This window comes from Streptomyces hoynatensis (assembly GCF_003626535.1).
Classification (GTDB): domain Bacteria; phylum Actinomycetota; class Actinomycetes; order Streptomycetales; family Streptomycetaceae; genus Streptomyces; species Streptomyces hoynatensis.
In genome coordinates this window covers 1-111611 of the sequence record NZ_RBAL01000012.1, presented here as the reverse complement: position 1 = coordinate 111611, position 111611 = coordinate 1, and the positions used below count along the sequence as shown (strand labels likewise).

Annotated in this window: 113 protein-coding genes, 1 tRNA gene and 4 pseudogenes; 70 read left to right on the top strand and 48 right to left on the bottom strand. The window is 74.5% G+C overall.

Annotation, left to right across the window (positions count from 1 at the left end):
* The first annotated feature begins 7 nt into the window (after positions 1-7).
* Positions 8-844 carry a S16 family serine protease gene (locus tag D7294_RS20425; RefSeq protein WP_120681857.1) on the top strand — a complete coding sequence of 279 codons (837 nt, stop codon included), beginning with the start codon at positions 8-10 and terminating at the stop codon, positions 842-844.
* Between the two features lie 149 nt (positions 845-993).
* Here the strand turns inward: D7294_RS20425 and hppD are convergent, their stop codons facing one another.
* Positions 994-2151 (bottom strand): 4-hydroxyphenylpyruvate dioxygenase, encoded by a 1158-nt coding sequence (gene hppD / locus D7294_RS20420; RefSeq protein WP_120681995.1) that lies wholly within the window; start codon positions 2149-2151, stop codon positions 994-996.
* A gap of 129 nt (positions 2152-2280) precedes the next feature.
* Between hppD and D7294_RS20415 the strand changes: the two genes are divergently transcribed.
* Positions 2281-2763, top strand: a complete 483-nt coding sequence (locus tag D7294_RS20415) for an Lrp/AsnC family transcriptional regulator (protein ID WP_120681855.1) — start codon at positions 2281-2283, stop codon at positions 2761-2763.
* A 65-nt stretch (positions 2764-2828) separates the two neighbouring features.
* Here D7294_RS20415 and D7294_RS20410 read toward each other — a convergent pair whose 3' ends face one another.
* Entirely contained in the window at positions 2829-3278 is a 450-nt protein-coding gene (locus D7294_RS20410; RefSeq protein ID WP_120681853.1) for an SsgA family sporulation/cell division regulator, read from the bottom strand.
* Between the two features lie 282 nt (positions 3279-3560).
* Between D7294_RS20410 and D7294_RS20405 the strand changes: the two genes are divergently transcribed.
* The 4 genes from D7294_RS20405 (at position 3561) to D7294_RS20390 (ending at position 8072) form a co-directional block, all read left to right on the top strand.
* The gene (locus tag D7294_RS20405; RefSeq protein WP_241562510.1) at positions 3561-4115 is read left to right on the top strand and encodes a GNAT family N-acetyltransferase; all 555 of its coding nucleotides are present in this window, start codon (positions 3561-3563) and stop codon (positions 4113-4115) included.
* A 164-nt stretch (positions 4116-4279) separates the two neighbouring features.
* The gene (locus D7294_RS20400) at positions 4280-5383 is read left to right on the top strand and encodes a DUF4037 domain-containing protein (protein WP_120681991.1); all 1104 of its coding nucleotides are present in this window, start codon (positions 4280-4282) and stop codon (positions 5381-5383) included.
* A gap of 200 nt (positions 5384-5583) precedes the next feature.
* Positions 5584-7317 (top strand): RDD family protein, encoded by a 1734-nt coding sequence (locus D7294_RS33755; protein ID WP_120681851.1) that lies wholly within the window; start codon positions 5584-5586, stop codon positions 7315-7317.
* A 77-nt stretch (positions 7318-7394) separates the two neighbouring features.
* On the top strand, positions 7395-8072 hold the full coding sequence (locus tag D7294_RS20390) for an RDD family protein (protein ID WP_120681989.1): 678 nt from the start codon (positions 7395-7397) through the stop codon (positions 8070-8072).
* Between the two features lie 39 nt (positions 8073-8111).
* On the opposite strand, the gene D7294_RS20385 is transcribed toward D7294_RS20390, so the two are convergent.
* Positions 8112-8366 carry a hypothetical protein gene (locus tag D7294_RS20385; RefSeq protein WP_120681849.1) on the bottom strand — a complete coding sequence of 85 codons (255 nt, stop codon included), beginning with the start codon at positions 8364-8366 and terminating at the stop codon, positions 8112-8114.
* A 285-nt stretch (positions 8367-8651) separates the two neighbouring features.
* On the opposite strand from D7294_RS20385, the gene D7294_RS20380 reads away from it, so the two are divergent.
* Complete coding sequence (locus tag D7294_RS20380) at positions 8652-11033, top strand: immune inhibitor A domain-containing protein (RefSeq protein ID WP_241562509.1); 2382 nt, start codon at positions 8652-8654, stop codon at positions 11031-11033.
* A gap of 205 nt (positions 11034-11238) precedes the next feature.
* Here the strand turns inward: D7294_RS20380 and D7294_RS20375 are convergent, their stop codons facing one another.
* Positions 11239-11856 carry a hypothetical protein gene (locus tag D7294_RS20375; RefSeq protein ID WP_120681845.1) on the bottom strand — a complete coding sequence of 206 codons (618 nt, stop codon included), beginning with the start codon at positions 11854-11856 and terminating at the stop codon, positions 11239-11241.
* Positions 11857-12374: 518 nt separating this feature from the next.
* On the opposite strand from D7294_RS20375, the gene D7294_RS20365 reads away from it, so the two are divergent.
* From D7294_RS20365 to D7294_RS20350, 4 genes are all read left to right on the top strand, one after another.
* Positions 12375-13622, top strand: a complete 1248-nt coding sequence (locus D7294_RS20365) for a helix-turn-helix domain-containing protein (RefSeq protein ID WP_120681841.1) — start codon at positions 12375-12377, stop codon at positions 13620-13622.
* Between the two features lie 17 nt (positions 13623-13639).
* On the top strand, positions 13640-14116 hold the full coding sequence (locus tag D7294_RS20360; protein WP_120681839.1) for a hypothetical protein: 477 nt from the start codon (positions 13640-13642) through the stop codon (positions 14114-14116).
* A 62-nt stretch (positions 14117-14178) separates the two neighbouring features.
* Complete coding sequence (locus D7294_RS20355; RefSeq protein ID WP_120681987.1) at positions 14179-14526, top strand: 4a-hydroxytetrahydrobiopterin dehydratase; 348 nt, start codon at positions 14179-14181, stop codon at positions 14524-14526.
* Positions 14527-14575: 49 nt separating this feature from the next.
* Complete coding sequence (locus D7294_RS20350; protein ID WP_120681837.1) at positions 14576-14956, top strand: PCC domain-containing protein; 381 nt, start codon at positions 14576-14578, stop codon at positions 14954-14956.
* A 16-nt stretch (positions 14957-14972) separates the two neighbouring features.
* On the opposite strand, the gene cutA is transcribed toward D7294_RS20350, so the two are convergent.
* Positions 14973-15290, bottom strand: a complete 318-nt coding sequence (gene cutA, locus D7294_RS20345) for a divalent-cation tolerance protein CutA (RefSeq protein ID WP_120681835.1) — start codon at positions 15288-15290, stop codon at positions 14973-14975.
* A gap of 149 nt (positions 15291-15439) precedes the next feature.
* On the opposite strand from cutA, the pseudogene D7294_RS20340 reads away from it, so the two are divergent.
* Positions 15440-15739, top strand: a pseudogene (locus D7294_RS20340) (YdcF family protein); the annotation flags it as partial.
* Positions 15740-15924: 185 nt separating this feature from the next.
* On the opposite strand, the gene D7294_RS20335 reads toward D7294_RS20340, so the two are convergent.
* Together D7294_RS20335 and D7294_RS20330 are read right to left on the bottom strand one after the other, a co-directional pair.
* On the bottom strand, positions 15925-16212 hold the full coding sequence (locus tag D7294_RS20335; protein WP_120681833.1) for a hypothetical protein: 288 nt from the start codon (positions 16210-16212) through the stop codon (positions 15925-15927).
* 63 nt (positions 16213-16275) lie between these two features.
* Positions 16276-16746, bottom strand: coding sequence for a MarR family winged helix-turn-helix transcriptional regulator (locus D7294_RS20330; RefSeq protein WP_120681831.1), 471 nt, complete (start codon positions 16744-16746; stop codon positions 16276-16278).
* Between the two features lie 380 nt (positions 16747-17126).
* Between D7294_RS20330 and D7294_RS20325 the strand changes: the two genes are divergently transcribed.
* Positions 17127-17480 (top strand): hypothetical protein, encoded by a 354-nt coding sequence (locus tag D7294_RS20325; RefSeq protein ID WP_120681829.1) that lies wholly within the window; start codon positions 17127-17129, stop codon positions 17478-17480.
* Between the two features lie 73 nt (positions 17481-17553).
* Here D7294_RS20325 and D7294_RS20320 read toward each other — a convergent pair whose 3' ends face one another.
* Both D7294_RS20320 and D7294_RS20315 read right to left on the bottom strand, forming a co-directional pair.
* The gene (locus D7294_RS20320; protein ID WP_120681827.1) at positions 17554-18150 is read right to left on the bottom strand and encodes an isochorismatase family protein; all 597 of its coding nucleotides are present in this window, start codon (positions 18148-18150) and stop codon (positions 17554-17556) included.
* 201 nt (positions 18151-18351) lie between these two features.
* The gene (locus tag D7294_RS20315) at positions 18352-19704 is read right to left on the bottom strand and encodes a nicotinate phosphoribosyltransferase (protein WP_120681825.1); all 1353 of its coding nucleotides are present in this window, start codon (positions 19702-19704) and stop codon (positions 18352-18354) included.
* Positions 19705-19882: 178 nt separating this feature from the next.
* Between D7294_RS20315 and clpS the strand changes: the two genes are divergently transcribed.
* The 16 genes from clpS (at position 19883) to rdgB (ending at position 35295) form a co-directional block, all read left to right on the top strand.
* Positions 19883-20194: an ATP-dependent Clp protease adapter ClpS gene (gene clpS, locus D7294_RS20310; RefSeq protein WP_120681823.1), complete on the top strand. Its 312-nt coding sequence runs from the start codon at positions 19883-19885 to the stop codon at positions 20192-20194.
* Positions 20194-20796 (top strand): DUF2017 domain-containing protein, encoded by a 603-nt coding sequence (locus tag D7294_RS20305; protein ID WP_120681821.1) that lies wholly within the window; start codon positions 20194-20196, stop codon positions 20794-20796. Before clpS ends, D7294_RS20305 begins: the two co-directional genes overlap by 1 nt.
* A 79-nt stretch (positions 20797-20875) precedes the next feature.
* Entirely contained in the window at positions 20876-22441 is a 1566-nt protein-coding gene (locus D7294_RS20300; protein ID WP_120681819.1) for an alanine/glycine:cation symporter family protein, read from the top strand.
* An 80-nt stretch (positions 22442-22521) separates the two neighbouring features.
* Positions 22522-22938 (top strand): M67 family metallopeptidase, encoded by a 417-nt coding sequence (locus tag D7294_RS20295; protein WP_120681817.1) that lies wholly within the window; start codon positions 22522-22524, stop codon positions 22936-22938.
* A 218-nt stretch (positions 22939-23156) separates the two neighbouring features.
* Positions 23157-23435: a MoaD/ThiS family protein gene (locus D7294_RS20290; RefSeq protein WP_120681815.1), complete on the top strand. Its 279-nt coding sequence runs from the start codon at positions 23157-23159 to the stop codon at positions 23433-23435.
* Entirely contained in the window at positions 23435-24385 is a 951-nt protein-coding gene (locus D7294_RS20285) for a PLP-dependent cysteine synthase family protein (protein WP_120681813.1), read from the top strand. Before D7294_RS20290 ends, D7294_RS20285 begins: the two co-directional genes overlap by 1 nt.
* Positions 24386-24444: 59 nt before the next feature.
* Positions 24445-25641, top strand: coding sequence for a rod shape-determining protein RodA (rodA, locus tag D7294_RS20280; RefSeq protein WP_422070720.1), 1197 nt, complete (start codon positions 24445-24447; stop codon positions 25639-25641).
* Positions 25642-25915: 274 nt separating this feature from the next.
* Complete coding sequence (locus tag D7294_RS20275; RefSeq protein WP_120681811.1) at positions 25916-26671, top strand: MBL fold metallo-hydrolase; 756 nt, start codon at positions 25916-25918, stop codon at positions 26669-26671.
* A gap of 20 nt (positions 26672-26691) precedes the next feature.
* On the top strand, positions 26692-27420 hold the full coding sequence (rph, locus tag D7294_RS20270) for a ribonuclease PH (protein ID WP_120681809.1): 729 nt from the start codon (positions 26692-26694) through the stop codon (positions 27418-27420).
* A 9-nt stretch (positions 27421-27429) separates the two neighbouring features.
* Positions 27430-27810, top strand: a complete 381-nt coding sequence (locus D7294_RS20265) for a hypothetical protein (protein ID WP_147450878.1) — start codon at positions 27430-27432, stop codon at positions 27808-27810.
* A 151-nt stretch (positions 27811-27961) separates the two neighbouring features.
* The gene (locus tag D7294_RS20260) at positions 27962-29128 is read left to right on the top strand and encodes a LacI family DNA-binding transcriptional regulator (RefSeq protein WP_206619532.1); all 1167 of its coding nucleotides are present in this window, start codon (positions 27962-27964) and stop codon (positions 29126-29128) included.
* Complete coding sequence (locus D7294_RS20255) at positions 29125-30480, top strand: ABC transporter substrate-binding protein (RefSeq protein WP_174248395.1); 1356 nt, start codon at positions 29125-29127, stop codon at positions 30478-30480. Before D7294_RS20260 ends, D7294_RS20255 begins: the two co-directional genes overlap by 4 nt.
* A 9-nt stretch (positions 30481-30489) precedes the next feature.
* On the top strand, positions 30490-31410 hold the full coding sequence (locus D7294_RS20250; protein WP_120681803.1) for a carbohydrate ABC transporter permease: 921 nt from the start codon (positions 30490-30492) through the stop codon (positions 31408-31410).
* Positions 31410-32318 (top strand): carbohydrate ABC transporter permease, encoded by a 909-nt coding sequence (locus D7294_RS20245; RefSeq protein ID WP_120681801.1) that lies wholly within the window; start codon positions 31410-31412, stop codon positions 32316-32318. Before D7294_RS20250 ends, D7294_RS20245 begins: the two co-directional genes overlap by 1 nt.
* A 213-nt stretch (positions 32319-32531) precedes the next feature.
* The gene (locus D7294_RS20240; protein WP_120681799.1) at positions 32532-34637 is read left to right on the top strand and encodes a beta-galactosidase; all 2106 of its coding nucleotides are present in this window, start codon (positions 32532-32534) and stop codon (positions 34635-34637) included.
* A gap of 49 nt (positions 34638-34686) precedes the next feature.
* Positions 34687-35295: an RdgB/HAM1 family non-canonical purine NTP pyrophosphatase gene (gene rdgB / locus D7294_RS20235; RefSeq protein ID WP_120681797.1), complete on the top strand. Its 609-nt coding sequence runs from the start codon at positions 34687-34689 to the stop codon at positions 35293-35295.
* 57 nt (positions 35296-35352) lie between these two features.
* On the opposite strand, the gene D7294_RS20230 is transcribed toward rdgB, so the two are convergent.
* From D7294_RS20230 to bcp, 4 genes are all read right to left on the bottom strand, one after another.
* Positions 35353-36009 carry a class F sortase gene (locus D7294_RS20230; protein WP_120681795.1) on the bottom strand — a complete coding sequence of 219 codons (657 nt, stop codon included), beginning with the start codon at positions 36007-36009 and terminating at the stop codon, positions 35353-35355.
* 3 nt (positions 36010-36012) lie between these two features.
* A complete protein-coding gene (locus tag D7294_RS20225; RefSeq protein WP_120681793.1) occupies positions 36013-36975 on the bottom strand; it encodes a hypothetical protein in 963 nt (320 codons plus the stop codon).
* A 199-nt stretch (positions 36976-37174) separates the two neighbouring features.
* A complete protein-coding gene (locus tag D7294_RS20220) occupies positions 37175-37954 on the bottom strand; it encodes an HAD-IIA family hydrolase (protein ID WP_120681791.1) in 780 nt (259 codons plus the stop codon).
* A gap of 116 nt (positions 37955-38070) precedes the next feature.
* The gene (bcp, locus tag D7294_RS20215; RefSeq protein ID WP_120681789.1) at positions 38071-38538 is read right to left on the bottom strand and encodes a thioredoxin-dependent thiol peroxidase; all 468 of its coding nucleotides are present in this window, start codon (positions 38536-38538) and stop codon (positions 38071-38073) included.
* Between the two features lie 185 nt (positions 38539-38723).
* Between bcp and D7294_RS20210 the strand changes: the two genes are divergently transcribed.
* Together D7294_RS20210 and D7294_RS20205 are read left to right on the top strand one after the other, a co-directional pair.
* Entirely contained in the window at positions 38724-39047 is a 324-nt protein-coding gene (locus D7294_RS20210; RefSeq protein WP_120681787.1) for a DUF3618 domain-containing protein, read from the top strand.
* A gap of 76 nt (positions 39048-39123) precedes the next feature.
* The gene (locus D7294_RS20205) at positions 39124-39426 is read left to right on the top strand and encodes a GroES family chaperonin (protein ID WP_120681981.1); all 303 of its coding nucleotides are present in this window, start codon (positions 39124-39126) and stop codon (positions 39424-39426) included.
* 12 nt (positions 39427-39438) lie between these two features.
* Here the strand turns inward: D7294_RS20205 and D7294_RS20200 are convergent, their stop codons facing one another.
* Positions 39439-41796 carry a transglycosylase domain-containing protein gene (locus tag D7294_RS20200; RefSeq protein WP_120681785.1) on the bottom strand — a complete coding sequence of 786 codons (2358 nt, stop codon included), beginning with the start codon at positions 41794-41796 and terminating at the stop codon, positions 39439-39441.
* 191 nt (positions 41797-41987) lie between these two features.
* Positions 41988-43301, bottom strand: coding sequence for an SGNH/GDSL hydrolase family protein (locus D7294_RS20195; protein ID WP_422070719.1), 1314 nt, complete (start codon positions 43299-43301; stop codon positions 41988-41990).
* A 129-nt stretch (positions 43302-43430) separates the two neighbouring features.
* On the opposite strand from D7294_RS20195, the gene D7294_RS20190 reads away from it, so the two are divergent.
* The 3 genes from D7294_RS20190 (at position 43431) to D7294_RS20180 (ending at position 45557) form a co-directional block, all read left to right on the top strand.
* A complete protein-coding gene (locus tag D7294_RS20190) occupies positions 43431-44732 on the top strand; it encodes a DUF445 domain-containing protein (RefSeq protein WP_120681783.1) in 1302 nt (433 codons plus the stop codon).
* 21 nt (positions 44733-44753) lie between these two features.
* Positions 44754-44837, top strand: a tRNA-Leu gene (locus D7294_RS20185).
* A gap of 291 nt (positions 44838-45128) precedes the next feature.
* The gene (locus tag D7294_RS20180) at positions 45129-45557 is read left to right on the top strand and encodes an OsmC family protein (protein WP_120681781.1); all 429 of its coding nucleotides are present in this window, start codon (positions 45129-45131) and stop codon (positions 45555-45557) included.
* 96 nt (positions 45558-45653) lie between these two features.
* Here the strand turns inward: D7294_RS20180 and D7294_RS20175 are convergent, their stop codons facing one another.
* Positions 45654-45920, bottom strand: coding sequence for a DUF2087 domain-containing protein (locus D7294_RS20175; RefSeq protein WP_120681779.1), 267 nt, complete (start codon positions 45918-45920; stop codon positions 45654-45656).
* 103 nt (positions 45921-46023) lie between these two features.
* Positions 46024-46353, bottom strand: a pseudogene (locus D7294_RS20170) (chlorophyllase); the annotation flags it as partial.
* Between D7294_RS20170 and D7294_RS20165 the strand changes: the two are divergent.
* Positions 46298-46651: pseudogene (locus D7294_RS20165) on the top strand (DNA-binding protein). The pseudogenes D7294_RS20170 and D7294_RS20165 overlap by 56 nt on opposite strands.
* Positions 46652-46700: 49 nt before the next feature.
* Here the strand turns inward: D7294_RS20165 and D7294_RS20160 are convergent.
* Positions 46701-47540, bottom strand: coding sequence for a helix-turn-helix transcriptional regulator (locus tag D7294_RS20160; RefSeq protein ID WP_120681777.1), 840 nt, complete (start codon positions 47538-47540; stop codon positions 46701-46703).
* Positions 47541-47683: 143 nt separating this feature from the next.
* Here D7294_RS20160 and D7294_RS20155 point away from each other — a divergent pair, with 143 nt between their 5' ends.
* Positions 47684-48565, top strand: a complete 882-nt coding sequence (locus D7294_RS20155) for an SDR family oxidoreductase (RefSeq protein ID WP_120681775.1) — start codon at positions 47684-47686, stop codon at positions 48563-48565.
* Between the two features lie 172 nt (positions 48566-48737).
* Here the strand turns inward: D7294_RS20155 and D7294_RS20150 are convergent, their stop codons facing one another.
* The 5 genes from D7294_RS20150 to ehuB form a co-directional block, all read right to left on the bottom strand.
* Positions 48738-49496 (bottom strand): IclR family transcriptional regulator, encoded by a 759-nt coding sequence (locus D7294_RS20150; protein ID WP_120681773.1) that lies wholly within the window; start codon positions 49494-49496, stop codon positions 48738-48740.
* Positions 49497-49712: 216 nt separating this feature from the next.
* On the bottom strand, positions 49713-50522 hold the full coding sequence (gene ehuA, locus D7294_RS20145; RefSeq protein ID WP_120681771.1) for an ectoine/hydroxyectoine ABC transporter ATP-binding protein EhuA: 810 nt from the start codon (positions 50520-50522) through the stop codon (positions 49713-49715).
* Positions 50506-51159, bottom strand: coding sequence for an ectoine/hydroxyectoine ABC transporter permease subunit EhuD (gene ehuD, locus D7294_RS20140; RefSeq protein WP_120681769.1), 654 nt, complete (start codon positions 51157-51159; stop codon positions 50506-50508). Before ehuD ends, ehuA begins: the two co-directional genes overlap by 17 nt.
* Complete coding sequence (gene ehuC / locus D7294_RS20135; protein ID WP_120681767.1) at positions 51156-51887, bottom strand: ectoine/hydroxyectoine ABC transporter permease subunit EhuC; 732 nt, start codon at positions 51885-51887, stop codon at positions 51156-51158. The genes ehuD and ehuC overlap by 4 nt, the downstream gene beginning before the upstream one ends.
* Positions 51884-52825: an ectoine/hydroxyectoine ABC transporter substrate-binding protein EhuB gene (gene ehuB, locus D7294_RS20130; RefSeq protein ID WP_120681765.1), complete on the bottom strand. Its 942-nt coding sequence runs from the start codon at positions 52823-52825 to the stop codon at positions 51884-51886. Before ehuB ends, ehuC begins: the two co-directional genes overlap by 4 nt.
* 113 nt (positions 52826-52938) lie before the next feature.
* Between ehuB and D7294_RS20125 the strand changes: the two genes are divergently transcribed.
* Positions 52939-53493, top strand: a complete 555-nt coding sequence (locus D7294_RS20125; protein WP_120681763.1) for a DUF3830 family protein — start codon at positions 52939-52941, stop codon at positions 53491-53493.
* Here the strand turns inward: D7294_RS20125 and D7294_RS20120 are convergent.
* Positions 53474-54913: an amidase gene (locus tag D7294_RS20120; protein WP_120681761.1), complete on the bottom strand. Its 1440-nt coding sequence runs from the start codon at positions 54911-54913 to the stop codon at positions 53474-53476. The genes D7294_RS20125 and D7294_RS20120 overlap by 20 nt on opposite strands.
* A 136-nt stretch (positions 54914-55049) precedes the next feature.
* Positions 55050-56009, bottom strand: coding sequence for a D-2-hydroxyacid dehydrogenase (locus D7294_RS20115; protein ID WP_120681759.1), 960 nt, complete (start codon positions 56007-56009; stop codon positions 55050-55052).
* A gap of 452 nt (positions 56010-56461) precedes the next feature.
* Here D7294_RS20115 and D7294_RS20110 point away from each other — a divergent pair, with 452 nt between their 5' ends.
* Positions 56462-57439 (top strand): maleate cis-trans isomerase family protein, encoded by a 978-nt coding sequence (locus D7294_RS20110; protein ID WP_158674663.1) that lies wholly within the window; start codon positions 56462-56464, stop codon positions 57437-57439.
* A complete protein-coding gene (locus D7294_RS20105; protein WP_120681757.1) occupies positions 57436-58242 on the top strand; it encodes a maleate cis-trans isomerase family protein in 807 nt (268 codons plus the stop codon). The genes D7294_RS20110 and D7294_RS20105 overlap by 4 nt, the downstream gene beginning before the upstream one ends.
* A gap of 224 nt (positions 58243-58466) precedes the next feature.
* Here D7294_RS20105 and D7294_RS20100 read toward each other — a convergent pair whose 3' ends face one another.
* Together D7294_RS20100 and D7294_RS20095 are read right to left on the bottom strand one after the other, a co-directional pair.
* Positions 58467-58886 carry a site-specific integrase gene (locus tag D7294_RS20100; RefSeq protein WP_120681755.1) on the bottom strand — a complete coding sequence of 140 codons (420 nt, stop codon included), beginning with the start codon at positions 58884-58886 and terminating at the stop codon, positions 58467-58469.
* A gap of 101 nt (positions 58887-58987) precedes the next feature.
* The gene (locus D7294_RS20095) at positions 58988-60760 is read right to left on the bottom strand and encodes a putative bifunctional diguanylate cyclase/phosphodiesterase (RefSeq protein WP_120681753.1); all 1773 of its coding nucleotides are present in this window, start codon (positions 60758-60760) and stop codon (positions 58988-58990) included.
* Positions 60761-61364: 604 nt separating this feature from the next.
* On the opposite strand from D7294_RS20095, the gene D7294_RS20090 reads away from it, so the two are divergent.
* Positions 61365-62528, top strand: a complete 1164-nt coding sequence (locus D7294_RS20090; RefSeq protein ID WP_120681975.1) for a M6 family metalloprotease domain-containing protein — start codon at positions 61365-61367, stop codon at positions 62526-62528.
* Between the two features lie 40 nt (positions 62529-62568).
* Here D7294_RS20090 and D7294_RS20085 read toward each other — a convergent pair whose 3' ends face one another.
* Genes D7294_RS20085 through D7294_RS20070 form a run of 4 tightly spaced genes read right to left on the bottom strand, consistent with a single transcriptional unit; the run spans position 62569 to position 67008 of the window.
* On the bottom strand, positions 62569-63558 hold the full coding sequence (locus tag D7294_RS20085) for a sugar-binding transcriptional regulator (RefSeq protein WP_120681973.1): 990 nt from the start codon (positions 63556-63558) through the stop codon (positions 62569-62571).
* A 44-nt stretch (positions 63559-63602) separates the two neighbouring features.
* Positions 63603-65129 carry an FGGY family carbohydrate kinase gene (locus D7294_RS20080; RefSeq protein ID WP_120681751.1) on the bottom strand — a complete coding sequence of 509 codons (1527 nt, stop codon included), beginning with the start codon at positions 65127-65129 and terminating at the stop codon, positions 63603-63605.
* A 2-nt stretch (positions 65130-65131) separates the two neighbouring features.
* Positions 65132-66100 (bottom strand): transketolase family protein, encoded by a 969-nt coding sequence (locus D7294_RS20075; protein ID WP_174248394.1) that lies wholly within the window; start codon positions 66098-66100, stop codon positions 65132-65134.
* Positions 66097-67008: a transketolase gene (locus tag D7294_RS20070; protein WP_241562508.1), complete on the bottom strand. Its 912-nt coding sequence runs from the start codon at positions 67006-67008 to the stop codon at positions 66097-66099. The genes D7294_RS20075 and D7294_RS20070 overlap by 4 nt, the downstream gene beginning before the upstream one ends.
* Before the next feature lie 252 nt (positions 67009-67260).
* Here D7294_RS20070 and D7294_RS20065 point away from each other — a divergent pair, with 252 nt between their 5' ends.
* The 18 genes from D7294_RS20065 to D7294_RS19985 all read left to right on the top strand — a co-directional run bounded on the left by D7294_RS20065 (position 67261) and on the right by D7294_RS19985 (position 81667).
* Positions 67261-68280: a sugar phosphate isomerase/epimerase family protein gene (locus D7294_RS20065; RefSeq protein WP_120681745.1), complete on the top strand. Its 1020-nt coding sequence runs from the start codon at positions 67261-67263 to the stop codon at positions 68278-68280.
* A 178-nt stretch (positions 68281-68458) separates the two neighbouring features.
* Positions 68459-69988, top strand: a complete 1530-nt coding sequence (locus D7294_RS20060; protein ID WP_120681743.1) for an apiosidase-like domain-containing protein — start codon at positions 68459-68461, stop codon at positions 69986-69988.
* A gap of 132 nt (positions 69989-70120) precedes the next feature.
* Positions 70121-70564: a helix-turn-helix transcriptional regulator gene (locus D7294_RS20055; protein WP_120681971.1), complete on the top strand. Its 444-nt coding sequence runs from the start codon at positions 70121-70123 to the stop codon at positions 70562-70564.
* Between the two features lie 10 nt (positions 70565-70574).
* A complete protein-coding gene (locus tag D7294_RS20050; protein ID WP_174248393.1) occupies positions 70575-70985 on the top strand; it encodes a VOC family protein in 411 nt (136 codons plus the stop codon).
* Between the two features lie 378 nt (positions 70986-71363).
* Positions 71364-72212 (top strand): helix-turn-helix domain-containing protein, encoded by an 849-nt coding sequence (locus tag D7294_RS20045; protein WP_120681739.1) that lies wholly within the window; start codon positions 71364-71366, stop codon positions 72210-72212.
* A 93-nt stretch (positions 72213-72305) separates the two neighbouring features.
* Positions 72306-72539, top strand: a complete 234-nt coding sequence (locus D7294_RS20040; protein WP_120681737.1) for a hypothetical protein — start codon at positions 72306-72308, stop codon at positions 72537-72539.
* Entirely contained in the window at positions 72536-72850 is a 315-nt protein-coding gene (locus D7294_RS32515) for a hypothetical protein (protein ID WP_194117759.1), read from the top strand. The genes D7294_RS20040 and D7294_RS32515 overlap by 4 nt, the downstream gene beginning before the upstream one ends.
* A gap of 160 nt (positions 72851-73010) precedes the next feature.
* The gene (locus D7294_RS20030) at positions 73011-73277 is read left to right on the top strand and encodes a hypothetical protein (RefSeq protein WP_120681735.1); all 267 of its coding nucleotides are present in this window, start codon (positions 73011-73013) and stop codon (positions 73275-73277) included.
* Entirely contained in the window at positions 73225-73743 is a 519-nt protein-coding gene (locus D7294_RS20025; RefSeq protein WP_120681733.1) for a DUF6879 family protein, read from the top strand. Before D7294_RS20030 ends, D7294_RS20025 begins: the two co-directional genes overlap by 53 nt.
* 14 nt (positions 73744-73757) lie before the next feature.
* On the top strand, positions 73758-74609 hold the full coding sequence (locus tag D7294_RS20020; RefSeq protein WP_120681731.1) for a helix-turn-helix domain-containing protein: 852 nt from the start codon (positions 73758-73760) through the stop codon (positions 74607-74609).
* Positions 74610-74700: 91 nt separating this feature from the next.
* Complete coding sequence (locus D7294_RS20015) at positions 74701-74937, top strand: hypothetical protein (RefSeq protein ID WP_120681730.1); 237 nt, start codon at positions 74701-74703, stop codon at positions 74935-74937.
* Entirely contained in the window at positions 74934-75338 is a 405-nt protein-coding gene (locus D7294_RS20010) for a hypothetical protein (protein ID WP_147450877.1), read from the top strand. The genes D7294_RS20015 and D7294_RS20010 overlap by 4 nt, the downstream gene beginning before the upstream one ends.
* A gap of 160 nt (positions 75339-75498) precedes the next feature.
* A complete protein-coding gene (locus D7294_RS32025; protein WP_158674662.1) occupies positions 75499-76140 on the top strand; it encodes a hypothetical protein in 642 nt (213 codons plus the stop codon).
* Positions 76141-76374: 234 nt separating this feature from the next.
* Positions 76375-77613: an MFS transporter gene (locus D7294_RS20005; RefSeq protein WP_120681726.1), complete on the top strand. Its 1239-nt coding sequence runs from the start codon at positions 76375-76377 to the stop codon at positions 77611-77613.
* Positions 77614-77810: 197 nt separating this feature from the next.
* A complete protein-coding gene (locus D7294_RS20000) occupies positions 77811-78731 on the top strand; it encodes an SAM-dependent methyltransferase (RefSeq protein WP_120681724.1) in 921 nt (306 codons plus the stop codon).
* A gap of 271 nt (positions 78732-79002) precedes the next feature.
* The gene (locus tag D7294_RS19995; protein ID WP_120681722.1) at positions 79003-79617 is read left to right on the top strand and encodes a carbohydrate binding domain-containing protein; all 615 of its coding nucleotides are present in this window, start codon (positions 79003-79005) and stop codon (positions 79615-79617) included.
* Between the two features lie 424 nt (positions 79618-80041).
* A complete protein-coding gene (locus D7294_RS19990) occupies positions 80042-80638 on the top strand; it encodes an NADPH-dependent FMN reductase (protein ID WP_120681720.1) in 597 nt (198 codons plus the stop codon).
* A 75-nt stretch (positions 80639-80713) separates the two neighbouring features.
* A complete protein-coding gene (locus D7294_RS19985) occupies positions 80714-81667 on the top strand; it encodes a phosphotransferase family protein (protein WP_120681718.1) in 954 nt (317 codons plus the stop codon).
* Between the two features lie 212 nt (positions 81668-81879).
* Here D7294_RS19985 and D7294_RS19980 read toward each other — a convergent pair whose 3' ends face one another.
* The 4 genes from D7294_RS19980 to D7294_RS19965 all read right to left on the bottom strand — a co-directional run bounded on the left by D7294_RS19980 (position 81880) and on the right by D7294_RS19965 (position 85463).
* A complete protein-coding gene (locus D7294_RS19980; protein ID WP_120681716.1) occupies positions 81880-82245 on the bottom strand; it encodes a fluoride efflux transporter FluC in 366 nt (121 codons plus the stop codon).
* On the bottom strand, positions 82242-82721 hold the full coding sequence (locus D7294_RS19975; RefSeq protein ID WP_120681714.1) for a fluoride efflux transporter FluC: 480 nt from the start codon (positions 82719-82721) through the stop codon (positions 82242-82244). Before D7294_RS19975 ends, D7294_RS19980 begins: the two co-directional genes overlap by 4 nt.
* Before the next feature lie 419 nt (positions 82722-83140).
* A complete protein-coding gene (locus tag D7294_RS19970; protein ID WP_120681712.1) occupies positions 83141-83866 on the bottom strand; it encodes a class I SAM-dependent methyltransferase in 726 nt (241 codons plus the stop codon).
* A gap of 115 nt (positions 83867-83981) precedes the next feature.
* A complete protein-coding gene (locus D7294_RS19965) occupies positions 83982-85463 on the bottom strand; it encodes a glycoside hydrolase family 10 protein (protein WP_241562507.1) in 1482 nt (493 codons plus the stop codon).
* A gap of 176 nt (positions 85464-85639) precedes the next feature.
* On the opposite strand from D7294_RS19965, the gene D7294_RS19960 reads away from it, so the two are divergent.
* Positions 85640-86689 carry a LacI family DNA-binding transcriptional regulator gene (locus D7294_RS19960; protein ID WP_120681710.1) on the top strand — a complete coding sequence of 350 codons (1050 nt, stop codon included), beginning with the start codon at positions 85640-85642 and terminating at the stop codon, positions 86687-86689.
* A gap of 36 nt (positions 86690-86725) precedes the next feature.
* Here D7294_RS19960 and D7294_RS19955 read toward each other — a convergent pair whose 3' ends face one another.
* Positions 86726-87079, bottom strand: a complete 354-nt coding sequence (locus D7294_RS19955; protein ID WP_147450876.1) for a hypothetical protein — start codon at positions 87077-87079, stop codon at positions 86726-86728.
* Between the two features lie 199 nt (positions 87080-87278).
* Entirely contained in the window at positions 87279-88262 is a 984-nt protein-coding gene (locus D7294_RS19950) for a GNAT family N-acetyltransferase (protein ID WP_147450875.1), read from the bottom strand.
* A gap of 153 nt (positions 88263-88415) precedes the next feature.
* On the opposite strand from D7294_RS19950, the gene D7294_RS19945 reads away from it, so the two are divergent.
* From D7294_RS19945 to D7294_RS32020, 5 genes are all read left to right on the top strand, one after another.
* Entirely contained in the window at positions 88416-88718 is a 303-nt protein-coding gene (locus D7294_RS19945) for a hypothetical protein (RefSeq protein WP_120681704.1), read from the top strand.
* Entirely contained in the window at positions 88715-89362 is a 648-nt protein-coding gene (locus tag D7294_RS19940; RefSeq protein WP_120681702.1) for a hypothetical protein, read from the top strand. Before D7294_RS19945 ends, D7294_RS19940 begins: the two co-directional genes overlap by 4 nt.
* 70 nt (positions 89363-89432) lie before the next feature.
* Positions 89433-90548, top strand: coding sequence for a glycoside hydrolase family 15 protein (locus D7294_RS19935; RefSeq protein ID WP_120681700.1), 1116 nt, complete (start codon positions 89433-89435; stop codon positions 90546-90548).
* A 306-nt stretch (positions 90549-90854) separates the two neighbouring features.
* On the top strand, positions 90855-91382 hold the full coding sequence (locus D7294_RS19930; RefSeq protein ID WP_120681698.1) for a GNAT family N-acetyltransferase: 528 nt from the start codon (positions 90855-90857) through the stop codon (positions 91380-91382).
* A 760-nt stretch (positions 91383-92142) separates the two neighbouring features.
* Positions 92143-92256 (top strand): BBE domain-containing protein, encoded by a 114-nt coding sequence (locus D7294_RS32020; RefSeq protein WP_158674661.1) that lies wholly within the window; start codon positions 92143-92145, stop codon positions 92254-92256.
* 132 nt (positions 92257-92388) lie between these two features.
* Here the strand turns inward: D7294_RS32020 and D7294_RS19920 are convergent, their stop codons facing one another.
* The 6 genes from D7294_RS19920 to D7294_RS19895 all read right to left on the bottom strand — a co-directional run bounded on the left by D7294_RS19920 (position 92389) and on the right by D7294_RS19895 (position 100671).
* Positions 92389-93990, bottom strand: coding sequence for a carbohydrate-binding protein (locus D7294_RS19920; protein ID WP_120681694.1), 1602 nt, complete (start codon positions 93988-93990; stop codon positions 92389-92391).
* A 284-nt stretch (positions 93991-94274) separates the two neighbouring features.
* Positions 94275-94448 carry a hypothetical protein gene (locus D7294_RS32015; RefSeq protein WP_158674660.1) on the bottom strand — a complete coding sequence of 58 codons (174 nt, stop codon included), beginning with the start codon at positions 94446-94448 and terminating at the stop codon, positions 94275-94277.
* Between the two features lie 177 nt (positions 94449-94625).
* Positions 94626-96170 carry an alpha-N-arabinofuranosidase gene (locus D7294_RS19910; RefSeq protein WP_120681689.1) on the bottom strand — a complete coding sequence of 515 codons (1545 nt, stop codon included), beginning with the start codon at positions 96168-96170 and terminating at the stop codon, positions 94626-94628.
* Positions 96171-96324: 154 nt separating this feature from the next.
* On the bottom strand, positions 96325-97368 hold the full coding sequence (locus tag D7294_RS19905) for a LacI family DNA-binding transcriptional regulator (protein WP_120681687.1): 1044 nt from the start codon (positions 97366-97368) through the stop codon (positions 96325-96327).
* A 259-nt stretch (positions 97369-97627) separates the two neighbouring features.
* A complete protein-coding gene (locus D7294_RS19900) occupies positions 97628-99715 on the bottom strand; it encodes an NAD(+) synthase (RefSeq protein ID WP_120681685.1) in 2088 nt (695 codons plus the stop codon).
* Entirely contained in the window at positions 99712-100671 is a 960-nt protein-coding gene (locus D7294_RS19895; protein ID WP_120681683.1) for an SMP-30/gluconolactonase/LRE family protein, read from the bottom strand. Before D7294_RS19895 ends, D7294_RS19900 begins: the two co-directional genes overlap by 4 nt.
* Before the next feature lie 411 nt (positions 100672-101082).
* Between D7294_RS19895 and D7294_RS19890 the strand changes: the two genes are divergently transcribed.
* Together D7294_RS19890 and D7294_RS19885 are read left to right on the top strand one after the other, a co-directional pair.
* Complete coding sequence (locus D7294_RS19890) at positions 101083-101349, top strand: heavy-metal-associated domain-containing protein (RefSeq protein ID WP_120681681.1); 267 nt, start codon at positions 101083-101085, stop codon at positions 101347-101349.
* Between the two features lie 130 nt (positions 101350-101479).
* Complete coding sequence (locus D7294_RS19885; RefSeq protein ID WP_120681679.1) at positions 101480-103762, top strand: heavy metal translocating P-type ATPase; 2283 nt, start codon at positions 101480-101482, stop codon at positions 103760-103762.
* Between the two features lie 366 nt (positions 103763-104128).
* On the opposite strand, the gene mgrA is transcribed toward D7294_RS19885, so the two are convergent.
* A complete protein-coding gene (gene mgrA / locus D7294_RS19875; RefSeq protein WP_277751107.1) occupies positions 104129-105124 on the bottom strand; it encodes an L-glyceraldehyde 3-phosphate reductase in 996 nt (331 codons plus the stop codon).
* A gap of 235 nt (positions 105125-105359) precedes the next feature.
* Between mgrA and D7294_RS19870 the strand changes: the two genes are divergently transcribed.
* Positions 105360-106397, top strand: coding sequence for a LacI family DNA-binding transcriptional regulator (locus D7294_RS19870; RefSeq protein ID WP_120681675.1), 1038 nt, complete (start codon positions 105360-105362; stop codon positions 106395-106397).
* Positions 106398-106472: 75 nt separating this feature from the next.
* Positions 106473-106670: a hypothetical protein gene (locus D7294_RS19865; protein ID WP_120681673.1), complete on the top strand. Its 198-nt coding sequence runs from the start codon at positions 106473-106475 to the stop codon at positions 106668-106670.
* 217 nt (positions 106671-106887) lie between these two features.
* Here the strand turns inward: D7294_RS19865 and D7294_RS19860 are convergent, their stop codons facing one another.
* The 4 genes from D7294_RS19860 to D7294_RS19845 form a co-directional block, all read right to left on the bottom strand.
* Positions 106888-108183, bottom strand: a complete 1296-nt coding sequence (locus D7294_RS19860) for a nucleotidyl transferase AbiEii/AbiGii toxin family protein (protein ID WP_120681671.1) — start codon at positions 108181-108183, stop codon at positions 106888-106890.
* A complete protein-coding gene (locus D7294_RS19855; RefSeq protein WP_241562506.1) occupies positions 108180-108830 on the bottom strand; it encodes a hypothetical protein in 651 nt (216 codons plus the stop codon). Before D7294_RS19855 ends, D7294_RS19860 begins: the two co-directional genes overlap by 4 nt.
* A gap of 596 nt (positions 108831-109426) precedes the next feature.
* Positions 109427-109726, bottom strand: a complete 300-nt coding sequence (locus tag D7294_RS19850) for a pentapeptide repeat-containing protein (RefSeq protein WP_120681667.1) — start codon at positions 109724-109726, stop codon at positions 109427-109429.
* Between the two features lie 281 nt (positions 109727-110007).
* The gene (locus D7294_RS19845) at positions 110008-110739 is read right to left on the bottom strand and encodes a hypothetical protein (RefSeq protein WP_147450873.1); all 732 of its coding nucleotides are present in this window, start codon (positions 110737-110739) and stop codon (positions 110008-110010) included.
* A 76-nt stretch (positions 110740-110815) separates the two neighbouring features.
* On the opposite strand from D7294_RS19845, the gene D7294_RS19840 reads away from it, so the two are divergent.
* Positions 110816-111346 carry a GNAT family N-acetyltransferase gene (locus D7294_RS19840; RefSeq protein WP_120681663.1) on the top strand — a complete coding sequence of 177 codons (531 nt, stop codon included), beginning with the start codon at positions 110816-110818 and terminating at the stop codon, positions 111344-111346.
* 4 nt (positions 111347-111350) lie between these two features.
* Positions 111351-111585 (top strand): annotated as a pseudogene (locus D7294_RS33310) (SAM-dependent methyltransferase); the annotation flags it as partial.
* Positions 111586-111611 lie beyond the last annotated feature (26 nt).

The window sequence follows — 111611 nt, the reverse complement described above, 5'->3', positions numbered from 1 at the left end:
CGCTCCCATGTCCGCAGCCCCGAGCGCCCCGACGGCTCCCGCCTCCCCGCCCCCGCCGCTGTGGCGCCGCCGGCACCCGCTGGTGCTCGTGCTGTGCGGCGCGGTGCTCGTGGCCCTGCTCGCGGTGGCCCTGCTCGCCCCGCTGCCCTTCTCGGTGACCCATCCGGGGCTCACCGCGAACGTGCTCGGGGAGCGGGACGGGGAGCCGGTGATCTCCATCAGCGGGGCGGAGGTCAGGCAGACCGAGGGCGAGCTGCGGCTGACGACCATCACCGCCACCTCGCCCGACGCCACGGTCCGGCTCACGGACGTCATCAGCGGCTACTTCGCCGACGACGAGGCCGTCATGCCGCGCGACGCGGTCTACCCGGCGGGCGACAGCACCCGGGAGATCCGCCGGCACAACGCGGAGGAGATGGAGCGCTCGCAGGACGCCGCGGTGGCCGCGGCCCTGAACCACCTCGGGCTCCAGGACAGCGGGATCTCCGTCGAGCTGAACCTCGCCGACGTCGGGGGCCCGAGCGCCGGGCTGCTGTTCTCCCTGGGCATCGTCGACATGCTGGAGGGCGACGGGGCCGGGGGCGACCTGACCGGGGGGCGGACCATCGCGGGCACCGGCACCATCGAGCCGGACGGGACGGTGGGCGCGGTGGGCGGCGTGCCGCTGAAGACCCAGGCGGCGGCCCGGGACGGGGCGAGCGTGTTCCTGCTGCCGCGCGAGGAGTGCGGCGAGGCCTCGGCCGACCTGCCCGAGGGGCTGCGCCTGATCCCGGTGTCCTCCCTCGACGAGGCGGTCACCGCCCTGCGGGACCTCGCCGGCGGCGGGTCCGTGCCCTCCTGCTGACGCCCCCGGCGCCCTTCTGCCCGCCCGCCGCGCCCGGCGTGCCCCGCGTGCCGCCCGCGCGCGAGGCCGCCGGGGCGGGCCGTCGCGTACGGAAACGGAAGCCGCCCCCGCAGTGCAGGTGGCGGGGGCGGCTTGTGGGGGGTGGTGTCTTACAGATTCCCCCGCCGCGCCTGTTCACGCTCGATTGCTTCGAAGAGTGCTTTGAAATTCCCTTTTCCGAACCCCAGGGAACCGTGCCGCTCGATCAACTCGAAGAAGACGGTCGGCCGGTCCTGCACGGGTTTGGTGAAGATCTGCAACAGGTAGCCGTCCTCGTCGCGGTCGGCCAGGATCTTCAGCTCGCGCAGCGTGTCCACCGGGACGCGGGTGTCGCCCACCCAGGAGCCGAGCGTGTCGTAGTAGGAGCCGGGGACGTCGAGGAACTCCACCCCCGACGCGCGCATGACGCGCACCGTGCGGACGATGTCGTCGGTGGTGAGCGCGACGTGCTGCACGCCGGGGCCGCCGTAGAACTCCAGGTACTCGTCGATCTGCGACTTCTTCTTGCCCGGGGCCGGCTCGTTGATCGGGAACTTGACCTTGCGGCTGCCGTCGGCCACCACCTTCGACATCAGCGCCGAGTACTCGGTGGCGATGTCGTCGCCGACGAACTCCTTCATGTTGGTGAAGCCGAGGACGGTGCGGTAGAAGTCCACCCACTCGTTCATCCGGCCGAGCTCGACGTTGCCCACGCAGTGGTCGACCGCCTCGAACACCGGCCGTTCCGGCGGGGTGACCAGCGGCGCGGCCGCGGTGAAGCCGGGCAGGTACGGGCCGCGGAAGCCGGTCCGCTGCACCAGCGTGTGGCGGGTCTCGCCGTAGGTGGCGATCGCGGCGAGCACCACCGTGCCGCCCTCGCCGGCGAGTTCGTGCGGCTCCTCGATGCCGCGGGCGCCGTGCGCCACCGCGTGCGCGTAGGCGGCCCGGGCGTCGGGCACCTCGATGGCCAGGTCGACCACGCCGTCGCCGTGCTCGGCGACGTGCCGGGCCAGCGCGTGGCCGCGGGGGGTGGTGGGCCTGATCACCGAGGTGAAGACGAAGCGGGCGCTGCCGGACTCCAGCACGTAACTCGCGGTCTCCCGGCAGCCGTTCTCCGGTCCCTGGTAGGCGACGAGGGTCATCCCGAACGCCGTGGAGTAGTAGTGCGCGGCCTGTTTGGCGTTGCCCACGGCGAAGACGACCGCGTCCATTCCCAGCACCGGGAAGGGGTCGGCGGGCGCCTCGGCCGAGGCGGTGTCGGATGTGGTCTCCAGCGTGTTCTCCGCCATGTACGACATGTAACGAAGGGTGAGGCCGCCTGGCAGAGTGCGCAATAGTTTGCGTGGATAGTGGGCACTCTGTACAGCGGGCTCCGCGGGAGCCGGGGAAATCTGTACAGGTTGCCCAGGAGGAACGGCATGGCGATCGACGAACTGGACGCGCGGCTGATCGAGCTGCTGGCCCGCGAGCCGCGGATCGGCGTGCTGGAGGCGTCCCGGCGGCTCGGGGTGGCCCGCGGCACGGCCCAGGCCCGGCTGGACAAGCTGCGCGCCGGCGGGGTGATCAGGGGCTTCGGGCCCGAGGTGGACCCGGCCGCGCTCGGCTTTCCCGTCACCGCCTTCGCCACGCTGGAGATCAGGCAGGGCCGGGGCGCCGAGGTGCGCCGCCACCTGCGCGGGGTGCCCGAGGTGCTCGAACTGCACACCATCACGGGGCAGGGCGACATGCTCTGCCGGCTGGTGGCCCGCTCGACCGCGGACCTCCAGCGGGTCATCGACCGGGTGCTCGGCTTCCCCGGCATCGTCCGCTCCGACACCGCGATCGTGATGGAGAACCCGGTGCCGCTGCGCGTCATCCCGCTGGTGCGGCACGCCGCGGGGCTGCCGGGGCCGTCCGCCTGAAGGCCCCGGCAGCCGGGGCGGGTCCGGCCCCCTCCGCCGGGGCCGGTTCCGCCGCGTGAGCGCCCCTACGGCGCCGGCGCCGTGCCTCCGGCCTCCTCGCCCGGCCCCGCGGACAGCAGGGCGCACAGGCCGCCGGACAGGTCCATCCGCTCCGCCTCGGTGCCGGGCGGCACCAGCCGCAGTATCCGCTCGACCCAGGCGGTCAGGGGCGTGGCGGGGGCACGCAGCAGCGCCTCGCCGTCCGGGGAGCGCAGCGAGAGGCAGATGACCCGGCGGCCCTCCGCCGTCGCCGGCCACACCCGCACGTCGCCGTCCCCGGTCGGCCGAAAGGCCCCGTCCACCAGCAGATCGCGGGCGAATACCCAGTTCACGGGGACGTCGGAGCCGATGTGGAAGGTGATGTGCACGGCGTAGGGATCGCCCGAGTGGTAGGCGAGCCGCGCGGGCACGGGGATGGCGCGCGCGGGGGTGAGCACCAGCTGGAGTTCCAGTTCCCTCTCGATCGTGGTGTGCATGTGTGCGGCCCTCTTCCCTCCTGTGCTGGGGGCGTGCCCGGCCCGGTCCGGGCACGCCGGAACGGACTCGCGCGAAGTCCGTTCCCCAGTGAGAGCGCCTGCCGGGCGGTTCATTACGCGGATCGCACGGATTGTTTCCGCGCGTTGCACCCGAGCGGGCAATCCCGCCCTCGCCGAGCGCCCGCAGCGCCCGCACCGCCGCCCGGTGCGGCGGTGCGGGCGCTGCGGGCCGGGGGGCGCTCGGCGGGGCCGCTGTCAGTGGCGGCGGGTAGCGTCGTCGGGGTGGACGAAGCGGTGTACGAGACGAGAAGCGGGCGCGGCGGCCCCGGCGGCGGGTCGCGGGTGCGCCTTGCGCCCTGGGCCGAAGGGGACCTTGACCTGCTGCGGCAGGCCAACGCCCCGGAGCTGATGACGCACCTGGGCGGCCCCGAGACCGAGGAGCGCCTGCGGGAGCGGCACGCCAGGTACGTCGCCCTGAGCGACACGGGCCCTGGCCGCATGCTCAGCGTGTCCCTGCCGACGGGGGAGCCGGCCGGGGTCGTCGGGTACTGGGAGCGGGAGTGGCGGGGAGAGGTGGTGTGGGAGACGGGCTGGACCGTGCTGCCCGCCTTCCAGGGCCGCGGCATAGCCACCGCGGCGGCCCTGGCCGTCGCCGCCCTCGCCGCCGCCGAGGGCACCCACCGGTACCTGCACGCCTACCCCTCGACGGCCAACCTGGCGTCCAACGCGACCTGCCGCAAGGCCGGCTTCACCCTGCTCGGCCCCTGCGACCTGGAGTACCCGCCCGGCCACCCCGTCCGCTGCAACGACTGGCGCCGCACGCTGGCCGCGGGCTGAGCCCGCCCGGCCCGCCGGGGCCCGTGGTCGGGCGGTGCGCGAGGCCGGGCGGTGCGTGAGGCCGGGCGGGCGCCGCGGGCGCTGGTCCGGCCGGGGCTTTCCGCCCCGCGACGGCGGTTATTCGCTGGACTGCGCGCGGGACGGCTCGCACAGTGGGCTCCGTGCTGAGCCATGAACCGGAAGCCGCGTTCCTGCCGGGCCTGCGCCTGTCCCGGGTGCTCTACGAGGAGGCCGTGCGCCCCCTGCTCGCCGCCGAGTTCCCCCGGCTCCGCTACGCCGCGGCCCGGGTCGGCACCGGCTCCGAGGTGCTGGGCTTCGACACCGCGCGCTCCGCCGACCACGAGTGGGGCCCGCGGCTGAACCTCTTCCTGTCCGCCGCCGACGCGGCCGCGCTCGGCCCGCGCATCCGCGCCCTGCTGGCGGAGCGGCTGCCCAAGGAGGTCCGCGGCTGGCCCACGCACTTCACGGACACCCGCGATCCGCTCGACCCGGTCGGCCGGATGGAGCCGACCGAGGGCCCGGTCAGCCACCGGGTCTCCGTCGCGGACGTCGGCTCCTGGCTGCGCGAGAACCTCGGCCTCACCGGCGAGCCCGCCACCGCGGACTGGCTCGCGATGCCCCAGCAGCGCCTCGCGGAGGCGACCGCAGGCGAGGTCTTCCACGACGGCCTCGGCGAGCTGACCGCGGCCAGGCGGCGCCTGGCCTGGTACCCCGACCAGGTGTGGCGCTACCTGCTCGCCTGCCAGTGGCAGCGGCTCTCCCAGGAGGAGGCGTTCCCCGGCCGCTGCGCCGAGGTGGGCGACGACCTGGGCGCGGCGGTGCTCGCCGGCCGGCTCGTGCGCGACCTGATGCGCCTGTGCCTGCTGCTCTCGCGCACCTACGCGCCCTACGGCAAGTGGCTGGGCAGCGCCTTCGCCCGGCTCCCGGTGGCCGCCACGCTCACCCCGGTGCTGCGCGGCGCCCTGGCCGCGACGGGCCAGGCGATGCGCGAACGCCGGCTGTGCGAGGCGTACGAGGCGGTGGCCGCCCTGCAGAACGAGTCGGGCCTGACCGCCCCGGTGGACCCGGCCCGCCGCCCGTACTACGGCAGGCCGTTCCTCGTGCTGCACGCCGAGCGCTTCGCCAAGGCGCTCGCGGACACCCTCACCGATCCCCGGCTGCGCGCACTGCCGTTGACGGGCGGGGTGGACCAATGGGCGGACAACACGGACTTTCTGGGGAACCACGGGCTGATCCGGGCGGCCGTCGCCGCCCTCCCCGGCGCCTGAACCCCCGCGGCCCCCGCGGGTTTTCCCGGCTCGGCTCCCGGCTACGCTCCGGTGTTCGTTAAGGTCCTTCCCGGAAGGACCCGAAAGACCAAAAGACCGCACGGACACCGAGTAACGCTGGTCGCCAGGCGACGTACGATGCTTAGGCCGTAGACCCCCTAAGCGACCAGTCAGTACGGACGAGGAGATTCGGACCGCCTATGAGCTCCCCACCCGCAGGAAACGCCAGCGGCCCGGGGCCCAACTGGTATCCGGACCCGTCCATTCCCGGCTACATCCGGTACTGGAACGGCACCGCCTGGGTGCCCGGCAGCAGCCGGCCCGAGCCGCGGGAGGGCGAGCCGGCTCCCACGCCCCCGTCGGGGGCGGTGGCCTCGCCCCCCGGGCCCGCACCAGCCCAGGCCCCGCCGCAGAACGAGACGCAGCCCTTCTTCTTCGACGAGGACATGCCCCGTCAGGGGACCGGCGAGCAGGAGGCCGGGCAGGCGCAGGACCGGCCCTCCGGGCAGTCCGCGCTGCCCGAGGTGCGCGGCCGCGGCGAGGTCGCCCCCGCGCGCCAGGAGGGCGCCGCCTGGCGCGCCGACGCCGGCGCCCAGTCCGGCCCCGAGCAGCGGGTCACCTGGGGCTCGGACGAGGACGTCAGCACCTCGCCGGTCCGCGTCGACCCGCGCGGCCAGTTCCGCAGGACCTCGACGGAGGGTTCGCAGCCGCCGGGCGCGCGGCGCGAGCCGGAGCCGGAGGCGGAGCCCAACGAGCACACCGCGACCCTGCGCCGGATCGAGGCGCCGGACGGCGGCTCCTGGGAGCGGCAGGTCCACGACCTCGCGCAGCAGGCGCCGGGGGCGCAGGGCCAGGCCCCCGCGCCTTCGCCCGCTCCCGGTCAGCCGCAGCCGCAGGCCCAGGGCGGGCAGGCCGCGCCGGCCCAGTCCCCGCCGCTCGGCCTCCCGGTGCCGCCGCAGGCCGGCGGCCCGGCTCAGGGCTCCGCGCCCACCGCGCCCCAGCCCTCCCCGCAGGCGCAGGTCCCGCCGCAGTCCGGGCCGCCCGCCGGGGCGCCCGGCGTCGGCGTTCCGCCCCAGGCGGGCTCCGCGCCCGCCGCGCCCCAGCCCAGCCCGGCCCAGGGCGTTCCGGCCCAGGGCGGCCCGGCGGCCGACCGGCCCCCGCAGCCGGGCCCGGGCGCCGCGGCCCCCGGCGGCTACGGCTTCCCGCAGCAGCCCGCCGCGGCCCAGGCCACGCCGGCCGGGGGCGGTTACGGCTTCCCGCCGCAGCAGCCGGCCCAGCCCGGCTACGGCTACCCGCCGGCGGCCGGCGGGCAGGGCGCCCAGCCGGGCGGCTACGGCTACCCGCCGCAGAACGCGGCGCGCGCCCCGCAGTCGCCCTTCCTGCAGTCCCACGAGGGCGACCCGCTCACCATGGTCCGCCAGTTCGTCGACCCGGGGCAGAAGTACCCGGCCGGGCTCGGGCGGCGGCTGATGGCGCGGATCGTCGACGCGATACTGCCGCTGGCCGCGGCGGGCGGCGTCGCCGCGGTCGTGGCCGGGGACATCGGCGACCACATCCAGGACCGGGTCGACGCCGCCGAGCGGGCCGGCGTCACCAAGACCGTCTGGCTGATCGACGGCACCACCGCCCCCTACCTGGCGATGGTGCTCGGCGCCTTCCTGGTGGCCGGCCTGCTCTTCGAGGCGCTGCCCGTGGCGCTGTGGGGCACGACCCTGGGCAAGGGCATGTTCCGCACCCAGGTGCTGGACGTGGAGCGGCAGCAGAAGCCCTCCTTCGGGGCGGCCCTGCTGCGCTGGCTGCTGTTCAACGTGCTCGGCCTGCTCGTCGTCGGCATCGTCAGCATGGTGATGGCCGTCCGCGACCGGCCGTGGCGGCAGGGCTGGCACGACAAGGCGGCCCACACCTTCGTGGCCGGGAACAAACAGCCCGGCTGACCCGCCCGGCGGAGCGCTCCGCCCGAACGTCCGGCGCCGGGGTGCGCGGCACCCCGCGCCGGGTTCCACTGGGCCGCATGACGAGCGATCAGCCGCCGGAGGGCGAGGGCGGGCCCGAGGGCCGGGCCGGCGGGCCCGGCGCCCCGCGCGGGGAGGGTGGGCCCGGCTCCCCGCGGGGGGAGGGCGGGCCCGGCGCTCCCGAACCCGGGGCGGGGCTGCCCAAGGCCCCGCCGCCCGGCGAGTCGGGCGAGCCCGGCGGCCGGGGCCCCGAGGGCGAGGCCCGCGGGGAGGGCGGACCGCTCCCCGGGATGCCGCCGCTCGCCTCGCGCGGCCGGCGGCTGCTGGCGAGGATCATCGACTCCTTCGTGGTGGGCATCCCGGTCTCGCTCGCCCTGTGGCCCACCTGGGGGGACTGGGACACCGACAACACGGATGCCGCGGGCGTGGGCCCGTTCGTCCAGGAGACCGTGATCCTGGTCGTCTACTTCCTCTACGAGGCCCTCATGCTGAGCGCCCGCGGCCAGACCCTGGGCAAGATGGCGCTGCGCATCCGGGTGGCGATGCTGCACGACGGGGCCGTGCCGCGCGGCGGCCCGGGCTGGACCCGGGCCGCCGTCTACTCGCTGCCGCAGGTGCTGCCCTGCATCGGCTTCGTCTTCTGGCTGGTCAACGTGCTCAACTGCACGTGGGACAAGCCCTATCGGCAGTGCCTCCACGACAAGGCGGCCCGCACCGTGGTGGTCTCCACGGCCTGAGCCCGCGGGCCTGAGCTCCCGCCGGGCCCCCGCGCCGCCTCAGACCCGCGCGTGCGGGCGCCGTCCCGCCTGGGGGGCGGGGGCCTTGGCCACCTGCCCGCCGGGGGTGGGCCCGGGTTCGGCCCGCCTGTTCGCGGCGGCCAGCGTGACGGTCAGGCCGAGCGCGAGCGCGCCCAGCGCGATCAGCGTCAGCGCCACCGGGGAATCGGTGGGGAGGAGCAGCAGCAGGAGAAGGGTCGTGACGACGACGGTGGCCGAACCGTAGGCGATGTGGAGGGGGGTCGGGTGCCGCATGGCGATGTCCGTCCTCGGAGGGGTGCCGGCGTTGTCCGCGAGGAGGATGGGTGGGGAACGTCCATCTCTCGAACGGTTCTACGGCCCGAGATGCCCGCGTGGCCGGGGCGATAAGCGCCCCGCCTGCCCGTCGGGTGATGCATGGGGGGCGCACGGATTCACGGGTCAACGGCGTGCGCCGGGGCGGGCGGCGCCACGCGCGCCCCGGGGGTCTGTCTTTTTCTGACTTACTCATGTCAAATGCGGGGCGACGCCGCTTCCGTGGCAGAGGAGGTCAGACGACAGGTGAGAAAGCTCAAGCGAAACAGGCGGGGCCGGCCGGCCGCCCTGGTGGCGGCCTGGGCCGTCGCCGCGCTCGGGGCGGGCCTGCTGCACCCCGCCGGAGCCCAGGCCGCGGGCGGGGCCCAGCCGCCGGAGGACCACCTCGCCGGCCCCGGGGCCGACCGGCTGTTCTCCGCCTCGCCGCGCCTGGTGAACCCGCTCGGCGACAAGCAGGAATCGCTGCGTCAGGCCGCCTACCGGGAACTGCTCGGCGGCGAGGCCACCGTGCGCACGCGCGGCGGCTCCCAGGTGGTGGAGCTCGCCGACGGCGAGTTCGTGGAGACGGCCACCACGGGCACGGACCGGATCTTCACGGTCCTCGTGGAGTTCGGCGAGCAGACCGACCCGCAGGTGGGCGGCACCCCGGGCCCGCTGGTCAACGAGATCCCCGAGCCCGACCGTTCGGTGGACAACACCACCATCTGGCGCGAGGACTTCGACCGGCAGTACTACGAGGACGTCTACTACTCCGAGGACCCCGCCACCCCCTCGGTCAAGCAGTACTACGAGAGCCAGTCCTCCGGCAGGTACACGGTGGAGGGCCTGGTCACCGACTGGGTGAAGCTGGAGTACAACGAGGCCAGGTACGGCAACAACGCCTGCGGCTCCAGCGTCTGCCAGGACGTGTGGGACCTGGTGCGCGACGGGGTCAACGCCTGGTACGAGGACCGGCTGGCCGCCGGGGCCACCCCGGAGGAACTGCGGGCCACGCTGGCCGAGTACGACCGGCAGGACCGCTACGACTACGACGGCGACGGCGACTTCGACGAGCCCGACGGCTACCTCGACCACTTCCAGCTGGTGCACGCGGGCGAGGACGAGTCGGCGGGCGGCGGCGCCCAGGGCGAGGACGCGATCTGGGCGCACCGCTGGTACGCCTACCCGGACGCCATCGGCCGGGACGGGCCCGAGGGCAACCTCAGCGGCGGCACCGAGATCGGCGACACCGGCCTGTTCGTCGGCGACTACACCATCCAGCCGGAGAACGGCGGGGTCGGCGTGTTCGCCCACGAGTTCGGGCACGACCTCGGGCTGCCCGACCTCTACGACACCCAGGGCGGCGAGAACGGCACCGCCTTCTGGACCGCGATGTCCTCCGGCTCCTGGCTCGGCCTCGGCGACGGCACCATCGGCGCCCTGCCCAACGCGCTCGGCGCCTGGGAGAAGCTCCAACTCGGCTGGCTGGACTACGACCTGGCCCGCGCGGCCACCGACTCCCGGCACCGGCTCGGGCCCTCGGCCGCCACATACCCCGAGGGCGAGCGGCGCGACGCGAGCCAGGCGCTGATCGTCGAACTGCCCGACAAGACCGTCACCACCGACATCCACCAGCCCCCGCAGGGCGAGGCGCAGTGGTGGAGCGGCACGGGCGACGGCCTCGACAACACCCTGACCAGGACGGTGGACCTGAGCGCCGCGGACTCCGAGGCCACGCTCGGCCTCACCGGCTGGTGGAGCATCGAGGAGGGCTACGACTACCTGTACGTCGAGGCCTCGGCGGACGGCGGGCAGACCTGGACCGCCCTCGACGGCACCGCGGACGGCCGGGCCCTGCCCAGGGACGGCGCCGACCGGCCCGCCCTGACCGGCGAGTCGGGCGGCGACGCCGGCCTGGTGTACCCGCTGACCGGCTACCTCGGGCAGCAGATCCAGCTGCGTTTCCACTACCGGACGGACGGCTCCTTCTCGCTGCCGGGCTTCACCGCCGACGCGATCACCGTCACCGCCGACGGCGCGCCGGTGTACGCCGACGACGCCGAGTCGGGGCCGGGCGACTGGGCCGCCGAGGGCTTCTCGGTGGTGGGCGCCTCGATCACCGACGACTACCCGCAGTTCTACCTGGTGGAGAACCGGCAGTACACCGGCTTCGACGCGACGCTGGAACGCGGCCCGTACCACTTCGGCTGGCTGAACGAACGCCCCGACTGGGTCGAGCACTTCCCCTACCAGAACGGCCTGCTCGTCTGGCTCTGGGACACCTCCCAGCTCGACAACGACGTCAGCCAACACCCGGGCGAGGGCCTCGTCCTGCCGGTCGACGCCCACCCGCAGGCCGAACGCTGGCCGGACGGCTCGGTGCTGCGCAACCGGCTCCAGGCCAGGGACGCCACCTTCAGCACCCGCCCCACCGGCCAGCTGACCCTGCACCTCAACGGCCACGCCACGACGCTGCCCTCCCAGCGCGGCGCCGCGGCGTTCGACGACCACCGGGGCACCTACTGGGACGAGGACAACCCGCAGGGCAGCGTCCGCGTCCCCGACACCCACACCCGCATCACCCTCACCGACCAGCCCCGCGACCCCAACCGCCCGATCACGATCCGGATCTCCGCCAGCGGCCACTGACCGCCGCACCTCGCCGGTGGCCCCGGCGGCGACGGTGGTCCCGGGGCCCTGGCGGCCCCGGGCCCGGCGGCCCCGGCGGCCCCGGCCTCGGCGGTCCAGCCGGGGTGGCTGCCTCCCCGGGGGCCGCGTGGCCCGCCGGGGTGGCTGCCCGCCCCGTGCCCCCCGGCGGCTGCCGCCCCCTTCCCCTGCCGCGGCGGCCTGGTGGCTATGGCGCCGGGGTGAGGGTGCAGCGGGTGAGTTCGGTGACGAGCTGGTTGGCGAGGAAGGCGGGTGTGGCGGGGTGGCCGTAGGGGAGGTAGTCGTCCGGCCCGGGGGTCAGCCCTGGTCCGAAGGCCCCGCCGAACACCCCCCACACGCGCGGCTTGCGCACCCGGACGAACACGGGCTCGCCCAGGTGCGGGCAGTGCTCGGTCGCCAGCCGTGCGCAGGGCGCGCACACCGGCGGCTTGGTGGACAGCAGTCCCTCGGGCCAGCCGGGGAGCGCGTCGGCAACGTCGGGCCGGCGCAGCGCGAACAGCCAGCCCTTGCCGTTGCGGTCCGCGGGCCCGGCGCATACCTGGCACAGGCGTTCCTGCATGGCGCGGCGCTGCCGCGCCGGGTGCATGACGCGGAAGTCGGGGCGTCCGGTGCCGGGGGCGTGGCCGACCCGGGCCCACAGCACCCCGTGCCGGTCCCGGTCCCCGGCCGCCTCGTCCCGGTAGACCAGCCCCCACCCGCCCGGCCGCAGGCCCAACGCCCCACCGGCGAGGACCTCTTCCCCGCTCCACTTGGCGACATACGGCACGGGCAGCCGGTTGGGCCCCCAGGTCAGGATCTCGGGCATCGGGTCGGGTCCTCCGTGGCGGCGGGGGAGTGGGGCGTGAGCGGCGTGTTGGCGGTGGATGCGGCGGTCGAGGGCCGGGCCCATGCGGTATGGCACCCGTGCGTGCAGGGGTCGAAGGCGATGCCGAGGTGCCGTTCTGGCGGGCGGGGTTCGTGCTGCGTGCAGTCCTCGCAACGGCGCTCCGCGCAGGCGAGGGAGATGTAGGCCCGCGGCGGGCTGCCCAGGAGGCGGTCCTCAGACACGGCACACACCCCCTCGCGCGCGCCGCCGAAGGAGCGGGGCGAGGACCCGGCGCGGGGCCTCGGCGCATGGTGCGGTGGTCGTCATTGTCGGCTCCAGTGCACACTCTCGTTGCAGATGGTGTGCGCATCTCGACAGTGGGTAATGCGACGAAGAAACCGTGAACCTTCCCCGACGGGCCAGAAATGACCCGGTGGCCGCATAACCTCATGCGCCTCTCGCATACATGCATACGGTTTCCAGACAGCGCGCGGTACCACTCGTGATAGGGCACGTACATGACCTGGTCGTCTCAAACCGTTCGTGAGGCATCGAGGACTGGCAACTTCGGGCGAGTCATCCGCCTCGCACGTCTCAGCGCAGGCATCTCGCAGCAGCAACTCGGCGACGCCTGCGGGATCAGCCAGTCGGCTGTATCACGATTGGAGAACCAGCGAACCGGCGCCTACGACATGACGGTCCTTGCGCGAGCCGCCACTCATCTGCGCATTCCCATGCGACTGGTCGGGCTCGCCGACCAACTCGCAACGCACCCGGATGACAACGTGGAACGACGCAGCTTCCTGGCGGGGGCCGCGGCGATCGCCGCAACCCCCGCCCTCACTCAGCCTGCACCCCCCGAGGCGGGCCCAACCGCACAGCTGGCGACCCTCCGTATGGCGACCACTGCCTTCCGGCGGTTGGACGGCATGACCCCCTCACGTCACCTCATCGAACCCGTACTTGCTCATCTCCGGATGACGCAGACCCTCACCTCGGAGGCGCAAGGCGACCGGGACAGAGCCCGCTATGCCGCAGCGGCGAGCGAGACCGCCAGCCTTGCGGGCTGGCTCTCTTGGGACATGGGCGACCTGGGGTCTGCCCGCACCTGGTACGGCGCATCCATCACCGCCGCACGCCGCTCGGGCGATTCGTTGCTCTCTGCCTACCAGTTGGGCAGCCTTGCGCAACTCGAAGGCCACGTGGGGAACAACACGCAAGCACTGGCGCTCATCGCATCGGCCCGCCGACAACTCGGGCAGGCCGTCCCCGCGATCGCCACCGCGTGGCTAAGCACCGTCGAGGCGCTTGCACACGCAGAGGTCGGCGCAGCAACCGCTGCTGAGAAGGCGTTGCGCGCCGCCGAGGAAGCAACGGACCGCATCGGTGTTGAAGAGCCACCCCCCTGGCCGTGGGTATTCCCCTTCAGCCACGCCAAGGTTGCGGCGTGCCGCCTGTCCTGCGGCGCGCGTTTGGGACGCCCACAGTGGGTCACCACGGCTCAGGATGCCGCCGGGGCCATGCTTTCGTCCGGGCACGAAAAGCAGCGCGCTCAACTCGTACTCGACCTCGCATTCGGACAGCTTGCCAGCGGGCGGATCGATGGCGCATTTGCGCTCGCCACCCGCGCGCTGGAGATCGGGCTTCGCTACCGTTCGGGCCGCACTGTGGAGCGAGCCCGCGCGCTTCGGCGGGCATACACGTCGCCGACGCCTCCGCGGGTCGTCCGGGACTTTGACGAGCAGTTGCACGGCGTCTACTTGTGACCAATGGAGGACACCTCATGCGCGTGGGGATCACCGGACATCGGGGCCTGGCCGGGCACGTCGAGGAGCAGGTTCGTGCGCTGTTGCGGGCCGAGTTGGGTGGCTACGGGCCGGGTGGCCTGGTCGGGGTGTCCTGTCTTGCCGACGGGCCCGACAGCTGGTTCGCGGAGGCGGTTTTGGGCCTCGGCGGCGTCATCGAGGCGGTCGTCCCGGCGCGGCAGTACCGGGACGGGCTGCCGGAGTGGCACCACTCCCTCTACGACGCCCTGCTGGGCAGGGCGGCCACGGTGCACGAGACGGGGATGGACGCGTCCACGTCCGAGGCGCACATGGCGGGCAGTGAGCTGCTGGTGGGGCTCGTCGACCGGCTGATCGCCGTGTGGGACGGGAAGCCGGCGCGCGGGTACGGGGGTACGGCGGACGTGGTGGCCCACGCGGAACGCACCGGCGTCCCCGTGCGCATCCTCTGGCCGGAGGGAGCGACCCGGGACTGAAGGTGTTCCGCTCCGCCTGCCAGGGGGCGGCGCGTGGTGGTATCCCAGGGATGGGTCAGCGGATGAGCGAGGCGCTGTCCTCGGTGACGGGGAGGGTTGAGGTGTCCACGGTGCCAACGCCGTTGAGCGAAGAGGAGATCGCGAGCCGGCTGGCCGAGCGTCCCGGGTGGAGGCGGGCGGGTGACGAGATCACCCGGACGTTCGCGATCCGGTACCACGGTGGGGTGGCCCTGATCGTTCATGTCGCCGATGTCGAGCGGCTGATCGGGCACCATGCCGACATCGATCTTCGGTGGGGTTCCGTGCGGTTCGCCATCACGACGCACGACGCGGGCAACAAGCTGACCGCGGCCGACTTCGACCTGGCCGAACGCATCGACGCCATCGCCGCAGCACACGGCGCACGCTGAACCGAGACGAGGACCGATGACGACGATTGCGGCCCGGATGGAGCCCTAAATGATCACCTTCGAAGTCCGCGACGACGAGCTGGTTGCCTCTCTCAACCGCCAGATCGCCGAGGCCGGGATCAGCGAAGCAGCCATCGTTTCCCTGATCGGCGCCACGGAGGGCTTCACCATTTCCACCATGCCCGCCGGCGACGCGTTGAAGGACGACATCACCACCTATGACCTTCCGGCGGAGATGACCGGCACCGGCGAAATCAAGAACGGCTTCGTTCACCTTCACGTCGTCATGGGTGTCGAAGGCGACAAGGCCGTGGCCGGACACCTGCATGCCGCCACCATCAAGACCCATTTCGCCCGCGTCTACGTCCTGCCCAGCCCGTCCTGCCCAGCCCGTCCTGAGGTGCCGACCGGGACGGGCCGGGCCAGGTGAAGTGACCGGCGCTTCGTCAGCGGGTTTCCTCGTCGAGCCAGGCGAGGTATTCGGCGCTGCCGAGGGGGATGTCGGTGACGATGATCTCGGGGGTGTCGTAGGTGTGGTGAGCCTTGATGTGGGCTTCGAGATCGGGGTACTTGGCGGCCGTCGTCTTGTAGAGGATGCGCCATTCCTCGTCGGCCTGTACCTCCCCTTCCCACCAGTAGACGCTTCTGATCGGCCCGTCGATCTGGGCGCAGGCGGCGACGCGTGCCTGGACGGCCGTTTTCGCCAGGGCCTCGGCGGCTTCCTTGCCGTCGGTCGTGGTCAGCACCGTGATGTGGTCGGCCATGAACCCCTCCTCGGTATGTGTGCCGAGGGTATCGAGGAGGCGACGCCACGCCACGCCGAACCGTCAACCTGAGTCCTGGCCGGAGGGACCACCCTGGACTGAAGGTTTTCCGGTCGGCCTGCCGGGGGGCGGCGCGTGGTGGTATCCCAGGGATGGGTGTGCTGCTGGTCTCCAAGCCCTATATGGAAAGGCGATCGTTTGCGACCGCTCGCAAGGTGTGGCCTGACGTGGAGATCCTTTGTGCGTCGGAGCCGCTGGAGTTCGACGACTATCTGACGTTCATCGGCGACGAGAAGCTCGTCCTGGACATGCTCGTCGGCGACCTCCAGCGGGTCGTCGAGTATCCGAAGCGCGGATTCGCCGTCGAGCAGGAGGTGCCGGAGGGCGTGCATGCCGCGTACGAGTCCCTCGTCCGCGACGGCTTCACCAGCCGCCTCATCAACCCCTGACCTGTCTGCCCCGGCATGCTCGATCCACCGGACCGCACTCGCCGATCGGCGGCGTACGGCTTCACGAACTCCCGCTCGGAACCCACCGGTTGCACTCGCCGCACGCAGGAAGATCTTCCCTTCCAGGCCGTGCCGCGAGAGCGAAGTCCTGAACGGTTGCCGTCCGCCTTCGAGTCGAGCCAAGCTCAGCCGAGACCGCGATGAGCGGCCCACAACGCCCCGGCACGGCCGGCGGCGTCGGCGACCAGGGCCGCCAGTTCGGGGTTGTCGGGGACGGGGAACGAGACGTATGCGCCCCGGCCACCACCAACGGGCCGGCCGTATGCCTTGGCAGCGAGGCGGCCGTCCGGGAGCAGCCGGACGTTGAGTGTGGTCAGCGTGAACGCTTTGCCGCGCCGCGTGTCAGTCCAGCGAAGCGCCTGCGGGATCGTGACGTTGATCGCCAGGGCACTCACTTCCGGGTCGCTGCTCATGAACGGATGGTCTCACGCGAGTCGCCGCAGGCGGCCCCTCTGTCAGGCGGCCGTCCCCCTCTGTCAGGCGGCCGTCCCGCCCGCATTGCGGATCAGTTGCCGGAGCACCTTCAGCGTGGTGACGTAGTCCGCGTCGTCGATCCCCTCGTGGAGGGCGGCGCGGATCGCGGGGGCGTTGCGCGCGAGGTCGATGCGGGCCTGTTCCCCCTCCTCGGTGAGCCACAGCCGGCCCTCGGCGTCCCGGGTCAGCCAGCCGCGCTCCACGAGCACCTCGGCCTCCGCCGACAGGTCGTCCTCGGGCCGAAGGTAGGAGGTCATCGCCGCCCGCAGCTCGGACAGGGTCATCCCCTTGCCGTCGGGCGAGATGTCGTTCACCGACAGGTTGCGCAGAAGCCAGTACTGGGGCTGGGTGTAGCCCTTCTCGGCCTGCCGGGCCCGGGTGTACGCGATGAGCGCCTCGTAGGCGACCCCCGTCCAGTAGGCGGCGGGCTGTCCGGCGAGTTCGGCGTCGGAGATCTGCTGGGTCGTCGCCATGGGAGTCCCCTCCTGGTACGTCGCGTGCGGAGCCTGCACGCCGGTGCAGGCCATGCGGAGAACGTAGGACCTCAAGGGTGGTTGAGGTCAAGCGCGTGATCTCCGGACGTCCTCGGCGCAACCTGAGATCGGCACGACCTGGGACCTGCCCCGCCACGGACACGGCCGAGGTGTCGATTGCCCCGGCCGTGGCCGTCGCCGCCGGCTGCGGCGGGCCCCGGTGATCGTTATGCGGACGGTGGGGGTGTCAGCGAGGCGTCACCGTACGGAATGTTGCGGTGAGTGATCGACTGGTGAGCATGGTGGGACGGAAAGTAATCGGCCCACGTCTCGGCCTTCGCCCCTCGACGGGGGCGGCCGAACGGGGTAAGGATGTGTCCATGCTCATCGAGGATTCCGCCAGGGGTTCGGAAGCGGCCTGCCACGGAGGCTTCGTCCGCTTGCCGGACGGCAGCGTCGTGGTCGCCCTTCCGGTTCCGCACCCGGCCATGCCGGGCCGGAAGGTGCGGGTGCTCGTGCACGCGGCGAGCAGGCCGCGGGCGCTGACGCGGTTGCGGAACCTGGGCCTGCGGGTGTTCTCGCCCCGCGGCAACGCCGGGGCGCCCACCCCGGACGAGATCTCCGCGGTCCTCCACCACCCCGAGGGCGTGGTGTGGCGTTCCACCTGGGGGGATGTCACCGAGGGCTGGCACCCGATGGCCCGCCTCCTGGCCCACGACCGCCCGGCCGCCTGAAGCGCGGCACGAGGCTGAGCGCGGCACGAGGCTGAGCACCGGGCGGGCCTGACCGCGGGCGGGCGGCGGGGGCTCAGGAGACGGGGGCGACCACGGGCTCGCCGGTGAGTTCCACGCCCGCCTCCCGCAGCTCCCGCAGCGCCGCGTCCACCGAGTCCCTGGCCACCCCCGCGGTCAGGGCGAGCAGGACGCGGGTGCGCAGCCCGGCCCTGGCGGCGTCGAGGGCGGTGGCGCGGACGCAGTGGTCGGTGGCGATGCCGACCACGTCCACCTCGGTGACCTCCCGGGCGCGCAGCCAGTCGGCGAGCGGGGTGCCGTTCTCGTCCCGGCCCTCGAAGCCGCTGTATGCCGCCGCGTAGGCGCCCTTGTCGAAGCAGGTGTCCACCGCTCCCGAGGCGATGGCGGGGGCGAAGTTCGGGTGGAAGCCGACGCCCTCGGTGCCCGCGACGCAGTGCGGCGGCCAGGAGTGCGCGAAGTCCGGGTGGTCGGAGAAGTGGTCGCCAGGCGCGATGTGGAGGTCGCGGGTGGCCACCACGTGCCGGTAGGCGGGGACCGCCGCGCCGATCAGGTCGGTGATGCCCGCGGCGACGTCCGCGCCTCCGGCCACCGGGAGGCTGCCTCCCTCGCAGAAGTCGTTCTGCACGTCGACGACGATCAGGGCGCGATGCATGGGAACACCCCTTCGGGCTGAGGGGCGCCGGGTGGCGCCTGGCTGGCAGGTGGCGGGCGAGGCGGGGGCGGGCGAACGGGGTGGGCAACGGGGGCTACGCGTGCGAGGCGCCGGGCGCCGCACATGGGACGCCGAAGTCTACGCGTGTCCCCTCGCGGCCTCCACGAGCCGCCGCGGGAGAGGCCTGCCCGGGCGGCACACCTACGCGGTCCCGGTCAGGTAGCGGGTCGGCAGCACCGGTTCGCCGCGGGAGAGCTGGGTGGCCGAGAGCGGCAGCCCGGCGCGGGCCCTGACGTGCCGCTCCCGCGCGGCGTCGAGGCGTTCCCTGGCGACGGCCCTGCCCTCGCGCATCAGCGGCACGCTCAGCAGGTGGCCGGCGAGTTCCGGCGGCACGGGCCCGGTGCCCACGAGCTCGGCCTCGGCGATGCCCTCGGCGTCGCGCTGCCGCGCGGCCCACTTCACGCCGGCCACCGAGAGCTTCCCGCCCAGCGACTTCTTGGCGACCGGGACCAGGGGCGCCTCCGGGTCCTCGCCCGCGGCCCTGGCCACCAGCTTGTAGACCATCGAGCAGGTCGGGTGCCCGCTGCCGGTGACCAGCTGGGTGCCCACGCCGTAGGCGTCCACGGGGGCGGCGGCCAGCGAGGCGATGGCGTACTCGTCCAGGTCGCTGGTGACGACGATCCGCGTGTCGCGGGCGCCGAGCTCGTCGAGCTGCTGGCGCACCCGGTGGGCCACCACCAGGAGGTCGCCCGAGTCGATGCGGACGGCGCCGAGCCCGGGCCCGGCCACCTCGACCGCGGTGCGCACGGCCTCGGCCACGTCGTAGGTGTCCACCAGCAGGGTCGTGCCCGCGCCCATCGACTCCACCTGGGCGGTGAACGCGTCCCGCTCGCTGTCGTGCAGCAGGGTGAAGGCGTGTGCGCTGGTGCCCGCGGTGGGGATGCCGTAGCGGAAGCCGGCGGCCAGGTCGGAGGTGGTGGAGAAGCCGCCGACGTAGGCGGCCCGCGAGGCAGCGACCGCGGCCAGCTCGTGGGTGCGGCGCGCGCCCATCTCGATCAGCGGCCGGCCGGCCGCGGCGACCGCCATCCGGGAGGCGGCCGCGGCCACCGCGGAGTCGTGGTTGAGGATCGAGAGGATCACCGTCTCCAGCACCACGCACTCGGCGAAGGTGCCGGTGACCTGGAGGATCGGCGAGCCGGGGAAGTAGATCTCGCCCTCCGGGTAGCCGTCCACGTCCCCGGTGAAGCGGTAGCCGGCCAGCCAGTCGAGGGTCGGCTCGTCCACCACCCGCTGCTCGCGCAGGAAGTCGAGGATGGCGGGCTCGAACCGGAAGTTCTCCACCGCGTCGAGCACCCGTCCCGTGCCGGCCACCACTCCGTACCTGCGGCCCTCGGGCAGCCGCCGGGTGAAGACCTCGAAGACCGAGCGCCGCCCGGCGGTCCCGGCGCGGAGCGCGGCCTGGAGCATGGTGAGCTCGTACTGGTCGGTGAAGAGCGCGGTGGAGGGCACCGTCACCGGCAGCCCGGCGGCCCGCGCCTCGTTCGTGACGTCCATGGGAACAAGGGTACACCCCATCTCGTCAGTTTGACGATATATGGGGGGGTGGGGGCGGGCGTCCGGCGCGCACGGCCGCCCGCGGCGGGCGCCCGGGCGCTCCCGCCGGGGCGGCGGGGGCCGGGGCCGCCACTCGGCCGACGGGCCGTTTGGGCGCAGAGGCAGGGGTGGTGGCAGCATGGGAGGGGTGAGTGCCATCCCCATGGAAGTCGAGCACACCGAAACCGAGCAGGCGCCGTCCGAGGTCCCCGCGCCGGACGTCCCATGGGTCACAGTCGTCCACAACGACCCGGTGAATCTCATGAGTTACGTGACCTACGTCTTCCAGGCGTACTTCGGCTACCCGAAGGACAAGGCGAAGAAGCTGATGCTGGACGTGCATCACAAGGGCCGGGCGGTCGTGTCCCAGGGCACCCGCGAGGAGATGGAGCGGGACGTGCAGGCCATGCACGGGTACGGCCTCTGGGCGACCCTCCAGCAGGACCGCTGATGGCGGGCTACTTCGAGCCGCGCCCCGAGGGCGGCGCCGCCATCGCGCTGGACGAGGTCGAGATCTCCATCCTGCGCAGCCTGTCCACGCAACTGCTGGAGCTGATCGGCCCGGACCGCACCCGGGGGCAGGAGGACCCGCTGGACGCCCTCTTCGTCGAGGGCCCGAGCGAGCCGCCCGAGGACCCCGCGCTGGCCAGGCTGTTCCCGGACGCCTACGGCGACCCGGAGCGCGGGCCGGACGAGGAGAGCCGGCGGCTGTCGGCCGAGTTCCGCCGCTTCACCGAGGGCGACCTGCGGGCCCGCAAGCGCGAGGACCTGCTCGCCGTCGTGCACGGCCTGGACGCGGCGGCCTCCGCCGCGGCGGGCGAGGGCGGCGGCGCGCCCGCCGTGCTGACCCTGCGCTCCGCCCAGTCGCAGCAGTGGCTCGGGGCGCTGAACGACCTGCGGCTCGCCATCGCCACCCGGCTCGGCATCACCGACGAGGACAGCACCGAGAAGCTCTTCGACCTGCCGGACGGCGACCCGGACAAGCCGATGGTCATGGCCTACTTCTGGCTCGGCGGGCTCCAGGAGTCGCTGATCGAGACGCTGCTGCCCTGAGGGCCGCCGCCCGGCCGCCGTTACCTCCCCTGGCCACGCCCCGCATGCGGGGGGCCGCCCGCGGCGGTACCAACGGAGCATGGCGAGCGATGGGCAGTGGGCGGAGGAGGTCGACCGCGCGGTCACCCGCGTCTTCGAGCCGCTCCGGGACGTGCTGGACCGCATCGTCTTCTGCGAGGTGCCGTTCTTCGGCGGGCGCATCCCCCTGATCGTGGGCTGGCTGGTGGCGGCGGGGCTGGTGTTCACCGTGGGGTTCGGCCTGGTGCAGCTGCGGCACCTGCCGGTGGCGGTCAGGCTGATGCGCGGGCGCTACGAACAGCAGGACGCGCCGGGCGAGGTCACCCACTTCCAGGCCCTGACCTCGGCCGTCTCCGGAACCCTCGGGCTCGGCAACATCGCCGGGGTGGCCCTCGCGGTCTCCGTCGGCGGCCCGGGCGCCACGCTGTGGATGATGCTCTGCGGCTTCCTCGGCATGGCCACCAAGTTCGTCGAGTGCACCCTGGGCGTGAAGTACCGCGAGATCGACGCCGCGGGCCGGGTCTCCGGCGGCCCGATGCACTACCTGCGCAAGGGCCTTGCCGAACGCGGCCTCCCGCGGCTCGGCCGGGCGCTGGCCCCGCTGTCCGCGGCGATGATCCTCTTCTTCGCCTTCTTCGGCGGCAATCTCTTCCAGGTCAACCAATCCCTCGAACAGCTGGTCGCCGCCACCGAGGGGCACACCGGCTTCTTCGCCGGCTCGGCCGGGGCGCTGCTGTTCGGCGCGGCCGTCGCCCTGCTGGCCGCCGCCGTCCTGCTCGGCGGCATCCGCACCATCGGCCGGGTCACCAGCCGCCTGGTGCCGGCGATGTCCCTGCTGTACGCGGCGGCCTGCCTGGTGGTGCTGCTGTGCAACGCCGGGGAGGTGCCGGGCGCGGTGGGCACCATCCTGCGCGAGGCCACGGACCCGGCGGGGGTGGCCGGCGGGGCGGCGGGGGCGATGGCGGCCGGCTTCCAGCGGGCCGCGTTCTCCAACGAGGCCGGGGTCGGCTCCGCCCCCATCGCCCACTCGGCCGTCAAGACCAGGCGCCCGGCCACCGAGGGGCTGGTCGCGCTGATCGAGCCCTTCCTGGACACGGTGGTCATCTGCACCATGACCGCGCTGACCATCGTGGTGGCCGGCGGGCCCGCCTACCGGGCCGCGCGGGCGGCCGGCGGCGGGGGCGACGAGACGGGGCGGGGCATCTCCCTCACCTCGGACGCCTTCGCCACGGTGCTGCCCTGGTTCCCCGCCGTGCTCACCCTGGCCGTCTTCCTGTTCGCCTTCTCCACGCTCATCACCTGGGGCTACTACGGCCTCCAGGCGTGGACCCACCTCTTCGGCGGCGCGCCCCTGACCGTGGGGCTGTACAAGTCGCTCTTCTGCCTGATGGTCCTCGCCGGGGCCCTGCTGTCCCTGGGCACCCTCGTCGACCTCGCGGACGCCTTCCTCTTCCTGGCCGCGGTGTTCAACATCCTCGGCCTGTACCTGCTCGCCCCCGTCGTCAGGAGGGAGCTGGACCGCGTGCTCGACTACGTCAGGCTGCGCGACGCCGGCCTGAGCGACGCGGCGATCGAGGCGGGGGAGGCGGCGGCGGGCGAGGCCGGCGCGGTGCGGCTGCCCCAGTGAGGGCGTGGCGGCGCCGGGGGTGCGCCGGGGCGGCACCCCGCCCGGCGGGCGCGGCACCGGACATACGTACGCTGGGCCGCATGCTCACCATCTCGCAGGAACTGCACGACCGGATCGTGGCCCACGCCCGCGCCGACCACCCGGACGAGGCGTGCGGGGTGATCGCGGGACCCGCCGGGAGCGACCGGCCCGAGCGGTTCATCCCGATGCTCAACGCGGCCCGCTCGCCCACGTTCTACGAGTTCGACTCGGGCGACCTGCTGCGGCTGTACCGGGAGCTGGACGAGCGGGACGAGGAGCCGGTGGTGATCTACCACTCGCACACCGCCACCGAGGCGTACCCCTCGCGCACCGACATCTCCTACGCCAACGAGCCCGGCGCCCACTACGTCCTGGTCTCCACCGCGGAGTGCGGCAACGAGGAGGGCCCCGTGTCCTTCCGCTCGTTCCGCATCGTGGACGGCGTGGTCACCGAGGAAGAGGTCCGGATCGCCTGAGCGGCCCCGGCAGGCGGACAACCCGCGGCGAACGCGAGACGAATCGTCCGCATGATGAACGAAGTCGGGCGCCCACCGGGGAATCGATACGATGAAGGCATGGTTTCCCACGGCGTGAGCGACGAACGACCTGGCGGCCGGCTCGCCCATGCCGTGTGTCCCGTGCCTCGTTGATCAGCCGCCCACTTCCGCAACCGCCCGTCTTCTCTGGAGCACTCATGGCCATCGAGGTCCGCATCCCGACCATTCTCCGCAGCTACACCGACGGCAAGAAGGCCGTGGAGGGCGCGGGCGAGACCCTCTCCGAGCTGTTCGCGGATCTGGACGCCCGCCACCCGGGGATCAGGGAGCGCCTGGTCGAGGACGGCGAGCTGCGCCGCTTCGTCAACGTCTACCTGAACGACGAGGACGTCCGCTTCCTGGACGGGATCGGCACCAAGCTGAGCGACGGCGACAGCGTCACCATCCTGCCCGCCGTCGCCGGGGGCATGCGCTGATGCGCTTCGACTCCCCGCTCGCGGCCGTGGGGCACACCCCGCTGGTGCGGCTGCCGCGGCTCTCGCCGAGCGAGTCGGTGAGGATCTGGGCGAAGCTGGAGGACCGGAATCCGACGGGCTCGGTCAAGGACCGGCCCGCGCTGTTCATGATCGAGCAGGCCGAGAAGGAGGGGCGGCTCGCCCCCGGGGCCACCATCCTGGAGCCCACCTCGGGCAACACCGGCATCTCGCTGGCCATGGCCGCCCGGCTCAAGGGCTACCGGATCGTCTGCGTCATGCCGGAGAACACCTCGGAGGAACGGCGGCAGCTGCTCGCGATGTGGGGGGCGGAGATCATCTCCTCGCCCGCCGCCGGCGGCTCCAACACGGCCGTCAGGGTGGCCAAGGAGCTGGCCGCCGAGCACCCCGACTGGGTGATGCTCTACCAGTACGGCAACCCGCACAACGCCGGCGCCCACTACGCCACCACCGGCCCGGAGATCCTCGCCGACCTGCCCTCCGTCACCCACTTCGTGGCCGGGCTCGGCACCACGGGCACCCTGATGGGCGTCGGCCGCTACCTCAGGGAACACCGGCCGGACGTGCGGATCATCGCCGCCGAGCCCCGCTACGACGACCTGGTCTACGGCCTGCGGAACCTGGACGAGGGCTTCGTCCCCGAGCTGTACGACGCGTCCGTGCTCACCTCCAGGTACTCGGTCGGCTCCGCGGACGCCGTCGCCCGCACCCGTGAACTCCTCGCCGAGGAAGGCATCTTCGCCGGCGTCTCCACCGGGGCCGCGCTGCACGCCGCGCTCGGCACCGCGCGGAAGGCGGACCGCGCGGGCGAGGAGGCCGACATCGTGTTCATCGTGGCCGACGGCGGCTGGAAGTACCTCTCCACCGGCGTCTACACGGCGGCCTCGACGGAGGAGGCCGTCGCCCGCCTGCACGGGCAGCTCTGGGCGTAGGCCACACGAGACGACCCGGCTCACTCCGCGTCGCCGCGCGGACACGTATCGTCAGATGCGTGACCGTGCACAGCTACCCCAGTCCGCCGCAGGCCGCGGAGCAGACCGTCTGGACCAGGATCACCGCCAAGAACTCCCTGGCCAGACGGCTGGACTGGTGGCTGCTGTGCGCGGCGGTCACGCTCTCGGTGCTCGGCGCCCTGCTGGTCTACTCCGCCACCAGGGGCCGCACCGACCTCAACAACGGAGACCCGCAGTTCTTCCTGCTGCGGCACGTGCTCAACATCGCCATCGGCGCCGGCCTCGCCGCCCTGATGGTCTGGCTCGGCCACACCAGGCTGCGCAACGCGGCGCCGGGACTCTACGTGCTGGCCTTCGCGCTCAGCGTGCTGGTGCTCACGCCGCTCGGCTCCTCGATCAACGGCTCGCGCAGCTGGCTCCAACTGCCGGGCGGCTTCGCCTTCCAGCCCTCCGAGCTGGTGAAGGTCGGCGTCATCCTCGCCATGGCCACGCTGCTGGCCGCCCCGCTGGAGAGCGATCTGCGCCCGCGCCCCGACAACAGGACCGTCGCCCAGGCCCTCGCCCTGGTCGCCGCGCCCGCCGCGCTGATCATGCTGGAACCCGACGTGGGCCAGACCATGGTGCTCGCCGCGATTACGCTGGGGGTGCTGCTGGCCTCGGGCACCGGCCGCGGCTGGATCGTGGGGATCGCGGCCCTCGGCGTCGGGGGCGCGCTGACGGTGTGGCAGCTCGGACTGCTCGACGAGTACCAGATCAACAGGTTCGCGGCCTTCGCCAATCCCGCGCTCGACCCGGCGGGCGTGGGCTACAACACCAACCAGGCCAGGATCGCCATCGGTTCCGGCGGCCTCACCGGGCAGGGCCTGTTCGACGGCAGCCAGACCACCGGGCAGTTCGTGCCCGAGCAGCACACCGACTTCATCTTCACCGTGGCGGGCGAGGAACTCGGCTTCGTCGGCGGCGGCCTGATCCTGTTTCTGCTCGGCGTCGTGCTGTGGCGCGGCTGCCGCATCGCCGTGGGCGCCCCCGACATGTACGGCACGATCGTCGCGGCCGGCATCGTCGCCTGGGTGGCGTTCCAGACCTTCCAGAACATGGGGATGACGCTCGGCATCATGCCGGTCACCGGGCTGCCGCTGCCGCTGCTCTCCTACGGCGGCTCCTCGATGTTCGCGGTGTGGATCGCGATCGGGCTGCTGCTGGCGATCCGGGTGCGCTCCCGCACCAGGATGTGACCGGCCCGCGGCACCCCGTGGCGGGGGCGCGGCGGTGGTCACTTGCGTCTTCTGCGGTGCCTGCCGAGCCGCCCGAGGCCGTCGACGAGGGCGGCGAGCAGGCCGAGCACGGCCACGCCGGCCATCGCGAGCCACACCAGCGATGACACTCCGTCCACACGTACGACCGTACCCCGCGCTGGTGATTCCGCCCACACCGTGGCACGCACGAGGCACGCGGTGGGCCGAAGCGACTTAGAGTCGTTCGAACCCCACTACGGAGGTTCCCCCTTTCATGAAGCTCACCGTCGTCGGCTGTTCGGGGTCATTCCCGTCCGCGGACTCGGCCTGCTCCAGTTACCTCATCGAGGCCGAGGGCTACCGGCTGCTCCTTGACCTGGGCAACGGCGCCCTCGGGGAGCTCCAGCGCTACTGCGGCCTGTACGACGTCGACGCGATCGCGCTCAGCCACCTGCACCCCGACCACTGCATCGACATGTGCGGCTACTTCGTGGCCCGCTACTACCGGTACGAGGGCGGTCGCTGCGCGCAGATCCCGGTGTACGGCCCGGAGGGGACCGAGCGGCGGCTGACCACCGCGTACGCCGACACCCCGAGCGAGAAGTCGATGAGCGAGGTCTTCGAGTTCCACACGATCGGGGAGGGCTCCGTCTTCGAGGTGGGCCCGCTCAGGGTCACCGCGGGCCGCGTCGTGCACCCGGTGGAGACCTACGGCTTCCGCGTCGAGCACGAGGGGCGCACGTTCTGTTACTCCGGGGACAGCGGCCGGTGCGACTCGCTGTCCCGGCTGGCCGCGGGCGCGGACCTGTTCCTGTGCGAGGCCTCCTTCACCCACGGCAAGGAGGACCTGCCCGACGTGCACCTCAACGGGCGGCAGGCCGGGGAGTGCGCCGCCCGCGCCGGGGCCGAGCGCCTGGTGCTCACCCACATCCCGCCGTGGACCGACGGGCAGGTCAACCTCTGTGACGCCAAGGCGGTCTTCGACGGGCCGGTGGAGCTGGCGCGCCCCGGGGCGGTCTACGAGATCTGAGGGCCACTAGGCTCCCTGGCATGTCTCGCATCGACGGCCGTGCGGCCGACCAGCTCCGTCCCGTCCGCATCGAACGCGGCTGGAGCAAGCACCCGGAGGGCTCGGTCCTCGTCTCCTTCGGGGACACCAGGGTGCTGTGCACCGCAAGCGTCACCGAGGGCGTGCCCCGCTGGCGGCGGGGCAGCGGCGAGGGCTGGGTCACCGCCGAGTACGCGATGCTGCCGCGGGCCACCAACACCCGCGGCGACCGCGAGTCGGTGCGCGGCAGGATCGGCGGCAGGACGCACGAGATCTCCCGGCTCATCGGCCGCTCGCTGCGGGCCGTCACCGACTTCAGGGCGCTCGGCGAGAACACCGTCGTCCTCGACTGCGACGTGCTCCAGGCCGACGGCGGCACCAGGACCGCGGCCATCACCGGCGCCTGGGTGGCGCTCGCCGACGCGGTGGCCTGGGCGCGGCGCAACAAGCTGGTGAAGAGCAAGGCCGAGCCGCTGACCGGGGCGGTGTCCGCGGTGAGCGTCGGCATCGTCGGCGGCGTGCCGCTGCTCGACCTCGCCTACGAGGAGGACGTGCGCGCCGAGACGGACATGAACGTGGTGCGCACCGGCGACGGCCGCTTCGTCGAGGTGCAGGGCACCGCGGAGCAGGCCCCCTTCGCCCGCGAGGAACTGGACGCGCTGCTCGACCTGGCGGCGGCGGGCTGCGCGGAGCTGGACGGCGCGCAGCGTGCGGCCCTCGCCGCCGGGTAGAGGGAAGGCATGAGGCCAGACACGAGGCGGGGTGGATTACTTCCGGCCGCGGCGCTGCTGACGGCGCTCGCCGGGGCGGCCGGAGCCTGTGACCTGCAGCAGGCGGTGGACTGTGCGGAGCTCGCGGTGAGCGTCACCGGCCACGTCGACGACCTCGGCGAGGCGGCGAGCGCGGGGGACCCGGACGCGTTCGGGGCCGCCGCCGACCGGCTCGACGCCGACCTGGAACAGGCGCGGGGCGACATCGACGACGCGGAGGTGAACGCCGCGCTCGACTCCCTGGAGGAGGCGGTGGACGGCATCCGCGTGGACGCCCGGGAGGGGGTCAGCCTCGACCTCGAACCGCTCGGCGACGCCAGCGCCCACCTGACGGGCGCGTGCGGCTCCTGACACCGAGCGTGTTCGGCCTGTCGAACGATCACCGGAATTTCGAATCAAACTATTGACGCTGCCGATTCGCTGTCCCTAGCGTGTGCGCAACCGGCTGACTGCGCAGTCAACGCGGTCCCCGCCGGGCGTACTTCTGGCAAAGGGGCTGGTGATGACGGGTCGGGTCTCCATGGCGGACGTCGCGCGCCGCGCGGGGGTCTCGCAGAAGACCGTCTCCCGCGTCGTCAACGGCGAGGCCCACGTCAGCCGTGCGGTGCGCGAGCGGGTGCTCCGCGAGATCGAGCGCCTCGGCTTCCTGCCGAACGAGAACGCCCGCGCCCTGGTCACCCGCAAATCGCGGCGCATCGGCGTCCTCACCACCAGCCCCTCGTACCACGGCCCGGCGGCCCTGCTGGACGGCCTGGAGCGGGCCGCCAGGGAGGCCGGCTACTTCGTCAGCATCGTCCACGTCCACGACGGCGCCGCGCGGCGCCCCGGGGAAGGGCAGCCGGGGGGACGGCAGCCGGGCGCGGGGGAGCGGGAACCAGGTGCGGGCGGCGGGGGCGGCGGGAGGCCGGAGGACGATGTCAGGCGGGCCGTGGTCCACCTGGTCAGCCAGGGCGTCGACGGCATCGTGATCTCCGCCCCGGTGACCGGCTCGGCCGACCTGGCCGCGGCCGTGCCCGCCGGCATCCCCGTGCTCGCCATGGACTTCCCCGAGGGCGGGCCGCGCCGCGGCGCCCTCGTGGTCGCCAACGACGACGCCGGCGGCGCCCGCGCGATCACCGCCTACCTGCTCGGCCTCGGCCACCGCACCGTGCACCACCTCGCCGGGCCGCCCCACTGGGCGGCCACCTCCCGCAGGCTGCGCGGCTGGCGCGCGGCCCTCCAGGCCGCGGGCGCCCCGGTGCCCGAGCCGCGCCACGGCGACTGGAGCCCCGCCTCCGGCTACCGCGCGGCGCGCGAACTGCTCGCCGAGACCGGCCCGTCCGGCATGACCGCGCTGTTCGCCGCCAACGACCAGATGGCCATCGGCGCCCTCCACGCCCTGGAACGCTCCGGCAGGTCGGTGCCGCGCGACGTCAGCGTGGCCGGCTTCGACGACATCCCCGAGGCCGCCTACCTCACGGTGCCGCTGACCACCGTCCGCCAGGACTTCCGGGCGGCGGCCGGGCAGGGCATGCGGCGCCTGGTGTCCGCGATGGCCGGCACCGGGGAGCAGGAGGGCGAGGAGCTGATCACCCCGGCCCTCGTCGTCCGGGAGAGCACGGCCGGGCCTTTGCCCCCCGGCGGCCGGCGGGACGGGCCACAGCTGCGAGACGGAGAGGGACGGCCATGACCCCACGATCGGCACCCCGCGGCCTCGGCCGCCGCGAACTGCTGCGCCTGGGCGGCGGCCTCGGCATGGCCGGCCTGCTCGGCGGCGCCCTGACGGGCTGCGGCACGGGACGGGCCGCCGAGCCGGTGACCTCGGGCACCGTGGACCTGTCCTTCTGGACCCACGACCAGGTGTACTACGACTTCTTCGCCGCGGCGGCGGAGCATGCGGAGGCCGCCGGGAGCCGCTTCCACTGGCGGCTTCACCTCACCCAGGCCTCGGCGCAGGACGTGGTGACCAAGAGCATCGCCCAGGCCATCGCCGGGCGCGGCACCCCGGACGTGGCAGGACTCGAAATCGGCAGCTTCACCCGGCTGCTGCGCGGGGACCTGGCCGCCGAGCTGCTGGAGGACCTCACCGAGGACGTGGCCGAGGTCCGCGACGACCTGCTGCCGATGCGCACCGCCCCGTACACCAAGGACGGCCGCCTGTACGCCCTGGACTCCGACGCGCCGCTGTGCGTCTTCTACTACCGCAAGCCGGAGTACGCACGCCTGGGCATCTCCCCCGACTTCGCGTCCTGGGAGGAGGTGCTCGACGTCGGCGAGCGGCTCTACGAGCGGGAGGGCGTCTCCCTCGGCGCGGTGGCCGTCGGCAGCGAGCTGGGCCAGGTGGTCCAGGTCTACGAGATGCTCACCATGCAGCGCGGCGGCCGCTTCTTCGACGAGGACGGCGAGCTCTCCATCGAGACGCCGGAGGCCGAGCAGGCGCTCGACGTCCTGGTCCGCGGGGTGCAGAGCGGCTGCTTCGGCACCGTCTCCGACTTCTACGGCCCCGCGATGCAGACGGCGCTGAAGACCGGCAAGGTGATCAGCGTGCCCATGGCCACCTGGTACAAGGTGTACGGCCTGCGCAACAACGTGCCGGAGCAGGAGGGGGAGTGGCGCATCAGGTCGCTGCCGGTCTTCCCCGACGGCGGCGCGCGCACCTCGTTCACCGGCGGCACCGGCTTCGCCGCGCTGCGCGGCAAGGAGAACACCCTGGCCGGGGTCGAGCTGATCAAGGCGGGCTTCCTCACGCCCCAGGAGCAGGTCCGCCGCTACGTGGAGATGGGCTACCTGCCCACCAGGCGCTCGGTGTTCGACGATCCCTCGCTGAGCGACATCGAGGACGACTACTGCGGCGGGCAGCGGATGTTCCAGGTCTACCGCGAGGTCATCGACGAGGCGCCGGTGTACTACCTCAGCGCCGACCGGCCGGTCCTCGACACCGTGCTCAGCGGCTACGTGCTCCGGGCCTACCACGGGGACCTCTCCCCGCGCGAGGCGCTCGGCCGGGCCGCCGACGACTTCCGCGGCCAGACCCGTTCCTGAGGAGGAGCGATGACGATCCCCCCGCCCACCGCCGCGCCCACGGGCGGCACGGCGAAGCCGGCCGGCAAGCGGCGCCAGCTCGCCCCCTACGCCTTCATCGCCCCCTTCTACGTGCTGTACACGCTGTTCATGGTGGTCCCCATCGGCACCGCGGTCTACCTGAGCACCACGGAGTGGGTGGGCCTCGGCACCCCCGACTTCGTCGGCCTGCGCAACTTCGCCAACCTGGCCCGGGACACCAGCTTCCACAAGGCGCTCGGCAACTCGCTGATCTACGTGCTGGTCAGCGTCTTCGTGGTGGTGCCCGCGGCGCTGCTGATCGCCCAGGCGCTCCACACCAAGGGGCTGCGCGCCAGGGACCTGTTCCGGATCACCTTCTTCCTGCCGATGGTGCTCTCGCCCATCGTCATCGCCCTGGTCTACAGCCTGCTCCTCGACCGCGACTACGGCCTGCTGAACTCGGTGCTGCGGGCGCTGTTCGGCGGCGGGAACACCGACTGGCTCGGCGATCCGACCCTCGCGAAGGTCTCGGTCGGCTTCGTCATCCTCTGGCGCTGGGTCGGCTACCTCACCATCTTCTTCCTGGCCGCGCTCCAGGCCGTGCCCAAGGAGCGCTACGAGGCGGCCGAACTCGACGGGGCCGGCCGGCTGCGGACGTTCACCGCCGTGACCCTGCCGGCGATCCGCCCGGTCACCGCCTTCGTCGTGGTCACCTCGTTCATCGGGGCCGCCCAGCTCTTCGACGAGCCCTACCTGATCACCGGCGGCGGCCCGGGCGAGGAGACGCTGTCGGTCGCCATGTTCGTCTACCGGGCGGCCTTCGAACGCCAGCAGTTCGGCTACGCGGCCGCCGCCGGGCTGGTCCTCTTCGTGATCGTCTTCGGGATCAGCCAGATCCTGAACCGCCTGCTGTCCATCGGGAGGGTCTGATGAGCGCCCCGGCCACCGAGCGCACCGAACGGCCCGCCGCGGGCGCGGCCCGGCCCACGGACCGCCGCACCGGCCCGCGCCGCCGGTCCGGCATACCCGGGCGGCTCGCCCTCTACGGCACCCTGACCGTGCTCGCGCTGGTCTTCGTCGCCCCGATGGTGTGGGCGGTCAGCGGCTCCTTCAAGCCGCGCGGCGACATCTTCGAGTACCCGCCGAAGCTGCTGCCCGACCCCGCCACCCTGGACAACTTCCGGTCGCTGCTGTCCGATCAGCCCTTCTGGCACTGGTTCGCGGTCAGCGTCGTCACCGCCGGGCTCGGCACGGCCGTCGCCGTCTTCGTCTGCGCGATGGCGGGATTCGCCTTCGCCAAGTACCGGTTCGCGGGGAAGCGGCTGCTGTTCAACGTGATGTTCAGCTCGCTGTCCGTGCCCTTCGCGGTGATCGTCGTCCCGCTGTTCATCCTGGTGGTCAAGTCGGGCCTGTCGAACCCCTGGTTCGCCCTGACCGTGCCGTGGGTGGCGCCGGCCTTCGGCATCTTCATGATGCAGCAGTACATCATCCAGTCCATCCCGGACGAGATCATCGAGGCCGCGCGGATCGACGGCGCCGGCGAGTTCGGCATCTTCCTGCGGGTCGTGCTGCCCCTGCTGCGGCCCTCGCTCGGCGCCCTGGCCGTGTGGCAGTTCCTGCAGAGCTACAACAGCTTCATGTGGCCGCTCGTCCTCATTTCCGACGTCGACCACTACACGCTGCCCCTGGGCCTGAACATCCTCTTCCGCGCCGAGCAGCGGCAGTTCGACCTGGTGCTGCCGGGGGCGGTCCTCGCCTCGGTGCCGACGATCCTGGTGTTCCTGCTGCTGCGCAAGCAGCTCCTCGAAGGGCTCTCCACCGGCGCCGTCAAGGGCTGAGGCCCGCCGCCCCGGCCCCGGCGCCCGGGGGCCGCCCGCGCGCCCCCGGGCCGCAACCCGTCCGTGCTGACAGCGCTGTCAGCCCCGCCCGCCCCTGCGCAACCCAAGCCGCCCCCGCAACCCAAGCCGCCCCCGCAACGCAAGCCCCCACGCCGCCCGGCGCCTTGTGCCGCAGGCGGGGGGGAACACCGAGAAAGACCAGAAGGCAGGATCATGTCCCAGCTGCCCGCCCGGGTGCTCTTCGGCGCCGCCTACTACCACGAGTACCAGCCCACCCCACGCCTCGAAGCCGACCTCGACCTCATGCGCCGGGCCCACTTCTCCGTGATCAGGGTCGGCGAGTCCGTCTGGTCCACCTGGGAGCCGGAGAACGGGGTCTTCGACCTGGACTGGCTGCAGCCGGTGCTCGACGGGGCCCACACCCGCGGCATCGGCGTCATCCTCGGCACCCCCACCTACGCCATCCCGCCGTGGCTGCAGCGCACCTACCCGGAGCTCAACGCCGAGCGCCGCACCGGGCAGCCCGCCGGATGGGGCGCGCGCCAGGAGATCGACTACAGCCACCCCGCGTTCCTCTTCCACGCGGAACGCCTCATCCGCCGGATCGTCGCCCGCTACGCCGGCCACCCCGCCGTCATCGGCTACCAGGTGGACAACGAGCCGGGCAACGAGATCTTCCACAACCGCGGCGTCTTCCAGCGCTTCGTCGACCACCTGCGGCACACCTACGGCTCGGTGGCGGAGATCAACGAGCAGTGGGGCCTGACCTACTGGTCGCACCGGCTGTCCACCTGGGCCGACCTGTGGACGCCGGACGCCAACGCCCAGCCGCAGTACGCGCTGGCCTGGCGCCGCTTCCAGGGCACGCTCACCAGCGACTTCATCGGCTGGCAGGCGGAGATCGTGCGCGAGTACGCCCGCGAGGACCAGTTCGTCACCACCTGCATCTCCTACCCCAGGCGCACCGTCAGGGACGACGAGCTCGCCGCCCGGCTGGACGTCACCGCGGGCAACCCCTACTACCGGATGCAGGACGCCCTCGCCCTGCCCGACGCCAGGAGCGCAGGGCAGGACTGGTCCACCGACGGCACCTGGGCCCTGTACCGCTCGGCCGACCGGATGTACTCGAGCCGTCAGGAGCCCTTCCTCGTCACCGAGACCAACGCCCAGGCCATCAGCCACCCCTGGGTCAACGAGCCCGCCTACGACGGCCAGTGGCGGCAGGCGGCCTGGGCGCTGGTCTCCCGCGGCGCCCGCATGATCGAGTACTGGCACTGGCACACCCTGCACTTCGGCACCGAGACCTACTGGGGCGGCATCCTCCCGCACAGCGCGGAACCCGGCCGCGTCTACCGGGAACTGGCCGGACTCGGCGGCGAGTTCGAGAAGGCCGGGGCGCTGGTCGCCGGGCTGGTCCCGGACGCCGACGTGGCCCTGGTGTACTCCACCGACACCAAGTGGTCGCTTGAGGGCCACCCCGCGCTGCCCCTGCCGGGCGGCGTGGAGCCCGACCGCGCCTCGTACCAGACCCTCTTCGACGCCTTCTACCGCGGCGCGTTCGACGCCGGGCTGCAGAGCCGCATCCTGCACCCGGGACAGCTGTTCGCCCAGGACCCGGCCGACTTCGCCGCCAGGCAGCCGCTGCTGGTCGCCGCCGGGCTGCTCATCGCGGACGACGCGCAGCTGCGCTGGCTGGAACGGTACGCCGCGGCCGGCGGCCACCTGCTGCTCGGCATCAGGACCGGCTACGAGGACGAGGAGGCGCGGGCCAGGCAGGAGCGCAAGCCGGCCTTCCTCACCGAGGCGGCCGGGGTCTGGTACGACGAGTTCTCCACGCTGCGCTCCCCGCTGCCGGTCGAGGCGGCGGAGGGCTCCCCGCTCACGCTGCCGGAGGAGGCCGCGGCCACCCGCTGGGCCGACGGCCTCTGCCTGCCGGAGGAGGGCGCCGCCGAGGTGCTCGCCCGCTACGTGCACCCGCACTTCGGCCGCTGGCCGGCCGTCACCACCCGCGCCCACCACGCCGGGCGGGTCACCTACCTGGGCACGGTGCCCGACCCGGCCCTGGCCGCCGCGGTGCTCGGCTGGTGCGCCGCCGGGTCCGCGCCCCGGACCTGGCGCCCCGGCTCGCCGAGCCAGACCGTCACCGGCGCCACGGCCGCGGACGGCACCCGGCTGCGTTTCGTGCACAACTGGTCCTGGGAGCCGGGGACCTGCCCGCTGCCGGGCGCGGTGCGCGACGTCCTCAGCGGGGAGGAGCTGCCCGCGGGCGCGGAGTTGCGCCTGGGCCCCTGGGACGTGCGGGTGCTCGCGGAACGCTGAGCGGGCGGCGGTGGCGGGTGCCCCGGCGCGCCCGGGAATAATCGCGGGCATGCAACGTCTCGTACTCGCCACCCGCAACGCCCACAAGGTCACCGAACTGCGCGCCATCCTCGCCGAGTCGGGGCTCGCGGCCGAACTGGTCGGCGCCGAGGCCGTGCCCGGCGCCCCCGAGGTCAGGGAGACCGGCGTCACCTTCGCGGAGAACGCCCTGCTGAAGGCGCACGCCCTGGCCCGGTTCAGCGGGCTGCCCGCCATCGCCGACGACTCGGGCCTGTGCGTGGACGTGCTCGGCGGGGCGCCCGGGATCTTCTCCGCCCGCTGGGCCGGGCGGCACGGGGACGACGCGGCCAACCTCCACCTGCTCCTCGGGCAGCTCGCCGACGTGCCGGCGGAGCACCGCGGCGCCCACTTCGCCTGCGCCGCGGCGCTCGCCCTCCCGGACGGCACCGAGCGGGTCGCCGAGGGGCGGCTTGAGGGGACGCTCAGGTACGCGCCGGCCGGGGCGGGCGGCTTCGGCTACGACCCGATCCTCCAGCCCGAGGGGGAGACGCGGACCTGCGCGGAGCTGAGCCCGGCGGAGAAGAACGCGATCAGCCACCGCGGCCGGGCGTTCCGCGCCCTCGCCGCCGACCTGCGCGAGCTGTTCGGCGCGAGCTGAACGCGCCGGTGCCGCGCGCCGGTTCCCCGCGCCCGTGCCGCGCGCCGGCCGCGGGGTTCACCTGGCGGAGCCGGTGAGGTAGGCGGAGACCACCACGTTCGCCGCGTAGCCGCCCTCCCCGGCGTCGTACCTCCCGCCGCAGGTGATCAGCCGCAGCTCGGCGGCCCCCGCGCGGCGCGGGCCGTAGACCCGCTCGGCGTCGAAGTGGTCCCGTGGCACCTCCTCGACCCCCGCCACCGTGAAGACGGCCACGCTGCCGTCCCGCCGGCCCACCCGCACCTCGCTGCCCGGCTCCACCTCGCGGAGCCGGTGGAACACGGCGGGCTCCCGCTCGGTGTCCACGTGCCCCACCAGGATCGCCGCGCCCTCCTGGCCCGGGGTGGGCCCGTCGGCGTACCAGCCGACGCGCTCCGGGGTGGCGAAGGAGGGCGGGGACACCCCGCCCTCCGCGTCCAGGCCCCGCTCGACCACCTCGGCCCGCAGGCCGAGGGAGGGGATGGCCACCTCGCGCGGCGGCGGCCTCCCCGGCAGCGGGGCGAGCGGCTCCCGGGCCGCGGCGCCGCCCTCGGCGGCGGGCCGCGAGCCGCCGAGCGTCTCATCCGCCCACTCGCCGCCGGTCAGCTCCCGCGCCCAGGACCACAGGCCGAGCACGAGCAACACCCAGGTCAGCGCGGCGAGAAGGCGGCCGGGACCCGCGTCGCGCGGCGCGCGCACGGCTCAGCCTTCCGGGCCGCGGCGGCGGCGCGCGGCGAGCAGCGCGCCGCCCAGCGCGGCCCCGGTGAGCAGCGCCAGGCCGGCCGGCGCCGCGCCGCCGGGGCCACCCGCCGCGCCCTCCCGCCCGGCGGCGTCGCCCGCCGTGCCCCCGCCGCCCGCGTGCACCGGGCCGGTCGGCCGCGGCGCGGGCTCCTCGGGGCGCAGCCCCGCGCCCGGCTCCCTGGGTTCCCGGGTCTCCCCGGCCTCTCCTGCGCCCGGCGGATACGGCCGGCCGGGCCGCGTGTCCTCGCCCGGCTCCCGGCCGGTCCCCCCGGTCCTGCCCGCGCCGCCCTCCCGCTCGCCCAGGCCGCCCTCCTCCCCGCCGCCCGGCCGCCGTTGCCCCTCCCAGGCCCCTTCCGTCTCCGTGCCCCCGCCGAACTCGGCGGTGCCCTCGGCCGGTTCTTCCCCCTCCCGCCCCGCGGTGCCGCCGCCCTCCGCCTCGCCGGTATCGCCGAACGCGCCCGGCGCGCGCGCCCCCTCGGGCACGCCGGTGACCACGAGGCGGCCCGAGACCTTGGCCTCCTCCCCGTCGCAGGACACCGCGATCGGGTAGGCGCCGGGCTCCGCGGTGGAGGCCACCCTGGCCTCGCCGAACAGCCCGCCCGCCGCGGCCGGGGCCAGCCGCGCCCCCGTCACGAAGCCGGCGGAACGCGCCGTCGCCGCCTCGTCCTCGCAGCCGCGCACCAGCAACTCGACGTCCTGGCCCGGGCGCGGGCTGACCGGGGTGACGCGCACGGCCGCCCGCCCGGGCCCCGAGTCGGCGGCGGCGCCCGGTGCGCCGGCGGCCCCGGCGGCCAGGGCCGCCGCCGTGCCCAGGACGAGCCCCAGGGCGCGGGGGCCGCGAGCGAGGGACGCTGCTCGCGCCTGGCGGCGGCCGGGGGCGCCGCCCTGGCGGGTGCTCGGGGGAATGCTGGCGCGGGTGCCCATGGTGCGAACCTCCGGGTCGATACCACGAAGGTCCCCCGGCCCGCCGCGCGCCGCATCCGCTGCGCCGCGGAGTTGGGCCGTGCGGGGGCCGGGCCAGGGCCGTCCGGGCGCCCGGCGCGGGCCCGTTGCGGGGACGGTGCGCCCCGTGCGCGGGACCGGCAGCCGGCACCCTCGCGCGGCCGGTGGGCGCCGGGCCGGCTCAGATCCGCTCGACGAGGTCCGCGATCGAGTCCACCACCACCGAGGGCCGGAACGGGTAGCGGTCGATCTCGTCCCGCCGGGTCAGCCCGGTCAGCACCAGGAAGGTCTCCATCCCCGCCTCCAGGCCCGCCAGCACGTCGGTGTCCATCCGGTCCCCGATCATCGCGCTGCTCTCGGAGTGGGCGCCGATCAGGTTCAGGCCCGTGCGCATCATCAGCGGGTTCGGCTTGCCCACGAAGTACGGGTCGCGGCCGGTCGCCTTGGTGATCAGGGCCGCCACCGAGCCGGTGGCGGGCAGCGCCCCCTCGGCCGAGGGCCCGGTGTGGTCCGGGTTGGTGGCGATGAACCGCGCCCCGTCGTTGATCAGCCGGATCGCCTTGGTCAGGGACTCGAAGCTGTACGTCCGCGTCTCCCCGAGCACCACGTAGTCGGGCGAGACGTCGCTGAGCACGTACCCCACGTCGTGCAGCGCCGTGGTCAGCCCGGCCTCGCCGATCACGTAGGCGCTGCCGCCGGGCCGCTGGATGTCGAGGAACTGCGCCGTCGCGAGCGCCGAGGTCCAGATGCTCTCCACCGGCACGTCGAGCCCCATCCGCAGCAGCCGCGCCTGGAGGTCGCGCCGGGTGTAGATGGAGTTGTTGGTCAGCACGAGGAACGGCTTGCCCGACTCGCGCAGCCGCTTCAGGAAGCGGTCCGCGCCGGGCACCGGCACGCCCTCGTGGATGAGGACGCCGTCCATGTCCGTCAGCCAGGACTCGATCGGCTTGCGCGTCGACACGTCCGCGGCCTCCTTCAGAGGTTTCCCAGGTCTTCGGGGGTCTTCGGGGGTCTTCGGGGTCTTCGGGGGTCTTCCGGGGTCTTCCGGTCTTCGGGGGCACAGCGGTCTGCGGGCCCTCAGAGACCGAGGTCCTTGATCAGCTTCGCGACGTGGCCGGTGGCCCTCACGTTGTACAGCGCCCGCTCGACGTGGCCGGTCTCGTCCACGACGAAGGTGGAGCGGATCACGCCGGTGACGGTCCTGCCGTACGAGTTCTTCTCGCCGAAGGCGCCGTAGGACTTCATGACCTCGCGGCTCTCGTCGCTCACGAGGGTGACCCGCAGCGACTCCCGCTCGCGGAACCTCGCCAGCTTCTCCGGCTTGTCGGGCGAGACGCCGACGACCTCGTAGCCGGCGTCCGCGAGCAGCTGGAGGTTGTCGGTGAAGTCGCAGGCCTGCTTGGTGCAGCCGGGGGTCAGCGCGGCCGGGTAGAAGTACACGATGACCTTGCGCCCCGCGTACTCGGCCAGCGACACCGGCTTGCCGTCGGCGTCGGGCAGGGTGAAGGCGGGTGCCGGGTCGCCCGGCTCAAGACGCGCGCTCATCTGCGGGCTCCTTCGGATTGTGCTCGGCTGCTCGCCCGCCGCCCGGATGGCGGCGGCCGCGCCCCCGGCGCACCGGGGACGGGATCGCGCCGCCCAGCCTAATCGGGGACTCGGACGGGCACTGTGCCGAGGGAGCTGACACACTGTGCGCTGACCCAGTACCGGCGGAGCACGGAGGCAGAGGCGTGCCGGAATCAGCCAGCAGCCCGGCGGAGATCGAGGCGCGGATCGCCGAGCGGCGTCGTCACCTCGCCGCGACCCTCGACGAGATCGCCGTCCGCGTCCACCCCAGCACCATCGCGGGGGACATCAGGGCCCGCGCCGCGGCGACCGTGGACCGCACCGCGGGCCGCGCGCTCGCCACGGTGAACCGCACGGTCAGCGGCGTGCGGGGCCAGTTCGTCGACGAGGCGGGCGCCCCGCGGCTCGACCGGGTGGTGCCGGCGGCCCTGATCGCCGTCGCCGCCCTCGGCCTGCTGGTGCTCTCCTCCCGGCGCCGACGCCGGTAGTCCGCCGCCCCGTGGCCTGATATACGGTCGTCCCGTGAGTTCCTCCGCACCCTCCCACGACAAGCTGCCCATCCGGATGCTGCACGACCGGGTGCTGGTCAGGGCCGACACCGCCGAGGGCGAGCGCCGCTCCTCCGGCGGCATCGTCATTCCGGCGACCGCCCAGGTCGGCCGCCGTCTCGACTGGGCCGAGGTGGTCGCCGTCGGGCAGAACGTCCGCACCGTCGAGCCGGGCGACCGGGTGCTGTACGACCCGGAGGACCGGGCCGAGGTCGAGGTGCGCGGGGTCTCGTACATCCTGATGCGCGAGCGGGACCTGCACGCCGTCGCGGCGGAACGGCTCCAGGACACCGACGGGTCCACGGGCCTCTACCTCTGACGCCCCCGGCGGCTACCCGGGCGCGGCGGACGGCTCGGGCCGCGTGGCCGGCGGCGGCGTGACCTCCCCGGCCGGCGGCGGGGCCGCGGCGGCCTCGGCCCCCGGGGCGCCCGGCACCTCGGGACTCGCGCCCGGCTCGGGCGGCGGCGCCCCGGTGGGCGTGCCGGGCGGCTCGCCGCCCGGCGTGGCAGGGGCGCCCGTGGGCGAGTCGGCGCCCGGCCCGGGACCCGTCGGCGTCCCCGCCCCCGGCTCGGCCGGGCGGCCGGTCTCGCGCGGCGTCGCGGGCTCCTCCGAGGGCGAGGCGCGCCCGGTGGGGGAGGAGGCGGGGGAGGGTTCCCCGCTCGGCTCGCGGCCGTCGAGCCGGAAGGGGGTCTCCGGCTGGCCGTGCAGCGCGTCCGCCGTGTACGCGGCCCAGATCCGCGCCGGGAAATCGCCGCCGCCCACCCGGGACAGGCCGCCCACCCCGTACAGCTCCCGCTGCGCCCCCGTCTCCGGGTCCTGCCCGAACACCGCGACGACGGTGGCGAGTTCCGGCGTGTACCCGGCGAACCAGGCCGCCAGGTCCCCCTCCGCGGTGCCCGTCTTCCCGGCCGCGGGGCGGCCCGCGGCGCGCGCGGCCGTCCCGGTGCCGCCCTCCACGACCCGGCGCAGCACCCGGGTGGTGCCGTCCGCGGCCTCCCGCGGGACGGCGCGGGCGCCCGCCGCCTCGGGCAGCGGGATCTCGTGGCCCTCCCTGGTGACCTTCTCGACCAGCACCGCCGGCCGGTGCCAGCCGTGCGCGGCCAGCGTGGCGTACGCCTCGGCCACGTCCAGCGGGCTCGGCGTCGCGGTGCCCAGGGTGACCGAGCCCTGGGCCGAGTCGAGTCCCGGGGTGTCGGCCGGGATGCCGAGGGCCACCGCGGTGTCCTTGACGCGGTCGAGGCCGACGTCCGAGCCCATCTGCGCGAAGACGGAGTTGACCGACCAGTCCATGGCCGCGCTCACCGACAGGTCGCCGAAGTCCTCCTGGTCCTCGTTCTCCGGCGCGAAGCCGGTGCCCTCGCCGTCGCGCCCGATCACCTCCCGGCCGCTGCGGCCGTCGTAGCGGGTGTCGGGCCCGATCCGCTCGCCGCCCGCGGTGCGCGCCTCGTAGCGCAGCGCGGCGGCGTAGACCAGGGGCTTGAAGGTCGAGGCCGCCTGGTAGTCGCGGCGGGTGGCGCCGTTCACGTACTGCCGGGTGTAGTCCTCGCCGCCGTATATCGCCACCACGTGCCCCGTCCTGGTGTCCACCGAGGCGGCTCCGGCCCTGGCGTAGGAGTCCGGCGGCCCCGAGTCGCCGAGCCGGTCGAGGAGTTGCTCCCGCACGGCCCGGGTCAGCGCCCGCTGCCGCTCCGGCTGGAAGGTGGTGGTGATCCGGTAGCCGCCCGCGGCCAGTTGCCGTTCGTCGGCGATGCCGTTCTCCTTCAGGTACTCGGTGACGGCCTGCACCAGGTAGCCGCGCTGCCCGGACAGGCCGGTGACGGGGGTGATCTCCACCGGTTCCGGGAACCGCAGCCGCTCCCGCCGCGAGCGGCTCAGCCAGCCCTCGGAGACCATGCCGTCGAGCACGTATTCCCAGCGGGCCTCGGCCTGTTCGCGGCCCGCCGGGTTGGCGCGCACGTCGTAGGCGCTCGGCGCGTTGAGCAGGGCGGCCAGGTAGGCGCCCTCGGCCACGTCGAGCTCCCGGGCGTCCTTGCCGTAGTAGGCGCGGGCGGCGGCCTGGATGCCGTAGGCGTTGCGGCCGAAGTAGCTGGTGTTGAGGTAGCCCTCCAGGATCTCGTCCTTGCTCACCTCGCGGCCCAGCTTGATCGCGATGAAGAACTCCTTGACCTTCCTGCTGACCGTCTGCCGCTGGTCGAGGTAGTAGTTCTTCACGTACTGCTGGGTGATGGTGGAGCCGGACTGCCGGCCGCCGCCGCGGACCATGTTCCAGGCCGCCCTGGCCATCGCCGTGACGTCGACCGCGGGGTCGTGGTAGAAGCCGCGGTCCTCGGCGGCCAGCACCGCGTGCCGCACCGGGCGCGGGACCTCGGACAGGGCGACGTTCTCGCGGTTGACCTCGCCGACCGCCGCGAGCCGCGAGCCGTCCGCGTACAGGTAGACGTTGCTCTGCGCGGCCGCGGCGAACTTGGGGGCGGGGATCTCCACCAGCAGATAGCCGGCGAGCAGGGCGCCGAACAGCACGGTCGTGCCCAGCAGCGCGCCGCTGAGCACCATCCGCCAGGTCGGCAGGAGGCGGCGCAGCCCGGTGCGCTTGGGCCGGGCCCGGCGGCGCCGCGGAAGCCAGGACGGCAGGCGGCGCCACCGGGCGCCGCGCGCGCTGTCCCCGCCCGCGGGGCGTTCGTCACTCATGGGGCTCTCGGCAGGGCTCCGACACGGTGCCTTCCCTCATCCCGGCATCCCGGCTGTCCGTGCCCACCACTGTGGCATCACGCGTCACGCCCGTCGGCCCCGCGATCCCCCGAACGGCCGCCCGGCTCACCCGTTCGAGTAGCGCGAACGCCCGGGCGAACCCGCCGCGCCGACGATCCCTGCCGCCCGCCTCAGAGGGAGCGGCCCACGCCCTCGGGGCCGAGCACCGACAGGTCCAGGGCCCCGGCCATCGCCTCGTAGCCGGCGTCGCTGGGATGCAGGCCGTCCCCGGAATCGTAGGCGGGCCGCAGCCGCAGCGGCTGCGCCGGGTCGCGCAGGGCCGCGTCGAAGTCGGCCACGGCGTCGAACACGCCGCCCGCCCTGATCTCCCGGTTCACCCGCTGCCGAATCCGCTCCAGCTCGCGGCTGTGGCTCGGGTGCCCGGCGAAGGGGGTCAGCGTCGCGCCCACCACCCGCAGCCCGGAGGCGTGCGCCCGCTCGGTCAGCAGCCGCAGCCCGGTCACGATCGTCCCCGGATCGCCCTGCCGCGGCGGCACGATGATGTCGTTGATGCCCAGCTGCACCACCAGCACGCGGGCCCCCGGCTGCCGCAGCACGTCCGAGGGCAGCCGGCGCAGGCCGCTGTCGCCGCTGTAGGTGCGGTCCGGGTTGCCGTCGCGCAGCAGCCGGTTGCCGCTGATGCCCTGGTTGAGCACGGCCAGCCGCGGCGCGTCGGGCTCCTCGCGCAGCCGGGCCGCCAGGTAGTCGGTCCAGCGGTGGTCGGCGCCCGGGGTGGAGGTGATGCCGTCGGTCAGCGAGTCGCCCAGCACCACCACCGCGCCCTCGACGCCCCGGCTGAGCACCTGCACGGCGGTCACATAGCGCCAGTGCTCGCTCGTCTCGCCGTAGGCCGCGCCCGACTCGGCGGCGGCCTGGTCGCCGGGCGCCAGGTAGCTGGTCTGCTGGGCCATGCGGTGGTAGGTGACGGGGCCCGAGGGCTCGGGGGCGAAGAGGCTGACGAGCAGCTCCGCGCCGGCCGGCACCTCCAGGGTGGTGGCGTCGCTGAGCGCGGTGCCGCCGGCCGGGACGGTCACCGAGGTGCCCTCGCCGAAGGTGAGGCGGCGCATCGTGCCCGGCGTGGCGGCCGGGCCGCCCGCGGCGGCGAGCGCCACCGTGACGTCGGTGAAGGTCACCGGGCGCGTGCCGTACTCGTTGGAGACCTCGACCCGCACGCCCGTGCCGCCCGCGGAGACACGCAACACGTTGCGCACCGAACGGCCGGGCAGCCCCGTGCCGGTGCCTGGCTCCGAGCCGGTGGCGGCGCCGGTCCAGGTGGCGACCCACTGGCTGCCGGTCGCGGGCAGCACGGTCTGCGGAGAGACGGGTGCGGGAGTGGCGCCCGGCCGCGCCTCGCTGCCCGTGCCCAGGGCCACCGCCACGCCGAGCAGCACCGCGCACAGGCCCGCGAGCAGGCTCGCCGCCAGCCGTCTGCGCACCTCTCCCACGCGCACATGATCCCATGACACGACCGGCCCGGCTCACCCGCCCGGGCTACCAGGGGGGCGGGCGGGGGCACGGGGCAGGCGCACCCCACGGGCCGCCGCTTCGCGAGGGGTACGGCGACAATCGACGGTATGGACGACAAGAAAACGGGGGGGCCGGGGGGGCCGGCCGGGGCGGCCCCGGCCGCGGGCGACGCCGCGCGGCTGCGCGGGCTGCGCCGGATGAAGTTCGTGGCCACCGGCCTGCTGATCCTCGTCACCCTCGGCTACGCGCTGAGCACCTGGGCCGAGCACAGCGGCGCGGGGGGCTGGGCCGGGTACCTGGCGGCGGCGTTCGAGGCGGGGATGGTGGGCGCGCTCGCCGACTGGTTCGCCGTCACCGCGCTCTTTCGGCACCCGCTGGGCCTGCCCGTGCCGCACACCGCGATCATCCCCACGAAGAAGGACCAACTCGGGCAGTCCCTCGGCGACTTCGTAGGGGAGAACTTCCTCGCCGAGGACGTGGTCAGGGCCCGGCTGCGCTCCGTCGCCCTCGCCCACCGGCTCGGCCAGTGGCTGTCGCGGCCGGCCAACGTCGACCGGGTGACCGCCGAGTTGGCCACCGCCCTGCGCGGCGGGCTGACCGTGCTGCGCGACGCCGACGTGCAGGCGGTGATCGGCGAGGCCGTCACCCGCAGGGCGGGGCAGGCCGAGATCTCCCCCGGGCTCGGCCGCCTGCTGGAGCGCACCGTCGCCGCGGGCGGGCACCACCGGGTCGTCGACCTGCTGTGCGCCCAGGCCCACGAGTGGCTGGAGAAGCACCGCGACTCGGTGCTCTCCGCGGTGGAGGGCGGCGCGCCCGGCTGGACCCCGCGCTTCGTCGACCGCCGCGTCGGCGAGCGCGTCTACCGCGAACTGCTGCGTTTCGCCGCCGAGATGCGCGACTCGCCCGACCACCCGGCGCGCGCCGCGCTCGACCGCTTCCTCACGGACTTCGCCGGGCAGTTGCAGCACGACCCGGAGACCAGGGCGAAGGTGGAGCGCCTCAAGGGGGAGTTCCTGCACCGCCCCGAGGTGCAGGAACTCATCGCCGCCGCCTGGGCGAACGTGCGCGTGATGATCCTCACCGCGGCGGCCGACGAGCGCAGCGCCCTGCGCCGCCGCGCCCACGGCGCGATCCTCGGCGTCGGCGCCCGGCTGTCCGCGGACGCCGGGCTGCGGGAGAAGCTCGACGGCTGGGTCATCGACGCCGCCCTCCACGTCGTCTCCGGCTACCGGAACGAGATCACCGCCCTCATCACCGACACCGTGGCCTCCTGGGACGCCCGCACGACCTCCCGGCGGATCGAACTGCACATCGGCCGCGACCTCCAGTTCATCCGGATCAACGGCACCGTCATCGGCTCTCTCGCCGGTCTCCTCATCCACACGGCGACCCAGGCGGCAGGCGGCTGACCGGGTACGATGGGGCGGCGAGCGGCCGTGATGGAATGGGCAGTCATGCTGGGTTTAGGTCCCAGTGCGCTTACGCGCGTGAGGGTTCGAATCCCTCCGGCCGCACCTGATGGCCCGTCGGCCCCACGGCCCGGGCGACCGCGCCCGGTGCGCGTCGCCCCACCTCCTCGCCCCGCCGCGCCACAACCCCCGCCCCGCGCCCGGCCGCTGCCTTCCCGCCCGCTCCCTGCGCCTTTCTGAAGTCCCGCTGAAGCGGCGGTTGCGCGGGGCCCGCGGGCGGGGTGTCCCCAGCCACATCCCGTCCCGCGGCGCGCGGCGCAGCGATAGCGTGTCCTGGCACGTATCCGTACGTGCTTGTACGTGACCTGCTGCTCCGTTCCTCCAGGAGGATCGACCATGGCAACCACACGCATCGCGACGACGCACTGGGAAGGCCCCCTCATGGGCGGTTCCGGCAACGTCTCCCTGGACACGTCCGGAGTCGCCAAGTTCGACGTCACCTGGGCCTCCAGGTCCGAGGAGGCGAACGGGCGCACCAGCCCGGAGGAGCTCATCGCCGCGGCGCACTCGTCCTGCTTCTCCATGGCGCTCTCCCACGGCCTCGCCGGGGCCGGCACGCCGCCGGAGTCGGTGCAGACGCAGGCGAGCGTGACCTTCCAGCCGGGCGAGGGCATCACCGGGATCGCCCTGAGCGTGAAGGCGAAGGTGCCCGGCCTGACCGCCGAGGACTTCCAGCAGGCCGCGGAGAACGCCAAGGCCAACTGCCCGGTGAGCAAGGCCCTGGCCGGCGCGCCGATCACGCTGGAGGCCGAGCTCCTCGACTGAGGCGCCCCCGCCCGGCCCCTGGCCGGTAACGCGACACCCGACGGGCCCCGCCGCCATCGTCCCGGGCGGCGGGGCCCGTTGCGCCCGCCGGGTCGCTCACCTGGCGCGGCGGTAGTGGGTGCCGTCGGCGTGCCGGGTCAGCCAGCCCTCGTCCACGAGGTAGCGGCGCAGCGCCGCGCAGTCCTCGTGGACCGTCAGCAGCGCCTCGTTCACCTCGCGTTCCGGGTAGTCGCGGCCGGGCCGGAACAGCGTCTCGGTGAGGTGCGCGAGCAACTGGGTGCGCCTGGCCGCCCGCCGCGGGATGGCGACCAGCCGCCCCCGCACGAACAACGCCTCGACGCCGTGCGCGCCCTCACCCGCCATGTTCCCGGCTCCCTCCGCTCGCCTCCGCCCCAGGCTGCCACCGGCCTCCCCCTCCCGCACCCGGATTTCCGGCCCCGCCGCCCGGCCGCGGGCGCGGCGGTGGTCACCTGGAGTCGAGCCGTCCCAGGGGGTGGGAGCCGCCGGCGAGGGCGGCCCGCGCCCGCTCCCAGTCGGCCTGGCCGACGCCGGTGACGTGGCGCAGGTAGGCGAGGGTGACCTGCTGGATCAGGGCGACGCGGGCGGGATTCTCGTCGGTGGTCTCCGCCGCCTCGTAGCCGGAGATGCCGCCGAGGGAATGCCGGCCGCCGTAGACCGTCAGCAGGCTCCTGGCGCCGCCTGCCAGGGTGTACGGGTCGGTCGTCCAGGCGGGTCCCCGGGTGGAGAGCGGGAGGTCGTCCGCGTCGCCTGCGACGACGAGTCCCGGCGCGGTGACGGGGGGAGAAGTCGTCGTCAGCGCCCTGACGATCATCGAGGCCATGCATCCGCGCGTCCCCAAGCCCAGGCTGAACTGGCTGCTCTCCGGCCTGCGTGTCGTTTCCGTCGGGGAGGAGGAGGCCAAGGCGGCCTCGGCGCTCCTGGGCGACGCCGGCTTGCCCGGGCACACGTAGGCAATCGACGCCGTGGTGGCCGAGTTGGCGATGCGTCGGCAGCGGCCGGTGGCCCTGCTGACCTCGGATCTCGACGACATGGGGAAGCTCTGCGGCCGGGGCGTCCGGCTCGTGGCCGTGTAGTGCCCGCCCCCGGTGCCGGGTCAGGCCGCCGCCACGGCAGGGCCGGGGCTCAGACGGCGAGCGGGGAGGCCGCGCTCAGGGCGGCGAGGCGGGCGGCGGTGGGCGAGCCGGGCTCGGCCGTGTAGAGCACGAGCAGCTGGTCCCGGTCGCCTGGCAGGGACAGCGTCTCGTAGCCCACGTCCAGCTCCCCGGCCCGCGGATGCCGCATCCGCTTGCGCCCGTGCGCCTTCTCCCGCACCTGCTGCCGCGCCCACAGCGGCCCGAACTCCGGGCTCCCCGCGGTGAGTTCGTCCAGCAGGCGGCGCAGCCGCGGGTCGCCGGGGTGCCGCCCCGCGTCCAGCCGCAGGTGGGCGGCCGTCTCGGCGGCCACCTCGGGCCAGTCGGGGTAGAGCGCGCGGGCCGCCGGGTCGAGGAAGGCGTGCCTGGCCATGTTGCGCTCGCGCGGCGGCAGCCCGGAGAAGCCGAGCAGCGCGTCGGCCGGCGCGTTCCAGGCCAGCACGTCCATCCGGCGCCCGAGGACGAAGGCGGGCATGCCGGTGGTGAGGTCGAGCAGCAGCCGCACCCCCTCGCGCACCCGCTGCGGGGCGCTGCCCGAGGCGGGCGTCCCGCCCTCACGCGGCGGCCTGACCAGCGCCCGCAGGTGCGCCCGCTCCGTCGCGTCCAGGCGCAGCACCCGGGCCACCGCGTCCAGCACCGCGTCCGAGGCGGTCTGGCCGCGGCCCTGCTCCAGGCGCACGTAGTAGTCGACGCTGACCCCGGCCAGGTGCGCGACCTCCTCGCGCCGCAGCCCGGGCACCCGGCGCCTGCCGAACGCGGGAAGCCCCACGTCCTCGGGCCGCACCCGGGCCCGCCTGGCGCGCAGGAACTCCCCGACCTCTCCGCCGCTCATGCCCTCGACCCTAACCGGGTGCGTCCCAGGGTGGTAAACGCAGACCCAGGAAAAGCCGTGCGCTGGGTCCCGTCCTCCGCCGCGCCCAGACTCGTGTCCGCCACCACAGGCACCGACACCGGATCTCACGAGGAGCACGGGCGATGACCCAGCACCAGCACCCCACCCCGGCCGCCACCCCGGCCCCCACCACCCCCTCGGCCCCCCACGCCGGCGCCCCCTCCGGCGCTCCTTCCGGCACGCCCGCGGAGGCCGCCTCCCGCGCCGCCTACCCGGGCCTCGCCGGGCGCGTCGCCGTCGTCACCGGCGCGGCCAGCGGCATGGGCGAGGCCACCGCCCGCCTGCTGGCCGCGAACGGCGCCCGGGTCGCCCTGCTCGCCCGCCGGGCCGGGCGGCTGACCGCCCTGGCCGAGCGGATCGCCGCCGAGGGCGGACGGGCCCTGCCGGTGCCGGTGGACGTCACCGAGGGGGCCGCGGTCGAGGCGGCGGCCGGCCGGGTGCGCGCCGAACTCGGCCGCCCCGACCTGGTGGTCAACGCCGCCGGGGTGATGCTGCCCAACCCGCTCGCCGAGGCCAGGATCGACGAGTGGACGCGCATGATCGACACCAACCTCACGGGCGTGCTGCGGATCGTCCGCGCCTTCACGCCGGACCTGCTCGCCGCGGCCGGGGCCGGCGGCGCCGCCGACCTGGTCACCGTCTCCTCGATCGGCGCCCACGTGGTCTTCCCCACCTACGCGGTGTACGGGGCGACCAAGGCGGCGCTGACCCAGCTCGCGGCCGGCCTGCGGGCGGAACTCGGGCCGCGGGACGTGCGGGTGACCAACATCGAACCGGGCCTGACCGACACCGAGTTGGGCGAGCACATCGACAACGCCGAGCTCTCCGGGGCCCTCGCGGGGATGTTCGACGAACTCGGCGGGCTGACCGCCGGGGACGTGGCCGACCTGATCGGCTACGCGGTCAGCCGCCCGCGCCGGGTCAACCTGCGGCAGATCGTCGCCCTGCCCACCCGCCAGGTCTGAGTGCCCCGGGCGCGGAAGGCCGCGGCCACGGCGCCCCGGCGGGGGCGCCCGCGGCGGCGGGAGGCGCGGGGCGGCGGGAGGCGCGCGCGGCCGGAGCGCGCGCCGCGAGGCGGGAGCGCACGCGCCGGGAGGCGGGAGCGCCGCCGGGGCGCGGGCGCCCGGCGGCGGGGGATCAGAGCGTCAGCGAGAGCAGGGTGGGGGCCGCCTGCTGGTTCAGCGCCTCGGCCGCGCGGCGCAGCCGGTGGGCCTGGCCGACCGGCAGCGAGAGCGCCAGGCAGCCGACGGTGGCGCCCGCGGTCAGCGGCACCGCCGCGCACAGGGTGCCCACCGCGTACTCCTGCAGGTCGAGCACCGGCATGGTGGCGGGCTGCCGGTCGAGGGTGCTCAGCAGCGTCCGCTTGTCGGTGATGGTCCTTGAGGTGAGCCGGGCGGCCTTGTGCCGGGCCAGGTGGTCCTGGCGGCCGTCGTGGTCGAGCTGGCTGAGCAGGCACTTGCCGATCGCGGTGGCGTGCGCGGCGGACCTGAAGTCCACCCACTCGTTGACCACGGGGCGCTGCGGGGACTCCGAGACGTGCGGCACGTCCAGCTCGCCGTCGGCGTAGCGGCCCAGGTAGACCGCGGCGCCGACGGAGTCGCGCAGCGCGTTGAGGGCCTGCTGCAGCTTCTCCTCCCGCACCCGCGCGTGCTCCGTCCCCGAGCTGAGGCCGATCAGCGCCGCGCCCGGCGCGTAGGCCCCGTCGGGCAGCTGGGAGACGTAGCCCTCGCGGCGCAGCATCCGCAGCAGGTGCCCCTGCCAGCCGGGCGGGACCATGGCGCGCCTGACCAGCTCCTCCTCGGGCAGCCCCTCGGGGGCCGCGGCGATGGTCTCCAGCAACCGCAGCGCATACCGCACGGAGTGGAACGGGGCGGTCCGCCCGGATGTGATCGGCACTGGCTCCTCCTGCCTGCGTCCTCCCGGCCCGCGCTTGGGTCAAGCCTAGCGACGATGGGCCCCGGCGGTCCCGCGGTTGGCCCCGTTCGTCGCAACGCGCCAGGCGCTCTCGGCGCGCGCCCCTTCCACGTCACCTCGCGCCCCGTCCCCGCCGGGTCACCTCACGCCCCGTCCCTCCGGTTCAGGCCGCGGCCGCGCTCCCCGTGCGCCGGCCCCTCACAGGACCGTGCTCAGGAAGTCGCGGGTGCGCTGGTGCTCGGGCTCGCTGAAGATCTTGTCCGGCGGCCCGGACTCGACGATCTTCCCCTTGTCGAACATCAGCACCGCGTCCGAGATGTCGCGGGCGAAGCTCATCTCGTGGGTGACGACGAGCATCGTGATGTCCGTGCTGTGCGCGATGTCCCGCAGCACGTCGAGGACGCCCTGCACCAGCTCGGGGTCGAGGGCGGAGGTGACCTCGTCCAGCAGCAGCACCTGCGGCCGCATGGCCAGCGCCCTGGCTATGGCGACGCGCTGCTGCTGGCCGCCGGACAGCTGGGTGGGGTACTTGTCGAGGTGCTCGGTGAGCCCGACCAGCTCGATCAGCTCCCTGGCCCGCTGCTCCGCCTCGTCCTTGGGCAGGCCGAGCACGTGGACCGGCGCCTCCATGACGTTGCGCAGCACCCGCATGTTGGGGAAGAGGTTGAACTGCTGGAAGACCATGCCGATCTTCTTGCGGACCTCGCGGACGTGCTTCTCGCCCGCCTTGATCAGCCTGCCGCCGCGCTCCTCGTGGGTGAGGTAGTCGCCGTCGACGCGGATGGTGCCCTCGTCGGGGCGCACCAGCGTCATCAGCAGCCGGAGGATGGTGGTCTTTCCCGAGCCCGAGGGGCCGATGAGGGTGACGTGCTTCCCGGTGGACACCGAGAAGTCGAGCTCGTCGAGCACGGTCACGTCGCCGTACCGCTTCGTGACCTTCTCGAAGCGGACCAGCTCGGACCCGTTGGCGCGGGAGGTGGACTTGGCGAATTCAGCGGGTGAGGGCAAGGCGGCGCTCCAGGTATCTGATCAGCAGAGAGGCGGGGTAGGCGATGACGAGGAAGGCGATGCCGACCACCGTGTACGCCTCGGCGGTGAAGGTCTCGTTGCTGTAGCCCTCGGCCTGGCCGAACATGTCGAGCGCGCCGATGACCGCGATCATCGGGGAGTCCTTCAGCATCGAGATCACGTAGTTCCCCAGGGCGGGGACCACGCGGCGGATGGCCTGCGGCAGGATCACGGCGATCCAGGTGCGCGAGCGCGGCAGGCTCAGCGCGGTCGCCGCCTCCCACTGCCCGGCCGGGACACCGCCGATCCCGGCCCGGTACACCTCGGCGGTGTAGGTGGAGTAGTGCAGCCCGAGGCCGACGATGCCGGTGGTCAGCGCCGACATCGAGGGGCCCCACTCGGGGAGCACGTAGTACAGGAAGAACAGCTGCACCAGCAGCGGGGTGTCGCGGATGAACTCCGTGACCGCGTTCACCGGCCAGCGCACCCAGCGGTGGCCGGAGCGCTGGGCCATCGCCCACACCAGGCCGAGGGCGAAGGCGATCAGGCTGCCGAACAGCAGGGCGCGCAGCGTGACGCCCACGCCGTCCCAGAACCTCGGCATGAACTCGTCGACGACGCTCCAGTCCCAGTTCATCGGGCACCTCCCGCGGTCAGCGCCCCGTGGCCCTCACCGGCCTCCTCGCGCGGCGCGAGGCTCGCCCGCAGGCGCCCCTGGCCGACGTTCGCCTTGGCGCGCCGCTCCAGCAGCCGCATGCCGCGGGTGAGCAGGAAGGCCATGACGAAGTAGAGGACGAGGAGCAGCGTGTAGATGGGCGCGCTCTCGTTGCTGCCGAGCCGGACCAGGTTGCCGGCGAACGTCATGTCCGCGACGGTCACGGTCGACACCAGGGCGCTGCCCTTGAGCAGCTCTATCAGCAGGTTGTTGAAGGGCGGCAGCATCTCGGGCCAGGCCTGGGGCAGCTCGATGCGCCGCAGCCGCTGGAACCGGGTGAAGCCGAGCGCGATCCCCGCCTCGCGCTGGGCGGCCGGCACGGCGGCCAGGGCGCCGCGCACCACCTCGGAGCCGTAGGCGCCGTAGGTGAGGCCGAGGGCGAGCACCGCGGCCCACAGGGGAACCAGCTGCCAGCGGAACATCACCGGCAGCGCGAAAACCAGCCAGAACATCAGGATCAGGGCGGAAAGCCCGCGGAAGATCTCGAAATAGCAGCCCGCGAGGAAGCGCACGATCCACAGCCGGGAGGCGCGCAGCCGGCCGATGGCGAAGGCCACGACAAGGCCGAGGGCCGCGCTGTAAAGGGTGACCTGAATCGTGATCCAGATGCCGGGCAGGAAGTAGTTGGTGAACATCCCCTCGGTCATCATCGGCACAGCTCCTCGGCGGTGAAGTCCGTCATCTCCGCCTCGGTGAAGCCGAAGGGCGCCATGATGTCGAGCAGTTCCCCGCTCTCCTTCAGTTTGTGCAGCTCCACGTTGAAAGCGTCCCGCAGGTTCTTCTCCGATCTGCGGAAGGCGAAGCCGCCCGCGCCGTAGGCGGGCTCTCCGTCGACCATCGGCTGGAACGGCTCGATCGCCTCCACCCGGGAATTCCCCTCGACCACGCCCGTCACGGTGACATTGGTGCCGGCGAACGCGTCCGCGCGGCCCTGCGACACGGCGTCGAGTCCGGCCACCTGGTCGGGCAGGATCAGGATGTTCTGCACGCCCGCGGCCTCGGCGTAGGCGATCTCGGCGTAGGCCTCGCCGGTGGCCAGGGTCAGGCCCTGCTCGGCGATGTCCTCGTAGCCGGTGAGGTGGTGCGGGTTGCCTGCGGGCACGATGAACGAGTCGAGCATGATGTATTCGGGATCGGCGAAGAGCACCTGCTCACACCGGGTCGCATTGATGTACATGCCGGCCGATACCACGTCGAACTGCTGCGCCTGGAGCCCCGGAATCAGCGCGCTGAAATCCACCGGGACGGGCGTCACATGATCGACGCCGAGTTTGCGGAAAATCACCTTGGCGAGCTCGGGTGCCTCGCCCGTCGGCTCGCCGTCGTCGTCGATGTAACCGAAGGGCGGCTCGCTGGCGATGCCGATTTTCGCGCTGCCCTTGTCGCGCAGCCGATCCAGCAGGCTGCCGCCCTCGACGGTGCCCGCCGAGGCGATTCTGCTGCACCCCGCGGCGCCCAGGACGCCGAGTGCCGCGAAGCCGCCGAGGAGCGCACGCCGATTGAGCCCGCCGGATCTTCCGCGGTGCGTCTTCGTATGTGTTCCGGTTGATCCCGGATGTCCATGAGTGAATCCCTCTGGTGGAGCCATGGCGGCGCGGCTACCCAGACTTTCCCGATGTATGCGGCTGATGTTTCCGGCCCGGGCGGTGCGACCATGCCCCACGGTGATCCGCACCACACGTGAGCAGTGAGGAGACCGGCATGTCAGCAGACCAGCCCGCCGAGACGGGGACCGGCCGCCGGGCCCAGGCGGCGGCCACGGAGAGGTTCATCACCGTGTCGCTCGACAAGCGGGAGGTGAGTTGCACCGCCAGGCTCCTGTTCGACCGGGCGCCCGTCACCTGCGAGGCGGTGTGGAACGCGCTGCCCCTGGGTGGTGACGTCTATCACGCCAAGTACGCGCGCAACGAGATCTACGCGCTCGTGGCGCCGTTCGCCCCCCAGGAGCCGCCGCTGGAAAACCCCACCATCACCCCCATTCCGGGCGACCTGTGCTATTTCACCTTCAGCGACACGCAGCTGGCCACCGCCTCCTACGGCTACGAGCAGGACGCCTCCCACCGCGGCCGGAACACCGTCGTCGACCTCGCGCTGTTCTACGAGCGCAACAACCTGCTGATCAACGGCGACGCCGGCTGGGTGCCCGGCATCGTCTGGGGCACGGTGGTGGAAGGGCTGGAGCGGATGGCCGACGCCTGCCAGGACCTGTGGCGGGCGGGGGCGCTCGGCGAGACGCTCAGCTTCCGCCGCGCCTGAGCCGGGGCGCGGGCGTCACCGGCGCCCCCACGGCGCCCGCCGCGTAGAGCGCGTGGGCCGCCGCGAGCACCGTGGCGTCCGCGTGCCGCGCCCCCACCAGCTGCAGCCCGATCGGCAGCCCGGCCGCGTCCACCCCGCAGGGCAGGGACGCGGCGGGCTGCTGCGTCATGTTGAACGGGTAGGTGAACGGCGTCCACTCCGTCCACCTGCCGAGGCCCGAGCCCTCCGGCACCTCGACGCCCCGGCCGAAGGCGGTCAGCGGCATCGTCGGCGTCACCAGCAGGTCGTAGCGCTCGTGGAAGGCGCCCATCGCCCGCCCGGCCGCCATCCGCACGTCGACGGCCGCCAGGTAGTCGAGCGCCCCGTACCGGGCGCCGGCCGCGCAGATCTCCCGCAGCCCCGGGTCGAGGGCGGCGCGCTGCGCCGCGTCGAAGTGCTGGGTGACCCGGGCCGCCCCGCTGAACCACAGGACGTGGAACGCCTCCCGCAGCGTCTCCGGCGGGCCCAGCGGCGGCTCCGCCTCCTCCACCAGGGCCCCGAGCTCCGCCATGCGCGCGACCGCGGTCCGCACCGCCGCGGCCACCGCCCCCTGCACCTTCGCCCCGCCGGGCGCGGGCGCGTACGCCACCCGCAGGCCGCGCAGCCCCGCCGCGCCCCCGGCAAGCGCGTCGCGGAAGCTCCCCGGCCGCGGCGCCAGCTGGGACCAGTCGCGGGAGTCGGGGCGGGCGATCACGTCGAGCAGCAGCGCCGCGTCCGCCGCGTCCCTGGTCATGGGGCCGACGTGAGCCAGGGTGCCGAAGGCGCTCGCCGGGTAGAGCGGCACCCGGCCGTAGGTCGGCTTGAGGGCGAAGATCCCGCAGAAGGCGGCCGGGATGCGCACCGAGCCGCCGCCGTCGGTGCCCAGGCTCAGCGGCCCGGCCCCCAGCGCCACCGCCGCCGCGCTGCCGCCGCTCGAACCGCCCGCGGTGCGGGTCGGGTCGTAGGGGTTGCCGGTGGAGCCGAACGCGGGGGAGTCGGTGACGCCCTTCCAGCCGTACTCGGGGGTCGTGGTCTTGCCGAGGAACACCGCGCCCGCCTCCCGCAGCCTGGCGACCGCGGGCGCGTCCTCCGCGTCCGGCCCCGGCGCGGGCACGGCCGCCGAGCCGCGCCTGGTGGGGTGCCCGCGCAGCAGCAGGATGTCCTTGACGGTCACCGGCACGCCGTCCACCGGGCCGGCCGGCGCCCCGCGCCGCCAGCGTTCCCCGGCCTCGCGCGCCCGGCGCAGCGCCTCCTCGCGGTCGAGGAACACGAAGGCGTTGACCGCCTGTTGGGCCTCCTCGGCCCGCTCCAGGGCGGCGGTGGCGGCCTCCACCGGGGAGAACTCCCCCGCGGCGTAGCCCGCGGTCAGCTCGGCGGCGGTCAGTGCGGTGAGCTCCGTCATGCTTCCTCCGGTGTCCCGATTCCTGTGTCCTGCCTGGGCCCCGCCGTCCTCCCACCGGGTGCCGCCCTGCCGCGGGGCCGCCGGCCGTGCCGCCCGGTCGGCCGGGCGGCCGGCTCCCCCGGGCGCGGCGCGCGGGTCAGGGGACGTAGCCGAGCCGCTTGTCGACCACGTTGAACAGCGGCTCGCCCGCCTGCCAGCGGTCGAAGTTGTCCTGGAACTGCCGGTCGAGGTCCGCGCGCCAGCCGTGGGTGTCGCCGCTCATGTGCGGGGAGATCAGCAGCCCCGGCGCGTCCCACAGGGGGGAGTCGGGCGGCAGCGGCTCCCGCGCGAAGACGTCGAGCGCCGCGCCGGCCGGCCGCCCCGCGCGCAGCGCGGCGAGCAGGTCCTCCTCCACGACGTGCGGCCCGCGCCCCACGTTGAGGAAACGCGCCGTGGGGCGCATCCGGGCGAAGGCCGCGGCGTCGAACATCCCGGTGGTCTGCGGGGTGAGCGGCGCCGCGCACACCACCCAGTCCGCGTCGCCGAGCAGTTCGTGCAGCGCGGCGCTCGGGTGCACCCGCCCGAACTCCGGGTCGTCGCGCCGCTCGCGCCGCCCCACGAGCGCCACCTCGATGCCGAGCGCGCCGAGCGTGACGCCGATCCGGCGGCCGATCGGCCCCGAGCCCACGACGACGGCCCTGCTGCCCGAGACCCGCACCGTCTCGCGGTGCCGCCAGGTCCGGCGCCGCTGCCACTCCCAACTGCCGGGCAGATCCTTGGCCATGGCGAGGATCAGGCCGGCCACGTACTCCGCGATCGGCCCGTCGAAGACGCCCCTGGCATTGGTGATCACGGTCGGCGAGTCGAGCAGTTCGGGGAAGAGCAGCCGGTCGACCCCGGCGCTTGCCGTGTGCACCCAGCGGGGGCGGGGCCCGGGACCCGGCCAGGCGTGCCGCACCGCGTCCGAGGTGAAGTCCCAGACCAGCAGCACGTCCGCCCACGGCAGGTGGCGGGCCAGGGAGTCCTCGTCGCAGTGCAGGACGCGGGCGCGCCCGGCCAGCCGGGCGAGGCGCGGCGGGGGATCGGCGTCGAGGACGAGGACGCGAGGTTCTGACATGGCGGGAACCGTTTCGAAACGCGAGGCCGTTTTCCTGGCCTGGGTCAAGGATTGACCACGGTAGGAACGGCCCCTACCTTCGTCAACGAAGGCATCTGCTCTTCCCGTGGTTTTCCCGGGTCTTCCTGCGGCTCCGGGGGCTTTTCCCGCAACGTTGGGGACAAGTCCCGGGGCCTTCGGAGGTCTTGGGGAGTCGCGGGCTCCCGGGCACGCCCCGGGGACCTGCACGGCGTGTTCGGTTGTTTTCAGCGTGCCCAACGTGTTCGGCGTGTCCAGCGTGTTCGGTGTTTCGAGCGTTTCCGGTGTTTCGAGCGTTTCCGGTGTGTCCGGTGCGCCGGATGTTTCCGGCGTCTCTCGGCCGTGCCGGCAGTGACCCACGAGTTCCCGCATCGCAGGCCGGGGCCCCGACGGCGCCCCACCGGCCCCCCTCCGTCTTGTGAATGGGGTCCACCATGGATGTCTCCTTCCTCGGCGGCCCGGCTCCGCAGCGCGGTGTCGGCGTCGTCGCCCCCTTCGACTTCGCCCTCGACCGCGAGCTGTGGCGCTGGGTGCCCGACGACGTGTCGCTGCACCTGACGAGAACCCCGTTCGTGCCCGTCGAGGTGAGCCTGGACCTGGCGCGGATGGTCAGCGAGCACGAGACGCTGCGCGAGGCGGTCGGCGCGCTGTGCGCGGTCAGTCCCGAGGTGGTGGCCTACGCCTGCACCTCGGGCAGCTTCGTCAGCGGGGTGGCCGGCGAGCGCGCGATGAGCGCGGCGATGAGCCGGGCGGGCGGCACGGTCGCGCTGACCACCTCCGGGGCGCTGCTGGACGCCCTGCGCGAACTGGGGGCGCGCCGCATCGCCGTGGTGACGCCCTACACGAGGTCCGTGACCGATGCGCTGGAGGAGTACCTGCGGGAGGCGGGCGTGCAGGTCTGCGGCCGCAGCTACCTCGGCCTCACCCGGGAGATCTGGCGGGTCCCCTACCGGGACGTGGTGGACATGGCCAGGGCGGCCGTCGCGGACGGCCCCGAGGCGCTGTTCATCAGCTGCACCAACCTGCCGACCTACGACGTGATCCCGCAGCTTGAGGCCGAGTTGCGGATGCCGGTGATCTCCGCGAACCAGGTCACCATGTGGGCGGCGCTGCGCTCGATCGGCAAGGAGGCCGTCGGGCCCTACCAGGCGCTGCTCGACCCGGCGGCCAGACGCGGCCCCGCGGCGCTGCCGCCGGCCGCCCTGCCCGCTCCCGCGCTGCCGCCGGACACCCCCGTGGTCTCGCTGACGGCCGAGGTGCCGGTCGTGCCCGTGGCCCCGATGCCGGAGACGGTCCCCGGGACAGTCCCCGAGACACTGCCCGAGGCGGTCCAGGAGGCGGTGCCCGAGTTGCAGCCGGGGCCGGTCCTGGCCGAGGCGGCCGAGACGGCCCTTCCCGAGGAGGAACGATGACCGGCACCACGGCGAACCCGTCGCCCGCCGTCGCCCGGGGCGCAGGCCCGGCGGCGCCCGCCGCCGCCCGGGTCGGCTTCCTCTACCCGGGCCACTCGGCCGAGGACGACTTCCCGCGCATGGAGAAGCTGCTGAACGAGGCGGGGGCCGGGGTCGGGCTGCCGCTGGTGCACACCGACATCGGCACCGACGCGCACCGGGTGGACGCGCTCCGGGAGATGGGCTCGGTGGACCGGCTGGTGGCCGTGCTCGGCGAACTGCTCGCGCGGGAGGTGGCCGCGGTGGTCTGGGCCTGCACCAGCGCGAGCTTCGTCTACGGCCACGAGGGGGCGGCCGAGCAGGTGCGGCGGCTGTCCGAGGCGGCCGGGCTGCCCGCGTCGAGCACCTCCTTCGCCTTCGCCCACGCGGTGCGGGAGATCGGGGTCCGCAGGGTGGCGGTGGCCGCCACCTACCCGGAGGACGTCGCGGGCCTGTTCGCCGGCTTCCTGCGGGCGGCGGGCAGCGAGGTGGTGGCGATGCGCGGCAGCGGCATCATCACCGCGGCCGAGGTCGGCACCTGGGGGCGCGCGGAGGTGCGCGCCCTCGCCCTCGCGGGGGACGACCCGGCGGCGGAGGCGGTGCTGCTGCCCGACACCGCGCTGCACACCGCGGCCTGGGTGCCGGAGCTGGAGGAGGCGCTGGGCAAGCCGGTGCTGACGGCGAACCAGGTCACCGCCTGGGAGGGGCTGCGGCTGCTGGGGCAGCCGGTGCCGCCCTGCCCGGCCCTCGGCTCGCTGTTCTCCCGCGCCCCCGCACGGGCCTGATTTTCCCCGCGCGCCGGGCGCCCCGGGCCGGCCGCGCGCCCCCGCCCGCCCGTGCCCGCCGCGTCCGCCCCCGCCGCGTCCCGCCCTCGCCCGCCGCGGCGGGGCGCGCCCGGGTCCGGCCGTGCGCCCTGCCGCCTGGTTCCCCCGCCGCCGCGCGGCCCCCGCACCCTGCCCGTTGCCGCCGGGGCGTGTGCCGTCCCTCGGCCCCGGGCGACGGCCGCCGCTCAGGCCGGGGCGGGGGCGGCGTCCCCGCCCTCGGCGCGCCGGTGGCTGCGGCCGCTGGCGCGGAAGGCGTGCGCCGCGATCCCGTGCTCCTCGGCCACGCGCACGGTCTGTTCCCAGGGCAGCGCCCGCAGGGCGGGGCTGCCGACGGCGAACAGCGGTCCCGAGGTGCGGGCGCCGACCAGCTCGGCCAGCAGCGCGGTGGCCCGTTCGCCGAGGTCCGCCGCCCCCTCGGCGGTGCCGGGTCTTATCCGCCGGGCGGTCAGGTCCACGTCCGGCACCTCAAGCGCCAGCAGGTCGAGGACGCGGACGTCGGTCTCCCACAGCATCAGCCACAGCGCCCGGTGCACGACGGGGATGGAGGCGTCGGCCAGCAGGGCCTCGAAGCGGTCGGCGGAGATGCTTTCAGCCGTGATCGTCATGCCCCGGCAGTATGCTCCGCGGTTCTTGACGCGTACAGACCTTGGCGAGGGTCTGCCAGGGGCCGGCGGGCGGGCCGGGCGCGGGGCGCCGCGCGGCGGGTTCAGCCGCGGGAGGCGGACAGCAGCTCGGCGAGGTGATCGGCCGGCATGGGGCGCGCGTAGTGCCAGCCCTGGCCGGTGTCGCAGCCGATCCGGCGCAGCCGCTCGGCCTGGGCCGGGCCCTCCACGCACTCGGCGGTGACGGTGAGGCCGAGCTTGTGGGCGAGCTGGACGAGCGAGGTGACGATGGTCTCGTCGGCCGGGTTGAGGTGGCGCGCCGTCCTGAAGCCCCGCACGAACGTTCCGTCCAGCTTCAGCGCGCGCACCGGCAGCCTGCTGAGGTAGGCGAGGTTGGAGTAGCCGGTGCCGAAGTCGTCGATCGCGATCCGCACGCCCATGTCGGACAGCGCCTGCAGGGCCTGCAACGGCCGCCCGGCCGAGCCCATCACGGCCGACTCCGTCAGTTCGAGCTGGAGCAGCCCCGAGGGCAGCCCCGAGGCGTCGAGCGCGGTGGCCACGTCGCTGACCAGGTCCGAGTCCCACACCTGCCGCACCGCCACATTGACGCTGACGAACAGCGGCGGGCCCGGCTGGTTCAGCTGCCAGCGCCGCGCCTGGCGGCAGGCCTCGTTCAGCACCCAGCGGCCCAGCGGCACGATCGCGCCGTTCTCCTCGGCGAGGCCGATGAACTTGTCCGGGCCGAGCCGGCCGAACTCCGGGTGCTGCCAGCGCACCAGGGCCTCCGCGCCGCGCACGATGTCGTCGGCGAGCCCGACGATCGGCTGGTACTCCAGGCGGAACTCGCCGCGGTCCACGGCGCGCCGCAGCGTGGAGGTCAGGGACTGGCGGGTCACGCGGCTGGCGTTGCGCTCGGGGTCGAACAGGGTCCAGCGGGCCTTGCCGTCCTCCTTGGCCCAGTAGAGCGTGGTGTCGGCGGCCTGCATCAGCCCGGTCGCCGTGGTGCCTGCCGACTCGCGCTCGACGACGCCGATGCTCGCGGAGACGGCCAGGCGCTGGCCCGCCAGGTCGAAGGGGCGCTGGAGCGCGGTGAGCATCTTCTCGGCCAGGCAGGTGAGTTGCTCGGTGCCGGTGGCGCCCTCGACGAGCACGGCGAACTCGTCCCCGCCCAGCCGCGCCACCAGGTGGCCGCCCGCGCCGCTCGCGCAGTGGGTGAGCCGCTGGGCGGCGGCCCCGAGCAGCTGGTCGCCGACCCGGTGGCCGAGGGTGTCGTTGATCGCCTTGAATCCGTCGAGGTCGAGGTAGCACAGGCCGATCCGGCCGGTCGCCGAGTCCGTGAGCGCGCTGGTGAGCCGCTCGAAGAAGAGAGCCCTGTTGGGCAGCCGCGTCACCGGGTCGTGCATCTGGATGTGGCGCAACTGCTCCTGGAGGTCCCGCTGTTCGCTGATGTCGTGGACGGTCAGCAGCGCCGCGGACTCGCCGGGCCCGGCGCCCTCCTGGCCGGTGGGCAGGACGGTGACCTCGGCCCAGAGCGTGTGGCCGTCGGCGTGCTTGAGGCGGCGGGTGCAGCGCATGCGGTCGCTGCGGCCGCGCAGCACCGCGTGGTAGGAGCCGCGGGTGCGGCCGTCGAGGCCGAGGCCGGTGAGGGCGTCGGCGCGGCGCCCGGCGAGGTCCGCGGGGGCCACGCCCAGCAGGAGGCCGAGGGCGGGGTTGGCGGCGAGGATCTGGCCCGACCTGCCCACGAGTGCCATCGGGAGCTGGGCGATGCGGAACGCGGCCCGGTAGTCGGCGAGAAGGTTACCGTCCGTGAGGGTGGGGGGAGTCGTGCCGAGTCCGCCTCCCGGGTCTTGGCCCGGTCCTTGTGGGGGTCCGTTCACCGCTCGCTCCCGGAGGGCATGGGTCGCCTGTGGATGCCCCCTGTCGGGTTCTTCCCGGCCGCCGCGGGCGCATCCGCGCTGGAAATGTGGCGATCATAGAGGCTGGAGCCGAACCGTAGCCAGTGCCTTGCGGGCCTGTCTCCATCTCTGAAATCTGTGCTTGCGACAGACTTTCGAGCGGCGCGCGGCTGATCCAGGCCCAGCCGATCATTTCTGTTCGGCCTCGTTCTCCTCTCGATCTGCTCTCGATCGAACCCGACCGATGCTTACGTAGGGTCATCGTCGCGCCGGTGACTCGCCCGGCCTACCGCAACAGGGCATGCGGCGGCAAATCAGAACAAAGTGGGCAACGCAAGCGAAAGTGGTGACGGTGATCTCCGGGGCGCCCGGCGCCTCTCGGGCCCTTCCGGGGCCCTTCCGGGGTCTTCCGGGGCCCTTCCGGGGTCTTCCGGGGCCCTTCCGGGGTCCTTCCGGCGGGCGGCCGGTCCCCCCGGCCGTCGCGTGAGTTCCCTCCCGGCGAGTTCCCTCCCGGAGGAGAGGGGAGGTCGATGTGCGCCGCTCCTGCCGACGCCCGGCGGCGGTGCTCACCGTGCTGGCCGCCCTGATGGGCACCGCGTTCGCGGCCGGGCCCGGCACCGGAGCCGTCGCGGAGCAGCTGTGCAGCCTCCCGCGTTCCGGCAGCCACCACTCGGAGGGCGTGGACGGCTGGAACGGCAGCTACCCGCGCCCGATCGGCTCGCTGCGGGCCGTCATGCTCTTCCTCTCCTTCCCCGACGCGGCGCCCCGCGCGGACCCGGAGGACATCGCGGGCGACTACTTCCCCGCCACCGCCGACTTCTTCCGCCGGGCCTCCTACGGCCGCTTCGAGCTGCGGACCAAGGTGGTGCCGCGGTGGGTCACGATGCCCGCCGACTCCACCTCCTACGCGATACGGCGCGACTGGGACCCCGACCGGCGCTCGGCCTACCTGCACGATGCCCTCGACGCCGTCTCCGCCCGGGTCGACCTCGCGGACTTCGACATCGTCTACCTGGTGGCCGACCCCGACGCCCCGGGCGTGGACTCGGACGCGACCAAAGTGGTCAACTTCGAGCGGCCCTTGACCGTCGGGACGGCGAAGATCCGGCGGGTGGTGACCGTCTTCGAACATCGGCCGCCCGACCGCAATGTGCTGGCCCACGAGACGGGGCACGTGTTCGACCTGCCCGACCTCTACCGGCGCCCCGCGGACGGCCTGGGCGACTGGGACACCCATGTGGGGGACTGGGACCTGATGGGCAGCCAGTTCGGCCTCTCGCCCGAGCCCTTCGGCTGGCACAAGTGGCGGCTCGGCTGGCTGGACGCCGGGCACGTCGACTGCGTCCGCGGCCCCGGCACCAGCCTGCACACCCTCCAGCCGCTGGCCGCCCCGCTGGAGGAGGCCGGCCCCGCGGCCGACACCAGGCTGGCCGTGGTCCGCACCGGCCCGGCCGAGGCGCTGGTCGCCGAGGCCCGCACCTCGGCGGGCAACGACGCCACCACCTGCACCCAGGGCGTGCTGCTGTACCGGGTGCGCAGCGACGTGCCCTCGGCGGCCGGGCCCGTCGAGGTGCTCGACGGCCACCCGGGCACCGGCGCCTGCCGCACCGCCTCGGTGCACCCGCGGCTCGCCGACGCCCCGCTGGGCGCCGGGGAGAGCTACCTCGACCCCGCCAGCGGGGTCCGCTTCGAGGTCGGCGAGCGCACCGCAACCGGCGGCTGGGACCTCAAGATCGTCAACCCCGGCTGAGCGGTGCCCCCGCGCGCGGCCCGCCCCGCGCGGCCGCAGGTCAGGGCTCGTCGACCAGGCGCCTGGCCGTGCCGGTGTCCGTCACCAGGGCCGTGAGCCAACGGCCGCGCAGCGCACCGCGGATGGCCTGGTACTTGCCGGGGCCGCCGGCCACCGCGATGCGCCGGGGCACGGTCCGCAGCTGGTCCACGGGAATGCCGACGGTGCGCTCGCCGAGCCCGGCGTCCACGTGCACCCCCATGGCGTCGAAGAAGCGCTGGCAGATGTCGCCGACCGCGCCCAGCGCCCGCAGCCTGGCCAGCTCCTCCTCCGCCACCGCGTTCCCGCTGCGCAGCAGCAGCGGGGAGGGCTCCAGGCTGCCGATGCCCACCAGCACGGCGGTCAGCCGCTGCCAGGCCAGGCCGACGTCGAGGACCGAGGGGTCGCGCAGCAGCGAGAGGCGGGCCTCGGCCGAGCCGACGAGCCCGGGCGCGCGCACGAACAGGGCGGCGGAGCCGGTCAGTTCGGCCAGGCGCGCGGTCAGCCGCGTGGCCTGCACCTGGCTGCGGGCGTCGCCGACGCCGCCCATCAGCTGCACCACGGTGCCCGCGACCTGCCGCCTGAGCGGCAGCATGGCGTCCACGGCGGCCAGCAGCGTCTCGCTCCAGGTGGAGATGCCGATCCGGTCGCCCGGCCGGAAGGCGGTCTCCAGGTAGCCGGCCGCCGTGCTGCCCAGCGCCCGGGTGAGGCTGGGCGGGTCGTCCAGCAGGTCGTCCCCGTCCAGGAGGACCACGTCGGTCAGCCCGTACCGCTCCGCCACCGCGTCCTCCAGCTCGCTGTGGATGCCGGGCGGCGCCACGATGACGGTGCGGACCACGCCGAGTTCGGCCGCCGTGCGCAGGAGGCGCGAGACGCCCGCCTGGTTGAGGCCGAGCAGCTCGGCTATCCGGGTCTGCCGCAGCCCGCGCTCGTGGTACATGCGCGCCACGCGCACGATCTGCCGCAGTTTCGCGACGGAGATGTTGCCGGGAATCTCGGGACGCTCGGACACGTCCCGCACCCTACGGGAGCCGAGGGGGGCGTGGGCCTGCCCGCTCACGGCGCCCGTTCCCGGCCCGGCGCGCCGCCCCGGGCGCGGGCCACCGCCCCGTGCCAGTCGCGCAGCCGCCGCTCCCGCTCGGCCGCGGGCAGCCGGGGCGCGAAGCCGGCCGCGGAGCCGGGGGCGTCCCGCGCCGCGGCCAGCTCGGCGCGGCCGAACAGCCCGAGGGCGCAGCCCGCCAGATGGGCCGCGCCCCGCGCCGAGAGACCGGCGTCCGCGGGGCGGCGCACGGCGCGGCCCGAGAGGTCCGCTTGCAACTGCATCAGCGCGGAGTTGGCCGAGGCGCCGCCGTCGGCCAGGATCACCTCCACCCGCCCGGCCGCCCGGTCCACGGCGGCGACCACGTCTGCCACCTGGAAGGCGATCGACTCCAGTGCGGCCCGGGCGAGTTGGGGCACGCCGGTGCCCAGGGTCAGGCCGCTGAGCAGCCCGGTGGCCGCGCTGTCCCACCAGGGTGCGGCAAGTCCCCCGAAGGCCGGGACCAGGTGCACGCCCTCGGCGTCGGGCGCGGCGCGCTCGGCGAGTTCGGCCTCGCTGAGGCCGAGCACCCCGGCCAGCCAGCGCAGGGTGGCGCCCGAGGAGCGGATGTTGCCCTCCAGGGCGTAGGCGGGCTCCTCCCCGGCGGCCGCGTCGTGCCAGGCCAGGGTCAGGCACAGTTCCCCGCCGGCCCCCGCCCCCTCGCCCGCCGGGGCGCCGGCCAGGCCCATGACGGAGGAGCCGGTGCCGTAGGTGGCCTTGACGGCGCCGGGGGCGAAGGCGCCGTGCCCGAAGAGCGCCGCGTGCGAGTCGCCGAGCACGGCCGCCACCGGCGTGCCGTCCGGCAGCGGCGGCAGCCCCCGCACGGCGGGGAAGGGGCCGGTGGAGGGCAGCACCCGGGGCAGCGCGGCCCGCGGCACCCGGAACAGGCCGAGCAGCTCCTCGTCCCAGTCCCCCGGGCGCAGGCGGAACAGCTGGGTGCGGGAGGCGTTCCCCGCCTCGATCACGTGTGCCGCCCCGCCGCCGAGCCGCCACAGCAGCCAGCTGTCCACGGTGCCCAGGCACAGCTCGCCGCGGCGGGCCCGGTGCCGCCCCGGGTCGTGGGCGTCGAGCAGCCACTGGGCCTTGAGGGCGCTGAACATCGGGTCGAGCGGCAGCCCGGTGCGGGCGCGCACCAGCTCCTGGGCGCCCTCGCGCAGCAGGTCCGCGCAGGCCCGCGCCGTGCGCCGGTCCTGCCAGCCGAGCAGCGGGCCGAGCGGACGGCCGGTGGCGCGTTCCCACAGCAGCATCGACTCCCGCTGGGTGGACAGGCCGAGCCCGGCCACCCGGCGGGGGTCGTGCCCCGCCAGGCAGTCGCGGACGGCCGCGCACACGCTCTGCCACACCTCCTCGGCCGACTGCTCCACCCAGCCGGGCCGCGGGTGCGCGGCGGCCAGCGGCGCCGAAGCGGCGGCCACCGGCTCGCGGGTGGCCGCGTCGAGCAGCACCGCCTTGGTGGCCGAGGTGCCCTGGTCGAGGGCGAGCAGCAGCGGGGCGGCGGCTGCCATGCTCACACCGCCGGGGCCGGGGTGCGTGCGGCGGCCATCGCCAGCACCTCGCGGGCCGCGCGCTTGACGTCCTCGACGCCGAGCCCGAAGTGGTCGAGCAGGAAGGCGGGATCGCCGGTGGGCGCGAAGCCGGAGACGCCGAGCAGCCGCAGCGGCACCGGGTGGCGCTGCCCGGTGAGGGCGGCGACGGCCGCGCCCAGGCCCCCGCTGAGGGTGGCCTCCTCCGCGACCACCAGGGCCCCGGTCTCGGCCGCGGCCCGCAGCACGGCCGCCTCGTCCAGCGGGTGCACGAAGGGGGTGTTCAGCACCCGGGCGGAGATGCCCTCGGCGGCCAGCTCCCCGGCGGCGGCCAGGGCGCGCGGCACCAGGGAGCCGATCGCGAGGATCGTCAGGTCCACGCCCTCGCGCAGCGTCAGCGCGGCGCCCGGCGCGAAGGGCGAGCCGGCGGGCACCACGTCGGGGACCGTGAAGCGGGGGATGCGCAGGTAGCTGGGGCCCTCGGCGGCGTACGCCCAGCGGACGGCGGCCCGGGTCTGCTCCCGGTCGGTGGGCACCACGACGGTGAGGTCGGCGACGGCCCGCAGCCAGGACAGGTCCTCCACCGAGTGGTGGGTGGGGCCCAGCTGCCCGTAGGCCAGTCCCGGGCTGTGCCCGCACAGCACGACCTTGCGGCGGCTGTAGGCGACGTCGGCCTTGATCTGCTCCAGGGCGCGGCCGGTCAGGAAGGGGCCGGCGCCCGAGACGAAGGGCACCATGCCGCCGTTGGCCAGCCCCGCGCCGACGCCCACCATGTTCTGCTCGGCGATGCCCACGTTGATCAGCCGGTCGGGGAACTCCTCGCGGAAGGCCGTCAGGTTGCCCGAGCCGACCGAGTCGTTGCAGACGGCGACCACCCGCGGGTCCTCGCGGGCCAGCGCCGCCAGTTCCTCGGCGAAGACCTGCCTGCAGTCGTGGAGCGTGGGGCCGTTCACCGCGTCGCCTCCTTCAGTTCCGCGCGGGCCAGCGCGACCTGCCCCGCGTCGGGGACCTTGTGGTGCCACTCGGCCCGGTCCTCGGCGAAGGAGAGCCCCTTGCCCTTGACGGTGTCGGCGAGCACCACGACCGGGCGGCCCGCGGCGGCCGGGGCGAAGGCGCCGAGCAGCGCCGCGTGGTCGTGCCCGTCGGCGCGCCGCACCTCCCAGCCGAACGCCTCCCACTTGGCGGCCAGCGGTTCGAGCGCGTTGGTCTCCTCGGTGCGGGCGCCCTGCTGGAGCCGGTTGCGGTCGACGACGGCCGTCAGCGAGGTCAGCCGGTGGTGGCCCGCGGCCATGGCCGCCTCCCAGTTGCTGCCCTCCTGCAACTCCCCGTCGCCGAGGACCACGAAGGTCCGCCAGGGCGCGCCGCGCAGCCGCGCGGCCAGCGCGCAGCCCACGCCGACGGGCAGCCCGTGCCCCAGCGGCCCGGTGTTGCTCTCCACGCCGGGCACCTTGCGCCGGTCGGGGTGGCCGCCCAGCGGGGAGAGCGGGGCCAGGAAGGTCCCCAGCTCGGCGCCGGGGAAGTAGCCGCAGCGCGCCAGCGTGGCGTAGAGGGCGGCGGCGCTGTGCCCCTTGCTGAGGATCAGCCGGTCCCGGCCCGGTGCCTCGGGCCGCTCGGGGTCGAGGTCGAGCACGCCGCCGTAGAGGGTCACCAGGATGTCGGTCACCGACAGGTCGCCGCCGAGGTGACCCATCCGGGCCCCGGCGATCATCTCCACGATCTTCAGGCGGATCTCGGCGGACATCTTCCGCAGCGTCTCACGAGCCCGCTCCGCGTGCCCCGCGCGCACTTCCTGCCGCAGCGCGCGGTAGCGGGCCGCGGCCGGTGGATCGGCGGTCAGCATGGTGAATATCCATTCACGCAAGTAATTTCTATGTAGCCAGATGGTGGAGTACGCCCCCGGCCCAGTCAAGCCGTGCGGCCGGACGGCGACCGGCCCCGGCCCGGCGCCGCAACGACCCATAAATCCTTGGCGTATAGGGCGAATTTCCGGCGGCGCCGACGGGCCGGAGGCACGGCGCGGAACCTCGTGCAGCACCCTTGACGCGCCCCCTCGGGCAAACCTAGGTTCTCCCGCATACCCACCGTTTGCTCGAATAAATATGCAGGAGGGTTGATGTCGCTTCCCGAAGCGCCGTCGTCCGCGCCGGCCCCGCCCGCCGGGGAGGCCCCGCGCTCCTTCGCCGGGGGCATGTGGAGCTTCGGGCGCATCATCGACCGGTACGCGACCGACGGCTACGGCCCCGAGATCCCGACGCTGCGCACCATCGAACTCGCCGCGGCCTCAGGCGAGCTGTCGGGGCTCGACCTCAACTACCCCTTCGACGAGGGCGTCTCGGTCGCCGAGGTCAAGGAGACCCTGGCCGCCCACGGCCTGGTGGCCACGAACATCACCCCGGTCATCTACGACCGCCGCTTCCGCAGCGGCTCCTTCACCGGCGCCCGGGAGGAGACCAGGAACGCCGCCGTCGCGCTGGCCCACGAGTCCGTCGAGGTGGCCCACGAACTCGGCGCGCGCTACGTCAAGTTCTGGCCGGGGCAGGACGGGTACGACTACCCCTTCCAGGTCGACTACCCGACCCTGCGCCGGCACGCCGTGGAGTCGATCCGCGACATCGCCCGCGCCCACCCCGACACCACCTTCGCCATCGAGTACAAGCTGAAGGAGCCGCGCAACCGGCTGTTCTGGTCCACCGCGGCGGCCAGCCTGCTGGCCATCGAGCAGATGGGCGTGGACAACGTCGGCCTCGTGGTGGACTTCGGCCACTCCCTGTTCGCCAAGGAGAACCCGGCCGAGGCCCTCAGCCTCGCCCACTCCATGGGCCGGCTGGTCGACGTGGAGATCGACGACAACTACCGAGAGTGGGACGACGACCTGACCGCGGGCGCCCTGCACCTGGTGGAGACCCTGGAGTTCCTGCACGTCGTGCGCTCCATCGGCTGGCGGCACCCGGTCAAGCTCGACCTCTTCCCCTACCGCGAGGACCCGGCGGACGCCGTCCGGGAGAGCGTCGCCACGCTGCGGGCCCTGGAGGAACGCGCCGCCAGGCTGCCGCTGGACGAACTGCGCGCGGCCCAGGAACGCCACGACGCGATGGCGGCCCAGCGCCTCGTCCGCACCGCCCTGTTCGGCTGAGCAGGCCGGCCCCCCCGACGGGCCCGGCTCGCGGGCGCGCGGCCCGCCCCCGCGAGCCGGGCCACCCACCACCGGGCGTCCCGCCACCGGGTCGGCCCGCCACCGGGTCGGCCCACCACCGGGTCGGCCCACCACCGGGTCGGCCCACCACCGCCCGCCCGCCAGGAGGCACGCACCCATGCCGGTCGAGCAATGGGACCTGTACGAGGCCGCGTTGGACGGCCCGGCGCACGGCAACCCCTTCCGCGAGGTCCACCTCACCGCCCGCTTCCGCCACGAGGCCGGGGCCGGGCAGAGCGCCGCGGCCGTCGAGACCACCGGCTGCTACGACGGGGAGGGCCGCTACCTGCTCCGCTTCATGCCGCACCTGCCGGGCACCTGGCGGTGGGAGACCCGCAGCAACGACCCGGGACTCGACGCCAGGCGGGGCTCCTTCACCTGCGAGCCGGCCTCGGGCGACAACCACGGGCCGGTGCGCGTCCGCGACACCCACCACTTCGCCTACGCGGACGGCACCCCCTACTGGCAACTCGGCACCACCTGCTACGCCTGGACCCACCAGGGCGACGCCCTCGCCGCGCAGACCCTGGCCACCCTCGCCGGCGCGCCGTTCAACAAGCTGCGGATGTGCGTCTTCCCCAAGCACTACGCGTACAACCGCAACGACCCGGAGCGCTACCCCTTCGCCGGCTCGCGCCAGGCCGGCTTCGACCTCGACCGCTTCGACCCCGCCTTCTTCCGCGACCTGGAGCGGCGGGTGGCCGCGCTGCGGGACCTCGGCATCGAGGCCGACCTCATCCTCTTCCACCCCTACGACCGCGGCCACTGGGGCTTCGACGCCATGGGCGCGGAGGCCGACGAGCACTACCTGCGCTACGTCGTCGCCCGGCTCGCCCCCTACCGCAACGTCTGGTGGTCCCTCGCCAACGAGTACGACCTCCTCGCCGCCAAGAGCCGGGCCGACTGGGAGCGGCTCGGCCGCCTGCTGCGCGACCTCGACCCGTACGGCCACCTCAGGTCGATCCACAACTGCCACGCCTTCTACGACCACAACCGCCCCTGGATCACCCACGCCAGCGTGCAGAGCGGCCGGGCGGTGGCCGGCTGGGGCGGGGCGGCCGTGCTGCGCGAGGCCTACGGCAAGCCCGTGGTGTTCGACGAGGTCAGGTACGAGGGCGACATCGACCAGCCCTGGGGCCGCATCACCGCCCGCGAACTCGTCCACCGCTTCTGGCAGGGCACCGTGGCCGGCACCTACGTCGGCCACGGCGAGACCTACCGGCACCCCGAGGACCTGCTGTGGTGGTCCAAGGGTGGCGTGCTGCGCGGCGAGAGCCCGCCCCGGCTCGCCTTCCTCCGCGAGGTCCTTGAGGCCCTGCCCGCCGGCCTCGAACAGATCGGCCACGACGACCGGACGCCGGACACCGCCTACGCACCCGGCGGCCACTACCTGGTCTACCTCGGCGACCGCGCCCCGGATTCCTGGCCCTTCCGGCTGCCGGTGAACCCCGGCCGCCACGAGGTGGCCGAGGGCGCCCGCTTCCGGGTGGAGGTCCTCGACACCTGGCACATGCGGATCACCGAGATCCCCGGCCCGTTCACCGCCACGCTGCGCACCGGCAGGCTGGCCGTGGACCGCGCGGGCCGCGCCGTCCCCCTCCCCGCCGAGCCCTGGCAGGCCCTCCGCATCACCCCCCTCCCCGGCTGAGCGGCCCGGGGGAGCCGGGCGGCGAGCACACCCGCCGGGCGGGAGAACCGGTCAGGCGGGGAGCAGGGCGGGGGAGGGAAAGGGGCCCAAGGACCCTGGGCGGTGTCAGTGGGGGATGGCACGATCACCTGGGTGAACAGCAAACCCGCCAGTGAGCAGCGCCTGCGCGATCTCGCCAGGCTGCGCCGGGTCCGCGACCGGATCGACCGGGAGTACGCGCAGCCGCTGGACGTCGAGGCGCTCGCCCGCGGCGTGAACATGTCGGCCGGGCACCTCAGCCGCCAGTTCCGGCTCGCCTACGGCGAGTCGCCCTACGCGTACCTCATGACGCGGCGCATCGAACGGGCGATGGCGCTGCTGCGGCGGGGCGACCTCAGCGTCACCGAGGTGTGCTTCGCGGTCGGCTGCGCCTCGCTCGGCACCTTCAGCACGCGCTTCACCGAGCTGGTCGGCGTGCCGCCCAGCGTCTACCGGCGCCGGGCCGCGAGCGGCGCCGCGGAGCCGCCCTCGTGCATCACGAAACAGGTGACGAGACCGGTCAGGAATCGAGAAGCCCAGGTCCCGGCCCCCGGCTAGCGTGACGGCCATGGACATCACCATTCACGCGAGCTTCCTCCCGCACGAGGACCCCGAGGCCTCCCTGGCCTTCTACCGCGACACCCTGGGCTTCGAGGTCCGCAACGACGTCGGCAGCGGAAAGATGCGCTGGCTCACGGTCGGTCCCCCCGGCCAGCCCGGCACCTCCGTCGTCCTGCACCCGCCGGCCGCCGACCCGGGCATCACCGAGGAGGAGCGCCGCACCATCGCCGAGATGATGGCCAAGGGCACCTACGGCATGATCCTCCTGGCCACCCGGGACCTCGACGCCACCTTCGAGCGGGTGCAGGCCGGCGACGTCGAGGTGGTGCAGGAGCCGACCGAGCAGCCCTACGGCGTTCGCGACTGCGCCTTCCGCGATCCCGCGGGCAACATGGTCCGCATCAACGAGGTGCGCTGAGCCGCCGGGCCGGTGACGGGCATGCGGTAGCCGTCCCTCGGGCCACCGAGGAAGGTCGTGTACTCGTCCGCTGCCGCCATGGCGACATGCCGTTTCGGTGTTGCGCGCCGCGCAGCGCAACGGCCCCCACCGCCCTCCGGGACGGCGGGGGCCGTTGCGTATGCGCCTGCCGATGGCGCAGTGCGCCCGGGGGCCACCTTGACGCCCCTCCCTCGGAAAGGGAATCGTCGTGCAAGCCGATGCAACCCCCTCGTCCCGGAGGCACCATGGCCCTACGATTCCTGGGGATCTACCCGGCGAAGCGGTACGCGGCCGCGTACGAGCAGCTGTGGGAGCGCGCCACGCCGCATGCGGAGTACCAGCCCGCCTGACCGCACCATGGCCACTTCCTCATCATCAAGCGTCCAGCAGGCCCGGCAGATCCTCGCCGATCGCCTCGGGGAGATCAGGCGAGAAGCCGGCCTGACTGGGCGTGAGCTCGCCCTTCGGTGCGGGTGGCACGCCTCGAAAACCTCGCGCATCGAGAACGCCCGGACTCCCCCCTCAGCCGACGACATCCGGGCGTGGTGCCGTGCCTGCGGCGCGGACGGCGAGGCCGAGGACCTGACCGCCTCCTTGCGCGCCGTCGAGGGCATGTTCGTCGAGTGGCGACGGATGGAACGAGCCGGCCTGCGGCAGGCCCAGGAGGCGCGGCTTCCGCTGTACGAGCGGACGCGCCGGTTCCGGTCCTACTCGGCCTGGCTGGTGCCGGGCCTGATCCAGACCTACGCCTACACCACCGCGGTCCTTCAGGCGATCCAGCAGCGGCGCGGCTTGGTCGACGACGTGAGCGACGCTGTGGCCGCACGGATGGACCGGCAGCGGGTGCTGTACGAGTCCGGCCGCAGCTTCGCCTTCCTCGTCGAGGAGTCGGTACTGCGGTCTGGCGTGGGCGGACGGGACGTGATGATCGGACAGCTCGCCCACCTCATCACGGTGGGGTCGCTCCCCACGGTCAGCGTGGGGGTGGTGCCCATGCGGGCGGACCGGGCGCGGTGGCCGGTCGAGGGCTTCTGGATCTACGACGCTGCACAGGTGAACGTGGAACTGGTGTCGGGGTACCTGACCCTCACGCAGCCGCGTGAGGTCGCGATGTACGCCGACACGTTCGCCGAGCTGGCCGAATTGGCCGTGTACGGGGCCGCAGCGCGGGCCCTGATCACGTCGGCGATGGACTCTCACGGGTGAACTCCCCTGCAACCTCGTAGAACTTCGTAGTGGCTCGCCGCGTCGCCTTCCTACCTTCCTGGGCACGGACTTCTTCCGGCCGTGGAGGCGAGCATGTCCAGCAGCAGCGCAACGCCGGCGGCGCCCACGCAGGCACCCCCCAACCCCTCCCTCAAGGCGCCCGTGTCGGCCGCGGGCCGCTTCATCTCCTCGCAGTGCGCCGAGCGGCGGTGCGAGGACTGCACCCAGCACGAGGCCCGCCCGGCGGAGCCGCAGAACGGGATCGCGTTCGACCCCTGCACCCACGACTGCCACCGCCTGTGGCCCGCCACGGGGGGCGGCCGGTGATCCCGCGCGCGTTGATGCGGGTGGCGTTGCGCGACCTCGATGCGGACGGCGACCCGGCGACGATGGCGGTGCGGGGCAGCCTGCTTCTCCGGGCCTCTGCTCTGTCCGCGCTCCAGAAGGACCACAGCACCGCCGAGGCCGGAGCGCCTGGCGCCCAGTGCGCCGTGTGCGGCGGCGAGTGGTTCGAACTGCGCGCCGACCACCCGCAGATGCCGCCATACGGGGCCGTGGCGCTCCAGCCCGACGGCAGCGTCCGCGGATACGCCGGGGTGCCGCACTGCACCACCTGCGGGACCCTCCGGCGGCCCTGACCCCCAACACCTCACCCCCCCCCGTCGTCCTCCGGGACGACGGGGGGACGTTTTTCACGCCAAGCGGCAACTACCGACGGTGACTGGGTGTTGACAATCGGCGCTCGAATAGGTGATGGTCGCGCAAGCGGGCGCAACCCACTCGACAGGAGGTCCCGTCATGGCACTACGGTTCATCGCGAAAGACCCCAACACGGGGAGCAACGCCAGCCCGACCGTGTGGGTTGACGAGGCCGACAACGGTCTCATCTTCCAGGGGTGGAAGGCAGACGAGGACACCGTGGCGGAGTGCCTGCGGACGGGGAACATCCCCGACCACGAGGCAGTCGTCAAGATCCCGGCCCGGATGATCGCGATCGTGAGGGAGGCGTGCGATGTCGCAGAGCAGCGTGCCCAGCTTCGACAAGCTGCTGGCGAGCTGCCGTAGGTCGGCCGTTCACCTGGAGATGCGGGACTCCTACGGCGTCTCCTACGAAGCCGAGGACCTGGCTGCCTGGCGCCGAACAGGCCGCTGGGACAACCCCGATTACTGGGAGCCGTGGATGACTCTGGTGCGCGACGCCGTCAGCCGCGGCGTCGCGATGCGCCGCGCGCGCATCGTCTCCGAACCCGTCACCGAGTACATCCGCTTCGAGTACGCCGGGACGAGCAACAACGTGGCAGCGGGCGAGGATGTCCGCTGGCTTCCTCGCCGCCGGGCGTCCGACCTCGCGCTGCCGGGAAACGACTTCTGGCTCTTCGACGACCGCCTGGTGGAATGGAACCACTTCACCGGCGACGGCGAGTTGGCCGGCCACGAGCTTTCCGATGACCCTGCCGTGGTGAAGCTCTGCGGGCACGCCTTCGAGGCGGTGTGGGAACGGGCTGTCCCGCACGGTGAGTTCCACGTCTGAGCCCCGCCATCTCGATGCCGCTTTCTCCGTCGTCCAGCGTCCAGGAAGCCCGTAAGGCCATCGCGCAACGGCTACGCGAGGCCCGCCTGGACGCTGGGCTGACGGGCCACGAGCTGTCGCGCCGGTGCGGTTGGCACCCGGCGAAGACCTCCCGGATCGAGAACGCCAGGGCAGCACCAACCGACGCGGACATCCGCTCGTGGTGTACGGCGTGCGGGGCCCCGGACCGCATCGCCGACCTGATCGCCGCCTCCCGGTCGGCGGACTCCATGTACGTGGAGTGGCGCCGCCTGCACCGTGGCGGCCTGCGAGGCATCCAGGAGTCCTACGCACCGCTGTACGAGCGCACGAGCGCATTCCGCATCTACTGCTCGAACGTCATGCCCGGCGTGCTGCAAACGCCCGAGTACGCGGCAGCGCTGATGGGCGTCATCGCCGACTTCCAGGGCGCAGAGGCCGACGACTCCGCGGACGCTGCCGCGGCCCGGGTCGAGCGGTCGCAGGTGATCCGCCGCGGCCACCGCCGGTTCGCGCTCCTCGTCGAAGAGGCTGTTCTCCGCTACCGCGTCGGTGACGCTGCCACGATGGCCGGCCAACTCGGCCACCTGCTCAGCGCGATGGTTCTGCCGTCCGTCTCGCTGGGGGTCATCCCGTTCACCGCGCAGCGGCGCATATGGCCTCAGGAGACCTTCAGCATCTTCGACGAGGAGTGCGTCGAGGTGGAGCTCCTCACGGCCCGGGTCATGGTGACGTCCCCGACTGACCTTCAGCAGTACGTCCGTGCCTTCGCAGACCTGTCCGCGCTTGCCGTGCACGGCGCAGAGGCGCGCGAGCTCATCACGGCGGCGCTGCACTCCCTCGGGTGAAGTTGCGCAAGAATCCGCAAGATTGTGGAGGCTGATCCCGCTCGCTCTCTACCTTCCTGGGCACGGACTTCTTCCGGCCGTGGAGGCGAGCATGTCCAGCAGCAGCGCAACGCCGGCGGCGCCCACGCAGGCACCCCCCAACCCCTCCCTCAAGGCGCCCGTGTCGGCCGCGGGCCGCTTCATCTCCTCGCAGTGCGCCGAGCGGCGGTGCGAGGACTGCACCCAGCACGAGGCCCGCCCGGCGGAGCCGCAGAACGGGATCGCGTTCGACCCCTGCACCCACGACTGCCACCGCCTGTGGCCCGCCACGGGGGGCGGCGGCCGGTGATCCCGCGCTGCACCTGGTGCCGCACCACCCTCGGCACCCTCATCCTCTACGCCGTCGAGGCAGGCGCCTCGGCCTGCGGCTGGGGCTACCACGCCTGCCCCGGCTGCCTCGCGGCCGAGCGGCTCGTCCCCTTCGCCCACCACCCGGCAATGGCGCGCGGGCCCCGGATGCGCTACCCGGACGTGGTGCCCGCCGCCCTCCTTCGGCGCTTGGCGCTCCTGGGCGATGACCCCCGCCTCACGCCCGTGGTGCGCCGGCTCCTGGCGGCGGACGCCCGGCTGAGGGACCGGCGCACGCCGCCGCCGGACCGGCACGCCGCGGGCGCCCTCCTGCGTTCGGCACTCCTGGATCTGCGCACACTCGCCCGCGGCGGCCTGACCACGGCGGAAGGGGCGCCGTGACCCCGCTCGCCCCGGCGACCGGCGCCGTCGCCCTGGCCGTGCCGATACCCCGCGCGGCGGCGTGGTGGACAGCCCGCCTCACCCGTCGCCTCGGGCCCGGCCTCACCACACTCCACTCGACTCCACTCGGCCACCACGACTTCACCGAGGACCTGAACCCGTGTCTCTTCCTGCCCGTACGCCGTTGCTCTGGGGGCCGAAGCGGCTGCCCGTGCCCTATGTGGTCCGCTGGAGCGGCGAACTCGTCGTCACCGACGAGGACGTGACCCTCCGGCCGGACGGCCGGGGGCTGGCCTACCGCGGGGAGACCGTGGGCGATCGCGACCGGCACGGCGTGCTGTGGGCCCGCCTCCTCGACGCTCCCGGCAGCGGCCGGCCCGACTTCCGGGCCATGCACCCGGCCCGGCAGCGCCGCGCGATGCTGGAGCGGCTGTGCCAGGTCTGCGCAGGCCCGGCCGACCGTAACGGGAAGGGCTGGCTGTTCGTGCTGGGGCGCCCGGCCGCGGCGGAGGAGGCTCCGGGCTGGCCGGAGGGGCTGCTGTGCACGAAGCCGCCGGTGTGCGGGCCCTGCGCGCGGCTCGCCGCCGGGTTGTGTCCGCACCTGGGCGAGCCGGTGTTCGTGCGGTCCGCGAAGCCCCGCGTGTGGGGGGTCTTCGGCGGCCTCGTCACCCCGGCACCCGGCGGGCACCTGATCGCGGGCGGAGACGCCGACCTGCCCTACGGCCACCCCGCCGCCCCCTGGTTCCTCGCGAACCAGCTGGTCCTTGAGCTCACCCGCTGCACGCGCGTCCCGGGGCCGTAGCGGCCCCGCGGCCGGGGAGCTGCCGGTGCGTGGCGCCCGCGTGGGGGTGCGGCCGGACGATACGGCCGTCCTCGCGCGGGGTGGGTGGCAGGTGACGCTGCGGTGGTCGCGGGTGGCAGCCCCCTTGAGCCCCGGCCGGCCCAGCCGAGCGGGGCACAGATCTTTCGGACAGGCTCTCGGGAGAGAATCACAGACAGCCATAGGCAGTCGCAGACACACACAAGGGGGGCCTCGGTGCCGGCACGTCTCGTTCCCTCCGCCTACCGGCCGGTGCTCGGCAACCGGGTGTTCCGGCGGCTGCTGCTCGGCTTCGCGGTCTCGTACCTCGGGGACGGGATGAGCTTCGTCGCGGTGGCCTGGCTCGCCGCCGAACTCGCCCCGCAGTCGAGCGGCGGGCTGTGGGTGGGCGGCGCCGTGGCCGCCTACACCCTGCCCGGCGTGCTCGGCGCCCTCCTGTTCGGCCGCAGGCTGCGCCGGGTGCCGGCCGCCCGGCTGCTGCTCGCCGACAACGCGGTCCGCGCCGTCTTCCTCGGGGCCGTGCCGCTCGCCAGGCTCGCCGGGCTGCTGACGCCGGCGCTGTACGTCCTGCTGCTCGCGGTCTCCTCCCTGCTGCACGCCTGGGGCAGCGCCGGGAAGTACACGCTGCTCGCCGAGCTGCTGCCCCGCGAGCAGCGGCTCGCCGCGAACACCCTCGTCAGCTCGCTCAACTTCGCCGCCACCATCGCCGGGCCCGCCGCGGCCGGGGTGCTGGTGACCTACGCCGACGCGGCGCTCGTCCTCGGCCTGGACGCCCTCACCTACGCCTTCCTCGCCGCACTCGTCCTGCGCACCCGGCTCCCCGCGGCCGCTGAGGTCTCCACCGTCGACGGGACGGCCGCCCGCGGCGGCCTCGCCCTGCTGCGCTCCCACCCGGAACTGCTCGGACTGCTGGCCCTCACCTGGTTCTTCAACTTCCTCTACGGACCCGTCGAGGTCGCCCTGCCGCTGCACGTCACCGAGGACCTGGACGCGCCCGGCACGCTGCTCGGCCTCTACTGGATGCTGTTCGGCATCGGGGCCGTGCTCGGCGGGCTCGCCGCGGGCGCGCTGCAACGGCTGCCGCTGTGGCCCGTGACCGTCGCCATCGTCATCGGCTGGGGGCTGGCCCTGCTGCCCTTCGGATACGGGGCGCCCACGGCCTGCACCGTGGCCTGCTTCGCGCTCGGCGGCGTGATCTACGGGCCGTTCGTGGCGCTCTCGGTGACGCTCGTCCAGGCCAGGACGCCCCCGCGGCACCTGGCCGGCATGCTCGCGGCCCGCAGCGCGGCCCTGCTCACCGCCTCCCCCCTGGGCACCGCGCTCGGCGGACCGCTCACCGCGGCGTTCGGCCCCCGGGCCACCCTGGGCGGCTCCGGACTCGCCACCGTCCTGCTCGGCGCCGTCACCTGCCTGCTGCTCACGGCCGGAGGGGGACGCCGCACGGCGCGCGCCTGAACCCCGCCGCGCCGGGCGCGTGCGGCCCCGCCCCCGGGGAGCCGGGGTCCGCGCGGCGCACGAGCCGGGGCGCGCCGCGCCGGGCGCGCGGCGGCGCGCCGGGAAGGGCGGACGTCGGGAATCGGCCAAGACGCTTGCGCCGGTGCCTTGTTGCGTGGGTACCGTGTGCCCCCCTGCTGGGAAGGAGCCCGACGACGATGGACCACTCCGCCACGTCCTCCCCGTCCGCCAAGCCCGACACGCCCGAGGAGCGGCCCGCTCGTGGCGCCTCCGCCGCGTCAGGGGCGGAGTCCGGGGCGGCCCCGGCGTCGGGACCGGCCTTCGAACCGGCCTCCGGGGCCTCCAGGATCGACACCTCGGTGCCGCACTCGGCCCGGATCTGGAACTACTGGCTGGGCGGCAAGGACAACTACGCCGTCGACCGGGAGGCAGGCGACGCCTACCGCCAGACGTTCCCCGGCATCGTCGACATCGCCCGCGCCTCCAGGTACTTCCTCGTCCGCAGCATCAAGTACCTGGCCGCCGAGGCCGGCATCAGGCAGTTCCTCGACGTCGGCACCGGGCTGCCCACCGTCGACAACACCCACGAGGTCGCCCAGCGCAGCGCCCCCGAGTCGCGGATCGTCTACGTCGACAACGACCCGCTGGTGCTGCTGCACGCCCAGGCCCTGCTCACGTCGAGCCCCGAGGGCAGCACCACCTACCTGGAGGCCGACCTCCACGAGCCGGAGAACATCCTCGAACAGGCCGGGCGCACCCTCGACTTCAAGCAGCCCGTGGCGCTGATCCTCTCGGACGTCATGGGGCACGTCGCGGACGACGAGGAGGCCGTGGACATCGTGCGGCGCCTGGTGGCGGGCCTGAGCCCGGGGAGCTACCTGGTGCTCAGCCACGGGGTGGAGCACGACCCGGCGATCATCGAGGCCCAGCGGCGTTACAACGACTCGGGCGCGGTCCCCTACGTGCTGCGCACCCCGGCGCAGATCGAGCGGTTCTTCGCGGGCCTCGCCCTGGTGGAGCCGGGCGTGGTGGCCATGCCGGAGTGGCGGGCGGAGACCGCGCCGCTCGGGGAGCTGCCGCCAGGGGTCGGCTTCGGCGGCGTCGCCCGCGTGCCCTGACCTGGCCGGTCCGCCCCGCGGGGAACGCCGGACCCGCCGGGCGACTCCCGGCCGGGGACGCCCCGTTCGGGCCGGGGCCCGCCGCCCCGGCCCGGCGGGACCGGGTGGCCGGTTCCGGCCGGGTGCGCGTCGGGCCGGGGCGCCCGACGGCTTGACTGCGGCGGGCCCCCGCCCAAATATGGGAGCGCTCCCACCCCCACTGGGGGCAAGCACTCCGCTGCGGTCGCCCCGCTCCCCCCACCTCAGGCGGTGCGGCCGGAAAGGACGAGTCATGAGCGAACACGGCACTTCCCACCGGCGCGACGCGCCCCCGGCCCCCCGGAGCGCCGCCCTCGGGCGGCTGCCGCGCCGCACCCGGCGCGGCCTGCTCGGCGCGGTCGCCGTGACCGGGCTGCTCGGCGCCCTCGGGGCGCCCGCCCTCGCCGCGGCCCCGGCCGGCGACGTCGGCGCGCAGGCCGAACTCATCGTGAACGGCGGCTTCGACGACGACTACGGCGTGCCCTGGTGGTGGACGGAGAACAGCCCGGGCACGGTGGTCGACGGGCAGCTGTGCGCCGAGGTCCCCGGCGACACGACGAACGTCTGGGACGCGATCATCGGCCAGGACGACATCCCCCTCACCGCGGGGGAGACGTACGCCTTCACCTACACCGCGAGCGCCACGGTCCCGGTCACCATCACCACCCACGTGCAGGAGGCGGCCGAGCCCTATGCGGCCCAGTACACCTCGCAGGACGACCTGACCGCGACGCCCGAGACCTTCACCGGCACCTTCACCGCCGAGACGGACGACCCGGCGGCGCAGGTGGTCTTCCAGATCGGCGGCAGCGCCGAGCCGTACACCTTCTGCCTCGACGACGTCTCCCTGACGGACGGCGCAGGCTGAGCCCTCCAGGACGCCCGCCCCGCAGGCCACCCGCTTTCTCCTTCCGGCGAGTGGGAGCCCGCGGGCCGCGGGCAAGCCGGCGGCCGTGGTGGCCGCGCCGACACGCCCCTGTGCGGCCGCCACCGCCCCGGCCCCGGCCGGCCCCCGCCCAGGACCCGGGCGGGGGCCGGCGCTTGCCCGGGCACGGGCGGCCGGCCCGGACGGCGGCGGGGCGCGGGGTCGGCGCAGGCGCCCGGGACCGGGCGCACGGAGGGCGCGGGGCGCGGGGGCGTGGGCGCGGGTGCGGGTGACCGGGAGGAGGGGCGCGCAGTTCTTCAGGGGGCGAGGCGCCCCCTCGCCCGGCCGGCCAGGCACGGCGGGCCGCGGGGCGGCGCGCGCACCCGGGCGCCGGGTGAGCGGCGCCGTCGAGAGAGAGGGCACTGCCATGACCACCACCGGCCAGGCGAACCGGGCGATCAGGCTCCAGGTGATCGTCGCAAGCAACCGTCCCGGCGGCAACGGCCGCCCCGTGGGCGAGTGGGTGGCCGCGCGGGCGGCGGAGCACGGGGCCTTCGAGGTCAGGCTCGTGGACCTGGCGGCCGTGCGGCTGCCCTTCCTCGACGAACCCGAACTGCCCTCGACGGGCGACTACCGCCACCGGCACACCAAGGAGTGGAGCGCCACCGTCGCCGCGGCCGAGGCGTTCGTCCTGGTCATGCCGATGTACAACGGCGGCTACGGGGCCGTGCTGAAGAACGCGCTCGACTTCCTGTACGCGGAGTGGCACGGCAAGCCGGTGGCGCTGGTGAGTTACAGCGCGGGCGCCACCGGGGGCGCGCCCGCGGCGAAGATGATCAGGCCGGTGCTGCGGCGGCTGGCCCTGCGCGTCACCGCGGCGGCCACGGCGATCCCGCACGTCGGCACGCTGATCGCCCCGGACGGCGGCCTCTCCGCGCCGGCCGCCCTCGCCGCCTCGCTCGCGGCCCAGCTGGACGAGCTGGCCGCCGCCCACCGGGAGCCCGGGCCCGGCCCCGCGGCCTGAGGCCCGGCTCCCCGGCGCAGTCCGGCCTCTGCCACACTCGGGGCCTGCCGGGCGGGCCGGAGGAAGGGAGGCCGGGTGCGCACGCACGAGGAAGGGTGGCCGGCGTATGTCGCCGCCCGCGGGTATCCGGGGGCGCGGCCGCTGGCCGCCGGGATGGAGGGCGCGGTGTACGCGCTCGACGGCGGCCTGGTGGCCAAGGTCTGGGGCGTGCGCTCGGGCACGGAGCTCGAACGGCTCCGCCGGTTCTACGAGGCGCTCGGCGAGGCCGTGCCCGGCCTCGCCACGCCCCGCATCGTCGAGGTGCTGCGGCCAGGGGAGGCGGGCGGCCCGTTCGTCACCATCGAACGGCGGCTGACCGGGGCGCCGCTCGGCGGCCTCCTCGGCCCGCGCGGGCCATGGAGCGTGCCGCGCGCCGCCGGGTGCCTGCTCGACGTGCACGCCGCGCTCTCGGCCGCCGGCTCCCCGGCGCTGCGCGGCCTTGCCGTGCTGGACGAGCCGGAGCCCTTCTGGGCGGGGCACGGCTCCTGGCCCGCCGCGCTGCTCGCGCTGATCGACCGCAGGACGGCCAGGTTCGGGGCGCGGCTGAGCGCGGCCGTGCCCGGCTTCGAGGGGAAGCTGCGGCGGCTGCGGGAGCTGGTCGGCGGCCTGGGCGAGGTGCCGCTCGGGCTGCTGCACGGGGATCTCGTGCCGGACAACGTGCTGGCCGAGGCCGGCGCGGACGGCCGGCCGCGGGTGACGGGCGTGCTGGACTTCGGCTTCCTTTCCACCGTCGGCGACCCGGCGTTCGACGCCGCGGTGACGGCCGGCGTGTTCGACATGTACGGGCCGCGCCGGCGGGAGGCCGAGGCGCTGCTCGACGCGGCCTTCACCGCCCGTTTCGGCTATCCGCCCGAGCGCCTGGTCCTCTACCGCGCGGTCTACGGCCTGATCACCGCCAACGCCTACGATCCGGAGGGCCGCGACGGGCACTTCGGGTTCTGCGCCGACCTGCTGAACCGGGAGGACACCGCCGCGCTGCTCGGCCCCTGAGGCCGGCGAGGGCCGGGGCCGCGCCGGGCACCGGGCCGCGTGGGACGGCGCGTTGCCGCGTGACGCCGTGCGCGGGTCGCCGGGTTCGCGCGGGCCGCCGGGGGCGCACGGGCCGCCGGGTGCGGGGTGCCGCGGGGCCTGGGGTGCCGCGGGGCGCCGGGGGCACGCGCCGCCGGACGCCGGTGCCGCGGGGCGCAAGGGGGCGTGGGGGGTCAGGCCCACCAGGCGTGGGCGAGACCCGCGCCCAGGAAGGCCGCCCCGAGGCCGGCGGCCAGGCTGAGCCCCACGTTCGCGGCGGCGAGCAGCGCGGCGTCCTCCTCGGCCAGGCGCAGGGTCTCGTAGGAGAAGGTCGAGTAGGTGGTGAGCGCGCCGCACAGCCCGGTCCCGGCCACCAGCTGCGCCTGCCAGGCGACGCCGGTGAGCAGGCCGAGGAGCAGGCTGCCCGCCACGTTGACGGTGAAGGTGCCCCAGGGGAAGACCGTGTCGTGCCTGGCCCGCACCGCGCGGTCGGTGAGGTAGCGCAGCGGGGCGCCGACGGCGGCGCCCGCCCCGACGAGCAGCCAGTTCTGCCAGTTCACGGCCGCGCCTCCCGGTGGCCTCGCCGGCGCAGGGCGCGCCGGGTGGCGGTCGCGGCCGACCACACCGCGGCCAGGGCGGCGAGCGGGGTGGCGGCCAGGTAGCCGAGGGCGGTGCCCGGGTGCCCGTCGTGGAACAGCCGCTGCACGTCGACCGCGTAGGTCGAGAAGGTCGTGAAGCCGCCGAGCACGCCGGTGCCGAAGAACGGCCGCACCAGCCGGTGGGCGGCCCACGCCTCGTCCAGGAGCGCCAGGAAGACCCCGATGACCGCGCAGCCCGCCGCGTTGACCGCGAGGATGGTCCACGGGAAGCCGCCGGCGTGCACCGGCCACAGCAGGGAGGCCCCGTAGCGGCCCCACGCCCCGAGCACTCCACCGAGCGCCACGACGCCGAGGACGGGGGCCTGGTCGCGCCAGGCGGTGTGCTGCACGGTGTTCTCCCACTCGCTGCTCGGGCGCCCGGGGGCGCGTGATCGCAAGCAGGGACCGTTGGCGGCACGCTGCCGCGGTTCTTCTCCGGCGGGCCCCACCGCCGCCCGGCGGCACCTGGCCACCGGCCTCCCACCCTACCGGCCGCCCTCCGCGGGAGGCGAGCCGCGTCCGGGTCCCGCGGCGCGCCCCGGCCGCACCGCCCCGGCGGCCCGCGGGCGGGGCCGGGCACGGGCACGGGCACGGGCACGCAGGGAGGGTGCCGCGCGGCCCCAACGACGCGCGCACCACGGCGACTTCGCCGCGTACCCGGGCCAACTGCCGGGCTCCGCACGGAGGATCCCGGTGTCCATCGTGCCCTTCGGGGACTCCGAGCGGGCCGGCCCGGCCTGCCGCCCGGGGAACCGCCCCGGGGGCCGCAGGTCCGCCGGGCCGGGACGGCGGCCGGTGACCGCGGACGCGCGGCGGCTCAGGCGGGGCGGCGGGCCAGCACCAGGCGGCAGCGGGGGCTGCCGTCCGGCCTGCGGCCGAGCTCCCCGAGCGCCGCGGTGGTGACCGTGAAGCCGGCCGCGACCAGGTCGGCGCGCACCGCGGGCAGCGGGAAGGTCCGGTAGTACATGACGAACGGCGGGCGCCACAGCGCGTTCCGCACCCGCATCGCCGCGTCGAAGCCCCACAGCGCGAGGTACGGGCCCGAGCCCACGCGCGGCGGCGCCGCCACGGGGAAGGCGAAGAGGCCGCCGGGGCGCAGCGCGGCGTACACCCCGGCGAAGAGGCCGGGCCGCTCCCGCGGCAGGAAGTGGCCGAACGCGCCGAAGCTGACCGCCACGTCGAAGGCCGCGGCGAAGGGCAGGGCCCGCGCGTCGGCCCGCACCCAGCGCACCTCGGGCCCGGTGCGGGGAGCGCCGAGGGCGGCGGCGGCCCGTGCCAGCATCCCGGCGCTGAAGTCCACGCCGACCACCTGCCTGGCGCACGCCTCGCGCAGCACCGCCACGCCCGCCCCGGTGCCGCAGCACAGGTCGAGTCCGGTGCCGAAGGGGCCGAGCCCGGCCAGGGCGCGCGCCACCGGCCGCAGCACGCGGTCCGGGGTCCGGTAGGGGCTGGCGTCGAACTTCGGGGCGAGCAGGTCGTAGCCACGCTCGACGGAGGAGAGGGCCTGAACGGCCAGCTCCCGGAAGGTCGGCCCCGCACGCACCCCCTCACCCTACCGCCGCCCGCCCGCCCGGCTGCCCGCCCGGCCGGGCAGCCGGGCGGGCAGCGGTCCCGCGGTGCTCCTGGGGTGGTCCCGCGGTGTTCCCGGGGTGCGGGGCTCAGGCGAGGGTGCAGGCCAGGGTGGGGACGGTGGCGGGGCCGGTGCCCTGGAGGCCGAAGGCGGTGCTCGCGCCGGGGGCGAGGGCGCCGTTGTAGCCCGCGTCGGTCACCGTGACGGCCCCGGCCTCCGTGGTCAGCCTGCCGTTCCACAGGCTGGTGACGGCCTGTCCCTCCGGCAGGGTCCAGGTGACCCGCCAGCCACCGGCGGAGGTCGTGCCCTCGTTGCGCACCGTGACCTCGGCGAGGAAGCCGCCCGGCCACTGGCCGGTGACCCGGTAGGAGGCGGCGCAGGCCCCGGCCGGCGGGTCCGTCGGCCCGCCCTCCCCGCCCAGCGCGGCGAAGACGGCGTCGTACGCGGGCTTCTTGCCGAAGTTCTCGTCGTACGGCAGGGCCGCCCCCTGCCCGGGGAAGACCGAGGGTATCCAGGAGTACTTGTCCGTGTAGTCCCACACGGTGATGCCCAGGCACCGGGACACCGCGAGGCAGTCTTCGACGACCGTGGCGTAGTCGGCGGCCTGCCGGGTGTCCTTGTCCGTGGTCCGCGGCAGCTCCATCCGGATGTCCAGCTCGGTGAGCGCGACGTCGACCCCGAGGTCGGCGAAGCGCTGGAGGTTCTCCTGGAAGCTCGCCGGCACCTGGCCGACGATCAGGTGCGACTGGAAGCCGACGCAGTCGATCGGGACGCCCTCGGCGAGGAAGGAGCGGACCATCTCGTAGACGGCGTCGCTCTTCGCGCCGATCCCCTCGATGTTGTAGTCGTTGTAGCAGAGCTTCGCGTCCGGGTCGGCGGCCCTGGCGGCGCGGAACGCCTCGGCGATGTAGCCGTCGCCGATCTTCTGCTGGAAGACGGACTGGCGGCGGCTGCCGTCCTCCTCGAAGGCCTCGTTCACCACGTCCCACTGCACCACCTGGCCCCTGAAGTGGCCGACCTCGTCGGTGATGTGGTCGCGCATGACGTCCGCCAGCTCCGCGTCGGGCACCGAGGAGACCCAGCCTGGCAGCTGGTTGTGCCAGACCAGCGTGTGGCCGCGGACCACCTGGCCGTGCGAGGCCGCCAGGTCCACGATGGCGTCGGCGTCCGCGTAGTCGAACTGGCCCCTGGCGGGCTCGGTGTACTGCCATTTCATGGTGTTGCCGACGGTGATCTGGCCGAACTCGCTGCCCAGGATCTCCGTGTACTGGCTGTCGGACAGCTCGGGGTTGTCGGTCGCGGAGCCGAAGTAACGGCCCTGGGCCGCGGCCAGTTCGCCGAGCGTGGCGGGCTCGGCCGCGGCCTGGGTTCCGGCGTCCGCGGCGGGCAGGTCGGCGGCGGTGGCGGGGGCGGCGGCCGAGGCGGCCCCGAGGCCGGCCACCAGGGCGAGCAGGGCGAGGGCGCCCGGCAGGCGGCGGGCGCGGAGCGGGCGGCGGGCGCGGAACGGGCGGCGCCGCGGCGGCTGGGGGCGCGTGCCGCGCTGGGGTCGCGTGGGGTCGTTCGGAGACACGGTGGGGGGTCCTTCCGAATCCTGGGCGAGTACGAACCTGGCGCGAAGCGACGAAACTTTCGTCAGGAATGGCGATCTTTTCGAGGGCGGAATCTAGGGCGAGGGCCGGGAGGCGTCAAGACTCCGCGGGCGAAAGCGCGCAAAAGGCCAGGCGGGCCCGGCCGTACACTGCGGACATGACGACGACCGGCGGTTTCGGCGCGGGGGGCGTGGCGGAGGGGTCGGAGCCGCCGACCCTGGCGCAGCTCGCCGAGCTGGCGGGGACCTCGGTGGCCACGGTGTCCAAGGTGGTCAACGGCAGGTCCGAGGTGGCGCCCGCGACGCGGGCCCGGGTCGAGGAGCTGATCCGGGAGCGCGGCTACCGCCGCCAGAAGAAGGCCGCCAACCGCGCGGCCCTGGTCGAGCTCGTCTTCCACGAACTCGAAGGCGCCTACGCCATGGAGATCATCAAGGGCGTGGGCGCCGTGGCCCGCCGGCACGGCCTGGCCGTGGTGCTCTCCGAGTCCCAGGGGCGGCACGTGCCGGGCCGGGGCTGGGCGGAGGGCGTGATGCGGCGCAGGCCCACCGGCGTGATCGCCGTCTTCTCCGAACTGACCGCGGACCAGAGCCACCAGCTGGCCGGCCGCGGCATCCCCACGGTGCTCGTCGACCCGACGGGCGAGCCCGGCCACGCCTTCCCCTCGGTCGGCGCGGGCAACTGGAACGGCGGGCTGCTGGCCGTGCGCCACCTCCTCGCCCTCGGCCACCGGAGGATCGCGATCGTCACCGGGCCCGCCGACGTCCTCTCCAGCCGCGCCAGGCTGGACGGTTACCGGGCCGCCCTGGACGCGGCCGGCGTTCCGGTGGACCCGGCCCTGGTGCGCGAGGGAGACTTCCACGTCGCGGACGGGCTGCGGCACGCCCGCGCGCTGCTGGCCCTGCCCGAGCCGCCCACCGCGGTGTTCGCCTGCAACGACCTGCAGGCGCTCGGGGTCTACCGGGCCGCGCACGAGGCGGGGCTGCGGGTGCCCGGCGACCTGAGCGTCGTCGGCTTCGACGACCTGCCGGCCGCCGAGTGGGCCGTTCCCTCCCTGACCACCGTCCGCCAGCCCCTTTCCGACATGGGGGCCGCCGCGGTCACGATGATCGTCGCCCTCGCCCGCGGCGAGGCGCTGCCCCAGGAGCGCGTGGAACTGCCCACCACCCTGATCACCCGGGCCAGCACGGCGGCGCCGCCCCGCCGCTGACCCGATCGCACGCGGGTCCGAAATTTTCCGGGCCCGCTAGAAGAGGAGGCCGGCGTCCGCCCCCGGCTCCGCCCGCCCCGGGCCGGGACCCGTCCCGGCCGCCCCGGGACCCTCCTGGCTCTCCTGCCCTCTGCTGCCCTCCGGGGGGAACTCCGCCTCGGCGCCCGGGAGTTCCAGCTGGGCCGCGGCCGCCCCCGGCTCCCGCGCCGGGAGGGGGAGTTCCACGAGGTGCAGCGAGCCGGGGCAGGACAGCAGCGAACCGTCCTCGGACCGGCGGGTGCCCGGCTGGTCGTGCCGCCACAGGCGCCCCGTGCGCGGCGCGCCGCTCACCGGCGCCGCCGCGATCTGCCGGTGGCAGCACGGGCACTCGACGCGGGGCATGGCGTTCACCCTTGCAGTGTGCCGGTCCACCGCCCCCCGGCCCAAGCGGACCCGAGCCACCCCGAGCCACCCCGAGCGCCCCCGGCCACAACGAGCGCCCCCGGCCACAACGGCGCCCCGAGCGCCCCCGAACGCCCCGGGCCACACCGCGCGCCCCGGGCCACGCCGCGCCGCCGCGCGCCCGACGCGCCGGGCCCCGCGCCCGCGCCTACGCCGGTGCGGCCGGGCCGAACGCCTTCCGGTAGCGGCCGAACTCCGCCAGCCGGCGGAACCCGACGCTCTCGTACAGCTCCCAGGACCGGTACGGGTTGGCCGAGCCCGTGAACAGCCGCACGCCGCGCTCGCCGCGCTCCGTGAGGGCGTGCAGGCCGTGCAGCAGCAGCGCCCTGCCGAGCCCCCGCCGCCGCCGGTCCTTGCGGACGCTCAGCTCCCGCACCTCGGCGGGACCGCCCTCGCGGCCGGCCACGCACAGCGCGGCGCCGACCACCTCCCCGCCCTCCCACGCGACCTGCCAGTGCGCGGGCTCCGCGCCGGCGGCGAAGGCCCCGAAGTCCCAGCCCCCGACGTGGGGGGTGTCCGCGTACGCCGCCCTGACCATCTCCCACACCGGCCGGTAGTGGTCCGCGGTGACGGGGCGCAGTTCCGCGCCGCCGGGCAGCGCCGCCGGGGGCGGCGTCCGGCCGCTCGCCGGCCCGGTCCACTCGAACTCCGTCACGCCGAAGACCCGCCGGTACCCCAGGCCGGTGAGCAACTCGACGGCGCCCGGCTCGGCGTCGGAGGCGTTGGCCGCGAAGCAGGCGCGTGCCGCGGTGCCGTGCGCCGCGACGAGCGCGGCGATCCGCTCCTCCGCCCACCGCACGAGGGCCGTCCCCACGCCGCGCCCCCACCAGTGCGGCACCACCCGGCCCCGGTGCAGGTAGACCGCGGTGCCCCCGGCCGCGTCGCCCTCCCGCCACCAGCCGACGGTGGCGTGGCCGACGACGCTGCCCTCGTGTTCGGCGAGCACCTGATCGCGCCGCGGGTCGGCCATCGCGGCCATCGCGGCCTCGACCTCCCGCGGGGTCGGGTAGGGCTCCACCACCGACGCGCGATCCACGCCCCCGCCCTCCCGGCAGGCCACCCACACGCCGAGGATCGCCGGGAGGTCGCGCTCCGGCGCGCACGCCCGGAGGACGATCCGTTCCTTCGCCACCTGCACACACCACCTGTCTCGTGCCGCCGGGTGCGGCCCCCGCGGGATTCCACCCGCGGCGCCTGCCGGGCGCAAGCCCCCTGCCGCCCCGAAGCCGGGCCAGGTGTCAAGGAATCCTTGACAAGGGGTGAACTGTCAAGGAATCCTTGACGCATGGAATCCAGGAAAGCCGAGCCGGGGCCGGGCCCCGGCGTTCGTCCCGCCCCGCTCCTGGCCTGGCTGGTTCCGCTGCTGTGCCTGGACGGCGGGCTGGTCGCCCTGTGGGCCGCGACGGACAGCACGCTGTTGCTCGTCCTCTACGTCCTGGTCTCGCTGACGATCTTCGCCACGGGGGTCGCGTCGGCCGCCCGGTGGGCGCGGGAGCGGGGGCAGACGGAGATCGACGAGGCCAGGCTGAACGAGCTGGAGCCGCTGCCGCCCGCCCCGGCGGCCGACCGGGAGGAGGAGCAGCCGTGAGCGAGACGCCCGCCGAGGTGGGCCCGGCCCCCGCCGACCGGCTGACCGAGGCGGAGGCGGGCGCGCTGCGCGAGGCGATCGCCGAGGCGGTGCTCGCCGCCCGCCCGGCCGGCCGGAAAGGGCTCGGCAACGACCCCGCCGCCCACCTGCTCACGGTCGACGCCTCCCGGGTGGCCGCCGAGGAGACCAGCCGGCTGCTGCGCCAGTCGATCAACGGCGCCCGCGCGGCCGGGCACAGCTGGGAGGCGGTCGGCGGCCTGCTCGGCATCAGCCGCCAGGCCGCGCAGCAGCGCTTCGGCGCCGCCCCCGCGCGCGGCGCCGCGGGCGCCGCGGAGCAGGCCGCGCCCGGGGAGCCGGCCGCGCGCCGCAGGGTGCTCTCCCCGCTCAACGCCTTCAACGAGATGCAGGCGCTCGCCCAGGCCGGCCGGCACGGCTGGCACGTCGTGGACTACGGCCACCTGCACCACCTCGTCGAGTCCTCGCCGCACCAGTGGGAGCACCAGCGGCTGTGGTGGCCGACGCGGCGGAGGCGGCAGCGGATGGCGGAGCGGGGCTGGGAGCTGGTCACCCCCTCCCACTTCGAGTCGCCCTGGGCCTACTACAAGCGCCCCCTGGACCTGCCGGCCGAGCCCGGCCTCGACTGAGCCCCCGGCCGCCGGTCGCCGGCGGCCGGACCCGCCCCCTGCCCGCCCCCGCACCACCGAAGGACCCGCCGTGCCTCCTTGGGACCACGCCCGCCTGGCCGCCGTCGGCCTGGCCGTCCTCACCGGCAACCAGGCGCCGGGCGGCGCCTACCCGGCCTGCCCCGCCTACCCGGTGTACCGGTACGCGTGGTTCCGCGACGGCTCGTTCGCCGCCGAGGCCGCCTCGCGGTCCGGGGCGCCCGACTCGGCGACCGCCTTCCACGACTGGTGCGCCCGCGTGATCACGGAGCGCGCCGACCGCATCGAGGCCGTCGCCGCCGCCCGCGCCCGCGGCGAACGGCCGCCGCCCGGCGCCCTGTTGCCCACCCGCTACACCCTCGAAGGGCGGGAGGCCGAGGGCGGCGAGTGGACAGACTTCCAGACCGACGGCTACGGCACCTGGCTGTGGGCCCTCGCCCGCCACCTGGACCGGCACGGCCTGGCCCCCGGGCCCTACCGCGCCGCCGCCCGCTTGACCGTGCGCTACCTGGAGGCCACCTGGGACCTTCCCTGCCACGGCTGGTGGGAGGAGCACCCCGCGCGCCGGCACGTCGCCACCCTCGGCGCCCTCCACGGCGGCCTCGCCGCCGCGGCCCGCGCCGGGCTCGCCGACCCCGCGCGCGCCACCCGCATCACCGGGGCGATCGCGCGGCTGCTCGCCGAGCGCGGCACGTACGAGGGCCGCCTCGCCGGGTGGCTCGGCGGCCGGGCCGTCGACGCCGCCCTCCTGGCCTGCCTGACGCCGTTCGCCGTCACCGACCCCGCCGGGCCCCTCGCCGCCGCCACCCTGGCCGCGGTGGAACGCGACCTTGTCGAGCCGGAGGGCGGCGTGCACCGCTACCTCGGCGACGTCTTCTACGGCGGCGGGCAGTGGCCCGTCCTCGCCGGGTTCCTCGGCTGGCACTACGCGCGCACCGGCCGCACCGCCGCGGCCCGCCGCCGGCTCGACTGGATCGCGGCCCAGGCCACCCCCGAGGGCCTGCTGCCCGAACAGGCCCCGGGCGCGCGGCTGTTGCACCCCGAGCACCTCGCCCGCTGGGAGGCGAAGTGGGGCCCGAACGCCACCCCGCTGCTCTGGTCCCACGCCATGTACCTGATCCTCGCCGCCGAACTCGCCGAGCTCGGCGAACTCCCCGAACGGCCCTGACCCGCCGCGGGATTCCCGGGGCCCGCCCGCCGCGGCCCCCCGGCCCCCTGATAGCCTCACTCGCATCGACTCGGCCTCCCCGGCCAGGACACACGTCCGCCGGGGAGGCTTTTTTCGTTCCCTTTCACGGAACGTGAGGGAACGTCAAGCCGCTTCGTGCGGCTTCGTGCCGCCTCCTGCCCGCTCCCTGCCCATCCTGTTCGGTGCCTGTTTGCCCCCTGTCCGTTCCCTGTTCGTTCCCTGTTCGTTCCCCGTCCGATGTCGGGCCCGCCCCTTCGCCGGGCCCGAACCACCCGAGGAGTTGCCATGACAGACGCGTCCGTCCGCCTCGCGCGCGAGGCCGACCGCCCCGTGCTGGAGCGCCTGTGGCTGATGTTCCGCCACGACATGTCGGAGTTCGGCGGCACGCTGCCCCGCCCCGACGGCACCTTCCGCAGCGAGCGGCTCGATTCGGCCTTCACCGAACCCGGCTGGGCGCCGTACCTGCTGACCCGCGGGGAGCACCCGGCCGGACTCGCCTTCGTCCGCGGCCTGACCGGGCCCACCCGGGTGCTGAACAGCTTCTTCGTCGTCCGTGGGGCGCGGCGCACCGGGCTCGGGCTGCGCGCCGTGCGGGAGATCGTCGCCCGGCACCCCGGCGCCTGGGAGGTCGCCTTCCAGGAACGCAACGCGGCCGCGGCCGGGTTCTGGCGCCGCGTCGCCACCGAACTGGCCGGGGAGACCTGGGCCGTGGAGCGCAGGCCCGTTCCCGGGCGCCCGGACCTGCCGCCCGACGCGTGGATCTCCTTCGCCGTCCCCCGCACCCCCGCGGGCGGGCGCCGCGATATGCCTTAGGAGGGCGCCTGCGGCCCGCGCCGCCGGGCGTTCGCGATCGAGCCGGGGGCGCGGCTCGGGGAGGTCTACGACGCCCTCGACCGCGGCTGGGGTGTGCTGCTCCCGGCCGGGGCCTGCCCCACCGTCGGCATGGGCGGGCACGCCTGCGGCGGGGACGGCGGCCTGCTCAGCCGCAGTACGGCGTGGTTCCGACCACATCGAGGCGGTGGAGGTGGTCGTCGCGGACCGGCCGGGCGCGGCGCGCAGGACGCGCTCGACGAGTTCCTCGCCACGGTCGTGGGAGGCGCCGGCCTGCCGGTCGCGCCCACCGTGCGGCTGCGGTGGGACCAGGCCTACCGGTCGCTGTCCGGCGCCGAGCCGGCGACGACGTGGGACCTGACCACGCGCAACGCCATCACGTTCGCGTTCCAGAAGGGCTGCTGGACCCAGAAGCAGTGCGCGGCGGCCCACCGGCACCTGACGCGGGAGGACTACGCGAACCCGACCTCCCGGCTGGTGCTCCAGACGGGCGGGGGCAGGCCAACGCCGTGCCGCCCGGCGCCCGTGCCTTCTCGCACCGGGGCTGTGCCTTCCTGGTCTCCTTCGAGAGCTTCTGAACGGCGCCCGGCGAGGACGGGACGCACCTGGGCCGGCTGCGCGCGGTGTACCGCGACGTGTACGCCCGCACCGGCGGCTACCCGGTCCCCGGACCTGCCACCGACGGCTGCGGCATCGCCGCCCCGACCCGGACATCCTCGATCCCGCCTGGAACGCCTCGGGGGTGCCCCGGCACGCCTTCCACTTCGGGGAGAACTATCCCAGGCTCCAGCGGGCCAAGGCGCGCTGGGACGCGGGGGACGTCTTCCGGCACGCCCTGTCGGTCCGGCTGCCCTGACCGGGCCGTTCGCCGGGTGCGGCCCGCGCCGGGTCGCGGGCCGCACCGCGGGGCCGCCGGGCGGCGGCAGGTCCGTACGGCCGGCCGCGCCGCCCGGCGGCCCGATCGGGTGGCCTCGGGCCGCGGCGGTGGCTACGGGGTGACCCGGTTGCCGCCGAAGGTCACGACCAGGCTGCCGTCCCCGGCGAAGGACCAGCCGAGGGCGCCGGAGTAGGCGGAGCAGCGGGAGCCGTTGGAGCCGGACCAGAACTGGTTCGAGCCGTCGGCGTCGCCGATGACCCTGTCGTTCGACCCGTCGTCGCTGCGGCAGGAGGTGTTGTTGCGGAACACCGAAGTGCCGCCGTCGAAGGAGTAGTTGCGCTCGCCGTTGTCGATGCCGACGTTGTCCGAGATCGTCATCGTGCCCAGGTTCCGGTTGTAGGTGAACCCGTGCTTGCCGTTGCCGTAGGCGATGTTGTGGCGGATGACGTGGTTGACGGAGATGTCCTCGCCGCCGAGCTTGAAGCCGTTGCGGTCGCCGCTGGAGTTCTGGGTGCCGTCGCTGAGCGTGCCGTTCTCGAAGGAGAGCGAGTTCTCGATGGTCACCGCGCCGATCGCGCCGGTGTCGGTCTTGGTGTACAGGTCCCAGCCGTCGTCGATGTTGTTGTGGGAGACGTCGTAGCGGAAGACGTTCCCCGAGCCGACGGTGAGCTTGGCGGCGAAGCCGTCGGCGTCCTCCCCGTCGGAGTCGGCGTTGTCGTGCGATTCCGCGCTGAGGATGAGGTTGTTGGCGGGCCAGTCCTCGCGGGGGGTGCTGGAGGACATCCGCGAGAGCTGCAGCCCGGTGTCGTGGTTGTAGCGGGTCACGGTGCGCTCGATGACGTTGTTGCTGCCGCCGACGAAGATGCCGTTGTCCCCGGCGTGCTCCACGACCAGGCCGTACAGGTGCCAGTAGTCGGCGTTGAGGGCGAGCCCGCGGTTGGCGTCGGCCTCGCTCATGGCGGAGAAGTTCAGCACGGGGGTCTCGCCCGGGTAGGCGGTCAGCTCGGTGCGGGCGCTCGCGGTGCCGTCGTTGCCCGGCGGGATGGTGACCGTCTGGGAGAGGCGGTAGGTGCCGCCGCGCAGGTAGATCGTTCCGCCGGGGCTGACCCGGTCGATGGCCGAGGTGAGCGTCGTCGGGTCCGACTCGGTGCCCGCGGCGTCCGCGGAGCCGTTCGGGGACACGTACAGGGCGTCGCCCGGCGTGTCGGGCGGCGTGGTGGTGCCGCCTTCCGTGGTGACGTCGAGGTAGTCGATGTTCGCCAGGCCGCCGGAGCCGGTGGCGGAGAGGCGGATGGTGTGGGTGCCCGCGTCGAGCGGAACGGTGAGGCTCTTGGTGACCCAGTTCGTCCAGGCCCCCGTGGCCTCGAACGAGGTCGACTGCACCGCCGTCCCGTTCACCAGCAGGGAGGCGCCGCGGGCGCTGCCGCTGCCGTTGGCGAACCTGACGGCGATCGCCGCCTGTCCCGACTGGGCGGCGGTGACGGTGAACTGCACCGCGGAGCCGGTGGCGTTGGTGGTGTCGCAGAAGCCGGAGCCGGAGTACCCGGCGTGTTCGGTCTCGATGGTTCCGTCGCAGTGGGCCGACGTTCCCTCGGCCTCGTACCTGACGGTGTCGGCCCGCGCGGTGCCGGTCGCGGCGAGGGTCGCCACGGCGGTGAGCAGGGCGGTCGACCACGCGGCCACGAGCGTTCTCGCTCTTCTGCTTCGGGACATGCTTCTTCCCTTCCGTGCCTGGAGCGTGGAGGTGGGCGGCGGGAGACGCAGGTCCCGCCGCGGCGGCCACCCCGGCGCGCCCGGCGGCCCGCGGCGCTGCGCGGTGCCGGACGGGCGGCCGTCGTGCGGCCCCGCCACGCCGCCGTGGGCAGGCCGAAGCGGCGGCGCGGGTGAGGAAGTGGGGAGGTCGGGCGCCGGTGAGGGTGGCCGCTCACGGGCGCCGCGCGGCTCGATCAGGCCGATGGTAGGCCGAGCGATGTGGACGATGAGGGGCGGCGCGTGCACTATTGCGCCCGGCCGCGCGCCGGGCGCGGGCCGCGCCGGGACCCCGGGGGCCCGCAGATCTCGTCAAGGCCGTCGAGCACCCGCAGGCGGTGGGCGAGCGCGCGGGCGTGGCCGCGGCGGGCGAGTGCGGCCGCGGCGGCGCGGTCCCCGCTCGGGTACAGGTGCTCCGCCACGGTCCGCAAGAGGTCGGTGCCGGCGGCGAGGGGGACCCGGTCGAGCGCGGGCTGGGCCAGCGCCCCGGCCGCGCACCCCCGAACTCCCCGTCCGGGCCGGCCGGAACGCGGGCCGGCCCGGGTCCGCCCGTCCGGCCGGGCCCGCCCGGCGACAGGGCGCGGGCGGGCCCGCCTTGCTCAGCCGGCCAGGGGCGCCCGCACCGTGACGAAGGAGTGGGCGGGCAGGGTCACGGTGAGCAGGCCCGCGCGGTCCGGGTCGGCGCGCAGTCCCTCCTCGTACGCCCGGGGCGCGACCGCGTCCGGGTCCGCCGGGGTGTTGTGCGCCTGGAGGCGCTCGGCGGTCAGCAGGCGGGCGGAGGGGGTGCCGACGCGCCCGCCGCGCAGGTCGAGGGTGAGCTCGGCGGGGGCCTCGGCGTCCAGGTTGGACAGCGACACCAGCAGGGCGCCGTCCCGCTTGCTGGCCGAGGCGGACAGGGTCGCCAGCCCGGTCCCGTCGGCGAGTTCGCGGGTGCCCCCCGAGGTGGTGCGCAGGTGCAGGGGGAGCGAGGTGGCGTCCTGGTGGCCCTTGTTCATCTCGAAGACGTGGTAGGTGGGCGTGCGGACCAGGCTCTCGCCCTCGGTCAGCAGCATGGCCTGCAGGACGTTGACGGTCTGGGCGATGTTGGCCATCACCAGGCGCTCGGCGTGCCGGTGGAAGACGTCGAAGTGGAGACCGGCCACCAGGGCGTCGCGCAGGGTGTTCTGCTGGAACAGGAAGCCGGGGTTGGTGCCCGGCTCGACGTCCCACCAGGTGCCCCACTCGTCCAGGACGAGGCCGACCGTGCGGCCCGGGTCGTAGACGTCCATCACCGCGGAGTGGCCGGCCAGCAGCCGGTCGATCCGCCGGGCGGCGGCCATGGTGCGGTAGTGGTCGGCGACGCCGAACTCGGTGGCGCTGCCCTTGGCCTCCCACGGCCCCGCCAGGGTGTAGGAGTGCAGGGACAGGGCCTGGAAGAAGTTCTTGGGCGTGGCCTCGCAGCCGAAGCAGCTGATCTGCTTCATCAGGGTCTCGGTCCAGGCGTAGTCGGCGTCGGAGGCTCCCGAGGCGATGCGGTAGAGCCGGTTGTCGCCGTGGTCGCGGCAGTAGGTGGCGTACTGGCGGGCGAGGTCGGCGTAGTACTCGGCGCGCATGTTGCCGCCGCAGCCCCAGGTCTCGTTGCCCAGGCCCCAGAACCGCACCCGCCAGGGCTTGTCACGGCCGTTGGCCTTGCGCAGCCTGACCATGGGGGAGTCGCCGTCGCGGGTGAGGTACTCGACCCACTCGCTCATCTCCTGGACGGTGCCCGAGCCGACGTTGCCGCTGATGTACGGCTCGGCGCCTAGCAGTTCGCACAGGGCCAGGAACTCGTGGGTGCCGAAGTGGTTGTTCTCCTCCACGTTGCCCCAGTGGGTGTTGACCATCCGGGGGCGCCGCTCCCTGGGCCCGATGCCGTCCTTCCAGTGGTACTCGTCGGCGAAACAGCCGCCGGGCCAGCGCAGGTTGGGGATGTCCAGGGCGCGCAGCGCCTCGACCACGTCCAGCCGGATGCCGCCCTCGTTCGGGATCGGCGAGTCCTCCCCGACCCAGAGGCCGCCGTAGACGCAGCGGCCCAGGTGCTCGGCGAAGTGACCGTACAGGTGGCGGCTGATCTTCGGGCCCTCGATGTCCAGGTTGACGATCGCGGTGCCCCTGGTGCTGGTCACACGTGCCTCCGGCCTCGGCGCTGCCCCCGGTGGCAGCGATGGTGTTTAACGATACAAAAACCGGCGCCCCGCGGCCGTGTCAAGGGGCGAGGAGGGAGTGCCGGGGGCGGGGGGCTTCGGCCGTCACCTCCCCGGCCTGCGGGTGGGCGGCCCGTCACCTCCCCGGCGCCGCGGTCCGCTTCGTCCGCCGTGGCGGCCGGCGTCCGGCCGTGGACTCCCGCTCCACCAGCCGGAACGGGCCGGTGAAGTCCCGCGGCGGGCCGAGGGTGGCGTCGCCGCGGATGCGGCGGACGAGCAGTTCGACGGCGCGGGCGGCCATCCCCTCGTTGTCCGGGTCGATCGTGGAGAGCGAGGGGAGGGCGTAGGCGCCGGCGAGGATGTTGTCGAAGCCGATGACCCTGACGTCCTCCGGCACCCGCAGCCCGGCGTCGGCCAGGCCGCGGACGGCGCCGAGCGCCACCGAGTCGGTGACCGCGACCAGGCCGTCCACGCCGGCGCCGCGTTCCGCCAGCCGCCGCGCGCCGCGGGCGCCGTGCTCGGGGTCGAGCGCGGGCAGCCGCAGGACGAGGCCGTCCCGGTGCGGCAGGCCCGCCTCCCGCAGGGCCCGCAGGTAGCCCTCGTGCCGCAGGCTCGACACGTTGGCCTCCGCCAGATCCGGGCCGGTGAGCAGGGCGATCCGGCGGCAGCCGTGGGCGATCAGGTGCGCCGTGGCCGCCCGGGTGCCGTCGGCGTTGGGCATGGCGACGTGGTCCACGGGCCCCTCGAAGATCCGCTCCCCGAGGATCACCACCGGGAAGTCGACCCGCAGCAGGTCCCGGTCGGCCTGCCCGAGGGCGACGGCGCTGAGGATCAGCCCGTCGTAGAGGCTGTTGCGCGACCAGGCGATCGCCTCCAGCTCGTCCTCGCGGTTCGCCCCCGTCTGCTCGATGGCCACCCGGTACCCGGCGGCGCGCGCGTGGCGGATGATGCGGGCGGCGAGTTCGGCGAAGTACGGCCGGTCCACCTCGGGGACGGCGAGGCCGAGGGTCTGGGTGCGCCCGGCGCGCAGGTTGCGGGCGGCGACGTTCACCCGGTAGCCGAGCCGGTCCATCGCCTCCAGCACCTTCGCCCGCGTGGACTCGCGCACGTGCGGGCGGTTGTTGACGACGTTCGAGACGGTCATCGGGGAGACGCCGGCCGCCCGGGCGACGTCCTGCATGGTGACGATGGCCCTGCCCTCCAGCGGGTGAGCCGCCTCACGGCGGCAGTGGCCGTGCGTGACGCGCGAAGACGCCCGCCATCGTAGCCGCGGGGGCGCCCGTGCGGCGGTGCCCATCCGGCGGCGGCGGGCGTCGGGAACTCGGCGGTGCCACCGGGCGGGCGGCGCGTACCTGACGCGCCGCCCGCCCGGTGGCGCCCGCCCGGCAACGCCGCCCGCCCGGTGGTGGGCGTCCGCCGGGGGTGGGGCGGCAGAACACCTAGCCGTCGGTTGCTGGGGTCTCCCGTTCCGGTTCGGGGGCTTCGGCGCCGGTTTCGGCCGCGTCGATGCGGGCCAGGTCGTGCAGCCAGGCCCTGGCGGTGCCGTCGGAGGGCGCGCGCCAGTCGCCGCGCGGGGAGAGGGAGCCGCCGGCCGACACCTTCGGCCCGTTGGGCAGGGCGGAGCGTTTGAACTGGGCGAACGCGAAGAACCTGCGGCAGAAGACCTCAAGCCAGTGCCGTATCTCCGGCAGGTCATAGGCCACCCGCGTGGCCTCGGGGAAGTTCGGCGGCCAGGCCCCCGCCCGTGGGGCGCGCCAGGCGTGCCAGGCCAGGAACGCGATCTTCGTCGGCCGGAACCCGTGGCGCAGCACGTGGTAGAGCGTGAAGTCGTGGAGCGCGTAGGGGCCGATGAGGGACTCGGTGGACTGCAGGCGCTCCCCTGGCACCAGCTCCGGGCTGATCTCCGTGTCCAGGACCGCGGTCAGCGTCTCGCTGGTGCTCTCGTCGAACTGCCCGCTGCCGGCGGCCCAGCGGATCAGGTGCTGGATCAGCGTCTTGGGCACGCCCGCGTTGACGTTGTAGTGGCTCATCTGGTCGCCCACGCCGTAGGTGCACCAGCCGAGCGCCAGCTCCGACAGGTCGCCGGTGCCGAGCACCACCCCGCCGTGCCGGTTGGCCAGCCGGAACAGGTAGTCGGTCCGCAGCCCGGCCTGCACGTTCTCGAAGGCGACGTCGTAGACCGGCTCGCCCGAGGCGAAGGGGTGGTCCAGCTCCTTGAGCATGAGCCGGGCCGTCGGCGTGATGTCCAGCTCGGCGGCGGTGGTCCCGAACGCCCGCATCAGCCGGTGGGCGTTGGCCCTGGTGCTCTCGCCGGTGGCGAAGCCGGGCATCGTGTAGGCCAGGATGTCGCTGCGGGGGCGGCCCGCGCGGTCCATCGCCTGGGCGGCCACGAGCAGCGCCTGCGTGGAGTCCAGGCCGCCGGATATGCCGATGACGACCTTGGGGTCGCCGATCGCCCGCAGCCGCTGCTCCAGGGCCGCCACCTGGATGTGGTACGCCTCGTAGCAGTCCTGGGCGAGGCGCGCGGGGTCCGCGGGCACGAAGGGGAAGCGCTCCACCCGGCGGCGCAGCCCGAGGTCGGCCGTGGGCGGGCCCAGCGTGAAGGGCACCTGCCGGAAGCCGCCGGTGCGGGCGGCGTGCGCGCGGCGATTGTCGTCGAACGTGCCCATCCGCCGCCGCTCCTGACGGAGCAGGTCCAGGTCCACGTCGGCGACGGCGCGCTGTTCGCCGCGGGGGAACCGCTCGGTCTCGGCCAGCAGCGCCCCGTTCTCGTAGATCACGGTCTGGCCGTCCCAGGACAGGTCGGTGGTCGACTCGCCGAGACCGGCCGAGGAGTAGACGTAGGCGGCCAGGCAGCGGGCGGAGGCGGAACGGCACAGCAGCCGCCGGTCCTCGGCCCTGCCCACGGCGATGGGGCTGCCGGAGAGGTTCGCCAGCACGGTGGCGCCGGCCAGGGCCGCCTCGGCGCTCGGCGGCACCGGCACCCACATGTCCTCGCAGATCTCCGTGTGCAGCACGAGACCGGGGACGTCCGTGGCCGCGAACAGCAGGTCGACGCCGAACGGCACCTCCGCTCCGGCGACCCGGATCGTCCCCCCGCGCTCGTCCTCGCCCGACGCGATCTGGCGCCGCTCGTAGAACTCCCGGTAGTTGGGCACGTAGGACTTGGGCGCGACGCCGAGGATGCGCCCGCGGTGCACGGTCACCGCGCAGTTGTAGATCCGGTCGCGGTGGCGCAGCGGGGCGCCGAGGACGAGGACCGTCAGCAGCTGCGCCGACCCGGCCACCACGGTGGCGAGGGCCCGCTCGACCTCGTCGAGCAGCGCGTCCTGGAGCAGCAGGTCCTCGGCCGAGTAGCCGGTCAGCACCAGTTCGGGGAAGACGGCGAGGGCGACTCCGTCCCGGGCGCAGCCGCGGCCCTGCCGCAGCACGCTCTCCGCGTTGGCGCGCGGGTCGGCGAGGGCGGTGTGGCCGGTGCACGCGGCGACGCGCGCGAAGCCGTGGGCGTACAGCGAGCGGAAGTTCACCGGGACCCGGCCTCCTGCCGGGGGCGGCGCCCCGGTCCTGCCGGGTGCGTGCCGGTGACGCTCATGACCAGGGAGTAGAGGCTGGTCTGCGCGGCGATGAACAGGCGGTTGCGCTTGGCGCCGCCCCAGGAGATGTTGGCCACCGTCTCGGGCACGGCCAGCCGCCCGAGCAGCGTGCCGTCGGGGTGGTAGCAGTGCACGCCGTCGTCCATCGCGGCCACCCACAGCCGGCCGGCCTCGTCGAGGCGGATGTTGTCGAACCGCGCGTTCGGGCGCGCCGCGGCCTCGGCGAAGACCTCCCCCGGCGAGAGGGTGCCGTCCTCGCGGACCGCGAAGACCCACACCCGGCCCGCCCCGGTGTCGGAGACGAACAGCCGCCGCTCGTCCGCCGAGAAGACCAGCCCGTTGGGGTTGGCGAAGCAGTCCGCGACCAGGCGCACCCGGCCGTCGGCGGGGTCGACGCGGTAGACGTTGCCCGAGCCGATCTCGCTCTCGGCCAGGTGACCCTCGTAGTCGCTGGTGATGCCGAAGTCGGGGTCGGAGAACCAGATCGCGCCGTCGGAGGTCACGGCCGCGTCGTTCGGGCTGTTCAGGCGCCTGCCCTCCCAGCGGTCCGCCAGCACGGTGAGGCTGCCGTCGTGTTCGGTGCGGGTCACCCGCCGGTTGCCCTGCTCGCAGGTGATCAGCCGGCCCTCGCGGTCCAGGGTGTTGCCGTTGGTGTGCCCGGCGAAGCGGCGGAAGACGCCGACCTGCCCGGTCTCCTCGTCCCAGCGCAGCATCCGGTCGTTGGGGATGTCGCTCCAGATCAGCTGCCGCCAGGCCGGCACGTACAGCGGGCCCTCGGCCCAGCGGCAGCCGGTGTACAGGACCTCCAGGGCGCCGTCACCGTTCATGCACCGGCCGGTGCGGAAGCGGTCGTCGAACATCTCGTACAGCGGGGGGCGGTCGCCGGCCATGGGGGTCCTCTCCTCCGGGGTGCCTGCCGAACGAGAGCCAGCATGATACGGAGGCCACGAGATGACCTACGGTTTTTCCGCTGCTTCCTCGAACGGGGGCCCCGCCGCGGGGCCGGCGGGTCGAGGACCGTTACGGCGGCGGCGCGGTTCCGGCCCCTTCGGCACGGACATCCCACTCACCTCGCATACCCCTGGGGGTATCTGATCTGCGCGCGGCCGGAGAATATACCCCCAGGGGGTACAGCATGCAAGGTGGGTGAGGGCGGGGATGCCCCCCCGGGGGGTCGCGGGGCGGGCGGCTTGGCGTTCCGGCCGGGCGATGCCTTGCATATACCCCTGGGGGGTATGTATGGTCTCGGGGTGCCCGGATCGCACGAGGCCGATCCCACCGCAATCCACGGGAGACCACCGATGACCACCTCCACCCCGCCCCGCGTCGCCACCTTCACCGTCACCGGCATGACCTGCGGCCACTGCGTCGACTCGGTCACCGCGGAGGTCGGCGGCATCCCCGGCGTCACGCACGTCGACGTCGACCTGAAGACCGGGGCCCTGACCGTCACCAGCGCCGCCGCCCTCGACCGCGCGGCCGTGGCCGCCGCCGTCGACGAGGCCGGCTACGCGCTTGCGAGCGACCCCGCGACCCCCGCCGCGAGCTGCTGCGGCTCCTGCCACTGAGCCGGCACCTCCCTGCGCCGGCGGCCCGGCCCTCCCGGGCCGCCGGTCCCCGGACCCGGCACGCACGCCCCGCCCCCGGGCCCACCCGCACACCCCCGCCCCGTATACCGGCCGAGAACGGAGAAGAACGATGAGCACCGTAGGCAGCGCCCCGGCCCCGGAGGCCGGCCGGATCGAACTCGCCATCGGCGGCATGACCTGCGCCTCCTGCGCCGCCCGCATCGAGCGCCGCCTGAACAAGCTGGACGGCGTCGAGGCCAGCGTGAACTACGCCACCGAGAAGGCGCGGATCGTCTTTCCCGCCGGCGTGACCGTCGGCGACCTGGTGGCCCAGGTGGAGGCCGCCGGCTACACCGCGGAACCACCCCCGCCCCCTGACCCGCCCGCGGAACGGCACGCCGCCGCGCCGGCGCAGGACCGGGAGGAGATCCGGCAGCGGGCGCTGCGCGACCGGCTCATCGGCTCCGCCGTGCTGACGGTCCCGGTGATCGCCCTGGCCATGGTCCCGCCCTGGCAGTTCACGTACTGGCAGTGGGTCTCCCTGGCCCTGGCCTGGCCCGTCGCCCTCTGGGGCGCCTGGCCCTTCCACCGGGCGGCCTGGACCAACCTGCGCCACGGCACCACGACCATGGACACCCTGGTCTCCCTGGGCACCCTCGCCGCCCTGGGCTGGTCGCTGTACGCCCTGCTGTTCGGCACCGCGGGCGAGCCCGGCATGACCCACCCCTTCAGCCTCACCGTCGAACGCACCGACGGCAGCGGCAACATCTACCTGGAGGCCGCGGCCGGCGTCACCACCTTCCTGCTGGCCGGCCGCTACCTTGAGGCGCGCGCCAAACGCCGCTCGGGCGCCGCCCTGCGCGCCCTGCTGGAGATGGGCGCCAAGGAGGTCACCGTCCGCCACGACGACGGCCGCGAGGAACGCCTCCCCGTCGAACGGCTCGCGGTGGGCGACCTGTTCGTGGTCCGGCCCGGCGAGAAGATCGCCACCGACGGCACCGTGGCCGAGGGCTCGTCGGCGGTGGACGCCTCCCTGCTGACCGGCGAATCGGTGCCCACGGAGGTGCGGCCGGGCGACGAGGTGACCGGCGCCACCCTCAACGCCGGCGGCCGCCTGGTGATCCGCGCCACCCGCGTCGGCGCCGACACCCAACTGGCCCAGATGGCCCGCCTGGTGGAGGACGCCCAAAACGGCAAGGCGGCCGTGCAGCGCCTGGCCGACCGCATCTCGGCGGTGTTCGTGCCCCTCGTCATCACCCTCGCGACCGCGGCGTTCGGCTTCTGGTGGGGCACCGGCGGGGGCGTGGCCGCCGCCCTCACCGCCGCCGTCGCCGTCCTCATCATCGCCTGCCCCTGCGCCCTGGGCCTGGCCACCCCCACCGCCCTCATGGTCGGCACCGGCCGCGGCGCCCAGCTCGGCATCCTCATCAAGGGCCCGGAGGTGCTGGAGCGGACCCGCCGCGTCGACACCGTCGTCCTGGACAAGACCGGCACCGTCACCGAGGGCCGCATGACGCTGGTCGCCACGCACGCCGCCGCCGGCCAGGACGCCGAGGAGGTGCTGCGCCTCGCCGGCATCCTGGAGAACGCATCGGAACACCCCGTCGCCCGCGCCATAGCCGAGGCCGCCGCCCACCGGCACGGGGTCCTGCCCGCGCCCGGCGACTTCGCCAACGTCGAGGGCCTGGGAGTCCAGGGCACCGTCCAGGGGCACGCCGTCCTCGTGGGCCGCGTCCGGCTGCTCGCGGAGTGGGCGCTGACCCTCCCCACCGAACTGGCACGGGCCCTGAGCGAGGCCGAGGAGGCCGGCCGCACCGCCGTGGCCGTCGCCTGGGACGGCGAGGCCCGCGGCGTGCTGGTGGTCGCCGACACCGTCAAGCCCACCTCGGCCGAGGCCGTCCGCCGCCTCCGCGACCTGGGGCTCACCCCGATGCTGGTCACCGGCGACAACGCCCGCGCCGCCGCCGCGGTCGCCGGGGAGGTCGGCATCGCGGCGGCGGACGTGATCGCCGGGGTGCTGCCTCGGGACAAGGCCGAGGTCGTCGCCCGCCTCCAGGCGGAGGGCCGGACGGTGGCCATGGTCGGGGACGGGGTCAACGACGCCGCCGCCCTGGCCCGTGCCGACCTGGGCCTGGCCATGGGCACCGGCACCGACGTGGCCATCGAGGCCGCCGACCTCACCCTCGTCCGGGGCGACCTGCGCGTCGCGGCCGACGCCATCCGCCTCTCCCGCCGCACCCTGTCCCTCATCAGGGGCAACCTGTTCTGGGCCTTCGCCTACAACGTCTCCGGCCTCCCCCTGGCCGCGGCCGGACTCCTCAACCCCATGCTCGCCGGGGCCGCCATGGCCTTCAGCTCCGTCTTCGTGGTCGGCAACAGCCTGCGGCTGCGCCGCTTCCGCCCCCTCTCCTGAGCCAGGCGCGGCCCCACGCCCGCGGACCGGCCCCCGCGGCCGGCCCCGGGCGTGACGCGCGTCCCCCGCGGGCCCAGGCCCGGGTGCTGCGGCGCGGGCCGCCGTACTCGGCGTCGGTGACGTGCTCCGGCCAGGTCACCTCGTCGGTCTCCCACGGGGCGAGGTGGGCCGTGAAGCGGCCGGGCGCCGCGCCGTGCCCGTGCTCCTCCCCGGGCGGGGCGTGGATCACGTCCCCGGGCGGGCCTCGACGCTGCCCTCCGCAAAGCGGCTGCGCCTCCTCGCCTCCCGGGCCGCCACCCGCGGCGGCGCCCGGCCGGCGGCCCAGGAGGGCGCCCGCGGCTGAACCGCGGCCGCCCCCCGGCCGGTTCAGCGGGCGTTGCCGAGGAGCCCCTCGATCTCGGCGAGTTCCGCCTCGGTGAAGTCGAGGTTCGCGACCGCGGCCACGTTGTCCTCCAGCTGCCGCACGCTGCTGGCCCCGATCAGCGCCGAGGTCACCCGCCCGCCGCGCAGCACCCAGGCCAGGGCCAGCTGCGCCAGGCTCTGCCCCCGGCGCCCGGCGGCCTCGTTCAGCGCCCGCACCGTGCCCAGGGTCTCCGTCACGTCCTTGGCCTGCAGGAACGGGCTCTCCGAGGCGGCGCGCGAGCCCTCGGGGATGCCGTTCAGGTACCGGTCGGTGAGCAGGCCCTGGGCCAGCGGCGAGAACACGATCGAACCGGCGCCCACCTCGTCCAGCGCGTCCAGCAGACCGTCCTCGACCCACCGGTTGACCATCGAGTACGACGGCTGGTGGATGAGCAGCGGCGTGCCCAGCTCCCGCAGGATGCGGGCCGCCTCGCGGGTCTGCTCCGGCGAGTAGTTGGAGATCCCGGCGTACAGCGCCTTGCCCTGCCGGACGGCCGCGTCCAGCGCGCCCATCGTCTCCTCCAGCGGCGTGTCCGGGTCGGGCCTGTGGTGGTAGAAGACGTCGACGTACTCCAGGCCGGTCCGCTCCAGGCTGCGGTCCAGGCTGGCCAGCAGGTACTTGCGGGAGCCCCACTCGCCGTACGGGCCCTCCCACATCCGGTAGCCCGCCTTGGTGGAGACGATGATCTCGTCGCGGTAGGGCCGCAGGTCGGCGGCGAAGATCCGGCCGAAGTTGCGCTCGGCGGCGCCGGGCGGCGGGCCGTAGTTGTTGGCCAGGTCGAAGTGGGTGACGCCCAGGTCGAACGCGCGGCGCAGGATGGCCCGCTGCGTCTCCAGCGGGTGCGCGTCGCCGAAGTTGTGCCACAGGCCCAGGGAAATGGCCGGCAGGTGCAGGCCGCTGCGGCCGCAGCGGCGGTAGCTCATGGTGTCGTAGCGGTTGTCGGCGGCGACGTAGGTCACGGCTCTCCTCACGGATCGGTGGAACCGGGGCATCCTGACACAGCGGCGTGAACGGCACGGCCAGGGGAGCCCCGCCCCGCCGCCCCGCGGCGACGCCGTCCCCCCGCCCCGCCGCCCCGGGGGGACGCGCGCCGGCCGCCCCGTCCCGCGGGGACGCGCGCGGCCCGCCCCGGCCGGTGCCTTCCGTTACGCTGACCCCGCCGACCGGGGCAGCGAGGCGGGTGGGGGAGGGCGGATGGCCAGCGCGGCAGGTGAGGACGCACGGCGGGCAGGCATCCGGGAGGTCGCCGCGGTGGCCGGCGTCTCGATGTCCACCGTGAGCAACGTCCTCAACCGCCCCGAGACCGTCGCCCCGGCCACCAGGCACCGCGTGGTGGCGGCCATGGACCGGGTCGGCTACGTGCGCAACAGCGCCGCCCGTCAGCTGCGCGGCGCCCCGAGCAAGGTGGTGGGCTGCCTCTTCCTCGACTCGGCCAACGCCTACTACGCCGCGCTGGCCCGGGGCGTCGAGGACCGCCTCGGCGAGGCCGGCTGCGTTCTCGTGCAGTGCAGCACCGACGTGCGGCCGGAGCGGGAGGTGCGGTGCCTGCGGCTGCTTGAGGAGCAGAACGTGCGCGGCCTGCTGGTCAGCCCCGTCTCCGCCCTGCTGGGGCACCTCGTGCAGCTGAGCCGGCGCGGCACCCCGGTGGTGCTGCTCGACCGCCCGCGCGGCGGGGCGAACCTGTGCGCGGCCACCGTGGACAACGTGGCGGGCGGCGAACTCGCCGCCAGGCACCTCGTCGAACTCGGCCACCGGCGGCTCGCCTTCGTGCGCGTGGGGAGCACGGTGCGCAGCATCGACGACCGGGTGGCGGGCATCAAGCGGGCGCTGCGCGCGGCCGGCCTGGACCCGAGGGAATCCCTGACGGAGATCCCGGTCGCCCCGGCCGCCCCCGACACGGTCGCCGCCAGGTCGGCCGAGGCGCTGCTCGGCCTGGCGCCACGCCCCACCGGGGTGATCTGCTGCAACGACGCGACGGCGCTCGCCGTGCTGCGCGGGGCGCGCGCCCGGGGGCTGAGCGTGCCCGAGGACTTCTCCCTCGTCGGCTACGACGACGTCGACTTCGCCGCGGCGCTGTCCCCGGCCCTGACCACGGTGCGGCAGCCCACCTACCGACTGGGCCACGCCGCCGCGGACCTGCTCCTCTCCGAGGACCACCCGGACCACGAGCACCGCGAACTCGTCTTCCGCCCGCAACTCGTCGTCCGGGAATCCACCCGGGCCACCCCCTGACCCCCCACCGGCCCCGGAAACCACCGCCGGGCCCTTCCCCCCCACCACCCGAGACGAACGGAAAAAGGGGTCCCCATGGCATCACACCGCGACAGCCTCGCCGGCGGCGGCACCGTGCTGTTGATCCACGGCGGGCTGTGGGAAGCGGACATGGACGCCGGCCGCTTCTGGGCCGCGCCCGGGATCTCGGCGGGTCTGACCCGGGCGGGCTTCACCGTGCTCGCCCCGAACCGGCCCGTCCGGACTTCCCTCCCCACCTCGGCCGCCTCCTGACCACCCTCGCCGCGTTCGCCGGCCGCTGAGCCACCCCGCCGGCAGCGCGGCACCGCCACGGTCCCGGCGGCCCGCGGGTTCCGGCCTGGCCCGGCAGTTCACCCCCGACGGGCTCGGCCCGCCGCCCACACCGCGCCGTTCCCGGCCCTGCCCACCGGCAGGGGTGCCGTCCTCCCGGCCGGCGGCGACGGCGCACCTTCGCCGCCGCATGCCCCGGTCACGGGCCGATCAGCTCCAGCACGAACCGCCACGACGCGGGGTGGTCCCGCCAGTGCGCCCACCGCTCGTCACCGGCCACCACCGCCCGCAGCGCCTCCTCGGGGCCGAGCGCCTCGCGCCCCAGGATCTCCCGCACGATGACGACGGCCGCGGCCAGACCGTCCCGGCCGCCCTCGGCCAGCGCGCCGAGGGCGGAGGCCGGATCGGCCGGGGCCCGCGCGCGGGTGGCGCGCACCAGCGGCTCCAGCCAGCGCGCCCACCGGTCCTGCGCGCCGTCGCCCGGCCGCCCCGCCTCCGCCAGGAGCGGGGCCAGCGCCCGGGCGAGCCGGTCCGGGCAGTCGGCGGCACCGGCCGCCACCTCCGGGTAGTCGAGGGCGAAGTGCTCCCAGCCCTCGCCGGCGCTCAGCGCCGCAAGCCACCAGTCCCCCGGCGGGCGCAGCCCCTCGCAGCCCGCGGCCAGGAAGGCGTCCCGCACCAGCTCGTAGGAGGGCGGCGCCTGTTCGGCCAGCAGGACCGCATCGTAGAGATCCTTGCCCTGCGGGTACGCGTCGGTGACCAGCCACAGCAGTTTCCAGGCCAGCGACAGGCCGGGCGAGACGGCGAGCACGGCGGCGCCGGGGCCGTCGCCCAGCGGCCGCAGCTCGGTGGGCTCGGCGGCGGCGGGCAGCGGCTCGTTGAAGACGACGTCCAGCTGCACCGTCCCGCCTGGCGTACCCGGAGCGGTCCAGGGCAGGACCATGCGGCGCCCCGGCACCCGGTCGTAGGTCCAGATGTCCTCGGTGACCCGGCCGGCGGCGTCGATCGCCACCCCGCCGTGCGCCCGGGCGGCCGCCTCCGTGTCCCGGGCGAGGTCCCCGAAGAGACCGGTGGTCTCCGGGCCGTCCATCGCCCAGCCGGTGGGGGTCACCAGGAAGTCGAGGTCTCCGGGGTCGCGCGCCGCCTCGCCGAACCAGGTGGCCATCAGCACGCTGCCGCGCAGCACCAGGTGAGGCGCCCACCGGCCGCAGGAGAGCCCGGCGAGCACCAGGTCCAGGGCGGTACGGCGGGCACGGTGCCAGGCGCGGCGCGCGGCCTCGTCCCCGAACACCGGCTCGCCGGCCCGGTAGGCGCGGCCGAACTGCTTGAGCGCCGGGTCGAAGACGGGGGGCTGCCGCAGGCCCTCGGGCGCGGGCAGCAGCGTCCGCGGCAGGCCCCACCGCCTGCGGCTCTCCTCGTCGATCGGCGTGTGCGGGAGGCCGGGGGAGTGCTGCCACAGGCCCTCCCAGGTGCCGTGCTCGCCGGGGGTCGGGGTCATGGGGTGGGCTCCTCCGTGATCCAGCCGTCGTCCAGGGCCAGGTTGCTGTCGTATACGACGTACTCCCGCTCCACCTCGACGATCCGATGGGGAACGGGCGGTGCGGCCAGGGCCTCCAGCAGGGCGGTCAGGCGCTCCTCCGCGGTGGCCCGGCCCACGCGGGCGCAGCGCTGGGTGACGAACCGCTCCTCGTGGCCGTCGGCGCGAACCCTGCGGGCATTCCACGAGACGTGGGCGGCGTGCGGGAGGACGAGGCGTTCCAGCGCGGCCCGGTCGTGTCCTGGCGGCAGCAGCAGCTTCACATGGTGCTCGAAGTAGCGGCCCGGGTGGCCCGCGCCGGCCGCCGCGTCGTGCTGCGGCACGCCCTGGGCCCAGGGCGCCGCCTCGGTCTTGGTCCTGACCACGGGATACCCTGCCGCCGCCAGCTCGGCGGCCAGCCGACCCGTCTCCGCGGCCCGGCCCGCGGCCGAGCCGTTGCCCCTGAGCGTCACCATCGGCTGGGAGCGGGAACGGCCCCGGGCCAGCACGATGTGGACGAAACCGAGCCCACGCCCGGCGGCCCAGGCCGCCAGCTCCCCGACGCCGGAAGCCGGGCAGTCCACGGTCAGGTGCGTCTCCAACTCGCCGTGTATGTCGGGGACTTCCACTGCCGTGTCCCCGTGCCGCCGCCCACGCATGACCGTACTCTCCCAGGCTGGGGGACCCGGGGGCCACCGATATCGGGGCAACGGCCCTGCCGAGCCGGCGGCCTTCCGCGCGAGCTGCCGCCTCCGGCGAGGGGTGCCGCCTTCGGGGAGGGGTGTCGCCTCCGGCGAGGGGTGCCGCCTCCGGCGAGGGGTGCCGCCTCCGGCTGGGTGGTTGGGCGGGGCGGAAGCGGTGGGCGGTCTACGTGGCGGGTGGTTGGCCGGGTGCGGGTGGGTGCGGATGCACGAGGGGGAGGCTGGCTGCGGAAGGGGGGGTGCCGTGGGTGGCGGGGGGTTGGCTGTGTGCGGGGGTGTTGGTGGGTGGGGCGCCGTTCCGGGGTGGGTGGGGGGTGTGGGGCGGTGGGTACGGGGGTGGCGGGTCTCGTTGTGGTGGGGGTTACCGATGCAGCTGCTGCCGCGTACGACTTCTCGGGGTGGGCAACGGCCGGGCGCCGTTGTTGATGCCATTCCCGGTGACGAAAGACCATGGGGGTGACCGGTGGTCGGCCGGGTCGGAAGGTGGGAGGGGGTGTTGGTTGGCGGCGGCGGTGGGTGTGGGGCTACCCGTCGTCGGGGTCTTCGCCGTAGGTGACCTTCAGTTCGGCGGTGAGCGCGTCGGCGAGTTGGAGGGTCTGTGCCCGGTCGATGACGATGTGCTTGAGCGAGGCGAGGCCGCGGAGCTGGGAGAGGTCGTTGCCGCGCAGGTCGAGGCCGCGGTACTTCCCGCCGTCGAACTCGGACAGGCGCAGGTCGCAGTCGGCGAACAGGGCGGCGCTCAGGTCGCATGCGGCGAAGGTGGTCTCGCGCAGCGATGTCTTCGAGCATGGCGCCCATGAGCTTGCAGTCGCGGAAGACGACACGGGCGATCCTGTTGTCGGCCCACTGCAACGAGGCGAAATCGCAGCCGGTGACCTCCACGGAGTCGACGCGGAGTTTGTCCAGGCGGGCGCGCTGAGCCCGAAGTCCGGAGATCCGCCCGTCCATCAGGTGGGTGTCGGACCCCGGTCGGCTGGCGGATGCCCTCACTGATCCGGGACGCCGAACCCTCCATCCCCCGCAGTGACACCCCCGGCCGTCCGCCCCGGCGCCGGGTTGGAGTCGCGCCCGGCGGGTCCGGAAGGGGCCGCCCGCCGGCAGCGCCTCATTCGTCCCCCAACGTTGGGTAGAAATCGAAAAGACCAGGAGCGCTCCTCCTGACCAGGACCAGATGTTCTCGCGACGTGATCAGGCACACGTACTCGCCCACCTCAAGCGTTCCTTGAACGCTTTCCTCATCGGTTTCACTGCGGCCCTCCTGGTAGTCCCCGCCGTCCACGATCTCCTGGCACGAGCTCCTGGAAGGCATCTCCCGGGTGCTGGTCTCCATGAGGAGACCGGCGCCGTTGTAGACACGGAAGTGATCGGTATCGTCCACGACGGCGAAGTCGTCACCCTCTGACTGCCAGCCGAAAAGGTCGTCCACCTCCGCATTGGAAACCGCATTGGGGAGCAGTTCCCGCCGCACGGGCCAGCCCCAGCCCTGGGATTCTCCCGACGGCGCGGGGGGAGGATCGGAGGTTTCCGACGTTTCCTTTGCCGCCGTGTCTCCGGAACCTGCTCCGGCGAAGAGCGTGGCAATGGCGGTGATCGCGGCCGCGGCCACGGTGAAGACTCCCGTGATCACCGCGATCCTGACCGCCGTGGCGCCGCCTTCACCCGCCCCGCCATCGGACGGCGTGCCACTGCCACTCCCTTGTCCCGCCCCTCCGGCGCCGCCACCGCGGGACGTGTCGCCATCCTCGCCCGCGCCGTCGGGCCCATCGCCTTCCTCCGTCATGGCTGCCTGCTCCCCCCCGCCGGCACGACGAATACCGGCGTTACTGGTGGTGATCATGACAGCAGTCCGGCTCACCGGCAACCGCCTATGGAAACCGTGGGTCACGCCCGCCCACCCGGTAGGGTCACCGGCCATGCATCCCGTGACCCGCACCAGTGACCGTCTCCTGCTGGGTGAGCTCACGCTCGACGACGTCGACGCGGTCCACGCCATCTACGGCAGCCCGGAGGCGACCCGGTACCTGTCGTTCGAGCCGCGTACCCGGGAGCAGGTCGGGCACATCGTGGCCCGGGCCATGGTGTCCGCGACGACGACGCCACGGACCGAGTACTCCCTGGCCGTCCGCGAGCGCGACGGCAACCGGCTCGTCGGCTTCGCGCGGCTTGCCCTCGAAGGGCAGGAGGCCGGGACCATCGGGTTCGCGCTCCGCCCGGATCGCTGGGGGCTCGGCTACGGCACCGAACTGGTGAAGTCCCTGCTCGGGTTCGGCTTCGACTCGCTGCGGCTGCACCGGATGTGGGCCGCACGCGCCCCGGAGAACGCCGCCTCGCGTGCCGTGCTCCTGCGGGCCGGGATGGTCGAGGAGGGCACCATCCGGCATCACGCGTACGTCCGCGGTGCCTGGCGGGACTCCGTTGTCCACTCCCGGCTCGCCACCGACTGAACACGCGCTGTTCGAGCACACGGCCCTGGCCCACCTGCACCTGGCGCACATGCGCGACAGCATCGCCGGCATCGAGGGCCCGGCGTGGGCCATGCTCAAGGCGACCGAGCAGCACACCGGACAGCCCCTCGGGGACGCCCCCCCTGTTCGAGTCCGCACTGACCGCGGCCAGGATGGCCGAGCCCTACCCCGAACTACTGGCCGCCAGCTCCCACCTCCTGAGCCTCGGACACCGCTGACCCGACCCGCCACACACGCCCACTAC

Bases quoted from the DNA above. Each gene is read 5' to 3' on its own strand.
- D7294_RS20425 (WP_120681857.1), top strand. From the start codon at position 8: ATGTCCGCAGCCCCGAGCGCCCCGACGGCTCCCGCCTCCCCGCCCCCG.
- hppD (WP_120681995.1), bottom strand. From the start codon at position 2,151: ATGGCGGAGAACACGCTGGAGACCACATCCGACACCGCCTCGGCCGAG.
- D7294_RS20415 (WP_120681855.1), top strand. From the start codon at position 2,281: ATGGCGATCGACGAACTGGACGCGCGGCTGATCGAGCTGCTGGCCCGC.
- D7294_RS20410 (WP_120681853.1), bottom strand. From the start codon at position 3,278: ATGCACACCACGATCGAGAGGGAACTGGAACTCCAGCTGGTGCTCACC.
- D7294_RS33755 (WP_120681851.1), top strand. From the start codon at position 5,584: ATGAGCTCCCCACCCGCAGGAAACGCCAGCGGCCCGGGGCCCAACTGG.
- D7294_RS20390 (WP_120681989.1), top strand. From the start codon at position 7,395: ATGACGAGCGATCAGCCGCCGGAGGGCGAGGGCGGGCCCGAGGGCCGG.
- D7294_RS20385 (WP_120681849.1), bottom strand. From the start codon at position 8,366: ATGCGGCACCCGACCCCCCTCCACATCGCCTACGGTTCGGCCACCGTC.
- D7294_RS20375 (WP_120681845.1), bottom strand. From the start codon at position 11,856: ATGCCCGAGATCCTGACCTGGGGGCCCAACCGGCTGCCCGTGCCGTAT.
- D7294_RS20365 (WP_120681841.1), top strand. From the start codon at position 12,375: ATGACCTGGTCGTCTCAAACCGTTCGTGAGGCATCGAGGACTGGCAAC.
- D7294_RS20360 (WP_120681839.1), top strand. From the start codon at position 13,640: ATGCGCGTGGGGATCACCGGACATCGGGGCCTGGCCGGGCACGTCGAG.
- D7294_RS20355 (WP_120681987.1), top strand. From the start codon at position 14,179: ATGAGCGAGGCGCTGTCCTCGGTGACGGGGAGGGTTGAGGTGTCCACG.
- D7294_RS20350 (WP_120681837.1), top strand. From the start codon at position 14,576: ATGATCACCTTCGAAGTCCGCGACGACGAGCTGGTTGCCTCTCTCAAC.
- cutA (WP_120681835.1), bottom strand. From the start codon at position 15,290: ATGGCCGACCACATCACGGTGCTGACCACGACCGACGGCAAGGAAGCC.
- D7294_RS20335 (WP_120681833.1), bottom strand. From the start codon at position 16,212: ATGAGCAGCGACCCGGAAGTGAGTGCCCTGGCGATCAACGTCACGATC.
- D7294_RS20330 (WP_120681831.1), bottom strand. From the start codon at position 16,746: ATGGCGACGACCCAGCAGATCTCCGACGCCGAACTCGCCGGACAGCCC.
- D7294_RS20325 (WP_120681829.1), top strand. From the start codon at position 17,127: ATGCTCATCGAGGATTCCGCCAGGGGTTCGGAAGCGGCCTGCCACGGA.
- D7294_RS20320 (WP_120681827.1), bottom strand. From the start codon at position 18,150: ATGCATCGCGCCCTGATCGTCGTCGACGTGCAGAACGACTTCTGCGAG.
- D7294_RS20315 (WP_120681825.1), bottom strand. From the start codon at position 19,704: ATGGACGTCACGAACGAGGCGCGGGCCGCCGGGCTGCCGGTGACGGTG.
- clpS (WP_120681823.1), top strand. From the start codon at position 19,883: ATGGGAGGGGTGAGTGCCATCCCCATGGAAGTCGAGCACACCGAAACC.
- D7294_RS20305 (WP_120681821.1), top strand. From the start codon at position 20,194: ATGGCGGGCTACTTCGAGCCGCGCCCCGAGGGCGGCGCCGCCATCGCG.
- D7294_RS20300 (WP_120681819.1), top strand. From the start codon at position 20,876: ATGGCGAGCGATGGGCAGTGGGCGGAGGAGGTCGACCGCGCGGTCACC.
- D7294_RS20295 (WP_120681817.1), top strand. From the start codon at position 22,522: ATGCTCACCATCTCGCAGGAACTGCACGACCGGATCGTGGCCCACGCC.
- D7294_RS20290 (WP_120681815.1), top strand. From the start codon at position 23,157: ATGGCCATCGAGGTCCGCATCCCGACCATTCTCCGCAGCTACACCGAC.
- D7294_RS20285 (WP_120681813.1), top strand. From the start codon at position 23,435: ATGCGCTTCGACTCCCCGCTCGCGGCCGTGGGGCACACCCCGCTGGTG.
- D7294_RS20275 (WP_120681811.1), top strand. From the start codon at position 25,916: ATGAAGCTCACCGTCGTCGGCTGTTCGGGGTCATTCCCGTCCGCGGAC.
- rph (WP_120681809.1), top strand. From the start codon at position 26,692: ATGTCTCGCATCGACGGCCGTGCGGCCGACCAGCTCCGTCCCGTCCGC.
- D7294_RS20265 (WP_147450878.1), top strand. From the start codon at position 27,430: ATGAGGCCAGACACGAGGCGGGGTGGATTACTTCCGGCCGCGGCGCTG.
- D7294_RS20260 (WP_206619532.1), top strand. From the start codon at position 27,962: ATGACGGGTCGGGTCTCCATGGCGGACGTCGCGCGCCGCGCGGGGGTC.
- D7294_RS20255 (WP_174248395.1), top strand. From the start codon at position 29,125: ATGACCCCACGATCGGCACCCCGCGGCCTCGGCCGCCGCGAACTGCTG.
- D7294_RS20250 (WP_120681803.1), top strand. From the start codon at position 30,490: ATGACGATCCCCCCGCCCACCGCCGCGCCCACGGGCGGCACGGCGAAG.
- D7294_RS20245 (WP_120681801.1), top strand. From the start codon at position 31,410: ATGAGCGCCCCGGCCACCGAGCGCACCGAACGGCCCGCCGCGGGCGCG.
- D7294_RS20240 (WP_120681799.1), top strand. From the start codon at position 32,532: ATGTCCCAGCTGCCCGCCCGGGTGCTCTTCGGCGCCGCCTACTACCAC.
- rdgB (WP_120681797.1), top strand. From the start codon at position 34,687: ATGCAACGTCTCGTACTCGCCACCCGCAACGCCCACAAGGTCACCGAA.
- D7294_RS20225 (WP_120681793.1), bottom strand. From the start codon at position 36,975: ATGGGCACCCGCGCCAGCATTCCCCCGAGCACCCGCCAGGGCGGCGCC.
- bcp (WP_120681789.1), bottom strand. From the start codon at position 38,538: ATGAGCGCGCGTCTTGAGCCGGGCGACCCGGCACCCGCCTTCACCCTG.
- D7294_RS20205 (WP_120681981.1), top strand. From the start codon at position 39,124: ATGCTGCACGACCGGGTGCTGGTCAGGGCCGACACCGCCGAGGGCGAG.
- D7294_RS20200 (WP_120681785.1), bottom strand. From the start codon at position 41,796: ATGAGTGACGAACGCCCCGCGGGCGGGGACAGCGCGCGCGGCGCCCGG.
- D7294_RS20190 (WP_120681783.1), top strand. From the start codon at position 43,431: ATGGACGACAAGAAAACGGGGGGGCCGGGGGGGCCGGCCGGGGCGGCC.
- D7294_RS20180 (WP_120681781.1), top strand. From the start codon at position 45,129: ATGGCAACCACACGCATCGCGACGACGCACTGGGAAGGCCCCCTCATG.
- D7294_RS20175 (WP_120681779.1), bottom strand. From the start codon at position 45,920: ATGGCGGGTGAGGGCGCGCACGGCGTCGAGGCGTTGTTCGTGCGGGGG.
- D7294_RS20160 (WP_120681777.1), bottom strand. From the start codon at position 47,540: ATGAGCGGCGGAGAGGTCGGGGAGTTCCTGCGCGCCAGGCGGGCCCGG.
- D7294_RS20155 (WP_120681775.1), top strand. From the start codon at position 47,684: ATGACCCAGCACCAGCACCCCACCCCGGCCGCCACCCCGGCCCCCACC.
- ehuD (WP_120681769.1), bottom strand. From the start codon at position 51,159: ATGAACTGGGACTGGAGCGTCGTCGACGAGTTCATGCCGAGGTTCTGG.
- ehuC (WP_120681767.1), bottom strand. From the start codon at position 51,887: ATGATGACCGAGGGGATGTTCACCAACTACTTCCTGCCCGGCATCTGG.
- ehuB (WP_120681765.1), bottom strand. From the start codon at position 52,825: ATGGCTCCACCAGAGGGATTCACTCATGGACATCCGGGATCAACCGGA.
- D7294_RS20125 (WP_120681763.1), top strand. From the start codon at position 52,939: ATGTCAGCAGACCAGCCCGCCGAGACGGGGACCGGCCGCCGGGCCCAG.
- D7294_RS20120 (WP_120681761.1), bottom strand. From the start codon at position 54,913: ATGACGGAGCTCACCGCACTGACCGCCGCCGAGCTGACCGCGGGCTAC.
- D7294_RS20115 (WP_120681759.1), bottom strand. From the start codon at position 56,009: ATGTCAGAACCTCGCGTCCTCGTCCTCGACGCCGATCCCCCGCCGCGC.
- D7294_RS20110 (WP_158674663.1), top strand. From the start codon at position 56,462: ATGGATGTCTCCTTCCTCGGCGGCCCGGCTCCGCAGCGCGGTGTCGGC.
- D7294_RS20105 (WP_120681757.1), top strand. From the start codon at position 57,436: ATGACCGGCACCACGGCGAACCCGTCGCCCGCCGTCGCCCGGGGCGCA.
- D7294_RS20100 (WP_120681755.1), bottom strand. From the start codon at position 58,886: ATGACGATCACGGCTGAAAGCATCTCCGCCGACCGCTTCGAGGCCCTG.
- D7294_RS20090 (WP_120681975.1), top strand. From the start codon at position 61,365: ATGGGCACCGCGTTCGCGGCCGGGCCCGGCACCGGAGCCGTCGCGGAG.
- D7294_RS20080 (WP_120681751.1), bottom strand. From the start codon at position 65,129: ATGGCAGCCGCCGCCCCGCTGCTGCTCGCCCTCGACCAGGGCACCTCG.
- D7294_RS20065 (WP_120681745.1), top strand. From the start codon at position 67,261: ATGTCGCTTCCCGAAGCGCCGTCGTCCGCGCCGGCCCCGCCCGCCGGG.
- D7294_RS20060 (WP_120681743.1), top strand. From the start codon at position 68,459: ATGCCGGTCGAGCAATGGGACCTGTACGAGGCCGCGTTGGACGGCCCG.
- D7294_RS20050 (WP_174248393.1), top strand. From the start codon at position 70,575: ATGGACATCACCATTCACGCGAGCTTCCTCCCGCACGAGGACCCCGAG.
- D7294_RS20045 (WP_120681739.1), top strand. From the start codon at position 71,364: ATGGCCACTTCCTCATCATCAAGCGTCCAGCAGGCCCGGCAGATCCTC.
- D7294_RS20040 (WP_120681737.1), top strand. From the start codon at position 72,306: ATGTCCAGCAGCAGCGCAACGCCGGCGGCGCCCACGCAGGCACCCCCC.
- D7294_RS20030 (WP_120681735.1), top strand. From the start codon at position 73,011: ATGGCACTACGGTTCATCGCGAAAGACCCCAACACGGGGAGCAACGCC.
- D7294_RS20025 (WP_120681733.1), top strand. From the start codon at position 73,225: ATGTCGCAGAGCAGCGTGCCCAGCTTCGACAAGCTGCTGGCGAGCTGC.
- D7294_RS20020 (WP_120681731.1), top strand. From the start codon at position 73,758: ATGCCGCTTTCTCCGTCGTCCAGCGTCCAGGAAGCCCGTAAGGCCATC.
- D7294_RS20015 (WP_120681730.1), top strand. From the start codon at position 74,701: ATGTCCAGCAGCAGCGCAACGCCGGCGGCGCCCACGCAGGCACCCCCC.
- D7294_RS20000 (WP_120681724.1), top strand. From the start codon at position 77,811: ATGGACCACTCCGCCACGTCCTCCCCGTCCGCCAAGCCCGACACGCCC.
- D7294_RS19995 (WP_120681722.1), top strand. From the start codon at position 79,003: ATGAGCGAACACGGCACTTCCCACCGGCGCGACGCGCCCCCGGCCCCC.
- D7294_RS19990 (WP_120681720.1), top strand. From the start codon at position 80,042: ATGACCACCACCGGCCAGGCGAACCGGGCGATCAGGCTCCAGGTGATC.
- D7294_RS19960 (WP_120681710.1), top strand. From the start codon at position 85,640: ATGACGACGACCGGCGGTTTCGGCGCGGGGGGCGTGGCGGAGGGGTCG.
- D7294_RS19945 (WP_120681704.1), top strand. From the start codon at position 88,416: ATGGAATCCAGGAAAGCCGAGCCGGGGCCGGGCCCCGGCGTTCGTCCC.
- D7294_RS19930 (WP_120681698.1), top strand. From the start codon at position 90,855: ATGACAGACGCGTCCGTCCGCCTCGCGCGCGAGGCCGACCGCCCCGTG.
- D7294_RS19920 (WP_120681694.1), bottom strand. From the start codon at position 93,990: ATGTCCCGAAGCAGAAGAGCGAGAACGCTCGTGGCCGCGTGGTCGACC.
- D7294_RS19905 (WP_120681687.1), bottom strand. From the start codon at position 97,368: ATGCAGGACGTCGCCCGGGCGGCCGGCGTCTCCCCGATGACCGTCTCG.
- D7294_RS19895 (WP_120681683.1), bottom strand. From the start codon at position 100,671: ATGGCCGGCGACCGCCCCCCGCTGTACGAGATGTTCGACGACCGCTTC.
- D7294_RS19890 (WP_120681681.1), top strand. From the start codon at position 101,083: ATGACCACCTCCACCCCGCCCCGCGTCGCCACCTTCACCGTCACCGGC.
- D7294_RS19885 (WP_120681679.1), top strand. From the start codon at position 101,480: ATGAGCACCGTAGGCAGCGCCCCGGCCCCGGAGGCCGGCCGGATCGAA.
- D7294_RS19870 (WP_120681675.1), top strand. From the start codon at position 105,360: ATGGCCAGCGCGGCAGGTGAGGACGCACGGCGGGCAGGCATCCGGGAG.
- D7294_RS19865 (WP_120681673.1), top strand. From the start codon at position 106,473: ATGGCATCACACCGCGACAGCCTCGCCGGCGGCGGCACCGTGCTGTTG.
- D7294_RS19860 (WP_120681671.1), bottom strand. From the start codon at position 108,183: ATGACCCCGACCCCCGGCGAGCACGGCACCTGGGAGGGCCTGTGGCAG.
- D7294_RS19845 (WP_147450873.1), bottom strand. From the start codon at position 110,739: ATGATCACCACCAGTAACGCCGGTATTCGTCGTGCCGGCGGGGGGGAG.
- D7294_RS19840 (WP_120681663.1), top strand. From the start codon at position 110,816: ATGCATCCCGTGACCCGCACCAGTGACCGTCTCCTGCTGGGTGAGCTC.